Source organism: Reinekea sp. G2M2-21, assembly GCF_015687175.1.
Taxonomy (GTDB): domain Bacteria; phylum Pseudomonadota; class Gammaproteobacteria; order Pseudomonadales; family Natronospirillaceae; genus Reinekea.
This window is the reverse complement of the sequence record NZ_JADPQG010000005.1, coordinates 171,774-287,116: the sequence shown is the minus strand read 5'-3', so window position 1 is coordinate 287,116 and position 115,343 is coordinate 171,774. Positions and strand designations below refer to the sequence as shown.

General features: G+C 49.9%; 106 protein-coding genes and 1 riboswitch (1 of these 107 only partly in view). Of the genes, 56 read left to right on the top strand and 50 right to left on the bottom strand.

Going from position 1 to position 115,343, the window contains the following annotated elements; genetic code table 11:
* The first annotated feature begins 556 nt into the window (after positions 1-556).
* The 5 genes from IYN85_RS18495 to IYN85_RS18475 are packed head-to-tail and all read left to right on the top strand — an operon-like array spanning position 557 to position 6,088.
* Positions 557-1,441, top strand: coding sequence for an alpha/beta hydrolase (locus IYN85_RS18495; protein WP_196160416.1), 885 nt, complete (start codon positions 557-559; stop codon positions 1,439-1,441).
* On the top strand, positions 1,438-3,033 hold the full coding sequence (locus IYN85_RS18490; RefSeq protein WP_196160415.1) for an ABC transporter permease subunit: 1,596 nt from the start codon (positions 1,438-1,440) through the stop codon (positions 3,031-3,033). Before IYN85_RS18495 ends, IYN85_RS18490 begins: the two co-directional genes overlap by 4 nt.
* A gap of 1 nt (position 3,034) precedes the next feature.
* Entirely contained in the window at positions 3,035-4,258 is a 1,224-nt protein-coding gene (locus IYN85_RS18485) for an ABC transporter permease subunit (RefSeq protein WP_196160414.1), read from the top strand.
* Between the two features lie 58 nt (positions 4,259-4,316).
* The gene (locus IYN85_RS18480; protein ID WP_230390837.1) at positions 4,317-5,747 is read left to right on the top strand and encodes a DASS family sodium-coupled anion symporter; all 1,431 of its coding nucleotides are present in this window, start codon (positions 4,317-4,319) and stop codon (positions 5,745-5,747) included.
* A 20-nt stretch (positions 5,748-5,767) separates the two neighbouring features.
* The gene (locus IYN85_RS18475) at positions 5,768-6,088 is read left to right on the top strand and encodes a hypothetical protein (protein WP_196160413.1); all 321 of its coding nucleotides are present in this window, start codon (positions 5,768-5,770) and stop codon (positions 6,086-6,088) included.
* Between the two features lie 17 nt (positions 6,089-6,105).
* On the opposite strand, the gene IYN85_RS18470 is transcribed toward IYN85_RS18475, so the two are convergent.
* Positions 6,106-6,846: an SDR family NAD(P)-dependent oxidoreductase gene (locus IYN85_RS18470; RefSeq protein WP_196160412.1), complete on the bottom strand. Its 741-nt coding sequence runs from the start codon at positions 6,844-6,846 to the stop codon at positions 6,106-6,108.
* 399 nt (positions 6,847-7,245) lie between these two features.
* Here IYN85_RS18470 and IYN85_RS18465 point away from each other — a divergent pair, with 399 nt between their 5' ends.
* Positions 7,246-7,776, top strand: a complete 531-nt coding sequence (locus IYN85_RS18465) for a DUF3833 domain-containing protein (protein WP_196160411.1) — start codon at positions 7,246-7,248, stop codon at positions 7,774-7,776.
* A 469-nt stretch (positions 7,777-8,245) separates the two neighbouring features.
* Here the strand turns inward: IYN85_RS18465 and greA are convergent, their stop codons facing one another.
* From greA to carA, 3 genes are all read right to left on the bottom strand, one after another.
* Entirely contained in the window at positions 8,246-8,722 is a 477-nt protein-coding gene (greA, locus tag IYN85_RS18460; protein WP_196160410.1) for a transcription elongation factor GreA, read from the bottom strand.
* A gap of 79 nt (positions 8,723-8,801) precedes the next feature.
* On the bottom strand, positions 8,802-12,014 hold the full coding sequence (carB, locus tag IYN85_RS18455; RefSeq protein ID WP_196160409.1) for a carbamoyl-phosphate synthase large subunit: 3,213 nt from the start codon (positions 12,012-12,014) through the stop codon (positions 8,802-8,804).
* Between the two features lie 86 nt (positions 12,015-12,100).
* Positions 12,101-13,231 (bottom strand): glutamine-hydrolyzing carbamoyl-phosphate synthase small subunit, encoded by a 1,131-nt coding sequence (gene carA, locus IYN85_RS18450; protein WP_196160408.1) that lies wholly within the window; start codon positions 13,229-13,231, stop codon positions 12,101-12,103.
* A 516-nt stretch (positions 13,232-13,747) separates the two neighbouring features.
* Between carA and IYN85_RS18445 the strand changes: the two genes are divergently transcribed.
* Positions 13,748-14,503: a helix-turn-helix transcriptional regulator gene (locus tag IYN85_RS18445; protein WP_196160407.1), complete on the top strand. Its 756-nt coding sequence runs from the start codon at positions 13,748-13,750 to the stop codon at positions 14,501-14,503.
* Between the two features lie 182 nt (positions 14,504-14,685).
* Positions 14,686-15,000, top strand: a complete 315-nt coding sequence (locus tag IYN85_RS18440) for a PilZ domain-containing protein (RefSeq protein WP_196160406.1) — start codon at positions 14,686-14,688, stop codon at positions 14,998-15,000.
* Positions 15,001-15,063: 63 nt separating this feature from the next.
* Here the strand turns inward: IYN85_RS18440 and IYN85_RS18435 are convergent, their stop codons facing one another.
* From IYN85_RS18435 to bioB, 7 genes are all read right to left on the bottom strand, one after another.
* Entirely contained in the window at positions 15,064-16,050 is a 987-nt protein-coding gene (locus tag IYN85_RS18435; protein WP_196160405.1) for a putative metalloprotease CJM1_0395 family protein, read from the bottom strand.
* An 18-nt stretch (positions 16,051-16,068) separates the two neighbouring features.
* Entirely contained in the window at positions 16,069-16,305 is a 237-nt protein-coding gene (locus tag IYN85_RS18430; protein ID WP_196160404.1) for a hypothetical protein, read from the bottom strand.
* Between the two features lie 182 nt (positions 16,306-16,487).
* Positions 16,488-17,168: a dethiobiotin synthase gene (gene bioD, locus IYN85_RS18425; RefSeq protein ID WP_196160403.1), complete on the bottom strand. Its 681-nt coding sequence runs from the start codon at positions 17,166-17,168 to the stop codon at positions 16,488-16,490.
* On the bottom strand, positions 17,165-17,935 hold the full coding sequence (gene bioC, locus IYN85_RS18420; RefSeq protein WP_196160402.1) for a malonyl-ACP O-methyltransferase BioC: 771 nt from the start codon (positions 17,933-17,935) through the stop codon (positions 17,165-17,167). The genes bioD and bioC overlap by 4 nt, the downstream gene beginning before the upstream one ends.
* Entirely contained in the window at positions 17,928-18,572 is a 645-nt protein-coding gene (locus IYN85_RS18415) for an alpha/beta fold hydrolase (protein ID WP_196160401.1), read from the bottom strand. Before IYN85_RS18415 ends, bioC begins: the two co-directional genes overlap by 8 nt.
* Positions 18,569-19,723, bottom strand: coding sequence for an 8-amino-7-oxononanoate synthase (gene bioF, locus IYN85_RS18410; RefSeq protein ID WP_196160400.1), 1,155 nt, complete (start codon positions 19,721-19,723; stop codon positions 18,569-18,571). The genes IYN85_RS18415 and bioF overlap by 4 nt, the downstream gene beginning before the upstream one ends.
* Before the next feature lie 51 nt (positions 19,724-19,774).
* Positions 19,775-20,827 carry a biotin synthase BioB gene (gene bioB / locus IYN85_RS18405; RefSeq protein WP_196160399.1) on the bottom strand — a complete coding sequence of 351 codons (1,053 nt, stop codon included), beginning with the start codon at positions 20,825-20,827 and terminating at the stop codon, positions 19,775-19,777.
* A gap of 92 nt (positions 20,828-20,919) precedes the next feature.
* Here bioB and IYN85_RS18400 point away from each other — a divergent pair, with 92 nt between their 5' ends.
* Positions 20,920-21,606, top strand: a complete 687-nt coding sequence (locus IYN85_RS18400; RefSeq protein ID WP_196160398.1) for a ComF family protein — start codon at positions 20,920-20,922, stop codon at positions 21,604-21,606.
* Here IYN85_RS18400 and IYN85_RS18395 read toward each other — a convergent pair.
* Complete coding sequence (locus IYN85_RS18395) at positions 21,561-22,934, bottom strand: MFS transporter (RefSeq protein ID WP_196160397.1); 1,374 nt, start codon at positions 22,932-22,934, stop codon at positions 21,561-21,563. The two genes, IYN85_RS18400 and IYN85_RS18395, sit on opposite strands and share 46 nt — an antisense overlap.
* A 204-nt stretch (positions 22,935-23,138) precedes the next feature.
* Between IYN85_RS18395 and IYN85_RS18390 the strand changes: the two genes are divergently transcribed.
* A complete protein-coding gene (locus tag IYN85_RS18390) occupies positions 23,139-24,113 on the top strand; it encodes a serine/threonine protein kinase (RefSeq protein ID WP_196160396.1) in 975 nt (324 codons plus the stop codon).
* A 14-nt stretch (positions 24,114-24,127) separates the two neighbouring features.
* On the opposite strand, the gene IYN85_RS18385 is transcribed toward IYN85_RS18390, so the two are convergent.
* A complete protein-coding gene (locus IYN85_RS18385) occupies positions 24,128-24,565 on the bottom strand; it encodes a MarR family winged helix-turn-helix transcriptional regulator (protein WP_196160395.1) in 438 nt (145 codons plus the stop codon).
* A gap of 118 nt (positions 24,566-24,683) precedes the next feature.
* On the opposite strand from IYN85_RS18385, the gene IYN85_RS18380 reads away from it, so the two are divergent.
* The gene (locus IYN85_RS18380; protein WP_196160394.1) at positions 24,684-25,133 is read left to right on the top strand and encodes a DUF1499 domain-containing protein; all 450 of its coding nucleotides are present in this window, start codon (positions 24,684-24,686) and stop codon (positions 25,131-25,133) included.
* 43 nt (positions 25,134-25,176) lie between these two features.
* Positions 25,177-26,598 (top strand): NAD(P)/FAD-dependent oxidoreductase, encoded by a 1,422-nt coding sequence (locus tag IYN85_RS18375; protein WP_196160393.1) that lies wholly within the window; start codon positions 25,177-25,179, stop codon positions 26,596-26,598.
* A gap of 84 nt (positions 26,599-26,682) precedes the next feature.
* On the opposite strand, the gene IYN85_RS18370 is transcribed toward IYN85_RS18375, so the two are convergent.
* From IYN85_RS18370 to IYN85_RS18350, 5 genes are all read right to left on the bottom strand, one after another.
* Entirely contained in the window at positions 26,683-28,248 is a 1,566-nt protein-coding gene (locus IYN85_RS18370) for a methyl-accepting chemotaxis protein (RefSeq protein ID WP_196160392.1), read from the bottom strand.
* 216 nt (positions 28,249-28,464) lie between these two features.
* A complete protein-coding gene (locus IYN85_RS18365; protein WP_196160391.1) occupies positions 28,465-29,922 on the bottom strand; it encodes a methyl-accepting chemotaxis protein in 1,458 nt (485 codons plus the stop codon).
* A gap of 90 nt (positions 29,923-30,012) precedes the next feature.
* On the bottom strand, positions 30,013-31,404 hold the full coding sequence (gene dbpA, locus IYN85_RS18360) for an ATP-dependent RNA helicase DbpA (protein WP_196160390.1): 1,392 nt from the start codon (positions 31,402-31,404) through the stop codon (positions 30,013-30,015).
* Between the two features lie 313 nt (positions 31,405-31,717).
* On the bottom strand, positions 31,718-33,118 hold the full coding sequence (gene sthA / locus IYN85_RS18355) for a Si-specific NAD(P)(+) transhydrogenase (RefSeq protein ID WP_196160389.1): 1,401 nt from the start codon (positions 33,116-33,118) through the stop codon (positions 31,718-31,720).
* A 161-nt stretch (positions 33,119-33,279) separates the two neighbouring features.
* A complete protein-coding gene (locus IYN85_RS18350) occupies positions 33,280-35,019 on the bottom strand; it encodes an ABC-F family ATP-binding cassette domain-containing protein (RefSeq protein WP_196160388.1) in 1,740 nt (579 codons plus the stop codon).
* 199 nt (positions 35,020-35,218) lie between these two features.
* Here IYN85_RS18350 and IYN85_RS18345 point away from each other — a divergent pair, with 199 nt between their 5' ends.
* Positions 35,219-35,887: a nucleotidyltransferase domain-containing protein gene (locus tag IYN85_RS18345; RefSeq protein WP_196160387.1), complete on the top strand. Its 669-nt coding sequence runs from the start codon at positions 35,219-35,221 to the stop codon at positions 35,885-35,887.
* Positions 35,888-36,138: 251 nt separating this feature from the next.
* Here the strand turns inward: IYN85_RS18345 and IYN85_RS18340 are convergent, their stop codons facing one another.
* Positions 36,139-36,318 (bottom strand): hypothetical protein, encoded by a 180-nt coding sequence (locus tag IYN85_RS18340; RefSeq protein WP_196160386.1) that lies wholly within the window; start codon positions 36,316-36,318, stop codon positions 36,139-36,141.
* Between the two features lie 33 nt (positions 36,319-36,351).
* Between IYN85_RS18340 and IYN85_RS18335 the strand changes: the two genes are divergently transcribed.
* Positions 36,352-36,585 (top strand): DUF5062 family protein, encoded by a 234-nt coding sequence (locus IYN85_RS18335; protein ID WP_196160385.1) that lies wholly within the window; start codon positions 36,352-36,354, stop codon positions 36,583-36,585.
* A 5-nt stretch (positions 36,586-36,590) separates the two neighbouring features.
* On the opposite strand, the gene IYN85_RS18330 is transcribed toward IYN85_RS18335, so the two are convergent.
* The 3 genes from IYN85_RS18330 to adhE all read right to left on the bottom strand — a co-directional run bounded on the left by IYN85_RS18330 (position 36,591) and on the right by adhE (position 41,473).
* A complete protein-coding gene (locus tag IYN85_RS18330; protein WP_196160384.1) occupies positions 36,591-37,094 on the bottom strand; it encodes a GNAT family N-acetyltransferase in 504 nt (167 codons plus the stop codon).
* Positions 37,095-37,251: 157 nt separating this feature from the next.
* Entirely contained in the window at positions 37,252-38,622 is a 1,371-nt protein-coding gene (locus IYN85_RS18325) for a right-handed parallel beta-helix repeat-containing protein (protein WP_196160383.1), read from the bottom strand.
* A 160-nt stretch (positions 38,623-38,782) separates the two neighbouring features.
* Complete coding sequence (gene adhE / locus IYN85_RS18320; RefSeq protein WP_196160382.1) at positions 38,783-41,473, bottom strand: bifunctional acetaldehyde-CoA/alcohol dehydrogenase; 2,691 nt, start codon at positions 41,471-41,473, stop codon at positions 38,783-38,785.
* 567 nt (positions 41,474-42,040) lie between these two features.
* Between adhE and IYN85_RS18315 the strand changes: the two genes are divergently transcribed.
* The 3 genes from IYN85_RS18315 (at position 42,041) to IYN85_RS18305 (ending at position 44,826) form a co-directional block, all read left to right on the top strand.
* Positions 42,041-43,234 (top strand): hypothetical protein, encoded by a 1,194-nt coding sequence (locus IYN85_RS18315; protein ID WP_196160381.1) that lies wholly within the window; start codon positions 42,041-42,043, stop codon positions 43,232-43,234.
* Between the two features lie 101 nt (positions 43,235-43,335).
* Positions 43,336-44,223: a DMT family transporter gene (locus tag IYN85_RS18310; protein WP_196160380.1), complete on the top strand. Its 888-nt coding sequence runs from the start codon at positions 43,336-43,338 to the stop codon at positions 44,221-44,223.
* A gap of 24 nt (positions 44,224-44,247) precedes the next feature.
* On the top strand, positions 44,248-44,826 hold the full coding sequence (locus IYN85_RS18305) for a hypothetical protein (RefSeq protein WP_196160379.1): 579 nt from the start codon (positions 44,248-44,250) through the stop codon (positions 44,824-44,826).
* Positions 44,827-45,103: 277 nt separating this feature from the next.
* On the opposite strand, the gene rraA is transcribed toward IYN85_RS18305, so the two are convergent.
* Positions 45,104-45,589, bottom strand: a complete 486-nt coding sequence (rraA, locus tag IYN85_RS18300; RefSeq protein WP_196160378.1) for a ribonuclease E activity regulator RraA — start codon at positions 45,587-45,589, stop codon at positions 45,104-45,106.
* A 29-nt stretch (positions 45,590-45,618) separates the two neighbouring features.
* Between rraA and IYN85_RS18295 the strand changes: the two genes are divergently transcribed.
* Both IYN85_RS18295 and IYN85_RS18290 read left to right on the top strand, forming a co-directional pair.
* Positions 45,619-46,167: a GNAT family N-acetyltransferase gene (locus IYN85_RS18295; RefSeq protein WP_196160377.1), complete on the top strand. Its 549-nt coding sequence runs from the start codon at positions 45,619-45,621 to the stop codon at positions 46,165-46,167.
* A gap of 249 nt (positions 46,168-46,416) precedes the next feature.
* Positions 46,417-47,160, top strand: coding sequence for a glycerophosphodiester phosphodiesterase family protein (locus tag IYN85_RS18290; protein ID WP_196160376.1), 744 nt, complete (start codon positions 46,417-46,419; stop codon positions 47,158-47,160).
* On the opposite strand, the gene IYN85_RS18285 is transcribed toward IYN85_RS18290, so the two are convergent.
* Positions 47,157-48,983 carry a methyl-accepting chemotaxis protein gene (locus IYN85_RS18285; RefSeq protein WP_196160375.1) on the bottom strand — a complete coding sequence of 609 codons (1,827 nt, stop codon included), beginning with the start codon at positions 48,981-48,983 and terminating at the stop codon, positions 47,157-47,159. The two genes, IYN85_RS18290 and IYN85_RS18285, sit on opposite strands and share 4 nt — an antisense overlap.
* Before the next feature lie 494 nt (positions 48,984-49,477).
* Between IYN85_RS18285 and iadA the strand changes: the two genes are divergently transcribed.
* The 5 genes from iadA (at position 49,478) to IYN85_RS18260 (ending at position 54,919) form a co-directional block, all read left to right on the top strand.
* Complete coding sequence (gene iadA / locus IYN85_RS18280) at positions 49,478-50,653, top strand: beta-aspartyl-peptidase (RefSeq protein WP_230390836.1); 1,176 nt, start codon at positions 49,478-49,480, stop codon at positions 50,651-50,653.
* A gap of 10 nt (positions 50,654-50,663) precedes the next feature.
* Entirely contained in the window at positions 50,664-51,623 is a 960-nt protein-coding gene (locus IYN85_RS18275) for a GlxA family transcriptional regulator (protein WP_196160374.1), read from the top strand.
* Positions 51,624-51,753: 130 nt separating this feature from the next.
* Positions 51,754-52,026, top strand: coding sequence for a PilZ domain-containing protein (locus tag IYN85_RS18270; RefSeq protein WP_196160373.1), 273 nt, complete (start codon positions 51,754-51,756; stop codon positions 52,024-52,026).
* Positions 52,027-52,111: 85 nt separating this feature from the next.
* On the top strand, positions 52,112-52,714 hold the full coding sequence (locus tag IYN85_RS18265) for a hypothetical protein (RefSeq protein WP_196160372.1): 603 nt from the start codon (positions 52,112-52,114) through the stop codon (positions 52,712-52,714).
* 93 nt (positions 52,715-52,807) lie between these two features.
* Entirely contained in the window at positions 52,808-54,919 is a 2,112-nt protein-coding gene (locus IYN85_RS18260; RefSeq protein WP_196160371.1) for a bifunctional diguanylate cyclase/phosphodiesterase, read from the top strand.
* Positions 54,920-54,964: 45 nt separating this feature from the next.
* On the opposite strand, the gene IYN85_RS18255 is transcribed toward IYN85_RS18260, so the two are convergent.
* From IYN85_RS18255 to IYN85_RS18240, 4 genes are read right to left on the bottom strand one after another with little or no spacing between them, the layout of a single operon-like run.
* Positions 54,965-56,269, bottom strand: a complete 1,305-nt coding sequence (locus IYN85_RS18255; RefSeq protein ID WP_196160370.1) for an HD domain-containing phosphohydrolase — start codon at positions 56,267-56,269, stop codon at positions 54,965-54,967.
* A gap of 2 nt (positions 56,270-56,271) precedes the next feature.
* Positions 56,272-57,051, bottom strand: coding sequence for an HDOD domain-containing protein (locus tag IYN85_RS18250; RefSeq protein ID WP_196160369.1), 780 nt, complete (start codon positions 57,049-57,051; stop codon positions 56,272-56,274).
* Positions 57,033-57,320, bottom strand: coding sequence for a hypothetical protein (locus IYN85_RS18245; protein WP_196160368.1), 288 nt, complete (start codon positions 57,318-57,320; stop codon positions 57,033-57,035). Before IYN85_RS18245 ends, IYN85_RS18250 begins: the two co-directional genes overlap by 19 nt.
* The gene (locus tag IYN85_RS18240) at positions 57,301-58,098 is read right to left on the bottom strand and encodes a response regulator (RefSeq protein WP_196160367.1); all 798 of its coding nucleotides are present in this window, start codon (positions 58,096-58,098) and stop codon (positions 57,301-57,303) included. Before IYN85_RS18240 ends, IYN85_RS18245 begins: the two co-directional genes overlap by 20 nt.
* Before the next feature lie 219 nt (positions 58,099-58,317).
* Between IYN85_RS18240 and IYN85_RS18235 the strand changes: the two genes are divergently transcribed.
* The 10 genes from IYN85_RS18235 (at position 58,318) to IYN85_RS18190 (ending at position 69,684) form a co-directional block, all read left to right on the top strand.
* Positions 58,318-58,965 carry a hypothetical protein gene (locus tag IYN85_RS18235; RefSeq protein WP_196160366.1) on the top strand — a complete coding sequence of 216 codons (648 nt, stop codon included), beginning with the start codon at positions 58,318-58,320 and terminating at the stop codon, positions 58,963-58,965.
* A 22-nt stretch (positions 58,966-58,987) separates the two neighbouring features.
* On the top strand, positions 58,988-60,562 hold the full coding sequence (locus tag IYN85_RS18230) for a sensor histidine kinase (RefSeq protein ID WP_196160365.1): 1,575 nt from the start codon (positions 58,988-58,990) through the stop codon (positions 60,560-60,562).
* Positions 60,555-61,745 carry a sensor histidine kinase gene (locus tag IYN85_RS18225; RefSeq protein ID WP_196160364.1) on the top strand — a complete coding sequence of 397 codons (1,191 nt, stop codon included), beginning with the start codon at positions 60,555-60,557 and terminating at the stop codon, positions 61,743-61,745. Before IYN85_RS18230 ends, IYN85_RS18225 begins: the two co-directional genes overlap by 8 nt.
* A 328-nt stretch (positions 61,746-62,073) precedes the next feature.
* Entirely contained in the window at positions 62,074-63,288 is a 1,215-nt protein-coding gene (locus tag IYN85_RS18220) for an aspartate aminotransferase family protein (protein ID WP_370592228.1), read from the top strand.
* Between the two features lie 100 nt (positions 63,289-63,388).
* Positions 63,389-64,402: an arginine N-succinyltransferase gene (locus IYN85_RS18215; protein ID WP_196160362.1), complete on the top strand. Its 1,014-nt coding sequence runs from the start codon at positions 63,389-63,391 to the stop codon at positions 64,400-64,402.
* An 11-nt stretch (positions 64,403-64,413) separates the two neighbouring features.
* The gene (gene astA / locus IYN85_RS18210) at positions 64,414-65,460 is read left to right on the top strand and encodes an arginine N-succinyltransferase (protein ID WP_196160361.1); all 1,047 of its coding nucleotides are present in this window, start codon (positions 64,414-64,416) and stop codon (positions 65,458-65,460) included.
* Complete coding sequence (gene astD, locus IYN85_RS18205; RefSeq protein ID WP_196160360.1) at positions 65,460-66,929, top strand: succinylglutamate-semialdehyde dehydrogenase; 1,470 nt, start codon at positions 65,460-65,462, stop codon at positions 66,927-66,929. Before astA ends, astD begins: the two co-directional genes overlap by 1 nt.
* Positions 66,926-68,266 carry an N-succinylarginine dihydrolase gene (astB, locus tag IYN85_RS18200; protein ID WP_196160359.1) on the top strand — a complete coding sequence of 447 codons (1,341 nt, stop codon included), beginning with the start codon at positions 66,926-66,928 and terminating at the stop codon, positions 68,264-68,266. The genes astD and astB overlap by 4 nt, the downstream gene beginning before the upstream one ends.
* Before the next feature lie 49 nt (positions 68,267-68,315).
* Complete coding sequence (locus tag IYN85_RS18195) at positions 68,316-68,519, top strand: cysteine-rich CWC family protein (protein ID WP_196160358.1); 204 nt, start codon at positions 68,316-68,318, stop codon at positions 68,517-68,519.
* A 46-nt stretch (positions 68,520-68,565) separates the two neighbouring features.
* Positions 68,566-69,684, top strand: a complete 1,119-nt coding sequence (locus tag IYN85_RS18190) for an OmpA family protein (protein ID WP_196160357.1) — start codon at positions 68,566-68,568, stop codon at positions 69,682-69,684.
* A 137-nt stretch (positions 69,685-69,821) separates the two neighbouring features.
* On the opposite strand, the gene IYN85_RS18185 is transcribed toward IYN85_RS18190, so the two are convergent.
* From IYN85_RS18185 to IYN85_RS18165, 5 genes are read right to left on the bottom strand one after another with little or no spacing between them, the layout of a single operon-like run.
* Positions 69,822-70,118 (bottom strand): hypothetical protein, encoded by a 297-nt coding sequence (locus tag IYN85_RS18185; protein ID WP_196160356.1) that lies wholly within the window; start codon positions 70,116-70,118, stop codon positions 69,822-69,824.
* A gap of 3 nt (positions 70,119-70,121) precedes the next feature.
* Entirely contained in the window at positions 70,122-70,517 is a 396-nt protein-coding gene (locus tag IYN85_RS18180) for a CBS domain-containing protein (RefSeq protein WP_196160355.1), read from the bottom strand.
* A complete protein-coding gene (locus IYN85_RS18175; protein WP_196160354.1) occupies positions 70,514-70,864 on the bottom strand; it encodes a P-II family nitrogen regulator in 351 nt (116 codons plus the stop codon). The genes IYN85_RS18180 and IYN85_RS18175 overlap by 4 nt, the downstream gene beginning before the upstream one ends.
* Entirely contained in the window at positions 70,854-71,651 is a 798-nt protein-coding gene (locus IYN85_RS18170) for a DUF1538 domain-containing protein (RefSeq protein ID WP_196160353.1), read from the bottom strand. Before IYN85_RS18170 ends, IYN85_RS18175 begins: the two co-directional genes overlap by 11 nt.
* Positions 71,648-72,397 (bottom strand): DUF1538 domain-containing protein, encoded by a 750-nt coding sequence (locus IYN85_RS18165; protein ID WP_196160352.1) that lies wholly within the window; start codon positions 72,395-72,397, stop codon positions 71,648-71,650. The genes IYN85_RS18170 and IYN85_RS18165 overlap by 4 nt, the downstream gene beginning before the upstream one ends.
* Positions 72,398-72,670: 273 nt before the next feature.
* On the opposite strand from IYN85_RS18165, the gene IYN85_RS18160 reads away from it, so the two are divergent.
* From IYN85_RS18160 to IYN85_RS18150, 3 genes are all read left to right on the top strand, one after another.
* Positions 72,671-73,666 (top strand): permease, encoded by a 996-nt coding sequence (locus IYN85_RS18160; RefSeq protein WP_196160351.1) that lies wholly within the window; start codon positions 72,671-72,673, stop codon positions 73,664-73,666.
* A gap of 9 nt (positions 73,667-73,675) precedes the next feature.
* On the top strand, positions 73,676-73,921 hold the full coding sequence (locus IYN85_RS18155; protein ID WP_196160350.1) for a thioredoxin family protein: 246 nt from the start codon (positions 73,676-73,678) through the stop codon (positions 73,919-73,921).
* Positions 73,922-74,071: 150 nt separating this feature from the next.
* Positions 74,072-75,112: an FAD-dependent oxidoreductase gene (locus IYN85_RS18150; protein ID WP_196160349.1), complete on the top strand. Its 1,041-nt coding sequence runs from the start codon at positions 74,072-74,074 to the stop codon at positions 75,110-75,112.
* Positions 75,113-75,301: 189 nt separating this feature from the next.
* Here the strand turns inward: IYN85_RS18150 and IYN85_RS18145 are convergent, their stop codons facing one another.
* A complete protein-coding gene (locus IYN85_RS18145) occupies positions 75,302-75,523 on the bottom strand; it encodes a hypothetical protein (protein ID WP_196160348.1) in 222 nt (73 codons plus the stop codon).
* 645 nt (positions 75,524-76,168) lie between these two features.
* A riboswitch (TPP riboswitch) is annotated at positions 76,169-76,269 on the top strand.
* Positions 76,270-76,370: 101 nt separating this feature from the next.
* Between IYN85_RS18145 and thiC the strand changes: the two genes are divergently transcribed.
* From thiC to thiE, 5 genes are read left to right on the top strand one after another with little or no spacing between them, the layout of a single operon-like run.
* Positions 76,371-78,305 (top strand): phosphomethylpyrimidine synthase ThiC, encoded by a 1,935-nt coding sequence (thiC, locus tag IYN85_RS18140; RefSeq protein WP_196160347.1) that lies wholly within the window; start codon positions 76,371-76,373, stop codon positions 78,303-78,305.
* The gene (locus IYN85_RS18135; RefSeq protein ID WP_196160346.1) at positions 78,302-79,366 is read left to right on the top strand and encodes an FAD-dependent oxidoreductase; all 1,065 of its coding nucleotides are present in this window, start codon (positions 78,302-78,304) and stop codon (positions 79,364-79,366) included. Before thiC ends, IYN85_RS18135 begins: the two co-directional genes overlap by 4 nt.
* Positions 79,350-79,544, top strand: coding sequence for a sulfur carrier protein ThiS (thiS, locus tag IYN85_RS18130; RefSeq protein WP_196160345.1), 195 nt, complete (start codon positions 79,350-79,352; stop codon positions 79,542-79,544). Before IYN85_RS18135 ends, thiS begins: the two co-directional genes overlap by 17 nt.
* Before the next feature lie 3 nt (positions 79,545-79,547).
* On the top strand, positions 79,548-80,327 hold the full coding sequence (locus IYN85_RS18125) for a thiazole synthase (protein ID WP_196160344.1): 780 nt from the start codon (positions 79,548-79,550) through the stop codon (positions 80,325-80,327).
* On the top strand, positions 80,324-81,841 hold the full coding sequence (gene thiE / locus IYN85_RS18120; protein ID WP_196160343.1) for a thiamine phosphate synthase: 1,518 nt from the start codon (positions 80,324-80,326) through the stop codon (positions 81,839-81,841). The genes IYN85_RS18125 and thiE overlap by 4 nt, the downstream gene beginning before the upstream one ends.
* Here thiE and IYN85_RS18115 read toward each other — a convergent pair.
* Entirely contained in the window at positions 81,806-82,552 is a 747-nt protein-coding gene (locus IYN85_RS18115; RefSeq protein WP_196160342.1) for a hypothetical protein, read from the bottom strand. The two genes, thiE and IYN85_RS18115, sit on opposite strands and share 36 nt — an antisense overlap.
* 43 nt (positions 82,553-82,595) lie before the next feature.
* Here IYN85_RS18115 and IYN85_RS18110 point away from each other — a divergent pair, with 43 nt between their 5' ends.
* The gene (locus IYN85_RS18110) at positions 82,596-84,956 is read left to right on the top strand and encodes a bifunctional diguanylate cyclase/phosphodiesterase (protein WP_196160341.1); all 2,361 of its coding nucleotides are present in this window, start codon (positions 82,596-82,598) and stop codon (positions 84,954-84,956) included.
* Between the two features lie 79 nt (positions 84,957-85,035).
* On the opposite strand, the gene IYN85_RS18105 is transcribed toward IYN85_RS18110, so the two are convergent.
* From IYN85_RS18105 to IYN85_RS18095, 3 genes are all read right to left on the bottom strand, one after another.
* Positions 85,036-85,641: a flavin reductase family protein gene (locus IYN85_RS18105; RefSeq protein ID WP_196160340.1), complete on the bottom strand. Its 606-nt coding sequence runs from the start codon at positions 85,639-85,641 to the stop codon at positions 85,036-85,038.
* 89 nt (positions 85,642-85,730) lie between these two features.
* The gene (gene rsgA / locus IYN85_RS18100; protein WP_230390835.1) at positions 85,731-86,795 is read right to left on the bottom strand and encodes a ribosome small subunit-dependent GTPase A; all 1,065 of its coding nucleotides are present in this window, start codon (positions 86,793-86,795) and stop codon (positions 85,731-85,733) included.
* Between the two features lie 288 nt (positions 86,796-87,083).
* On the bottom strand, positions 87,084-87,908 hold the full coding sequence (locus tag IYN85_RS18095; RefSeq protein ID WP_196160338.1) for a mechanosensitive ion channel family protein: 825 nt from the start codon (positions 87,906-87,908) through the stop codon (positions 87,084-87,086).
* 195 nt (positions 87,909-88,103) lie between these two features.
* On the opposite strand from IYN85_RS18095, the gene IYN85_RS18090 reads away from it, so the two are divergent.
* Positions 88,104-89,042: a diguanylate cyclase domain-containing protein gene (locus IYN85_RS18090; protein ID WP_196160337.1), complete on the top strand. Its 939-nt coding sequence runs from the start codon at positions 88,104-88,106 to the stop codon at positions 89,040-89,042.
* 6 nt (positions 89,043-89,048) lie between these two features.
* Entirely contained in the window at positions 89,049-89,636 is a 588-nt protein-coding gene (locus IYN85_RS18085) for an Hpt domain-containing protein (RefSeq protein ID WP_196160336.1), read from the top strand.
* 600 nt (positions 89,637-90,236) lie between these two features.
* Here IYN85_RS18085 and IYN85_RS18080 read toward each other — a convergent pair.
* From IYN85_RS18080 to IYN85_RS18070, 3 genes are read right to left on the bottom strand one after another with little or no spacing between them, the layout of a single operon-like run.
* Positions 90,237-91,772: a parallel beta-helix domain-containing protein gene (locus tag IYN85_RS18080; RefSeq protein WP_196160335.1), complete on the bottom strand. Its 1,536-nt coding sequence runs from the start codon at positions 91,770-91,772 to the stop codon at positions 90,237-90,239.
* A 49-nt stretch (positions 91,773-91,821) separates the two neighbouring features.
* Positions 91,822-93,021: a cytochrome-c peroxidase gene (locus tag IYN85_RS18075; protein WP_196160334.1), complete on the bottom strand. Its 1,200-nt coding sequence runs from the start codon at positions 93,019-93,021 to the stop codon at positions 91,822-91,824.
* On the bottom strand, positions 93,018-93,647 hold the full coding sequence (locus tag IYN85_RS18070; protein ID WP_196160333.1) for a c-type cytochrome: 630 nt from the start codon (positions 93,645-93,647) through the stop codon (positions 93,018-93,020). Before IYN85_RS18070 ends, IYN85_RS18075 begins: the two co-directional genes overlap by 4 nt.
* Positions 93,648-94,108: 461 nt before the next feature.
* Here IYN85_RS18070 and IYN85_RS18065 point away from each other — a divergent pair, with 461 nt between their 5' ends.
* Positions 94,109-97,054: a GGDEF domain-containing protein gene (locus IYN85_RS18065; RefSeq protein WP_196160332.1), complete on the top strand. Its 2,946-nt coding sequence runs from the start codon at positions 94,109-94,111 to the stop codon at positions 97,052-97,054.
* On the opposite strand, the gene IYN85_RS18060 is transcribed toward IYN85_RS18065, so the two are convergent.
* On the bottom strand, positions 97,051-97,533 hold the full coding sequence (locus IYN85_RS18060) for a helix-turn-helix transcriptional regulator (RefSeq protein WP_196160331.1): 483 nt from the start codon (positions 97,531-97,533) through the stop codon (positions 97,051-97,053). The genes IYN85_RS18065 and IYN85_RS18060 overlap by 4 nt on opposite strands.
* A gap of 42 nt (positions 97,534-97,575) precedes the next feature.
* Here IYN85_RS18060 and IYN85_RS18055 point away from each other — a divergent pair, with 42 nt between their 5' ends.
* Together IYN85_RS18055 and IYN85_RS18050 are read left to right on the top strand one after the other, a co-directional pair.
* Positions 97,576-98,286 (top strand): SDR family oxidoreductase, encoded by a 711-nt coding sequence (locus tag IYN85_RS18055; protein ID WP_196160330.1) that lies wholly within the window; start codon positions 97,576-97,578, stop codon positions 98,284-98,286.
* Between the two features lie 58 nt (positions 98,287-98,344).
* Positions 98,345-99,358, top strand: coding sequence for a nicotinate-nucleotide--dimethylbenzimidazole phosphoribosyltransferase (locus tag IYN85_RS18050; protein ID WP_196160329.1), 1,014 nt, complete (start codon positions 98,345-98,347; stop codon positions 99,356-99,358).
* 1,566 nt (positions 99,359-100,924) lie between these two features.
* Here IYN85_RS18050 and IYN85_RS18045 read toward each other — a convergent pair.
* From IYN85_RS18045 to IYN85_RS18035, 3 genes are all read right to left on the bottom strand, one after another.
* Entirely contained in the window at positions 100,925-102,166 is a 1,242-nt protein-coding gene (locus IYN85_RS18045) for a diguanylate cyclase (protein WP_196160328.1), read from the bottom strand.
* Positions 102,167-102,317: 151 nt separating this feature from the next.
* Positions 102,318-103,715 carry a leucyl aminopeptidase family protein gene (locus IYN85_RS18040; RefSeq protein ID WP_196160327.1) on the bottom strand — a complete coding sequence of 466 codons (1,398 nt, stop codon included), beginning with the start codon at positions 103,713-103,715 and terminating at the stop codon, positions 102,318-102,320.
* Between the two features lie 21 nt (positions 103,716-103,736).
* On the bottom strand, positions 103,737-104,699 hold the full coding sequence (locus tag IYN85_RS18035; RefSeq protein WP_196160326.1) for a lipid A biosynthesis acyltransferase: 963 nt from the start codon (positions 104,697-104,699) through the stop codon (positions 103,737-103,739).
* A gap of 113 nt (positions 104,700-104,812) precedes the next feature.
* On the opposite strand from IYN85_RS18035, the gene IYN85_RS18030 reads away from it, so the two are divergent.
* Positions 104,813-104,953 carry a hypothetical protein gene (locus IYN85_RS18030; RefSeq protein WP_196160325.1) on the top strand — a complete coding sequence of 47 codons (141 nt, stop codon included), beginning with the start codon at positions 104,813-104,815 and terminating at the stop codon, positions 104,951-104,953.
* A 13-nt stretch (positions 104,954-104,966) separates the two neighbouring features.
* On the opposite strand, the gene IYN85_RS18025 is transcribed toward IYN85_RS18030, so the two are convergent.
* Entirely contained in the window at positions 104,967-105,350 is a 384-nt protein-coding gene (locus IYN85_RS18025; protein WP_230390834.1) for a RidA family protein, read from the bottom strand.
* A 203-nt stretch (positions 105,351-105,553) separates the two neighbouring features.
* On the opposite strand from IYN85_RS18025, the gene speA reads away from it, so the two are divergent.
* A complete protein-coding gene (speA, locus tag IYN85_RS18020; RefSeq protein WP_196160324.1) occupies positions 105,554-107,458 on the top strand; it encodes a biosynthetic arginine decarboxylase in 1,905 nt (634 codons plus the stop codon).
* 351 nt (positions 107,459-107,809) lie between these two features.
* Entirely contained in the window at positions 107,810-108,589 is a 780-nt protein-coding gene (locus IYN85_RS18015; protein WP_196160323.1) for a GNAT family N-acetyltransferase, read from the top strand.
* Positions 108,590-108,639: 50 nt separating this feature from the next.
* Here IYN85_RS18015 and IYN85_RS18010 read toward each other — a convergent pair whose 3' ends face one another.
* Together IYN85_RS18010 and IYN85_RS18005 are read right to left on the bottom strand one after the other, a co-directional pair.
* On the bottom strand, positions 108,640-109,533 hold the full coding sequence (locus IYN85_RS18010) for a nucleoside monophosphate kinase (protein ID WP_196160322.1): 894 nt from the start codon (positions 109,531-109,533) through the stop codon (positions 108,640-108,642).
* A gap of 209 nt (positions 109,534-109,742) precedes the next feature.
* Positions 109,743-110,111: an SCP2 sterol-binding domain-containing protein gene (locus tag IYN85_RS18005; RefSeq protein ID WP_196160321.1), complete on the bottom strand. Its 369-nt coding sequence runs from the start codon at positions 110,109-110,111 to the stop codon at positions 109,743-109,745.
* A gap of 444 nt (positions 110,112-110,555) precedes the next feature.
* Here IYN85_RS18005 and IYN85_RS18000 point away from each other — a divergent pair, with 444 nt between their 5' ends.
* Positions 110,556-110,771 (top strand): hypothetical protein, encoded by a 216-nt coding sequence (locus IYN85_RS18000; protein WP_196160320.1) that lies wholly within the window; start codon positions 110,556-110,558, stop codon positions 110,769-110,771.
* Positions 110,772-110,970: 199 nt separating this feature from the next.
* On the opposite strand, the gene IYN85_RS17995 is transcribed toward IYN85_RS18000, so the two are convergent.
* A complete protein-coding gene (locus IYN85_RS17995) occupies positions 110,971-111,243 on the bottom strand; it encodes an HU family DNA-binding protein (protein ID WP_196160319.1) in 273 nt (90 codons plus the stop codon).
* A 252-nt stretch (positions 111,244-111,495) separates the two neighbouring features.
* On the opposite strand from IYN85_RS17995, the gene IYN85_RS17990 reads away from it, so the two are divergent.
* The 4 genes from IYN85_RS17990 to phoR all read left to right on the top strand — a co-directional run bounded on the left by IYN85_RS17990 (position 111,496) and on the right by phoR (position 115,059).
* Entirely contained in the window at positions 111,496-112,032 is a 537-nt protein-coding gene (locus IYN85_RS17990) for a chorismate lyase (protein WP_196160318.1), read from the top strand.
* Positions 112,001-112,858 carry a 4-hydroxybenzoate octaprenyltransferase gene (ubiA, locus tag IYN85_RS17985; RefSeq protein ID WP_196160317.1) on the top strand — a complete coding sequence of 286 codons (858 nt, stop codon included), beginning with the start codon at positions 112,001-112,003 and terminating at the stop codon, positions 112,856-112,858. Before IYN85_RS17990 ends, ubiA begins: the two co-directional genes overlap by 32 nt.
* Positions 112,859-113,014: 156 nt before the next feature.
* Positions 113,015-113,722: a phosphate regulon transcriptional regulator PhoB gene (gene phoB, locus IYN85_RS17980; protein WP_196160316.1), complete on the top strand. Its 708-nt coding sequence runs from the start codon at positions 113,015-113,017 to the stop codon at positions 113,720-113,722.
* Positions 113,719-115,059 (top strand): phosphate regulon sensor histidine kinase PhoR, encoded by a 1,341-nt coding sequence (gene phoR / locus IYN85_RS17975; RefSeq protein ID WP_196160315.1) that lies wholly within the window; start codon positions 113,719-113,721, stop codon positions 115,057-115,059. Before phoB ends, phoR begins: the two co-directional genes overlap by 4 nt.
* Positions 115,060-115,112: 53 nt before the next feature.
* On the opposite strand, the gene IYN85_RS17970 is transcribed toward phoR, so the two are convergent.
* Positions 115,113-115,343, bottom strand: the 3' end of a protein-coding gene (locus IYN85_RS17970; protein WP_196160314.1) for a histidine kinase N-terminal 7TM domain-containing protein. It continues 1,494 nt past the right edge of the window; 231 of the gene's 1,725 nt are visible here — the last part of the coding sequence; its start codon lies beyond the right edge, outside the window; the stop codon is at positions 115,113-115,115.

The following is a 115,343-nucleotide window of genomic DNA, read 5'->3' as shown; positions in this document are numbered from 1 at the left end:
TCCGGCGACTATGGTGAGGCTCTAAACGCAGGGATCTCGCGGAGGATTTTTCTTTCCAAGGGGAGATCCCCTTGCACCCCCTTCTGTCGCCCGCTTTGGTTTTCTTCCATAACGGACACTTTCGTCGAACGGTCGCTTGAGCGTGCGTCCCTGCACGCGCGGCGCTTGCAAGGGCATCCATGCCCTTGAATCCGTTGCGAAGTGTTCGTTATGTCAGCCAAAGCAGATGCGACGGAACGGTTATTTACGCCTACGTCGCTAAAACTTTATTTTGTGAACTATTTCATGCTCGAAAGTGCGACGAGTGGCGCTGTTTTTTTGCCTTGCAAACAAGCAGTAGAACTATTCACGTCTCACAGATTGGTCAAACAGCGATGCGTGAGCAAGTGAGCTGGTGATGGACAGCCCTATCGTTCGACGGATTTTTTGGGTTGCACTTAAACAAGTATCATTCGCTTGCTGCTGTTAGTCCTTTTGCCAATTCAATCTGCCCGGGCGTGTTACCTTTGCTTACTATGCAAACGCGCCCAACTTGAGAATGGCACAAGGAACTTACATGCTGAACCTCACCTACCGTCGCCGCTGGATTACGGCAATACTGCTAACTTGTGCTGTGGGCTTGTTCGCCATGCGCATTTTCATGCCCGGTAATTACCGTACTGGTGACGTCACCACCTTTCAATTTGAATCCGCGCTATTAAAAGACCATCGGCGAGTGTGGGTTTACTTGCCCCCTGGCTATGATGCGAGTCAAGAAGCCTATCCGCTGTTAATCCTTCAGGACGGTCAAAATGTGTTTGACGGCAACACATCCACTCATCAGGGCATGGAATGGCGGGTCGACGAAACACTGGAAAAAATGATCCGCCAGCAACAGATTGCGCCCCTTGTGGTGGTTGCCATTGATAGCACAGAAACACGACACGACGAATATCTGCCAGAACGCGTCATTCAAAATGGAATAGAAGAAGGAGGCGGCGCAGAACGATACGCCACAATGTTAACCGATGAACTGCTGCCCTACCTGCACCAGCACTATCGCCTACTGACAGGGCCTAATCACACCTTTGTGGGCGGTTCGTCTTATGGCGGGGTATTAAGTTTTTACCTGGCCATGCAACATGCGGATACCTTCGGTGCGGCGTTAATCATGTCACCTTCGACCAGTTGGAATAATCGCTGGATGAAGCGTACGGCGGATGAATTATTCTGGAAGCACAATGTTAAATTATGGCTGGATTTCGGGTACGGCGAAGGTCCAACCGGCGACTTTGTCGCCACGGTAGAAGCGTTACAGACTAAGGGTTGGCGTATTCCCTATGACCTGCAAGTAGCCATCGACGGCGGCAACCACATCGAAGCCGCTTGGGCGCGCCGTTTTCCCGATGCCATCAACTGGCTGATGAACGACGCCGCGTTTATAGAGGATACAAAAGAATGAAAATCGGTTCCCTGTTTATACGCGGTGTTTATTACTTGAGTGTGACCCTTGCGTTGATTGCCACGCTGTTGGTTGGCCTGTTCTTTTGGGGCGTGCAGGAGGCGTTTGCGTCTGGCCTTGCATTATTGATTGCGGTCATTATTGCGGTGGTGTATTTCCACCCAAAACTCTATAACTATCGTTTTGTGGTACCGGCGATGACTGCGTTGGTAGTCATCATCGTAGTCCCCGTCGTGTATGTGGTGAGTCTGTCGTTCACCAACCTCAGTGAGTCCAATAAGTTATCGTACCAGCGAGCCGTCCCTTATTTGACTGCGCAAACCTTTGTGGCCGATGACGCACCTGAGTTTGCTGTGAATGGCTGGATCGATCAGGAGCAAGCTTATCTGTTTTTAAATGCAGATGATCTATGGTTGCAGACAACCGAACCGGTGCCATTGGATCTGGCTGCGCCAACCACGTTTGATCTGGTAGTCACAGAAGAGATCCCATCGGATCACTTTGACCGAAAGTTCGCCGTTGGCCAACGCGCTCTGCTCGACCAACTGACCTTGGTGAGTCCAGCCGGTGACGTTTTGACAAAACACAAACTACGATCTTTTGCGCCCAGCAGCCCACGATTCACTCAGGTGTCTCACGCCCAGTTCAACGATAACGAAACCGGCAATGTGGTCACGGCTAATTTCGAAACCGGACAGTTTCTGGTCACCGAAAGTGAAGACCCAGAAGCAATCGGCCAGGTATTGTCGCCAGGGTTTCTGAAAGCCAGCAACCTGTCAAATTTTGTGGACATCCTGACCGACCTGGACCAGATCAAAGTCATCGCCATGGTCCTGGGATGGTCTGTGTTCGCCGCAGCTTTCACTGTATGCAGCAGTTTTGTTATTGCCCTGATTCTGGCATCGCTGCTGAATTGGCAAGCGCTTCGGGAACGTGAATGGTACAAATTCATTATCGTTGCCTGCTACGCACTTCCTGCTTTTTCGGTGATTAACGCGTTCTTCTGGATATTTACGACGAATCAGGCCCCCTGGGGGGAGTTACTACCCGGCGGGCCGGTGTTTACGGTCATCGACCAACTGTTTGGTATTCAACTGGACTGGCAATTCAACCCGGTATTGTCTCGCGTGAAATTTTTGATTGTTCAGTTCTGGATGTTTATGCCGTTCATGTTCATTCTCTGTCTGGGTGTTATTCAATCCATTCCAGTGTCACTTTACGAAGCTGCCCGACTCGAAGGTGCCGGTGTACGCCAGAGCTTTCGGCGCATCACCTTACCTCTGGCATTCCTGCCTCTGGCACCAGTGCTGATTATTTCCTTTGCCACCGCGTTTAATGACCTCAGTTTGGTGGACCAGCTGACCTTCGGCACGCCGGAAATACCCGGCTCTGTTCCGTTGGCCAGTCACGTTGATTTACTGGTCAGCTTTGCCAATCGCCAGGCGTTTGGTAACGCCTATACCCGAGGCGCGGGCTTTGGTTTGTACTCGCTGGCGTCAACCCTATTTACGTTAATCTTTGTATTGCTGGCGCTCATTTCCTGGCTGTACTTACGCAAGGTTCGCCTGCAGCCAGCGGGTCGGGAGTATTAATATGATTGCACTGTCTCATCAAACCATACGCTTGTGGCTTGCCCGGCTGTTTATCATCACGCTGGTGATGTTCATGTTGTTTCCCATCGGCTACTTGGTCCGGCATTCACTGACCGGTCAGGACGATTTTGCACAAACTGAGCCGGTCGATACCTTTTCAGGGGATGGATGGCGGCAGCTTTTCGGCATACCGGTCATCGGCAAGCGCTCGGACAGTGTTTATTTTCGCCCGGGCGATACCAACACTCAGAGTATTGGTATCGAAGACGGGCTCAACATGGCCATTACCCCAGATGGGCGACTGACCATTATGCCGGTTGAACCGTGGGTACTGAACTACCCACCGGTGACATTGCGTCTGGTTGCGGAAGGTTTGTCCAACAGCAGCGCTTTAAAACAGCGTGGCGCTGTACTCAACGTACACATCGGATCCAACGTCTCAACTTCAGAAACCGATGTGGCTGCCCGGCCAGATCAACCTGTCTATGCCAACCTGCAAATGCCTGTGTACGACGACAACATTGACCGTATCCGCGTCTATTATGAATACCTTTGGTTCACGCCGGCGTTCACCACGGAGACCTCCCGAGTGATGTGGAACTCCATCAAATTGGCGCTCTGTGCATCCGCAGCAGTGCTGATCATGAGCGTTCTGTTGGCGTATGCCCTGGTGCGACTGAAGATCGCTTTTAAAAAGCAGGTCACCGGTTTGGTGCTCATCGCGCAGATGTTTCCCAGCTTTCTGTTGCTGACCACCTACGCTAACGTGTTTTATTGGCTCGGGGAGTCAGTGGACTGGCTCGGCCGCAGCTCACACATATCGGTTTTCATCATTTACCTGGGCAGTATAACCCTGAGTGTTTTCCTAGTGCTAGGATTCTTCCGGCAAGTAGACGCCGATATGGAGGAATCTGCGTTTATCGATGGCGCTACACCCTTCCAGGCGCTGTGGCATATTCTGTTGCCATTAAGCCGTCCCATTCTGGCCGTAACCTTCATGGTTAGCTTTGTGTTTTTCTACAGCGAATTCAATATCAGCAACCGAATGCTAACCTTCGACAACATGACTTTTGCTGGCTTTATGATGGAGAGCAGTTTTTATTCGAACCCGCCATCTTTGCGGGCAGCCATGTTATTGGTTTCGTTTGTACCTGTGCTAATTCTATTTCTGTTTATTCGCAAACATCTGATTTCCGGACTGGCCGAAGGCAGCACCAAAGGTTGAACGTTAGTTTAAAGCGGTGGGCACAAGACATTTATTGATTTGCATTAGGTGATTCTCCTTGAAATCACCTAAAATTCTCTGCACTCATTCTCACCGACAGCCGTTGCTCATGCTTTCCAGCCTTAACAATCACAAAACCAAATTCTGGGCGGCACTCGCCCTGATCGTTGCGTTACTCATCCCCTCCATGTCTTTTGTGGATAATCTGCCGTTAAACGACGCGCAGTTAAAAACGGTTTTGATTCTGTGCCTGGCCGCACTACTTTGGGCGAGTGAGTGGCTCCCGCTGTTTATTGTGAGCTTTATTATTCTGGCGCTGGAATTAATCTGGCTGACGCCAGCGGTTACGGCGTTGGGCAGCGCACCTAGTGAGGCATTATTTTTTGCCCCATTCTTTTCCAATATCATTTTATTGTTTATGGGTGGTTTCGTGCTGTCAAGCATTATGCAGAAGGCTTCACTAGACGCCCGCTTCGCCCATTGGATTTTAAAAGTCACCAAAGGCAAACCATCGACCACACTGTTGGGAATCATCGGCGCCTGTGCCTTTTTATCGATGTGGATGAGCAACACCGCGACCACGGCCATGATGCTGACACTGGTACTGCCACTGCTTAAACGGTTGCGACCCGACTCACCATTTCGGGTTGGCCTTGTGTTAGCGATTCCATTGGCGTGCAACTTGGGGGGCATCGGGACACCAATCGGAACACCACCGAATGCGATTGCCATGAGCTATTTGGCCGGCAAAGGCATTGAAGTAAGCTTTCTGGAATGGATGGCGTTAACGATTCCGTTCTTACTGTTTGCGCTGTTCGTCTTATGGTTTGCCTTACTGAAGAAGTACCCAGCAGGCAGCGATGTACTGCAGGTTCCGGAAAAGGACGAGCAACCTTTTACGCCACGTCAGTGGATCAGTGTGGGAATCTTTGCACTAACAGTCTTGGGCTGGCTGATCGGCGGTCAATTCGGATTGAAAACGGGCACTGTTGCTCTGTTTCCAATTATTGCCTCTTTCTGGCTTGGCCTGTTGGATCAAAATGACTTTCGCTCGCTGCCCTGGGACGTGTTGTTTATGGTTGCCGGCGGTATTGCCCTGGGGGTTGCGATCGATATTACCGACCTGGGGTCGGTCATTGTTAGTGCCTTGCCGTTAGCCGGCAGTTATCAGTTCTTGGTGGTGGTGCTGATTTTCGTGACTGCCATTTTAGGCACTGTCATGAGTAACACAGCGACGGCCGGTTTGTTAATTCCTCTGGTGGTGTCGTTAAGTTTGCCGCCTGCGCAACTACTAGTATTGGTGCTTGCCATCACTCTGAACTGCTCAACAGCCATGGTCCTGCCGGTGTCCACTCCACCGAACGCCATTGCCTTCAGTTCGGGGGTCATAAAAGTCAGAGATTTAGCCCCAATGGGCTTATTAATGGTGTTCTTAGGCGTAGTTACCGCCTTTACCTTCGGACCGTTGTACTGGTTCGCAATTATTTAACACAACAATAAGAGGCGACTATGGACGTATATATTCAAAAGTGCCAAAACTGCAATTCACGCAACCTGCGCAATATTCTGGCGCGTGATGATGCGCAACGGGTGTACGTGCAATGCCGCGACTGTGAACATTTTGTCGCCCGCTATGTTCTGGCAACCGGGGGATATTTTCACGAAGGTCGTGACTACGAAAGTTTCTTGCGCACCATGATGCTCGACAGCGGTTTTTCGTCGGGTCGCGACTTAAAAACCGTTTTCAAAGAAGTGACCGAAAGCAGTGAGATTGGTTTTGTTGACGCCATTGAACACGCCAAGAAAAAGTACGGTGACGAACTGCCGTAACCCATTATATCGGTCCTCTAAAACTCGATTGTTTCACCAGCCCAATCCAGAAATTCCAATGGCATGGGCTCCGTTCTTCGATCCAATAAGTCGAGCAGTTGTCTGGCAACAAAGTCCGCAGAGAACAATTTGCCTTTTGGGACGCGTTGCTGAAAAGGTTTCGACATTGGAGTGTCGGTTGTTCCCGGATGAAACAGCAACAACGATACATTAGGGTGCGTTCGCTTCATTTCGATCGACGCTGTTTTAATCAGCATGTTTAACGCTGCCTTAGAGGCACGATAGCTGTACCAACCGCCCAACCGGTTATCAGTGATACTGCCAACCCGAGCGCTGAAAACGACGATCTGATTCCTTTGGTGCACATCCAGAATTTGAGCAATGGCCTGCACCCACAACATAGGCAACAGCGCATTGGTTTCCATGCTTTCCAACCATTTTTCCCGATCAAACTCTCGGAGCTGTTTTTCCGGAAAGGTCGTGTCGCTGTGCAGCATGCCATTACAAATAACCACGCGAGTCAGCTTCTGCACCACGGGTGCCAAATGCTGACAAACCTCCGCGATACCCTGTTCTGAATAATCGCATGGCAGCCAGGTGACATTTGCCGCTGAAATCGCCGCCTCGACAGAACGGCTAACAGCGATAACGTGTTTACCCTCGCGCTGGCTAACCTGACCGATGATGGCCTGAGCAATTTTACTGCTGGCACCGATAATCAGTGCAATTTCGTCTGTTTCGGGGACTGTCTTTATCATCTGTTCCGTTCCTGTGATTTGCCGTGTACTAGGGCAACTCTGAATAATTGCTATCTACCTCAGCGGGTGAAGAAATGCGCAAAGTTCGAGGCAAGTTCTGCAGGCAATATTCATTATCTTGGCAAAGGACTTAACAACGAAATTTGCCATTTCAGCCCCGCCCTCCGGGTCTTTCAGATCGACGACTGAGCATTGTTGTGTGTTTTGAAAAGGACTCGCCATTCCCTGCAACACACGCCTCGCTCATTCTTCGATCTGGAAGGACTGAGGTGATTCGAATTAATCAGAGTTGCCCTAGGAAAAAGAACCTTAGATACGCACATTCAGTCAAATCCGACCATTCATCCAATCCATGACCGAATGTCGTATACAGAAGACATTGCCAAGGAGCTTCAGTACATGAAACGCTTTATATTGTGGGTAACGTCACTGGTCACACTGACCGCGTGCAGCTCGGTATCCGTTATCGACTACCAAAACACCCCTATCCAGTTCGACCCAGAACGCTTCTTCAACAACAAACTGGTCGCAGAAGGTTTCGTAAGGGACCGAAAAGGCAAGGTCACCCGTTATTTTACGGCTGACATCATCGCCACCTGGGATAAGAACGGCGGCAAACTGGATGAGTCGTTCCAGTGGAGTGACGGCGAACAACAGACCCGAATCTGGGAATTCACCAAAACCGCCGACAATCGCTATAGCGGAACCGCCGGTGACGTCCTTGGCAACGCCAACATGGAACACGCCGGAAACGCCATTCGCATGCAGTACCAATTGGACGTGCCACTGGCCAGTGGTAAAACAATCGCAATTTCTATGGATGACTGGCTGTTTCAGGTCAGTGAGAACAGCATCGTGAATGTCACTGAAATGACCAAATGGGGCTTTAAGGTGGGTGAAGTCGTACTGACGATGCGCGTGGTGGAATGAGAGGTGAGAGGTGAGTGGCAAGGCATGCCGGCGTCAGATGTGATTTAGAAAAAAAGTTAGTAAAACGCAGATTGTCAGTACAGCGCTGCACAGAAATGACGTTTTGGGGCAAGGACGAATTTCGAATAAGCAGCAGCGCTACAGTGAACATGCAAGAGGATGCCCAGTGCGTCAGTTCGACGCAGACTGGGCAAGTGTCCTGAGTCAGAAATTCGCATGAATTCAGCGTGCCATTCAAGCTTTATAGCTAGGCGTGTCTCGCAGTCAATGGTTGTTCTACTGGCAAGAGACAGAACGACGCTAGAGAGCTTGAATGTCGCGCCCGAAGGGAGCGAATGGAAAGCACTATTACGGCGTTGCTCTTCTTAAAAAGATCTCGATATTCTCTACAAAGAGCGCCTTGTACTAGCGCTTCCCATGAGCTCTGAAACGATACGAACTTCTGACTCAGGACACTAGAGTCCAACGATTACTTATGTTCAACCAATTCGATTTCATACTCCACTTCCCCACCGGGTGTGCGTACGACAACCACATCGCCTTCTTCTTTACCGATTAACGCTCGGGCAATCGGGGAGTTCACGGATATCTTGTTTACTTTGACATTGGCTTCATCGTCACCCACGATTTTGTAGGTGACACCCTGGTCTGTTTCCGTGTTCAGCAACGTGACCGTGGTACCGAAAATCACTTTGCCGGTGTTGGGAATGTCATGAACATTAATCACTTGGGAGGCAGACAATTTGGCTTCAATGTCCTGAATCCGGCCTTCGATGAACCCCTGCTGTTCACGGGCGGCGTGATACTCGGCATTTTCCTTTAAATCGCCGTGCTCACGGGCTTCTGCAATTGCAGCAATAACCGCCGGGCGTTTAATGGATTTCAGTTCTTTAAGCTCATTTTGCAGAGCGATTTCACCTTCAACCGTCATTGGGTAGCGTTGCATGGCTTTGTCCTTTACGAATCAAAAAGGGCGCGATGCGCCCTTTGTAGTGTTTAAATGTTGCTGCCTATTATGAACAAGATTAGCGTGCGTGCAAGTCCTGCAAACGATTGACACCCGTTTCCTGGGACAATTGCATAGCCAGCACAGAAGCCTCAGCACCCGCCAAGGTGGTGGTGTAGTAAACCTTGTGCTGCAATGCACCCTTTCGAATTTCGGCGCTGTCGACCATGGACTGACGGCCAGCGGTTGTGTTCATCACATAGGCGACTTCGTCGTTTTTGATTAAATCGACCAGATGTGGACGGCCTTCTTTCACCTTATTGACCGGCTCGGTTGGCAGGCCATTCTCAGTGAAAAAAGCAGCGGTGCCTTTGGTTGCCACGACTTCAAAGCCCATTCGGGTGAGGTCGGTCGCCATCGCCAGAGCGGCGGTTTTGTCGCTGTCTTTTACCGAAATAATCACTTTGCCAGATTTCGGCAGTACAGCACCAGCGCCAATAGCGGCCTTGGCAAAGGCTTCGGCAAAGGTTTCACCGGTACCCATCACTTCACCCGTGGATTTCATTTCTGGACTCAGAACCGGGTCAACACCGTGGAACTTGTTGAACGGCATGACCGCTTCTTTGACGGAGAAGTAGCTTGGGATGATTTCTTCGGTAAAACCGATTTCCGAGAGCTTTTGACCCGTCATGACCTGGGTACCAATCTTCGCCAGCGAACGACCGATAGCCTTGGACACAAACGGTACCGTACGGGACGCTCGTGGGTTCACTTCAATGATGTACAACTTGCCATCCTGCCAGGCCATCTGAACGTTCATCAAACCGACGACGTTTAATTCCAATGCCATAGCTGTAACCTGCTCACGAATCATATCCTGAGCTTCTTTTGGCAGACTGTAAGGAGGCAATGAACAGGCGGAGTCACCTGAGTGAATTCCGGCTTGTTCAATGTGTTGCATAATCGCGCCGATCACAACCTGTTCACCATCACTGACACAGTCGATATCCATCTCAATGGCATCATCCAGGAAGTAGTCAAGCAGGACAGGAGCGTCATTCGACACCTGCACAGCTTCGTTCATATAGCGACGCAACTCTTCTTCGCGATACACGATCTCCATCGCGCGACCACCCAACACATAAGACGGACGCACAACCAACGGATAGCCGATTCGATTGGCAATAACCACCGCTTCGTCCAGGCTGCGGGCGGTGCCATTTTCAGGTTGCAGCAGATTCAAACGCTCAACCATTACCTGGAATCGTTCACGGTCTTCGGCACGGTCGATGGCATCCGGGCTGGTGCCGATGATTGGAGCACCGGCCGCTTCCAGTTCACGGGCGAGCTTCAACGGTGTTTGACCGCCGTATTGAACAATGACGCCTTTGGGTTTTTCCAGTTCAATAATTTCCAGCACATCTTCCAGAGTGACCGGTTCAAAATACAGGCGGTCCGATGTGTCGTAGTCGGTCGAAACGGTTTCCGGGTTACAGTTAACCATGATGGTTTCGTAACCGTTTTCGCGAGCAGAAAGTGACGCATGTACACAGCAGTAGTCGAACTCGATACCCTGGCCAATGCGGTTTGGACCACCGCCGATGACCATGATTTTTTCACGATCCGACACGGCCGCTTCGCATTCTTCATCGTAACTGGAATACATGTAGGCAGTATCAGAAGCGAATTCCGCCGCGCAGGTATCAACGCGCTTATACACAGGGCGAACACCGAGTGCCCAACGCTTTTTACGAAACTCTTTTTCACTGACGCCCAACAGGTGCGCCATGCGCAAATCCGAAAACCCTTTACGCTTGTATTTACGCATCAGGGTTTCGTCCAAACTCTTAACCGGTGTATTAGCAAGAATGGCTTCGTCGCGAATCAAGTCTTCAATCTGTACCAGAAACCAAGGGTCAATATTGGTCAGTGTAAACACTTCATCGACGGACATGCCCGCACGGAACGCATCACCTATGTACCAGATTCGATCCGGGCCGGCTTCGCGCAGTTCGCGGATCAGACTTTCGTGTGCACCGTCTTCCGACAGATTAATTTTGCTGTCAAAACCACAGGCTCCCACTTCCAGACCACGCAACGCTTTCTGCACGGACTCCTGGAAATTTCGGCCGATCGCCATGACTTCACCCACCGACTTCATCTGTGTGGTTAAACGGTCGTTTGCTTGCGGGAATTTCTCAAACGCAAAGCGCGGAATTTTGGTCACAACGTAATCGATGCTGGGCTCGAAAGACGCTGGCGTGACTCCACCGGTAATGTCGTTTTGCAGTTCATCCAGCGTATATCCGACCGCGAGTTTTGCAGCGACTTTAGCAATCGGGAAACCCGTTGCCTTAGAAGCCAGCGCAGACGAACGAGACACACGAGGGTTCATTTCGATGATGACCATACGACCGTCTTTCGGGTTAATACCGAACTGAACGTTAGAGCCACCGGTTTCAACCCCGATTTCTCGCAGTACCGCGAGCGAGGCGTTTCGCATGATCTGGTATTCTTTATCGGTCAAGGTCTGGGCAGGTGCAACGGTAATGGAGTCGCCGGTGTGAATGCCCATTGGATCAAAGTTTTCGATAGCACATACGATAATGCAATTGTCGGCCTTATCGCGCACCACTTCCATTTCGTATTCTTTCCAACCGATCAGGCTCTCATCGATCAGCAGTTCATTGGTCGGCGACAAGTCCAAACCACGACGACAGATTTCTTCAAACTCATCTTTGTTGTAAGCGATACCTCCACCGGTTCCACCCATGGTGAAACTCGGGCGGATAATCGTCGGGAAGCCTAACTCGTCGGCGATTTTCCAGGCATCGTCCATGTTGTGGGCAATGCCGGATTTGGGTGTTGCCAAGCCGATGGCTTTCATGGCCTTGTCAAAACGATCGCGGTCTTCCGCTTTATCGATGGTGTCAGCATTGGCACCGATCATTTCAACGCCGAACTGTTCCAGTACACCGTGCTTTTCCAGGTCCAACGCGCAGTTCAGTGCGGTCTGACCGCCCATGGTTGGCAAGACAGCGTCTGGTCGTTCTTTTTCGATGATCTTGGCCACTTCCTGCCAGATGATCGGTTCAATGTAGGTGGCGTCGGCCATCGCCGGATCGGTCATGATGGTAGCAGGGTTAGAGTTAACCAGAATCACCCGGTAACCTTCCTCGCGCAACGCTTTACACGCCTGTGCGCCGGAATAGTCGAATTCACAGGCCTGGCCGATAACAATCGGTCCAGCCCCTAAAATCAGAATGCTTTTTATGTCAGTACGTTTTGGCATGGTCTCTCACACATTGAAATTCGTTAAACGTTAAAGTTATTCAGATGGCGTGGCGGCAAAAACCGCCAAGTCTTACATCTCACGTCTTACTGCTTTCGAGCCTTCATATTCTCAATAAACCGGTCAAACAGCGGCGCACAATCGTGCGGTCCCGGGCTTGCCTCAGGGTGCCCCTGGAAGCTAAAGGCTGATTTGTCGGTACGCTCAATACCCTGCAATGACTTATCGAACAAAGACCGGTGAGTCATCCGTACATTCGCAGGTAATGTGCTTTCATCAATGGCGAAGCCGTGGTTTTGGCTGGTAATCATCACAGTGTTTTCGGCAATGGTTTCAACCGGATGGTTGGCGCCATGATGACCGAACTTCATTTTCATGGTTTTTGCACCGCTGGCCAAACCTAACAGCTGGTGACCCAGACAAATGCCAAAAACCGGGATGTCCGTTTCCAGAATCTGCTGGATTGCGTTGATCGCGTAGTCACAAGGTTCCGGGTCGCCCGGGCCGTTGGACAAGAACACACCGTCAGGGCTCATAGCCAAAACGTCTTGCGCCGGTGTCTGAGCGGGGACCACAGTTAAACGACAACCACGATCAGCCAACATGCGCAAAATATTACGCTTCACACCGAAGTCATACGCCACAACGTGAAACGCCGACGTATCGGGCTGAGTGTGCCCAACCCCAAGCTGCCAACTTCCGGCTGTCCATTCGTAGGGCTCTTTGACCGAAACTTCTTTCGCCAGGTCCATATCTTTCAGACCAGCAAAACTTTTTGCCAGTTCCAGTGCGCGTGCTTCGTCGATATTATCACCCGCAATCACACAACCGTTTTGGGCGCCTTTTTCTCGCAAAATGCGGGTTAACCGGCGAGTGTCTATGTCTGCAATCGCAACAACATTCCGCTCAACAAGATATTCCTGAAGTGATTGCTCGCTGCGAAAATTACTGTGCAGCAAAGGTAAATCGCGAATGACTAAACCGGCAGCCCAAACTTGGCTGGATTCTTCGTCTTCTGAGGTGACACCGGTATTGCCGATGTGCGGGTAGGTTAAAGTGACAATCTGGCGGGCGTATGATGGATCAGTCAGAATTTCCTGATAGCCGGTCATGGCGGTATTGAAAACCACCTCACCAATAGATTCACCAACGGCACCAATGCCGATTCCTTTAAAAATACTTCCGTCTTCAAGCGCGAGTATGGCAGGCGTACTCAAGTTCCGTTCCCCTAGTCTAATGAATGGACATTTGAGATTAATTGACTCCCCAGACCAGTTTTTCTATGCCCTATTCGCAAAAAAGCGAGATGAAGTGAACTTCATCCCGCTTTATTGTTATCACCTTGGTCGCAAAGCGACGACCGGCTGCTTTGGTGCGGTCGGGGCGTAAAAAACCTGATTCAAATTGTCAAAAGGTTGTGTTTGCAACCCAAAATTTCGCGGATTTTACAGGAATGCGACACTTAAAGTCCACCGTTAATTGGCCCGCCGCTTACATTTTATGGACACATCAGCGGTGCAAAATAGATCACCAAACGAAACACCAATCTAGGGCATCTATGGACGCCCTAGAACAACCGTTGTTTTAGCCAGCTGCTCCCTTTTGCTTGATCTGATGCAAGCGATGGCCAATGAACGCAATAAAACCGAAATAAGTCCGTTTTGAGTCTGGCAGGGCTCTGGATTTAATGTCATCATTCGTAGCAAATAATGATACTTAAGCCCGTGATTGTTATGTCTCAAACTGCCCAACTCGTTGATACCCTGAAAAAACTCTTACGCGAAAGAAAAATTACTTACGCCGATGTCGCAGCACACCTGGACCTCAGCGAAGCGAACGTGAAGCGGATGTTTTCCAAACGGCACTTCACCCTCAGTCGACTCGAAGAAGTCTGCGCTCTGGCAAACGCCGATTTGAGTTATCTCATGACGCGCATGCACGAAGGCTCCATGATCATCGAAGAGTTGACCCTGGAAGCGGAAAAAGAACTGGTCAGCAATATCAAGCTGCTGATGATGGCTCAACTGCTGATCAACCGCTGGGAAATGGACGATATCGTCAATACCTATACGTTCGAAGAGCACGAAGTCACTCGCTTACTGGCCAAGCTGGATCGACTCGGCATTATTGAACTGCTGCCTGGTAATCGCGTGCGGAATCTAGTGTCACGAGATTTTAAGTGGATTCATAACGGTCCGGTGTACAAATTCTTTGAAAAACACGTGGCCACCGAATTCTTTAACTGTAAATTCAATCCGAAGGCCGGTGAACTGCTAATATTCATGGCAGGGCACCTAACACGTCAATCCAACACTCATATGCAGAACAGCATGCGTCGATTGGCTCGAGAATTTGATGAACTGTGCAAGGAAGATGGCAAGTTGCCGTTGACCGAGACCTATGGTTCCGGTTTAGTATTGGCCATGAGACCGTGGGAAATGAGTGTCTTTGCTGAACACCGCCGCGAACCAAATACCAAAAAATTCTGACACACAGATAAAAACGTTATTTCACCCGTTGCTCAGCACCCAACTCGGTGAGCCGACCTTGTGCTCACCTTGGATCTCATATCCCATCGGTTCATTGTTCCAAACGACTGCCTAGTCAGACGAAAAAATAGAAATTCTCTTCTATACTGAAGCCGTTGATTTGTTATGAATGGTAATTCCCAATGGCCGACCGAGATTTACGCAAAGCACAGCGAATCGCTGCTGAATTACCCATGAAAGTGACGCTCGACGACGGGAGTCACCACGTTATTAAAACCTGGGATTTTTCCAGCAGCGGGGTTTTCATTGAAGCTAATACAGACATACTGGCACGGGCTAACACTGACGAACGGGTTCAGGTTCAATTTCAGGGCACTAATTACACACCCCCCATTATGATGGCGCGCATTATCAGGGTGACGGAAAAAGGACTTGCATTAAAGCTTGAAGATACCGTGCAGGAAGGCGATGCGTCGCATCTACCGGATGAGCGCTAGCAAATTCCAGGGCATATATGCCAAGGGTCCTGAGTCGGAAGTTTGTATAGTTTCAGAGGTGCCCTAGATCGTGGTGTCGAGATTAAAACCGATTTCCTGTTGTGGCTGTCGGCGGTAGGCTGCATCCAATGCTGATTCGATTGCATCGGATGTACGTTTAAAGATTTCATCAAGCCGATCATCTTTTTCAGACGCGGCCTGGTCTGATTTTTCTTCATCCTGAGACGAACTCTTTTCAGTCTTCTCAGTGCTTTCTTCAGACAAGGCTTTTTGCTCTGCACGTTCCTGTGCGGTTTTCTCTGCTTCCTGCCGTTCCATCTGGCGCAGATCATTTTGAGCTTCGATACTGATTTGAGCCGCCAGTGCCGCTACTTGACGATCCTGAGCTGAAGGTTCTGCCGGTGCCAAAGCCGCACGTTGAATACGTTCTGCCTTCTGCGCCGTCGCCTGAGGGTCACCGGGCACTTTACTGACATCAATAGGTACTTCACCACCTACCGCATAGCGCCTGCCATCCGGTCCTTGTTTGAAAGTGAAGTTCATTGCACCAGCGTATTGACCACCCACCGATTGATGCGCTTGCTCATGAGCGCGCACTTCACGATCCCGAGCTGCCAATTCCCTCACCAATTCAATTTCCTGCTCCAGTTTGGCTTGCTCTTGCTCAGCACGCTGATCGTCCTGAACTCGACGCTGCTCTTCTCGAGCCGCCTGATCGTCCGGCGATTGCCGTTGATCCGTACTTGTCTTACCCTGGATATTAGCTTCGGACAGGGGTTGGGGGGGCTGTTCAATTTCGTCGACTTGGGCTTCTGCACCGACGGCAGGCCGGGCAGTCTGCGAGGCAACACGGGTTGCCTGTTCAGCTTCGAGGCGACCAGGCTGTTCTATCGCTGTGCGCCGAGTTGCGGCATTTTGTTCAACTTCATCAATCGGCAAAAAGACAGCGGTTTCATTTTCCCGGCGCAAACGTGACTGCGATGCCGGGTCTGTAGACGGGGCAAAGGTCGGTGTTATTGCATTTGGAAAGACACCACTGATTGTCGACATGCTGAAACAAGTACCCTGTTAGACTTTAATATCAATAATGCTGCCCAACGTATCGCTGGCAGCCTGAATCACTTTCGCGCTGGCCTGTACCTGCTGTTTGCCGCTGATTTGCTCAGTAATGGGGGTGTACAATTCTTCAGGACCACCCTGTTCGGGCGGAATGTTAGCTTTTGCTATCTGATCGGCAGAGCGATTCAACATGTCATAACCACGTTGTACACCCATGACACCGGTATTCATAACAGACCCAATCATTCAGACACCTCAATACAACTTCACAGATCACAGACGGACTGCGCCTTGACTATATTTTAACCAACGAGTCAATAAAGACTGTTATTTTTTGTATATTTTCTGCAGAAATGCTCAGGTCGGCCGCTAACAGAAACGGCCAAGGGGAAATGCGTAACAAATAAGGTGCTTGCAAGAGTTAAAGGTTAACGAAATAAAGCGGGATTAACCCATTGTTCCGGTGCTTGAGCGCCCTCGGCCAAATGTGGCAACACGCCGACTAAAGGCGCAGGCATCATACGTTCCAGGGTATGGATGTTTTCCGTCAGCCCTTCCATAACCGGTTGTACACTGTTCGCAACCCAGCCACGTAAAACCAGCCCATCACGCTTGATCGCTTCGGCTGTTAACAGGGCGTGGTTCAGGCAACCCAGTTTCATTCCCACCACTAGGATAACTTCCAGATTCAGCGCCTTTACTACGTCCGCTAGTGTTTCCCGGTAATTCAACGGCACTCGCCAACCTCCTGCACCTTCAATCAGGGTGAAGTCGGCTTGGCCGGTCATCAAGGTTCCCCGACAATAGCCGGTAATATTCTGTGCCGTCAGCCGCTTGTTTTCTCGCTCTGCGGCAATATGCGGGGCCATCGCAGCTCGCAACAAGACCGGATTCACCGACTGATACGGCAACTTAATGCTCGAAGCCTGAATCAAACGCTGAGCGTCTTCATTTTGCCATTCCCCATCGACCTGTTCAGCACCGGCAGCAACTGGTTTCAGTCCCAGTGTCGACAGCCCCTGTTGCGCAGCTGAGGTCAGCAGACACTCTGACACTCGCGTTTTACCTGCGTCGGTGTCTGTTCCGGTAATAAAATATCGTTTCTTCATGGCTTTCTCGCAATCAGATAAAAGACATCCCACGTCGCCGGGTAACGGCCATCGTTACGGGTAAATCCGTCGTATACGCGCAACATGCGCCGGACATGACTGCCCTTGGGCTTTTCGGTACGGTCGACATGATTAGCGCCCAGCGTTTTCAGCTCCTGCAACAGCTCCAGCGGAGAGTCATAACGAACTTCCAAACGCTCTTCACGCCACAGCTCCAACGTCAGTTCGGATTGCCAAATGGCTTCAATCCAATCCACCGCGTGGTGAAAGTCATTCACATGCTTGCTGCCGTCAACTTGTGCCCATGCTTGTTTCAGCTCGCACAGCGTTTTAGGACCCAAGGTTGCGACAGCCAGGTAACCGCCGGGCTTCAATGCCTGAGCCATTCGTGAAACAAAGGGTTCGGGGTGCTCCAACCATTGTACCGCCAAACTGGTGGTCGCCAGATCCAAGCTGTTGGCCTCAAACGGTGGCTGCTCCAAATCAGCTTCGACGAGCTGAACTCGCGCGACCCTCTGGGCAGCCTTGTTCAGCATGGCAGACGAAATATCCAACCCATATAGCTGTTCAGGGCTAAAGCGCTGCTGCAAGAATGGCAAGCAATATCCGGTACCGGTACCGAGATCCGCGACACTCGCTTGCCCTTGAACGGGAAGGCGATTGACTAACGCCAACAGGCGGTCGGCAACGTTTCGCTGCAAATGGGCGGCTTCGTCGTAATGATCAGCGGCTTGACTGAATTGGGCAGCAACGGCGAGTTTATCCACGATCGGCTATCCAGTCGGCAACCTGTTGAGGATCTCGCCAAAGTAAACTGTGCTCGCCCTCGGTTAACCGGACATCCGCACCGAGTGCCAGCCACGCTTTCTGAGCTGAATCCGCCGGAACCAGAAAATCGTCTTGGGCTAACAAAACGCGAGTTGGACAAGGCAAGGGCTTGTCAGTGAAATCCAATTCATACAGCCACCCTAAGGTTGACGATTGATCCCCGCTCAGCATCAGCGGGAACAGATCATCCGGCTGTTGGGAATCCACCAATGCTGCAAACCGGCGTCGGGTTATGTCTGGGTTGCGCTGATAACGTTGTCGGAATTGTTCGGCAACGCTTTCGGAAAGCCCCGGACCGCCTGCGAATCGCACATTGCAATGCAACAGGTTTAACCGAGTGATCAGCGGATTGCGCTGCGCCAGTGCTAAAGCCAGCATTCCCCCTAACGACCAACCAATGAGTTCGCATGGTCCGGTTATTTTATCAGACTGCGCATCTAACCACTGTTCGCAATTCAATGGCGTGTCGGCGTAATGCAAAGCCATATCCTGAACGGCAGAGTCCTGCAAACGGTTCTGCAGCGGCTGCAAAGGCGCGGCGGAAAATTGCCAACCGGGTAACCATCCACGCATCATTGGCTGTCTTCCAGTGCGTTAAGCAGGGTATCTATTTGTGCAAAAGAATGTGTCGCGCTCAGGGTTATCCGCAAACGGGCGGTCCCTTCTGGAACGGTTGGCGGGCGAATGGCCGTGACTAGAAGACCTCGTTCATTCAAATGCTGGCTGATGCGCATCGCCCGTTCATTACTGCCAATGACCACAGGCTGAACCGGAGTTCGCGAAGCCATCGGTGGTAAACCAATGTCCGCAAGGCCAGTACGCAATCGGGCAATAAGAGCCTGCAAATGCGCGCGCTGCGTATCCGCTTGTTTGACCAGCCCTAACGCAGTCCGCGTCGCTGCGGCAACAGCCGGCGGAGTCGCAGTAGTATAAATATAGGTGCGGGCAAACTGCAGCAAATAGTCGATCGTCGTCTGATCACCCGCCACGAAGGCTCCAGAGGTACCAAAAGCCTTGCCCAGCGTTCCAACGACCAATTGCACATCAGAAGTAGACAAGCCCTGTTCACTCACCAGACCGGCGCCCTGCTCTCCCAAGACACCAAAACCATGAGCGTCATCGACCATGACCCAAGCGTCATGCTCGCCAGCGACCTGCGCCAGGTCTGTCATGGGCGCACAATCACCATCCATCGAAAACACACCATCCGTGACAACCAGCTTTTTCCCGGTCGCCTGAGTCAAAAGCTGAGCCAGATGTCCTGTGTCATTGTGGCGATACCGCAGCATTTTCGCCTGCGCCAACTTGGCGCCATCGATCAGCGAGGCGTGGTTCAACTTATCCTGAATGATGGTGTCCTGACGATTCATCAACGCCGCCATGACACCCATGTTGGCCATGTAACCGGTGCTGAATACCAGCGCGGCTTCGCGCCCACAGAAAGCGGCTAATTCCCGCTCCAGAGCTTCGTGATATTGGTGATGACCGTCAATCAAATGAGAGGCGCCAGAACCTACACCGCAGGCATCGATGGCAGTCTTCATACTGTCCGCAATGGACGGGTGGTTGGCCAGCCCAAGATAATCATTGCTGCAAAAAGAGAGCATTTGCCGACCATTGATGATGGGCTGCACAGACTGTGGCGACTGCAGTTCAACGCGGCGCCGCAATAAATGCTGTTGCTCACGGGCCTGCAATAACGTGGGAATCTCTGAAAAATGCTTCAATGGTCATTGTCGCAGCCCGCGCCTGGCGGGCAGCGCTCCAGATGAGGAAAATTAAAGGGTCGCGTCGTAAAACTGCTTATTAGTGCGCTTTGGGCAGGTAGCAGGGTCGATTTCTGTGACCGCGTCTGCGGTGCCAGAGCCGCGATTTTCCGGTTCTATGCCCAGCTTCTTAAACAGAGCCTTATCACGATTGGCTTCGGGATTTGCTGTGGTCAGCAGTTTCTCACCATAAAAAATGGAATTAGCACCGGCGAAAAACGCCATGGCCTGCATTTCCTCACTCATCTTTTCACGACCCGCACTTAAGCGCACGTGAGAGGTTGGCATCAAAATGCGAGCGACCGCAATAGCCCGGATAAAATCGATCGGGTCTAGGTCTTCGTTGTCCGCAAATGGTGTACCTTCCACTTTAACCAGCATATTCACCGGAACACTTTCCGGATGAGGGTTCATATTTGCCAACTGTATGAACAAACCGGCTCGGTCTTCTACCCCTTCACCCATGCCCAATATACCGCCGGAACAGATTTTCATACCTGCGTCGCGAACATTTTGCAATGTTTCCAGTCTATCACCGTAGGTTCGAGTGGTGATAATCTCACCATAGTATTCTGGCGAGGTGTCGAGGTTATGGTTGTAGTAATCCAGGCCAGCTTCCGCCAGAGACTTGGCTTGCTCACCTTCGAGCATACCCAAGGTCATGCAGGTCTCCAGACCCAGTGCCTTAACGCCTTTGACCATTTCGACGATGGCCGGGAAGTCTTTTTTACTCGGCGAACGGTACGCTGCGCCCATACAAAAGCGGGACGCTCCGGCAGCTTGAGCGGCCTTGGCCTGGTTAATGACTTTTTCGACTTCAATCAGTTTTTCTTTGTCCAGCCCGGTCGTGTAGTGAGCAGACTGCGGACAATACTTACAATCTTCCGGGCAAGCACCGGTTTTAATCGATAGTAGAGTACTGACTTGAACTTCGTTCGGGTTAAAATGCGCCCGATGTACGCTGGCTGCCTGGAACAGTAAATCGTTAAAAGGCAGCTCGAAAAGTTTGACCACTTCCGCGGTGGTCCAGTCGTAACGCAAAGTTGGTTCGGTAGAAGCAGTCATTACAGTACCCTGATCAATGAATGCGGCGATAGTAGCGCCGACAATGACAATGTCAATTTGAAACAGCTAAAAACCTTACTAATGACCAAAAAATGATCAATCCAAATATCCGGCAATGGTTACTGCCATTGCTCAAACCGATCTGCCCGGCTTGCGAACAATCGCAACCAGATGGTCTTCTGTGCGCAACCTGCGTAACTTACCTGGAACCGTTAAACCAGCCATGCAAACTCTGTGGCGAGCCGAATATAGTCGAATCTATCTGTGGTCGATGTTTACAGACACCGCCACCGTGGGACGACGTGGCCATGCGCTGGTCCTTTAACGGGTTAAGCCGACACCTGATTCATCAGTTCAAGTATCATCATGATATTGCGGCGGCGGCGGCCTTGATGAAAGCCTGGTGCCAAGAGACGGATCTGTCATTCCGGCCAGAGGCGCTGGTCGCGGTTCCAATGCACCATCGTAAACACGCGAAGAAGGGTTATAACCAAGCCGATATACTGACGAAGCGGCTGTCAACACAGCTAGGCATCCCTGTTTGGCGAGGAATTCAGCGCCAAATCGCGACGCAACCTTTAGAGGGTCTCAGTAAAAAGGAACGCAAAAAAGTACTTAAAGATGCGTTTCGGCTCACCGCGACGCCACCGAAATCGGTGGCGATTATCGATGATGTGTTTACATCCGGTGCTACAATGGCCGAAATCTGCCGCCTGTTAAAGCGGCAGGGATGTCAGTTTGTGGCGGTCTGGACACTAGCCCGAACGCCATTACCCTGATCGTCCGTACGCCCCAATGGCCAGCGATAAATGACGATCAGCGTTAGGGCAAAGATCACCGCCGGAACCACCGAAATCGCCAGCCGCAGAGCAAACAGGGCTTGGTCCGTTTGGGCGGGAAAAGAACCATCCATAGATGATTGGAACCCGGACAACTGCAACATCCAGCCAATGACGAAAGGTCCCAAAGCAATACCCACCTTCTGCATAGCAGTCCACCAGCCGTTAAACACGCCTTCCAGGGAAACATCAGTATAGGTTTTAGCATGAGAAATGGCGTCTGCCATCATCGACCAGGGAAATATCATGTAGGCGGAATAACCGTATCCAATAACAATCATCAGCACAAAGCCCAAGTGGACGGTATTGCGGTCCATAAAGAACATCAAACAGCTACCCACGGTGAAGACCAAGCCACCCATCACAAAGGCCATATGTTTGCTCGAGTTTCGCGCAATCATCAGCCACAGCGGCAAGGAGATAATGGTGGACAGAACAAAAACAGGGTACAGCATGGTTAACAGCGCATTGGGGTCTTCGGCTTCGAATATGTAAGCACAGGCCAGTAACAGCCCTGCAGTCACCTGCGCCATCATACCGGCCTGCACCAGGTAGATCAGAGCTAAGCGGATAAACGGCTTATTTTGCTTCACCAGTTGCCACTGCTCGGACAGCGACAGATCCGCTACTTTGGCTTCTTTCAACGGTTGATTACGCAACACCCATACCGTAATCAGGGTTGGTAACGCTACCAAAGGGATGAACACCAGTCCCATCATCCGGTGACCGTCAAGACCGCCGCCAAACATGGATATGACAGCTGGCGCGCCGGCACCACCAATCAACAGCCCAATGGAGCCGAAACCCATGCGCCATGCGGTCAGACTGGAACGCTCATCATAATCATCGGTCAATTCCGGCGTCATCGCGCCATAAGGAACACCCACCATGGTAAAGGCGGTATAGGTCAGCATCAGCGCCAAGACAAAATAAACACCCTGTAAAGTAGACGAGGCATTAGCGAACGGAGCCATGAACATACCGGCAAACCCCAGTGCCATAAAGATAGCCCCCACGGTCATCCACGGCAGTCGCCGGCCAAAGCGAGACCGAGTGCGATCGCTGAACCGACCAATTAACGGGTCGGTGATCACGTCCCATACTTTGGCTCCAAATAACAGCGAACCTGCAATGCCGGGCGCAACACCCAGCACAGTGGTCAGGTAGGTAAAGGTAATCAGAATGGAGGCTATTACCAGAATATTCACCCCAAGATCGGATACGCCATAAGCGGCTCGAACGGGTGTAGATAAAGCGGTCTTTGACATGAGATTTCCTTGTTTTTGTTTTGGACCTACTTTAGGCATGAGGCAGCCACCAAGCAATTGAAATCGTTTTCAAGAGCAAAAAACGACCAAATTATTGCTATTTGGTCACAAAACGATATTCAAACGATCGTTTTAATTCAAATTAACCCCTGTTCGGAATCGCCTGACTGATATACTCGTGTTTTTTTGGCGCAGAGACATTTCATGAGTGACCAACACCCTTATGCACATTTAAGCCAGGACACGCTGATCGACTGGCTGGAGTCGCTTGGAATTGAATCGGATTACCGGATTTACCCACTGAACAGCTACGAGAATCGCGTTTATCGCGTTGGTGTTGAAGAAAGCAGCCCGTTAGTGGTTAAAATTTACCGTCCTGGCCGCTGGAATGAAGCACAGATTCGCGAAGAGTTGAGTTTTACCGCTGCCCTGGCGGAAGAAGACATTTCCGTGGTCCCGGCACTGACCATTCAGGGGGACGTGCTGCACGAACGGGACGGATTTTTCCTGGCGTGCTTCCCAATGCGAGCAGGCCATGCTTTTGAACTGGATGACCCAGACAAACTGTACCGGATCGGCCAGTTACTGGGACGGATGCACAGCTTTGGACAGGTGACGCCGTTTATTCATCGACCTCGCTTGTCGCTCCTGCAACCCGTTGAGGAATCACTGTCGTTCTTTGCCAGCAGCGAATTGATACCACCCGATATCAAAGACAACTACCTCGGCACCGTAGAAACCTTAAATAATTTATTAAAACCCTTTCAAGGATTACTGGACACGTGCCAGCAATTTCGTATTCACGGAGATTTCCACGCAGGCAACATACTGACCCGCGACGACACCATCCTGTTAGTCGATTTCGATGACACCGTGACCGGACCGGCCATGCAGGACATCTGGAAGCTATTGTCCGGGTCGGAACACGAACAGGCTCTGCAGATTAATGAGCTGGAGGAAGGCTACCAACAATTCAGGGACTTCCCCCGCACCGAACTGAAACTTGTGGAGGCATTGCGCACTTGCCATATGATTAAGCATGCACTGTGGATCGCCAAACGTTGGGAAGATCCCGCCTTTCCTCACGCCTTCCCCTGGTTTGGCTCTGCTCGTTATTGGAGTGAACACTTACTGGCGCTTCGCGAGCAATGGGGCACCTTGCAGGATATCGAAATTTAATGCGCTAACGCCGGTTAGTTCACCGAGGTAATGGTGTGATAAAGCTTTTCGGACAATTGTTTGAGCGCAACGGCCTCTTCGAGTGTCAGTTCGATCTGACAGGTCAATGCATCCGGAATGGATTCCGCCACCTCCGCTAATACTCGCCCGGCCTCGGTTACCGTCACTTCTTTCTGTCGGGAGTCATCGGCCGATTTTACCAAGTCGATCAGCCCTTTCGATTGCAAGCGCTTCAGAATCGGGGTTAGCGTTCCGGCATCGAACCGGGTTCGTTCGACCAGATTCTTAATCATGACCTGATCTTCCTGCCACAGTGCTAACATCACTAAGTACTGTGGGTATGTCAAATCGACCTTTTCGAGCAATGGACGATATACCCGGATCAACGCATTGGTTGCAGAATACAGGGAATGGCAGATTTGATTTTCCAATTTCAGGTTATTACGCGACATAACGACTCACTCAACACAGGAGAAATATTTTGCGCACAAACTATTGACGTGTCAATTCATATCACGCATTATTTTGCGCACAAACTATTTAGCAAACATGAAAAAAGGATCCTCTCTAATGACAATCACCCTAATAATTATTGCCCTGTTTCTCGCCATTAATTTCGGGCGTATCTACTTTCAGAACGCGCAGGTACCACAACTTGGCGTGAATAATGGTCAATTAGCTCCCATCAGCAAGAAGCCCAACAATGTATCCACACAAACGGAAGATGCCGAGAAGAAAGTGCCGACACTGCCATTCAAGGCGACACATGAAGCCACAATGAACGCCATTAAAGCCGCAGTAGCGGGCTATGGCGGCGGCAAGATTCAACAGGAAACCAACGATTATCTCTATGTTGTGTTCACAACGTCGCTCATGAAATATCACGACGATGTTGAGTTCTGGCTGGACACCGAAAACAAAGAAGTCCACTTCCGCTCATCAAGCCGTGCCGGATACTCGGATATGGGTCTGAACCGTAAGCGCTGGGAAGCCTTGGCTGAACTATATCGCGCGCAATAGGTCTCACCCTTATTCAGTCACATTCGTTCAGACAGAGAGCACAATGAAAAAATTTGATTTAATCGTTATCGGTTCTGGTGCTGCGGGCCTGACCGCCGCCTTCACCGCGTTAGGCTTTGGTAAGAAAGTCTTGATTGTGGAAAAACACAAACCCGGGGGTGAGTGTACCTGGTCCGGCTGTGTCCCCAGCAAAGGGCTGATCAATCGCGCGAAGGATGTCCATATTGCGCGCAAATTTGCCGACTTTACCATCGACAGCGAACAGATTATGAAAGATGTCCGCGCCGTTAGTGAAGGTATTTACGAACATGAAACCCCCGAGGTTTTGGAAAAAGCCGGAGCGGTATTCGTACAGGGGGAAGCAACATTCGTTTCTGGGCACGTCATTCAGGTTGGTAACGATCAGTATCAGGGCAAGCGCATCATGATTGCGACTGGCTCGTCACCGATGGTTCCGCCTATTCCTGGCTTGGATACCGTCCCTTACTTAACCAATGACAATTTCTTTGAACAGGTCACCCTGCCAAAATCGATCATCGTGTTGGGGGCTGGTGCCATTGGTATGGAACTGTCTCAGGCAATGAACCGCTTAGGTGTCGACGTCACGGTCGTCGAAATGATGCCGGAAGTGATGTTTCGCGAAGAACCCGAGTTTGCCGCGATTATCCGGGAAAAACTCTCGTCCGAGGGCGTGATATTCCACATTGGAACCAAAGCAGTGGGCGTTGAGAAAACCGATCAGGGCATACGCCTGCTGACCGAAAAAGGGGATGATCATCGCAGCATTGAAGCAGAAACTCTGCTCGTTGCGTTAGGTCGGTCGCCGAATATCGGCGGTTTAAACCTGAATGCCGTTGGCATTGCGACAGAACGCGGCATCACAGTTGACGCCCATCTGCAAACCACGGTCAAAGGCGTGTACGCCTGTGGTGACGTCGCCGGACCTTACCTGTTAAGTCACATGGCCAACTTCCAGGCAAAAATTGCGACCATGAATGCGCTGTTACCGATCAAGCGCAAAGCAAACTATCAACATGTGGCATGGTCCACCTTCACCGACCCTGAGTTTGCGCGCGCCGGTTTAACCGAAGCCGAAGCCCGTGAACAATTTGGCGACAGCATTCGTGTTTATCACTATGACATGGCTGAAAAACTGGATCGCGCTAAGACCAAAGCCGGTGATATGGGTCGGATTAAATTGATTACCAGCAGCCGAGGTAAGGTACTGGGTGCGCACATTATTGGTGAGCGCGCCGGCGAACTTATCGCTGAAGTTCAGGTGATGAAAACGTTAGGGCTTAATTTTGCTAAACTTCAGGGCGTTATTCACCCCTACCCTACCTACGCCGATGCATTGCGACAAATCGCGCAACAGGTGTTTCTCGACAATCTGTTACAGCACCCGGTGGTTAAGTTTTTCAGGGGTCTTGGTGGTAAGAAAGAATCGTCAGCTAAAACGGCATAAAACCCAGCGGGTTAACTTCCATCGCATAAAAAATGCCAGCACAACGTTGGCATTTTTTACGGCTCGTATCATCTATACGATCGGTCAGTACTGGAACTTCGCTATGAGTTGCCTTACCTGACTGGTCAATTGATCAATGGTCTTGATATCGTCGTTAATCTGTTTGGTTTGTTTCGCATTCATTTCAGACAGATCCGAAATACGCACCACGTTGGCATTCATGTCTTCGGCAACATGAGACTGCTCTTGAGCGTTGGTGGCAATCTGATGATTCATATTGGAGATTGTCGATATGCTGTCGAGAATGCTCAGCAAACTGCCTTCAATATTTTTAATCGATTCCGCATTGGACTCGACACTGTCCTGCCCCTGCGCAATATTCGACGCCGCCGTTTCGGACATGGATTGCAGTGCTTTGATCACATCCACAATCTCTTGGGTCGATTGCCCGGTTCGTGTCGCCAGACTGCGGACTTCATCGGCAACCACGGCAAAGCCTCTGCCTTGTTCTCCTGCCCGTGCTGCTTCAATCGCCGCATTCAGCGCCAGCAAATTGGTTTGCTCTGCGATGCCTTGAATCACATCGATAACCGACGAAATAGACGCTGTTTTTTCTTTAAGCTCCAGCATCTGGCCTGAAATACCACTCATTTTCTGTTGCAAATCTTTAGAACTTGAAACAGTTTTACCGACCAGATCGCGTGCGATATCGGCTTGATCGGATGCCTCTTTGGCTTGCGATGAGGTTTCTTCCGCATTTTGCGCAACCTCACGCACCGTGGCGGCCATCTCGGTCATGGCAGTGGCCACCTGTTGCGTTTCGTCAGAGGTCTGAATCGCCCGCTCCTGAAACTGCGCACCGCTTTCGCGGAAACGACTACTCAGGTCCGCCAAGGTATTCATCATGGTTGCTAACTGACTGATGGTACTGCTCAGCGTGGTGGCAAGTTCATTGAAGTAACGGGCGATTTCACCAAATTCATCGTCAGTTGAATCATTGGCTTTGGTGGTTAAATCACCATCACTGATCTTCCGGAAAGACAATTGCAAGCTGCTTAAGCCAAGGCTCAGCTTACGCGTGAGGATTAAGCCAAAGACCGTAGCCAGAGCAATGATAACGACACTCGCGCCCACCAACATGCGAACAATGTTGGCAATAACACGATTGATTTTCATCGTCGTTTGATCGATCAGATATTGAATAATCTCGTTAGCGTCTTGCTCCATTCCTTCCAGGCCGGCAACAGCTTTGACAAACTCACTGGACGGTGAATCTCCTGATTTTAACTTGCCCGCCGAATCGATGACGGCCAGAAGTCCTTTGGATATTCGAGCCAGACCGGCTTCCAACACCTTATTACCCAAAAATGGGCTATCCGCGGCTATGGTGCCAAAGGTAACCACCCTAGGGCGCAACGGCTTACTGATGGCTGCAACTTTCTGGAAATCTCCCTGATAGACATTGCTCACCACTTCAAGTGTTTTGTACCGCATATCATTATAATTCTGGACACCGGGTATCAACGAAACCGGGATAATACTGCCTGCCTTGTTGACTACAGACGCAGCTAAATAACCACCCACTGCGACCACGACCAACATCAGTACCATGCCACCCAAAGTCAAACTGACTTGTGTTCTAATTTTCATAGCTACTTCTCCAAAGAGCCATCGTATTCACTGTGGAAAGAAACTTCTGAATTAAAATAACCGGTTCCGTGAATGTCTCTTATGCTTTTCTAGCCCGTGCGACACGAGAGTTCGCACGAACCAATTGTTCTACTCTATTGTTATCGACCTCTAGCACTGGTTTCTTAGCGTTTTAACCGTGACTACTCACGTCTGACAATCCGAACAACGATAGAGTTAACCGCGACGTTGCACTGTCGTGTGCATTTCAGCCGCCAGATCCTGAATTTTCTGCGCTTGTGACGCCAATTGCTGCTGACTTTCGATGAGTTGCGCGGCAGCGGTACTTTGTTCGGTGCTAATGTTGGCCAGTTCCGCAGACGATGAGGTCATGTCTTTAACATCCTGATTTTGCTTCACAATCTGCTGGGCGACGTCGCTGATGGATGCATTGATCGCCTGCACAGCAGAAACGACTAAAAGCAATTTTTCACGAGCCATATTGACGACCGATACACCTTTTGAGACCCCGTCGACCGACCGGGCTAACAGCACACGAATTTCATCCGCCGACACATTCGAGCGTTGGGACAAGCTGCGAACTTCGTCGGCCACCACCGCGAATCCCCTTCCCGCTTCGCCAGCGCGAGCGGCTTCGATGGCGGCGTTTAAGGCCAGAAGATTCGTTTGTTCGGCAATGCCGTTAATCATTGCCGTGGCTGACTCGATAGCGTCATTGTTAGCTTTGATCTGATCAATTGAACTGACCACTTCTGCCATGGCTTCACTACTTTCCTGAGTTAATTGACTGGCTGATTTGGCTTCAGAGGATATCTGAGCCACAAGCTGACTGCCTGAATTCAAGGACTCCGAAACCTCACCTAAATGCGTATTAAAAAAATTGGAAGATGACTGTAACTCAATGGATTTTTCCGAAATCTGCTCGCTGTTGGTCGCGACTCTTGCCTGCAAGTGATTCAGCTCTTTAGACGTTTCCAATAAAATGGACACGCCTTCTTCGGTTTGCCCGATCAACCGTTGCATTTGCTCGGCACTCTGACTTAATTCCTGTGCGGATAGTACGGCTTTTTGCTGCGAATCCCTCGTTTGCTTAAGAGACTTCAATCGCAAATGACTGCCATACAATTGCGTCGCTGCCACCAGAATAGTCGGTAAAATATATCCAGAGTAGGTATCTACCTTAAGTTCTTGCTCGCTAAAATCGACGTAGCTCTGCTCAAGACCCGGTGTAAAATGTCTGACCAACAATACAGCGGTGTAAACGACGATCACAGCCGTCCACGCCAGGTTTGTCAGCGTATTGCCAACCAGATAGACCACCACCAGATCCACCATCAGCCACAGGATATGCTGTGACTCGATGCCACCGGTCTGAAAAATCATATTCAGCGAATGAACAAACACGCCGAGCAACATCACCTGAATGGCCACGTTCAGGTTGACGCCGAACTTGACCAGAAATGCACATAAAACTGAGGCAGCACCGGTAAAAAATGAGGTAGCAACCAAGCTAGCGGAGCCAATTTCGCTCCATTTCAGAGAGCTGTATAACCAAACAAACAAACCGACAATCGTATAGAACAAAACGATAACCAGACGATCGTCATCATCCGAATGGTCATGAGCAACAGCATTTGGGGAAAAGAAACGATAATACGCGCGTAATGGATTCATAAGGACTGCCTTTCTTCATCATCTCTGAAGTATAGGCAGCAAAGCGAAAAACTTTAGTGCTGAATCATTTTTATTTTACGTCGCTATAGGTTAGCCGCGGACTAGCCGAACACGGAAACTGCGCCCTTTAAGCTTACCCTGTTCGATTTTTTTCAGTGCCCTTTTTGCCACCGAACGGGATACCGCAAAATAGGCGCTTTGATCAAAAATGCTAATTTTGCCGACTTCGGTGGCTACCAACGGATCCGGCCCACCGGTCAACGCGCCGAGAATATCGCCAGGCCGTACTTTCTGCTTTTTTCCGCCGTCGATCTGCAATGTCACCATTGCAGGCACCAGGAGTGGTTCGTCGAGAAACGAATCCGCCGGTCGGGGTACCGGGTCTGCAATCGGGTCAATGTTTAACGGCAAACGAGCTATTTTGTGCGCTTCGCGTTCGGTATAGAACGATATCGCCAAACCTTTACTGCCCGCTCTGCCGGTTCGACCTACCCGGTGAGTATGCACTTCCGGATCTTTTGAAATATGAAAGTTGATGACGGCGTCCAAATCCGTAATGTCCAGACCTCGAGCCGCGACGTCGGTTGCCACCAATATCGACGCACTTTTATTGGCAAAACGAACCAGAGTCAGGTCACGCTGACGTTGTTCCATATCGCCATGCAATGGCAACGCACTGTAGCCCTGCTCCGTTAGCCAGTCCGCGACTTCATCTGTCTCACGCTTAGTATTACAGAAGACCAACGTGGCGGTCGGCCGAAACTTCGCTAAGGTTAACCGCAACATCTGTAAGCGATCCTGATGATCACTCACTTCATAAAATATCTGCTCAATGGAGTGATTATCGTGCTGTTCTTCAATGCGTATCATGGTTGGGTTCGACATCACCCGCTCTGCCATTTGCTGAATTTCAGCCGGGTAAGTTGCACTGAACAGGAGCGTCTGGCGTTGTTTAGGGACCTCAGCCAGAATAGCATCCAGAGTCTCCTGAAAGCCCATATCCAACATTCGGTCGGCTTCGTCCAGCACCAGAAGGTTCACGTCGTTTAATTTCAGGCTACCCTTGCGAACATGCTCTTCTACTCGACCAGGGGTGCCGACTATAACATGGGCACCGTGTTCTAAGGAGCCAATCTGGGGTCCAAACGGCATACCACCACAGAGCGTCAGAATTTTGATATTGTGAATGGTTCTGGCCAGTCGGCGCAGATCTTTGGCCACCTGATCGGCCAGTTCGCGGGTTGGGCAAAGGACCAGCGATTGAATCCGGAAGCGGTCGGCGTCCAGTTTCTGCAACAACCCCAAACCAAAGGCGGCCGTTTTACCAGAACCGGTTTTGGCCTGTGCAATAAGATCAGCACCGGCTAACGCAACGGGCAGCGACTGAGCCTGCACGGGAGTCATTTCAGTAAACTGCAGTGAGTCGAGATTCTCCAGCAACGCGGGTTTTAACGACAGATTTCGGAAAGATTTCGAGTTCACAGTGCATCCTGATTGGTTAATAGGCTAAAAGTGGCGCCATTCTACGGTTTAGGCGGAACATTACAAATGAACCTAAGTGCTAGCCCGGAAATTTCACTATATCGCTTAACATAACGCTGCAACTCAGAGCTGAGTATGGCATTCAGCGTCATAGGCTTCGGTAACACTTTGCGACCGTACATTGCTGAGCGAGTCTATGAAAAAATTGCCGTTACATTTTGCTCGCTTGCCCTTGAACCCAAGAATACTGGGGCTTGGCGGACAAACGAACAAACTTTTTAGGCTAATTTTCCACAGCTCTCGACCTATAGGGCTAGTAGGCGTTCGTCAGTCGCATGCGCTGACCAAAAATATCCAGTGCAGCCACCCGATACGCTTCGGCCATGGTCGGGAAGTTAAAAACATTATCGATAAACACATCAATCGGGTTCTGATTCAATGAAGCCAACTGACCAATATGGATTAACTCACTCGAACCTTCGCCAACGATTTGAATACCCAGCAACTGACGCCCAGCTGCATCGCTGACCATTTTCAGGAATCCGTCACGATGACCGGAGATCTGGCCGCGCACGATCTCCCGGAAATTTGCGCGCCCCACAATCACCGAACGGTGATGCTGCAGCGCTTCCGCTTCGGTTAAACCGACCGTGGCAATTTCAGGAATGGCATAGACCGCCGTGGGAATCAATTCACTGCCGCCCACGGTTGGGATACGAAAAGCATTGCACATGGCTCGTCGCCCTTGTTCCATCGCAGTGGATGCAAGCGCAGGCGGACCGATCACATCACCCGCAGCAAAAATATTGCTCACGGACGTTTGCAACAGGTCGTTCACTTTAATAAAGCCATCGTCCGTCAACTCGATACCGACTCCGGCCAAACCGAGATGAGCGACATTGGCTTTCCGCACGGGTGCCGCCATTAGCTTCTCAGTCTTCACGGTCTGCCCATCATCCAATTCCATGACCACATTGCCTTTGCCATCCCAATGCGCTGAGAGGACGGACACATTCCCAACCCAGCGACCGCCGGCGGATTCGAATGAGGTTTTCAGATGTTCGCGGACTTCCTGATCCATCCCGGGCAGTGGCAGGCTTTCGTTGTCGATCAAGGTGACCTTCACCCCCAATGTCTGCAGTATGGTCGCGAATTCACAGGCATGCATATCTGCGCCCGCCACCGCCAAGCTTTGAGGTAAGTAGCGCATCGCCAGGACCGAGTCCGTATCGAAGATGTGTTCATGATCCACCACTATGGATTCGGACTCACTCGGTACCGATCCCGTTGCCAGCAGAATGACCCGTGCCTGAATGTCCACTGCGTTGCCCTGAACCCGTTGTACATGAACTTCATAGCGACTGGTTAAGGTTGCACGTCCGGGCATCCGTGAAATCAGATTGCGATCAGTTTGTGACTTAATCGTTTGGTCATGAACCTGAATGATTTTTTCGACATGGTTGACCAAAACCGACATCTCCAGTGCCGCCACATTCAAATGATTAAACAAGGCTGAATTTTGCTGCAAATGTAAAAGTCGCATGGCATTTTCCCGCAATGTTTTACTGGGGATCGTGCCTTGGTTAATCGACCGGCCACCCGGTTCGGGTTCCTGTTCAATGATGCAGACTTTTTGTCCCGCTTTGGCGGCTTGCACCGCTGCCTTTTGGCCCGCCGGCCCACTGCCAATAATGACAACATCAAAATGCATCATAATCAGGTAACCTCATTTTCGGGTAGTGATGGAATCTCATAGGTACTTCTGCCTGTCCCTGTTTGAGTCTAGCCCGAATTCAAACGCTGCTGCGAGTTTTTCAACATGTCCGGTGCGACCCTGACAGAGATCGCACCGGCATGGATTAGGTTAGGTTGACTTTACCTCAGGACCGCATTGAGTTTATCGAGTTCGTCCTGCCACAGTTGCTGTTTGGCCGGTTTCTGAAATTTTGGTTTACGAGCCATATCATCCGCTAACCACTGCTCCAGCTGACAGATTCGCTCCAGAATCCGTTCTTCATCCTGTTCGTTTATCGTCCCTGACGTCTCGGCGCCCCGGTCTGTATTCTTTTTGTTAAGGGCAGCTGGAGCCGTTAGAGTGTCTTGTGTCAACGACTGAAAGTACGCATCCGAATCGTGTAATTCGGTTAAGGAGCCGTTGTGTATCCACCAGAAACGCGTCGCAATGTTCTGAATAAAACGCTGGTCATGTGAGGTAAACAGCAATGAGATGCCCGGCTTCACCAAATCTATTTCCAGTTCTTCTTTGCCCTGCAAATCAATATGGTTTGTGGGCTCATCCATGATTAATAAGTTCGGTTGATCCAGCTGGAAGGTCAGTAACAGAATCCGCGCCCGCTCCCCACCGCTCAAGACATTCACACGGCGGTCATGCTCCAGAAACGGAAAACCCCACTGAATCAATGTTTGTTTGATATCTTCTTCGCTGGCGCGGCAGCGGGTACGAACCCAGTCTGCGATCCCGGTTTCCTGATCAAATGCTGACAACTCCTGATCAAAATAGCCAATGCGGGCATTGGGATTAAAGCGGGTGCTGGTTTGGCTGCCGGTTTCAGCCTGGTAAGCACGCATTAAGGCTTCAATGCAGCTTGATTTACCACTGCCATTTACCCCCAATAAGGCAATGCGATCTCCCGGCCTAAAGTTCAGTTCTTCGATATGAAACAACGACTGCCCATCTGGGCGACAAATAGTCTCATTCTCGAAAATGAAGACCTGTTTTGCTTTCAAAAATTCCGCGTCCACCTTTAGCGAAAGCCCTGAACCATGCGTCACAAAGGTTTTGCTTTGCTCCAGTTTATCAATACGTTTTTCCATAGATTTGGCCTTGCGAGCCAAATCTTCGTTGTCATACACCTTGCCCCAGATCGCCAACCGTTTGGCACTGACTTTCAGTCCTGCGATTTCCTTTTCCTCAGCCTGACGGGTTTTAAATGCGGCTTCATCTTGGGCCGACAGAGCTTCTTTCGCTTGCGTATATGGCAGGTTAAATGCGTAACCACGCTCATCGCGCAACCACAGGGTACGCTGGGTCACGCTGTCTAACAGATCCCGGTCATGGGATATCATCAGAAACGCCGGCACGTCGGGTTGACTTAAATACCTTTTCAGGAAAAACATCGCTTTGCTGTCCATATGGTTGCCCGGTTCATCGAGTAACAATAACTCCGGTTCCTGAATGATGGCGCGCGCAAACAAGACTAGGTTCTTTTGCCCCCCGCTCAACGTATTTAATGGCCGTTGTACTGTATCGGCATAGAATCCCAGCTGCTGTAACAGGGTTTCAACCTGATAGGCCCGTACCGGTTGTTCCGGTTCCGGGATTTTTTCCAATACTGCGGCCACAGCAGGAACATCTTCCAGCGATGGAGCCAGGAACTGCTCGACCAGTCCTATTTTCAGACCCCGTTGAATGTGCAGCTGACCCGCATCTATGGGCAACTCGCGAAGCAACAGCTTTAACAGCGTCGATTTCCCACAGCCGTTGTGACCGACCAGACCAATCCGGTCTCCGGGTTCAATTGAAAAAGACAAACCATCGAACAGCGCCTTGCTGCCAGCTTGAAAAGACAGTTCTATAGCAGAAATTAAAGACATACATCACCTATGCGCAAAATCTAAATACAAGACTGCACAGATGAGCACTGAAAGAATCAGGAAATATTTGGGCCTGTTTAAACTAATTCAGCGAAATCTGTGCGTTAACGACAAATTTGCGCTGACTGCGGGTCTCCAAGATGAAATGCGAAATCGAATCCGCATTTATATGCAATTGCTTGCATCAGGAGCCTCCTATGTGAGTGAATGGTGCTCTGCAGTCTACACAACCTTATCTAAATTTCAACGCAGGGGCAGCATGACCGGGCTTGACCGAAACGGCTACATCGTCAATGACATCTCATTGAGCAACGTTCAACCTGAATTTCAGCCAGCCTTTAAACTGGTAATAGATCGATTCCTGCATCAGTTCGGCAACCTGACGCACAGCCTTTACCTGTACGGCAGTGTTGGGCGTGGTACTGCAGTGCCTTACATTTCGGACCTCGACATCAGTGTCATATTGCATCAAGCGCCGCGAGCGGATGGTCTGCTAAAAATGACCGATTTAGGAACAGCACTGCAACAGCTGAATCCGATTTTCAGTAAAGTGGAATTCGACGTTGGAGACTACGACGCGGTAATGCGCCGCAATGACTTTGAGTGGCGTTTTTGGTTGAAACACTGTTGTACCCATGTTGCGGGCGATGATTTACGTGCAAATATTGTACGTTATCGACCCGCGATGCACATTGGTCTGGCCATCAACCAGGATGTTGAAACTCGCTACCGCACGGCCATGTCACAGTTATCCACTCAGTGGGATCATTCTGTCGCAAAGACTCTCGCCAAAAAGTTAATACGTTGCGATTACGCTCTGCTGGCCGAAAAAGATCGCAGCTGGCATGTTGAGCTAGGGCAACTCTGAATAATTGCTATCTACCTCAGCGGGAGAAGAAATGCGCAAAATTCGAGGAAAGTTCTGCAGACAATATTCATTATCTTGGCAAAGGACTTAACAACGAAATTTGCCATTTCAGCCCCGCCCTTCGGGTCCTTCAGATCGATGACCGAGCTTTGTTGTGTGTTTTGAAAAGGACTCGCCATTCCCTGCAACACACGCCTCGCTCATCCGTCGATCTGATAGGACTGAGGTGATTTGAATTAATCAGAGTTGCCCTAGACTTCATGGTGAACACCATCCAGCGATACATAGCTGCGCCAGACGCAACCCAGATTCTGAAGCTGGTCCAAACAACCAACCTGCCCACTCAAGTTGGCATTGAGAGCATGCAACGCTATGGCCAAGAGGTCATCCAGCGATACAAACGTGCGGTAATCGCCTACACTTAAGTGCACTACTTACTAAGCACTGTACATTGGACGTCAGCCATGAAAAAAATTAAAAACGAAAAAGAACTGGTGAAGAAAGCGATTGAAATGGGAGTCAAGTATGGAGAGGATCGCGGCGTCGTTGAATTCGAAGCGACCGATTCACAGGCCCTGAAAATAGAATATATTTACCGCCTGTTGTGCCACGACAAGGTCATACAGCCGTTAGCCGAAGAACAGGTTTCGCAGCAGGCGATGCGTCACCGTCTGGCGATATGGGCATCCAAAGCTTGATGTCGTTAGTCAGAAGGATTCCCTATGACAGGTAAATCAAGCCGCATGTCATGCCAGCTCAATCCACCATAGTTGGCTGAAGACTCGCCGATCACCTGATAGCCAAAACTTTCATAGAACGGTATTAAATGCGCCTGGCAGACAAGATGAATGCTCTGTTTGCGCATGTCCTGCATACGCCGAATGAAGTCACTCATTAATTGGCTGGCATAGCCACGCCGTTGAAAGTCCGGATGCACAGCAACCGACATAATGACCACGTGTGGACCGTTTTCATCGTGACCAACCAATTCTTTAAAGGCTGAATCAGACAGCTGCACTTCGAATGTCGCACCGCCGTTAATAAAACCGACGACGATTCCACCGACCTCCATCACAATAAATCCGGCTGGATACCGCTGTATGCGTACTGCTATCTTCTCTTGGGTTGCCGCTTCATCTCCTGCGTAAGCAGTGCGTTCTATGAGGTGGCAACGCTCCAGGTCCTGAATCTGTACCGTTCGAATCATTTCTTAACCTTTAATAACGGGTTGCTGATTGGACAATTATTGTTACCTAAGTGGATTGCCTTGTACCGGTCAAAAAAACTTCTTTCAAGCTATCGAGCGTAAACCAATACTACGATGTAAGAACAACCTAACATGGATAGCCTAAACATCAGGCTTCTCAAGGAAGCCAACCATTAGGTTCACATGGGTGATCGGCCGGAATCTCATAATCTGCTGACAATTGGGGGACCGAGACCATTGAATCGGTATCGTATCCAAGGTCCTGCCAGTCAGAAAAATTGTAACTTCCACCCTTTTCGCCAAAATTTGAGGATGAGAAATAATGAAACTGGATCTGACTGTCAGGCGCAAAAAAACAATTGTCATTCGAGGTTAAATAAACACCCTCATCATATTGTTCATCACTGCCATAAGGCCAGATAGAGTAAATAGAATTCTCCAGTATGTTATTTGTCACCTTGACGTACTTCGCGCCTAAGCCGGTCGCGCCCATATAACTGCCATCGTTGCTACCAGACCTCAAGTAGATTCCAGAATGGACAAAGGTATTATTATGAATGGAAACATCCTGTGTAAAAGGCGGTGTCGAACCATCCTCCTGATGTATCAAGACACCGTCATTAGAGGTAAACAAATTATTGAAAATTTCCGTTCTGTTCTGGTTCGTACTGACACCATGCCCTGATAAATCCTCAAAACGATTGTCGTAAATTTTAGTGAACCCGCCATTCAACACGGCTGACTCACCATGCTTGTAATAAATGCCACTACCTGCCCCATAAAACCTGTTATTTCGAACGGTAACGTCTTTCGCTCTATAAAATTTAATATAGGAACCAAGCTGATTAGTCACCGGTTTGGGGATGTAGTCATGAAATACAGAGTTTTCGACAATAACTTGCTCATAGCTATGAACGTACAAAAAACCGGAATCATCAAAGTAGGCGATATCTCTAAACTCCATATTATTCAAACGAATATCCGTCTGAGGTATATCCCATCCCACTCGCATGCCTTTACTGAAGCACTTTTCCACAATCATGTGTTCGAAAACAACATGAGAAACGCCATCAACCAATATGCACTCTCTTGCCAAATCCCCTCGAATTACGACTTGCTCATCTTGATACCCGGCTATCGTGACAGGGTCCTCCCGAGTCGGCTGTGGATCTGTAAAATGAACGTATTTGTTAATATTGATGATGTATTCAGCACCATTTTGAACTGAATATTCGCTATAGACACCTTGAAACAGGAAGAGATAGTCACCAGCCGATAATTTTGGTATGAGTGCATTTACCGATCCGGGGGAACCGTAGTCACCATTTCCGGCACCACCTGGCTCAGCATACCAGCACCTGGCAGGAGCCTGTGCAGGACAAGATTCAACTCTGTTTTTGATGACAGCACCGCTGTTGTCGACTCCGCCCTCGGAAGTCGCTTTTCCGCTGTCAAATAAAGCGTTTGTATCACAACCCGAGAGCAATCCAGCAGCGAAAATGCATATGGGAACTATGACTATCTTCATGACATACCCTAATTTGATCGATATCGATGCTGGAAGCTTATAGGATGTAGGACATTTGAATTGTGATTGACTTCAACATTATTGTAGCTCACAAACGGTCACTGCTGCGGAAACAAAAAAAGCCCGCTTAACGCGGGCTTCGATTTCAGGCTAGAGAACCTTAGGCTTTTGCTTTACCTTTTTTAGCAGGCTTATCTGCTTTCGGCTCAGAGATTGCCGCAGCAATCTGTTCGCGCTCGTAGACTTCAACGTAAGCCCGACCGTAGTAAGAGTCGATCAGGATTTGTTTCAGTTCGCTGATCAACGGGTAACGAGGGTTGGCACCGGTACACTGATCGTCGAACGCTTCTTCGGCTAATTTATCAACTTTAGCCAGGAAGTCAGCTTCATTGACACCTGCCGCTTGAATCGACAACGGAATATCCAGCTGCTGTTTCAATTCGTCTAACCATTCCAGCATGGCTTCAACACGATCTACCGTGTGTTCTTGATTAAAGCCAAGGTGTGCCGCAACTTCACCATAACGACGCAGCGCATTCGGACGGTCGTACTGTGAGAACGCTGCTTGTTTAGTCGGCAGGTTCGTCGCGTTAAACCGAATGGTGTTGGTCAACAACAGCGCGTTCGCCAAACCGTGTGGTAAGTGGAACTCAGCACCCAGTTTGTGCGCCATTGAGTGACAAATACCCAAGAAGGCGTTGGCGAATGAAATACCCGCAATGGTTGCCGCGTTGTGAACCTTTTCACGAGCCACTGGATCGTGCGAACCGTTCTTGTAAGAGCTTGGCAGGTACTCTTTCAACAATTTCAGCGCCTGCAGAGCTTGGCCGTCTGAGTATTCATTGGCCAACACAGAGACATAGGCTTCCATTGCGTGAGTGACTGCGTCATAACCACCGAACGCGGTCAAACCTTTCGGCATATTCATCACCAGGTTGGCATCGACTACGGCCATATTTGGTGTCAGTTCATAGTCGGCCAATGGGTATTTCTGACCAGTGGCGTCGTCGGTGACCACGGCAAAAGGAGTCACTTCAGAACCCGTACCAGATGTGGTTGTGATGGCAACCATTTCCGCTTTTTTACCCATTTTCGGGAACTTGTAGATACGCTTACGGATATCCATAAAGCGCAAAGCCAAGTCTTCGAAGGCCACTTCAGGGTGTTCGTACATGACCCACATGATCTTCGCGGCGTCCATTGGAGAACCACCACCCAAGGCAATAATAACGTCTGGCTGGAAGGACTTCAAGACTTCCGCACCTTTACGAACCAGGCTCAGAGTTGGGTCGGCTTCTACTTCGTAGAAAATCTCAACTTCCATGCCTTTTTCGCGCAGGAGGCTGCGCAATTCGTCAACGTGAGTCGTGTTGTTGAACAGGTATTTGTCAGTGACAATACAAGCGCGCTTCTTACCCACCAGATCGTCCATGGCAATCGCCATGGCACCACGACGGAAGTAAATTGATTTTGGAAGTTTATGCCACAACATGTTTTCAGCCCTTTTCGCAACGGTCTTCTTGTTGATCAAATGCTTAGGACCCACGTTTTCAGAGATGGAGTTACCACCCCAAGAGCCACAGCCCAATGTCAATGAAGGCGCCAAGGCAAAGTTGTACAGGTCACCGATACCACCATGAGAGGTAGGCATGTTCAACAGAATACGCGCGGTCTTCATTTTGTCGCCAAAATAACGGATACGATCTTTGTTTTCATCCTGATCGGTGTACAGACAAGAGGTATGACCGATACCACCCATCTCAACCATGACAACCGCCTTCTCAACCGCATCTTCAAAGGTGCTGGCCCGGAACATACCCAGAGTCGGTGACAGTTTTTCGTGAGCGAACTCTTCCGCTTCATTCAGTTCATCACCTTCACCGATCAACACCTTGGTGTATGGAGGAACTTTGACACCCGCCATTTCTGCAATTTTGATCGCAGACTGGCCAACGATATTGGCGTTCAACGCACCGTTGATCAGCAAGACTTTACGTACTTTGTCTGCTTCGGCTTTAGACAGAATGTAGCCACCGTAGTTAGAGAAACGCTCTTTTACCGCGTCGTACACTTCATCCATTACAATCACAGCTTGTTCTGACGCACAGACAACACCGTTGTCGAAAGTCTTAGACATCAGAATGGATGATACCGCACGTTTGATATCCGCCGTTTCGTCAATCACCACCGGTGTATTACCAGCACCCACACCAATCGCCGGCTTACCGGAAGAATATGCGGCTTTTACCATGCCCGGACCACCCGTGGCCAGAATCAGGTTGATGTCTGCGTGCTTCATCAACGCGTTGGATAACTCGACAGACGGCTTATCTATATAACCGATAATGTCGCGTGGGGCTCCCGCAGCAACAGCTGCATCCAGCACCAGTTTCGCGGCATAGCAAGTTGCCTTACACGCGCGAGGGTGTGGTGAGAAGATGATACCGTTACGGGTTTTCAATGAGATCAACGCTTTGAAAATAGCGGTTGAAGTCGGGTTAGTGGTTGGAACAATCCCGCAAATGATACCAGTCGGTTCTGCAATGGTGATGGTACCGAACTCTTCATCTTCTTCGATGATGCCGCAGGTTTTTTCATCTTTGTACTTGTTATAAATGTACTCAGATGCAAAGTGGTTTTTAATCACTTTGTCTTCGACAACACCCATGCCGGACTCTTCAGCGGCCATTTTTGCAAGTGGAATACGAGCGTCAGCAGCAGCCAGCGCAGCAGCACGAAAGATTTTATCAACCTGTTCCTGCGTGAAGCTTGCGTATTGTTTCTGTGCGGCTTTAACTCGGGCGACTAAGGCGTCCAACTGCTCAAGAGCAGGGTTTGCTTGGTTAGTCATGGTAGTACCTCCAGTATTTAGAAAAAGGTTCGGTTCAATATAGGTTAAAGTGTTGGACCTGTGCATAAACCGATGATGAAATTTGAAGGATATTCTTATGGGAAAAACAGCGTTCAAATTGCGTCGATCTGTACCAACTCTGAGGTACGGAGGAAAGTGTAAGAAAATTACGAAACCGAAAGTTGACTTATATCACTTTGGCAATAGTTTAGATCCCCCTAATATTAAAAATCCCAGCAGCGATAGGGGCTACAAAGGAAAAAACACATAAATAATATTGATTCTTATTCCATTTCAGACTGTAACATTACTAAAATATTTAACGATTACTACCAGATTTTCGGCGTAGGCAAAAAGTCACACCCATCAGGGTGACTGACGACACTGGCGTCACGCTAAACATCCGTTAATAGTACGTTCAGCTAGTGCCTGCTATTACTGTGCAACCTAGTTGGCGATCGCGTAGCCAACTCCTATGCGTTTTGGTCAAGACATAGAATCTACGGATGACCGCTCGACATGCATTGCAAGGCCCCACCATCTGAGTTTTTTACAGGGAGATACAACATGAAACGCAGTACGGCATTCCAATGTGCCACCATCGTCGTTTGCACCGGCATTTTACAGCTGGCCTATGCTGATGACTTTCAGACGACCGTCCAAGCCAGCAGTGAGCACGAAAGCGGGGAAGAAGCCTGTGTTCAGGCTTACGAGCAAGCGCAAGCAGAAGCGATCGAACAGATTCAGGAACACTTTGATCTCGATGACACCACCAATATCAGGATCAAATTGGTCAGTGAAAAAGAAACCAAGACAGCCCGCCCCGATCAGAAGACCATCTGTGTATTTGAAGGTCGTTGGCAGGGGGAAACGGTCCAGGCACCTCAGTCTTTGATCGGAACTGAGCAATACATTGATGGCCAATACAGCGGAAGCTGCCTGGGCACCAGCAATGGTGACATTTGCTGGCAACGGATTATCCGTCAGGCTGAAGAAGACTTATACGCACAGCTGTCCCGCACTCATGCAAACATGCCGTCCTTAGGTCTTCAGTATGTCGATTTTGAAGGACGTCAACGCGATGAATACCGACAGAAGCGATTAGAAATGACAGCAGATGGTCGGTTTTATTTTGAAGTCACCGATGCCTCGCAAAATACCGACGCCTATATCAGTATTACCCGCAAAAACAGTACGCAGGTACCACCAAAAAACAGCGAAACGCCGCCAGCGCCGGTGAAACCGGAACCTAAAGCAGAGCCCAGCAAGCCTGATTTAATTGACGTAACCCTTTTCTACACCTGGGATGGCAACGACAGCGCCTTACACAACGATTTAGCCATCAGTTCCGATCGTTGGGGCATTGGCCTGTGGGCCAATAACCGTATCGGCTTTGCCGCTTTTAAAGGGTCAGACCGCTTGGGCATCGGTGCCGAAAATGGACTGGTTAAAAACGCCTCTGGTCGCTATGAAACCACCGGCGTTGGTATGGGTTACCGGCTGTGGAAGAACCGGGGCATCACGTTGGAAAACATGCTTTATTACGTTGACGCACAGCCCTACCAAGCGCTGGTCGCGCCAGACTGCGACAGTTGCGACGCGACACAATTCCGCTCCGACAATTACCTGCAGGCCACCGTGAACCTGAAAACCAATTCTCAGGGCATTAATGTTGGCTGGATGTTCACCTGGAAGATTCTTGAAAACGAGGCCAACCTCGATACGTTGTCGTCAGGTTTTTATCTTGAGCTTCAACTGTAGAAATTCCTCCCTCAGGGTTAACCGCCCTGAGGTTTTTCAGATTTACCTCCTTCAACGAACCCCGTACTATGCCTGCCTTTATCAGTTATAGAGTCGGGTTTATGACGAACGAGCGCAAAGCCCTGCTGTTTGCGTTAACAGCGGTATTACTTTGGTCTACCGTAGCAACCGCATTTAAAGTTGCGCTGCAGTACCACAGCGTGTTGAGCTTACTGACTGGCGCCAGTCTGACCTCGTTAATCACCTTTTCCGTCGTATTGCTGGCAAAAGGCCGCTTTCGGCAGTCAATACGCGCCTTGCCGGGTAACTGGAGAAACGCTCTACTTTTGGGTGCCGTGAATCCAGTCATCTATTATCTGGTTTTATTTGCAGCTTACGACCGACTCCCGGCACAAGTCGCGCAACCGGTAAACTATACTTGGGCCATTACCCTGGCATTACTGAGTGTCCCAATTCTCAAGCACCGCCTCAATCGTTTTGACTTAATCGGGTTATTGTTGGGCTACGCCGGTGTCACTGTCATTTCACTCGCGGGTAAAAATGTCACTGGCGAGCTGGATTTTTTTGGCTTGTTTCTAGCCCTGCTCTCGACTTTTTTATGGGCTGGATTCTGGTTACTGAACACCCGTAACGCCCTTGATCCCCTGACCAGTCTGTTTCATAACTTTCTAATCGCCACACCGATTTTAATCTTCGCGTTAATCTGGACAGACGCTGCGCCAGCGTTAAGCTGGCCCGCAGTAACCAGTGTGGCTTACGTCGGTCTGTTTGAAATGGGTATCACGTTTATTTTCTGGCAGCAAGCACTGCGCTTGACCAACAATGCCGCTCGCATCGGCACCTTGATTTTTCTGTCCCCGTTTATCAGCTTGTTTTTAATCAGCCTGGTTTTGAAGGAGCCTTTGCAACTGCAAACATTTTTCGGATTGGGGTTGATCATCGCTGGCGTCTGGTTGTCGCAACGGCGCTCCGCGTCTACGCTTGATTAATCAACATGGCTTCCGGGAACAACCATGCGCCACATCCTCCATATCATTCCCCTGCTGTTTTTCTGCGCTTGCAGTAGCCAAAGCACGGTCGATACATCGTCGGCGCAGGTCGATTTAGCCGCGTCACGAAACGTGACTCTGTCGTCGAACCAGGCGGTCGATATGACCGCTGAAATTGTCCTAATCTCCGATTTGGCAACACAGGCAGATCGTTACCGCTTCGACGTTCAATATCGGTCGTCACTTAATATTGAAAGCTTCGCCCTGACGTTGACGCCCGGACGCTACCAGATTGGTGCGGTCTGTACCGCTCGAAATTTTTATCAACGCTTGACTGGCTTGATACGCCTCGAACAACTTCAGAATGGAATTTGGTGGGCGAGATTCAGCACAGCGACCGGCAGTACTGCCCTGCTCCCGGTCACGGTCATTGACGTACAACTCAGCGCCGGAGACACACTGAGCCCAGTCAACCTTCAGGCTGTGAGCAGCAAAGAATGTGAAGTGATATACGGAATGCAAACCATGAATGGGACTCCCCTAAATCTGATGCCGGCCGAATTCCGCAAAAAATACAGCAAAAAAATTCGTTTACTCAATTAGTGTCCTGAGTCTGAAGTTCGTATCGTTTCAGAGCTCATGGGAAGCGCTAGTACAAGGCGCTCTTCGTAGAGAATATCGAGATCTTTTCAAGAAGAGCAACGCCGTAATAGTGTTTTTCATGAGCTCCCTTCGGGCGCGTCATTCAAGCTCTCTAGCGTTGTTCTGCCTCTTGCCAATGGAATAACCATTGACTGAGAGACACGCCTAGCTATTGAACTTGAATGGCACGCTGAATTCATGCGAACTTCTGACTGAGGACACTAGCATCACACTCAACTCACGAAGTCTCTAATAGATTGCGGTCAGAAATCACAATGCCGGTTTCGTCAGCGAACAGCCACATACCTGGGCATACCTCGACGCCGCCCATGTCAATAGCGATCCCTAACTCACCCACCCCTTTTCGAGTAGACTTCACAGGTATGGCGTTCAGCGCCCGGACTCCAAAATCCATCACCTGAAGCTCATGGACATCGCGACAACAACCATGAATCACAATACCTGCCCAACCCTGTTTAATGGCATCGGCCGCAATCAGGTCACCAATCAACGCTTTCCGCAAAGAACCGCCGCCGTCAACGACCAACACCTTGCCGTTACCCGGGGTCGCCAAAACCTCTTTTACCCGTGAATTATCTTCAAAGCATTTGACGGTTTCGACTTCACCAAAAAAGGATTTCCTGCCCCCATAGTTATGATACATTGGCGCCAGTACCCGCACCTGATCAGGGTATTCATCGCAAAGATCGGGTGTATTCCACATATATGTTCTCCAATCGTGTTTTTTTCATCATGACATATTCTCTATTACTAGACACATCAAGATTAACAATTGTCGGCATCAACGAAATTCATATTTCGCAGCTGGTGACCTACTTCCGTCAGAACCAGGCACATTTGCAACAGGGGGGTGGCAACGTCCCCACCAACAACCGGGAAATCCGCGCGGTTTACGACAACTGGTTACACAATATCCGCCAAGATACCGAAGTCCGGTTTTTCCTGATGTTGGAGCAACGCATTATCGGCATTGTCGGCATCAGTAATATCGTTCGTGGTGCCTTTCAGGCTGCGTATCTTGGCTACAACATGGCCGAAGATTTTCAGGGTAAAGGCTATATGACAGAAGCGTTGCATGACATCGTCGAGTTTGCTTTTAGTGCACTCAACCTGCATCGGTTGATGGCCAATTACCGACCGGAAAATACAGCCAGTGGCCGTGTGCTGGAAAAACTCGGTTTTGTCAAAGAAGGGTTGGCGAAGGATTATCTAATGGTGGCTGGTCAGTGGGCAGACCATATTCTGACTTCTAAAACCAATCCGCAGTGGACAGCACGTTAACTCCACCACTCGCCCGGAAACATCCAGGCTAGTGGCTTAACCGTCGGCCTATTGAACGACCGAGTACCACTGAAAATTCAACAGGCATTTCATGTCTCTGAGAAAAGTATCACACACGCAGCCTCGGTTATCGTTTAAAATCAAGCCAACTTTGAATTGTTGCCAACGTTGTCTCTAGGCGGAGTCAATGACGCTTCCTGAGCCAAATTTCGCTGGCCATATTCACAACCTCATTCAAAAAGGACTTATATGACTTACCCTATGCCGGCACTCATCGGTCACCGCGGTTTACCCAGTGCTGCGCCGGAAAATACACGTGCGAGCATTAAAGCCGCTGCCGAAAACGGTATCTCCTGGATCGAAATCGATGTGACGATGGCGGGAGACGGCTCACTCGTCATCATGCACGACCCAACGTTGAAATTGTTTGGCCTACCGGATGTGGCGTTGGTTAATGTGGATAAAAGCTATTTACAAACCGTCGACGCTGGGGGTTGGTTTCACGCCGACTTTGCCGGTGAACCCTTACTGTTTCTGGATCAATTACTGGAATTGGTGATTCAATACAATTTGGGTTTGAATCTTGAAATAAAAATCAACCCGGATATGGAAACTGCCGAACAGGTCAATGCTGTCTGTGATGTGCTGTCGTTTTTCAACATCCCACACGAACAACTGCTCATTTCCAGCTTCGATTTATCCGCCCTGGCATTGGTTCGGCAACGGTCGCGTAGCCTGCAAATCGGTGTACTTTGCGAAGTCATTCCAGAGACGGTGTTTGAGGATGTCGCCACCATCCGCCCGGTGTCCATTCATTGCGATCAATCGAAATTAACCGCCGCACTGGCACGAAGGATTACGGCGCAATACCCTCTGTATTGCTATACCGTAAACGACACAGTAACCTTTGAAAAACTGCTCGACTGGGGTGTCAATGGCGTTTTCTGTGACCGTGCACAAGCGCCGGAAATGCGCAACCTGGTACCCCGTTAAAACTTGAATTGGCCGGATTTATCTTCCAACGATTGAGTCGATTCATTTAGGCGCAGCATCGCATCTGACATCTGGCTGGCCTTTTCGGCAATGCCAGCCAGCAGCTCTGAAATCCGGGTCACTGAGGAATCGATCGCGGCCGTGGCTTCGGTTTGTTCCTGGGTTGACTGAGAAATCTGTGCGTTCATCTGCTGTATGTTTTGCATCGATGTCAGCAACTGCACTATGAAATCAAAAGCAGAATCTGAATTCTGCTGAGCGGAAACCGCACTGCCATTCGCGTTTTCAACCGCTTCAACGGTGGTTGACACTTCTTTGGCAAACTGCTCCACCATAACTTTGATTTCGGCCGTACTCTGATCCGTCCGTTGCGCGAGCGTACGCACTTCATCGGCAACCACCGCAAACCCTCTGCCCTGCTCTCCGGCTCTCGCAGCTTCAATAGCGGCATTCAGCGCCAATAGATTTGTCTGCTCTGAAATGCCCTGAATGACGTCGACAACCGCGTAAATTTTTTCAGTCTGTACCACTAACTGCGACAACCGCGCACTGGCGTCCGCCAACTTCGCGTTCAGTTCAGTGATGCGCTCACTGCTTTGCCCAAGCTGCTGTTGGCTCTGTTGACACAGCTGAGTGCCATCGTTAGCAGCATCCGCAGCGCTGCTGGTGATGTCATTAATCCCCAAGACCGTCGCCGTCATTTCGTTGATGGCAGTCGCGACAGAATCGACTTCCACATTCAGGTTCGATAGCGCATCACGAACCTGTCGATTGTTTCCGGTTTGCACATCGGTTTCACCTGAAATAACACTGGCGCCGGTGCGTACTTCCTCCACCATGACCCGAAAACTGGCCAGCATGGAATTCACACTCGACGCTATACTACCGATATCATCGTGTCGTGAGTCGTCAGCCTGTAATGTTAAGTCAGACTGTTGATCAATGTCTTCGATTTTTCGTTTCAGTCGATACAGCGGATTGACAATCGACCGACTGAGCAACATACCAACCAATACCGACACAACACTGATCACGACCAAGACCAGAATGACTTGACGCTGCCGTGACTGAACTTCCACCACAGTACGCTGATTACTGGTAGAGACCTGCTGAACCGACTGACTCATCGCCTGCCCGGAAGCTTCCACAGCGGCGACAGAGGCCTCCAAAGAAGCCAGACTTTCGTTAACCAGCGTCCCGGCGTCGACAACCACTTCATCGGTAACGAACAATAACACCTCCAGCATGGAGGTCATGGAAATGACGTTGTTTTGAGTAGCAGACACCAGGCTGCGTCCGCGTTGGTCATCGTCATTACGGAACGCTTCAATCGCCTTCCCAACATTGCTGCTAAAGTCGTCCAAATCGACCAGAAAAAGATCGATGGCGTCAGCCAGTTCTTCGTCCACACCTTGAATGGCCTCAACGGCAGCGATCAGATTTTTCTCGGCGTCGTTGCCATTACGGGTGTCATTGTCAGACAACGAGGATGTCGAGGCCAACCGCCAGAACAAAAACTGTGGGTATATTTGATAGACCTCGAACACCGCTTTTTGCAGTTCCAAGGCATTGGCCTGTTGTTGAATCGCCTCTTGCTGCGCAATCAATTCCGCGCGTTGTTCTTCAAATGTCTGTGTCTGTTCCGCCAGCGTTGCTTGCTGTTGATCGACTACCTTTTGCTGCTGGCTCATTAATTCGGCGACAAAGTTCAGGCCCAATAGCAAAATGGTAAACCCGATTATGGTAAGGCCAACCTGAAGCAACACCATAAGCTGGGTCCGCCACCGGACCGACAAATGTTTCAGCTGGATCTTTTCCCACATAACAGACTCCTGGCAGATCTTCAGCGTGGTGAGTGTATAGCCATAAACAGAATGACAGTTATGCCAACAGAAGTTCAGTATAGCCCCCTGTAAGACAATCTGGTGCGGAGCTGTCTGCATGCAATTGAATACCAAACCCGGCTGTGCGTGACCATCCATGTTTTTTGGTTCTGTAACACCCTATAGCGACCAAGGTTTGAAAAACTGAAGCACCGGGTACTATCCGATGGGGAATCCTCAAAGGTGAGACGGATGCACGGGCAACACAGCATCAGATGACCGTCCGATAACACCCCGCATTGACCGCCTTGTTAAGTGAGTCAGCAAGCCTGGAGCATCACCTCTCCTGTCAAAAATTGGCCAGCAACAACGTACTGAAGACCTATTTCTTCAAATTTGCGTCTCATTTGCAGCTAAGCCTTGGTTCCTGTGCCCGTCCTGCTATGATCTGGCGCTTATTTTTTACAATCAACAATAACAACGGGTAAACCAACATGACCATGCGTTTACTGCGTAACGCGCAGGTATTTGCACCGCAGTCTTTGGGCATTCAAGATATTCTGATCAGTGGTTCACAAATCGTCGCCATTGCTGAACACATCCGTCTGGACACAAATATTGAACTTGAAGAGATCAATTGCGAACAACGCATCGTCTGCCCAGGCCTGGTCGATACGCTAACCCACATTACCGGGGGCGGTGGTGAAGGTGGCTTTGCAACCCGGACACCAGAAATGCATCTGTCCGACGCTATTTCCGGCGGTGTCACCACGGTGACCGGGGCGCTTGGAACCGATGCCGTCTGCCGAACGCACCAAGATCTTATCGCCAAGGTCAAAGGCCTGAAAGAAGAGGGGTTATCCGCTTATTTTTACACCGGTAATTACCACTATCCGGTTAAAACCATCACCGGTTCAGTGCAACAAGACATCATGCTGTTAGAAGAATGTCTTGGGATTGGCGAAATCGCCATCGCCGACCATCGCGGCAGTCAACTGAGTTGGCAGGAGCTGGCTAAGGTAGCCGCCGAAGCCCGAGTTGGTGGTATGTGTTCCGGTAAAGCCGGCGTCGTCAGCGTGCATGTTGGCAGTGGTGAGGACAAACTAAGCACCCTGTTTAATGTTGCCGAACACACGAACATTCCACTGTCGCAATTTTACCCAACACACATCAACCGCAGCCCTAAACTGTTGGCCGACGGCATTCGCTTTGCCAAACAGGGCGGAACGATCGACTTTACCGCCAGTTCGACACCGGAAATCATCGCTGGTGGCGAAGTCAAATGCGCCACCGCCCTGCGTATCGCGTTAGCCGAAGGTGTCGATCCCAGCCAGCTGACTTTCAGCACCGACGGGCACGCCAGCTTGCCGCACTTTAACGCCCAGGGTGAATTGGAAAGCCTGAAAGTCGGTTCCATGCAGTCGATGCTGCATGAACTGAGGGACGCTGTGCTGGTTGAGCAGATCGCGCTGGAAACCGCGCTGAAAGCGGTCACCGAGAATCCGGCTCGTGTCTTGCGTTTGTCTGGCAAAGGAAAATTACGTCCGGGCGCCGATGCTGACCTATTATTATTAGACCCAGAACAATTAACACTGCACAGTGTCATGGCAGGCGGTGCGTGGTTCATGCGTAACCAGTCCATTATTCGTAAAGGTACATTTGAAGCTTAAGGGGTAAGCGTTGTCGTTTAAAATTGGATTCATTTTATTACCCGGTTATTCATCCATGACCTATGTTTCTGCCATGGAGCCCTTGCTGATGTGCAATGAGCTGATGGGTGAAACCGTGTTTGAGACCTTTACCGTCGCCTTATCCGGTGCAAAAACCGTGTCCAGCCTGGGCAACGCGATCGATACGCACTATTCACTTGAAAACGCCCCCAAAGCGGATACCTGGATTGTGGCTGGAACATCCCCGGCGCGGCATCCTCAGACGCCAGGGCTGGTGGATTTTCTGATTGAGAAGTCTGCCAGCGCGTCGATCGGTGGTTTGGCCTCAGGCAGTTACACCCTGGCCAAAGCAGGTCTGCTCAATGGCTACCGGGGCGTTGTGCATTGGCTGACTTATGACGAACTGCTAACAGAACACAAATCTATTTTGCTGGCGAACGAACAGTTTTGTATTGATCGCGACCGTTTGACTTGCCGCGGTGGTTCGTCAAGCCTGGACCTGATGCTGATGTGGATTGCCAAAAACGTCAGCGCTGAAACAGCAGAAGCCATTTCCAAGCACTTCGTCAATGAGCGACTGGGCATTCCGTCTAACGCCATGCCACAGGAACTGAGTGAACGCACCCGCGCTGAACAACCCAAACTCGCCGAAGCATTGGAGTTAATGGAAAACAATATTGAAGAACCCTTAACGACCGACGACATTGCCTATCATGTAAAAATCAGCCGTCGCCAACTGGAAAGGCTTTTCAAAAAACACCTCAATGCCGTACCGAGTCGCTATTACCTGCAAATACGTTTGGAAGAAGCGCGTTCCCGGCTGTTCAATGGCACCGAAAGTATTGCGGACATTGGTCTGGGTTGCGGATTCTCGTCTGGCGCTCACTTCTCCACTGCCTATCGCAATCAATATGGTCTGACCCCGTCGGAAGACCGCAGTCTGAATCAAAAGATGCAGATCGAAAAATAACGCCAGCCAAACACAGACCGACCGGTGTCGGTCTGTGACCTGAATTGTCATAAACCTTGCCCAAGCGGACATAGATTGGGTACAACCAACAGCCCACAATAGCGTCATTGTTTAACGTTGGTACTTCAGCATGACACGACAGAAACGACAATCTCCCCGAGTGACGGCGAATGTGCCAATCAGCATGCATTTTTTTGGCGAGCAGATTGACACCACCGTATCCGAAGACGTGTCCCAACACGGTTTTTTTGTCCGCACGGCAACTGTCCGCGCCCTGGATTTAGGTGTTGTCGTGGTGATGACCATTCATCACGAAAATCAGCCCATCGAAACCTGCATGGCCGAGGTCGTCAGAATCACACACGAGGGTGCTGCCTTTAATGTGATTGAACGTGATGTGTAATCCCCGAATTCCTACCCTGGAATCGTAAGCAATTTCGCCGTGCTGGAATGGCCGCGCGCTCAGTAACCGGATGAAAGGATCAAGCATGAATGCTCAAGTAAAAACCGAGACTCTGTGGATACCGACTCGCTTTGCGCTGCAGCAAATACCGGGATTGGATGTCGACAAAACATTGTCGAAACTGACAACTCTTTATGAGGAACTGCTGACCGTTATATTGAACACAAACGTAGAGTCAATAAAGCTTATGGATAATCTTCAAGTTACTGCACCTGATATGTTTGAAATATTTACAGGAGATCACTTTGATCTAATCAGTCCGAAGGGAGTTCGCATTATTAAAAAAATGCACGACCATGATTACCTTGTCTATCAAGATGTTAAATCTGCTTTCGCGCAAAGTCTCATCGAGTATATGACCACTGCCACCTCAGATCTGAAGACTGATCCTATAACAAAACCATTCAACCATGTTGTATACCACTGCCCAGAAACCCTGTTTAACTTCGACCAACTCTCGACCTTATTTCAACACTTGACCAGCTCGGAAGACACAGTGACCAAAATTATGATCGGTAACACACTGGTCACCAGAACCGTGGTACAACTTGTGAAATCTGAGCAGCAAGTTAACTTTAGTTGGGAAAACACTTCTTGCCGGACAATTAAGATATCCAGATCATTGTAATCTGTATTCGTGTTAGAGAATACTTTCTGATCAGATTGACCCGTATATCTTTGCCAACTACAGTTAGTCCACATACTGTTTAACAGACCAATCATGATTGATAAAGTCATTGACTTCCCAGCTCTCATCGCAGATGAACTTGACACTCAATTGGGTGTCAGCATCATGGTTATGGATACGCAAGGTTTGCTCCAATATGCTAATCACAGTTTTCAGAAACTCTGTCTTCGCAAACCCTTTGAACTGCTAAAATCCCATATCCGGAACCTTCCTTTGCTTTATTTAAATGAACAAGCACAGCCTGTTCCTATGACAGATCACTCTCATTTTTCGCTGGATAAGCTTGATAACTCCAGTCAGCCTATAAAAATGTTATTGAAGAATACCAATGATGAAATATTCCCTGTCAACATTAAGCGGGTTCTATTTCACCACCAGAAAGCCACCTATATTCTACTGGCCTTTCTGGATTGTGAATCTCATGAGCAAGACATTCCAACTGAATTAATGCTGAATTCACTATTCAATGAAAGTAATGAGGCTATTGTTGTTACGGATGTAGAACCACGAATCTTAGACGTAAACCCAGCCTTTGAAAGAATAACCGGCTACACCAAAGACGAAGCACTCGGAAAAAACCCCTCATTTCTGGCTTCAGGCTATCATCCAAAAGCTTTTTATGAAAAATTTTGGCGTTCACTACAAACTGAAGGCCGGTGGTTGGGAAAAATGGTTAATCGCCGTAAGACCGGAGAGATCTATTCAGAGCAACTCACGGTTCGTGCTATCAAAGATACACTCGGTCAAACGACGCACTACGTGTCCATCTTCAGCGAACTTCAGAAGCAGTCTGAGACACTAAAATCAAAAACCGACATCGATCCACTAAACATTGATAAACTGACAGGATTACCAAAATATGCCATCTTCAAAGATCGCCTTGAACAGGCAATAGGCTACGCACGAAGACACCAGTTAGGTGTTGCTGTATTCAGTATTGATATTGATCACTTCGAACAGTTCAATCGGCAATGGGGAGTTCAATCTGGCGATAAAATCATGCGTTCGCTAGCACAATCCATTCAGAAACACATCCGTGATGGGGATACACTATCGCGCGCTTCCGGAGACGAGTTTTGCCTTTTAATAAGAGACATTACGAACGATTACAATTTGAAGGATTTCTCGGATCGGTTATTGAGCCTCATATCCAACACTATTTCAGTAGAATCCACGCAAGAGAATTCTGCAGACTATCAGATAACGGCGTCTATTGGTATCAGCCAATACCCGGATGACCAGGCGACCGCTGAGCAACTAATCCGACACGCCAGTCATGCTATGAGCTTGGCAAAAGTCAACGGTCGAAATCAATACGTATTTTATTCTTCAGAGTATGAACGAATAATCAGTGAAGAAAACGTAGCGAAAAGAACTTTGCTAAACGCCATTGAAAACGAGGAAATGCGTTTACATGTTCAGCCGCAGTATAATGCATTCACCAAAACGATTCATGGTGTCGAGTTTCTGATTCGCTGGCAACAAGAAGACAACGACCTTGTTTATCCAGATCAGTTCCTCAATTCTCAAAAAGACCCTGAAATACTGACTGCGGTCGATCAATGGGTTATAAAAACCGTGCTGAAGTTGCTCGCTAGCGAACTTATCTGCATTGTAGATTTGTCACTAAAAGTCGGTATTAATCTAACCACCAGCAGCTTGTTGGATAACACTTTCCATGACTGGCTGATCAAACAGTTGAAAGAAGCCGGAACGTCAATCAGTCGGTTGATTGAAATTGAAATATTGGAACATGATGCGCTGAATAATCTAGAGGCTTTAAAAAAACTGATTTCAGATCTAAAACCACTGGGTGTTACATTCAGTTTAGATGACTTTGGTACTGGATACAGCTCGCTCAGTATTTTCAATCAACTCAATGTCGACACCGTGAAGATCGACAAAAAATTTGTCCGGGAAATGATTATTGACAGCAAAAATCTCAGTTTAGTAAAGGCAATTTGCGAGCTATCTAAAATATTCGATCGAAAAACCATTGCAGAAGGAGTCGAATTTAAAGAGCAAACAGATTTACTGCTCTCATCTGGTTGCCACATTATTCAAGGGTATAGTATTGCCAAACCAATGCGCTCAGAGGATTTTACGAACTGGCTAGAAATGAATGACTTCTTTGTGCCGAGTTGAAATCCACTCTCATTTAGAGAAAGATTAGAAATCAATTAAACACAATCAATCAGCCTCCGCATCAACATACAGCACATAATCAGCCGAGTCCTTTTCCGCTATAAACTTCAACTTAGCAATGGTCTTATCTGTTAAAACTGCGCCTTTCGTCAGCATAATCACACCGCGTACGTTAAATAGGTCGCGTGACAGAACCATACCGGCTTGTGCTGCTTGCACCTCGACCCTTGCCTCATGCTGCCCTTTTTTGGATAGTTCATCGTGAACCACCTCAAGAAAAGGCTCTACCAAATTCGGGTCTACGACTTTACCGGCAATAGCTTTAATATAGAAATCCGATTCCTCATCCGTGTGGGATCGTCCGTCAAATAAACCATTTCGATATAAAAAATAATTCATAACGATTGCAATAATTCTGGCCCCAATGGGTATATCAGCTCCCTGTATACGTGCCGGAAACCCTTTGCCGTCGAAACGCTCGCAATGCGCTTTAATTAAGTTCGCGACTTCACCTAAATTGTCAAGGCTGGCCATTAAAGAAAACCCTTGCATCGGGTACTGTTTATACTCAATCAATTCGGCACCATGAATCTGACCCAACGGCTTCTTTAATACAGATTCTGGAATGCGTATTTTACCCAATTCATGCAACTTAGCCGCTTTATAAATATCATCTTGAGCCTGCTCGTCTAGCCCTGATGCGCGTGCCAGCGCACGAGCCGTTTCAGCGACATCGTTTAAATGGTCTTTAGGAGCGACCGAGCGTAATTGCAACACCTGAGCGATAACATCGATAAACATGCTGTAACTGGATTTAAGTTCCTGATAACTGAGATCCAACATGTCTGACGTTTGTTTTAATTCCTGAGTGCGTGACTCAACCCTGACTTCCAATAGCTGGTTCGCTTGCTTAAGTTCTTCTGCTTGTTTTTTTGTTAAGGCGACCAGATGCTCATGCTCTTTCCGAATAATCGTGAACTGTGCAGCTTCGGTGAGCTTTTCAATTAAATAGTTATCATCCCAGGGTTTCGCGATGAATTGATGAATCCCCCCTTTATTGAGAGCATTCGTCATCGAGTTGAAGTCGGAATAACCAGATAAAATGAATCGCGTGGAGGTAGGATTAATCTCTCTTGCCAGAGTTAAAAATTCATCACCATTCATTTCTGGCATTCGCATATCCGAAACAATAATGTCATATTGTTCTGTTTCCATACGTAAAAGGGCTTCTTTACCACTGTTGGCGAAGTCACATGAGAAATCCTCCAGTGACATCAGTCGACGCAGTGTATTGAGAATATTGACTTCGTCGTCCACAAAGAGAATTTTTACTTCGCTAAAATCTGCCATAGTTAGCCCACCAGCTTTATAATTTCATTCTGTTCAGTGCGCGTTGCTTTTAATAAACCTGCAAGCGTCTTCGGAGACATTTGCAGTCGGTTAAAGTCGTGTTCGAGATTGATAATATGTGAAAACGCTGCATAATTTTTGCCCATGGCTATGATACTCAAATCAAACGCCATACGCAGACAAATAGAGTCGGGCTTTGTATCATTTGGATTATAGAGACCTTCAGCAGCCTGAATGACTGAAGTGGGTAAGTTGATGTTCTCCATCATTTGTGTAACCGAAGTACGCAACACGGTTGCACTCAGTAAACGACTGATCCCCGGCTGATAATTCACAATGACAGGCAGTATATGGAAAAGCCCTGCGGTGAATGGAACTTCACTTCGTAAACCAGCCTGCTGCGCAATAACGCGACAGAACATAGCGGTCATCAAGCTGTGCAAAATATACTTCTTGTGTTCAATATCTTGCGTGGGCATCATAATTACACTCGAGTAAACGATATTACTCAATTTTAACGCGCCTAAAATAACAACCGCTTCTTCAATATGAGCGACTTCACGTGGAAACCCGAAAAAAGAACTGTTACATATCATCAGCAACTTCGCCGACAATCCCGGCTCCAAAGACAATAGTTTAGTAATTTCCCGGATACTTAGAGGGTCGGCCTTAAGCGCCTGCAGTAACCTTTGTGTATTTCTGTTGACGACACGGTCACTGTCTATCACCCTGACATCTTCCAACCATTGAGCTTGCTCTGTCTTTATTCCTTTAGCAGCCATGTCTGAAATTCCTTCATAAATGGGCCTCGATGACGAATAAAGAGATAATTCACATGTTCATGAAACACTTTGGCCGCATCACTTTCATTGACGACGCTCTCTTCTTCGGACAGTACGTCAACATCGATAGATTTAATGCCCTGTTTCAACAACGCGATTGCCAAAGCCGGTGTAATTTCGACGCCTTGCGGTAATACCAAATGTCCATTTGCATTAAGAATGTCCATCGATAGGAATTTGCCAATGGCATCATTGGTTTTCGTTTGCATAATCTAAACTCTGAAAGGAGAACAACATACCGTATATGGTCTTGTCCAACTCCAGTGACTTCGACGTCACAGTTAACCAGCGATTCTCGTGACAAATCTTATTGACTGCGCCAGCTTTGTAGTTTTCGATTAAAGGATGAAAATCGCTCGGCAGTACTCGTTTGAAGGACATCCCTTCCACGGCATTTTCGAACCCAAACTCATGACAAAAATGTTGGTTTGCTAACACGACCATACCGTCATCACTTACGCAAATAACCCCCACCGGTAGATTCTCGACTATTTTTTCATAGCGTTCCAATGACCGAATATTCATATTAAGCACCCGGGTTTTCTGTTCAACAGCGTATTCCAAGTTTGTGTTACTGAGCTCAAGCTCCTTTCTCAGTCGCTTGTTCTCTTGTTGCACCATAAACACATGTTCACCTTCTTCGACACAAGCCAATAGCTCATCGTCGTCCCAGGGTTTGAGTAAAAACCGAAAAATATTGCCTTTATTCACCGCATCACGTATGGAGTCCAAATCGGTATAGCCCGTGAGTAAAATTCTCTTTATGTCTGGGCGCTCTACTGATAACTGAGAAAAAAGTTCCGAGCCTGTCATTTTCGGCATTCGCTGGTCAGACACGACAACGGACACCTCGGTTTCATTGCGCAGCATCTGTAATGCACTTTTTCCATCTTCGGCGACAACAACATCAAAATCATTGGCTTCCAACAACCGTTTGACACTCTTAGCAACATTCGCCTCATCATCAACTATCATGATCTTGGACATGACATTACCCTTAATTGATCTATATTCAAATTGAGTATAGACATGAACCGAAGCACAGCAAACGCGCAGAATACTGAGGTAAAGGGCAGCTGAGAACGTATGCGCTTTTCGGAAGAGTACCGACCAAAATGGATCATATTGAACTATAACCCCCCCCTATTATGCCTGTTATGCATATAGCTGGCCGTGTAGTTAACTTGATCTGACAGGACACAATAAATGAAGTTGAAATATGAAATTTCTACGCCAGATCGTTCATGGAACATTGAGTTTATCATCGACCCGAAAGTTGGAATAATTCCACCCGAGAAAACCGATGGCTATGGCGCATGGACACTGCTCGAAGTTGGAAAGTGTCCCCACTGCCCACTCACGAATGAACGGCGGTGCCCTATTGCAAAAAACATCGATACCGTCCTCTCAGGGGTTCATGAGTTAGCATCATTTGATGAAGTCGACGCTAAAGTCACCCTGACAGACCACATAGAAACGACCACAACAGCACAAACAACCGCCCAGCAGATACTGTCAAATCTGGTTGGCGCAATCATAGCGTCTTCTTCTGGCTGCCCTCATACTAATTTCCTTAAGCCCATGGTTCTGTTTCATCGCCCCTTTGCCGGCCAGGACGAATCCATTTATCGGGCGCTTGCGAACATTGCACTGTGCTATCAACAATCGAATACTGCCGAGCCATTCACAAAATATGCACTGGGCTTGTACAAAAACCTGCATGCAGTCAACGTAGGACTTGTTCACCGAATCCGTGACGTAGACCCATCCGAGGAAGCTCTAATCAACGCCTTTATTAACCTGGATACCTTTGTTAAAGGCGTCATCTACTATATTGAAAGCAACCTCCAATAACCAACTGGTCATGATTCGAAGTATGAAGAACCTTTATCTGAAAGTTGACCACCACAATCGCCAAGTCACACAGCTTCTGAACGCCGGTTCTGATCCTGAAGAAACCATGTGCAAGTCGAATTACAACCATATTATCGAACAAAAAAGAACTTGGGAGGACCAGAGAAACTTCCAAATTGAAAATCAGAATTACACGCTGGAGTTGTTGCCTATCGACAAACATGCTGATCTATATGTTCTGAGCTTAGCGGAAAGTGTGTTATCGGATGAAGCCAAAACACTGGAAGCGTTCACGCTGGCCGGCAAGGTTTTCGATCATTGTGAATCCGAAAATGAGCTTTGTTTTCACACCGTGAAGTTCGCCAAAGACATATTGGGCATAGATCGCGCCGGATTGCTTCTTTTTTCACCGAATCAAGAACGGATAATCGGCACGTGGGGAACCGATGTACAGGGAAATATTGTCGATGAATCGGACCTATCACTCCCGCTGAACGACAGCCCTTGGATGAAAGAAGCATTGCTGAAGAAAGGCGTCTTAATCATAAAGGAAGATGTCGACCTTTTGGACTATGGAAAATCAGTCGGCAAAGGCTGGAATGCGATAGTATCAATCTACTATGGTAAAGAACCATTGGGGTGGTTTTGTTGTGATAATTTGGTACATCATCGACCTATCGATTCCTGGCTTCGGTTACAAATCGGACATTTCGCGACGCTGGTCGGTCAATGGCTCATTAGGCGGAAGAATGAAGACAAGTTGAGGCTGTTAAACCAATCCTTGGAAAGGCAAATTAAAGAAAAGACTGCAGAACTGCAAAACACCATTCAAGCTCTGACTCACACGCAGGCGGACTTAATAAATACAGAGCGGAGCAAGGCGTTGGCTAGTTTCACCGCAGGCATAGCACATGAAATCAACAATCCTATTGGTTTTATTCGAAGCAATTTGAGCTTTATAGGTAAAGTAAGCACTAAAATTCTGTCAGAATTAAGCCAGGAGGATAGTTTTCAAAAGCGACAATCTTTAACGATGCTAAATGAAATAGATGCCGTGATTGATGAGTCTGTCGAAGGACTGGATCGCGTTTCCAACATTATTAGCATGTTACAACCCCTAAATAAACTGGCAGATGAGGTACCGCAGGCTTTTAATCTGCAGAATGCCATCGAGTTTGCTGTTATGGGGATAGACAATGAACATGTCCAAATTCGTTTTAACAACCCGATGAAAGATCTGGAAGTCATGTTGCCACTGCAGATATTTACCTTGGCAATCGAGAACGTGCTCGAAAACAGTCTTAGCGCCGTTAAGTCAATTAAACGCGCATTTATCGAAGTCAAAATTGAGTGTACCGATACTGCGCTAATCGTTAGCGTTCAAGACAACGGTCACGGTATAAAACCTGAGGATATTGATCGAATATTCACCCCGTTCTTTACGACGAAGGCACCTGGAGATGGACTCGGCTTAGGGCTCTCCTTAAGCAACAATCTTATTCAACTCGCAGGAGGTCGAATGAAAGCAACGTCTGTATTTGGCCAAGGCACACTGATGACCATTTCTTTTGACAAAGGAGTTATCGTTCATGGATAAAATAGCATTGATCGACAACAACACTGAAGATCGAGTATTCATAAAAACCCTCTTATCAAAGGATTATTCCGTCATTTCGTTTTCCAGTTTTTCTGAATTCTCCGAAAGTGTCGTAAATTTCGACGTGCAGCTTATTGTGACTGATACGTCACTAGCACTCAATAGATTTTTCGACTTTGGCAAATCGTCTGGCAATTCAATACCCGTTATTCAACTGATAGAAAACGATGATGTCATTAGTCGCGACGGGCTGGTTGAACTCGTTGCTACTGACTTCGTCCGCAGACCCATTCATGGAGGCATTTTATTGCATCGAATTGCCTTGCTTTTGAACCTTTCGAAGCAAACAAAGCGAGCAGAGTCGGCGCAAACCCAACTTTTCCAATCGGAGAAACTTGCTGCACTCGGTCAGCTGGCTGCTGGTGTCGCTCACGAAATCAATAACCCAGTTGGTTTTGTCACGTCCAATACAAATCTTACTGAAAAGTATGTTGAAAGAATTGAAAGTGAATTGAAGAAACTGGAAGCTGATTGCGCAGAAGATGAGTCCGGCGCTGCCTTGTTAACCTATACCCGCTGGAAATCCGCGACGAAACTGTTTCAGTTCATGTCGGATCTTAGAGATATCTCCACAGAGTCACTTGAAGGATTAAACCGCATTCGGGAGATAGTAAAAGATCTCAAGGACTACGCCCATGTTGGCGATATGAAATTTGAACAGACGGACATTAATCAGCTGCTGTCATCCAGCATCAATTTGTTACGTAACGAAATAAAATACAAAGCAGAAGTCATTACGGAGCTAGAAGAAATTCCATTGATTTCCTGCATCCCTTCACAGATAAATCAGGTATTCGTCAACATCATTGTAAATGCGTGCCACGCTATTGAAGAATTTGGAACCATTACCATTGCAACGAAGCTGATCGGCGAAAAGGTAAGCATTACCTTACAAGATACAGGAAAAGGCATTCCCAAAGACATTATCAAGAAAGTGTTCGATCCCTTTTTCACCACTAAACCGGTTGGTAAAGGCACGGGGATTGGTTTGGCCATTACCCGCTCAATTATAGATCGCCACCATGGCGACATTAAAGTATCCAGTATTGAAGGAACGGGCACTGAGTTCCGTATTTTTCTGCCAATTGAACAATCACAGGAGGAAACCATTGAGCCCATTTGAAAATTGCCGGAAATAATCGCATATCGATTCATGCCATTACCCTGATCGTTTGAAATTATCAGCACGCCAATTCTCAAGCCCACACAGCCAACCCCTGGGGCCTCGTCGAACGGCAAGGTTCCTTCTGATCACTCACTGACCACCTTTTCCGTTAAGCGACCCCCGCTTTCAGCCAAAGCCCACCGCAATACTTTCAAGCGGTGTTAGCCTATAATCCTCTGTCGCGTCCCCGTAAGCACTTATGAGCTGGTTTTCCTAGAATAAACGGCATTCGGTCAACGCTTGCCTGTGACGCAACTGACTAACAAAGCCACCATCGAAAAGAGATATGAACATGACTGAAACAACTCGCGATCTGTTTGATCAAGTAATGGTTCCCAACTATGCACCGGGCAAGATTATCCCGGTCAAGGGTGAAGGTTCACGCATCTGGGATCAGGATGGCCGCGAGTATATCGATTTCGCCGGCGGCATTGCGGTGAATGTCCTGGGTCATGCACACCCGGCGTTGGTTAAAGCCCTGACCGAGCAGGGTCAAAAGCTTTGGCACTTATCAAACGTCATGACCAACGAGCCCGCACTGGCACTCGCGAAAAAGCTGACTGAACTGACCTTTGCAGACAAAGTCTTCTTCTGTAATTCCGGTGCGGAAGCCAACGAAGCAGCCTTAAAACTGGCTCGCCGCCACGCGTTCGTTAACTACGGTGAAGAAAAGCACGAAATCATTTCCACACTCAGCTCATTCCACGGCCGTACGCTGTTTACGGTCTCTGTTGGTGGTCAGGCAAAATACAAAGAAGGTTTTGAACCGACGCCAGGCGGCATCAGCCACGTTCCTTATAACGATCTGGATGCGTTACGTGCTCAGATTTCAGATCGCACTGCGGCGGTCATTGTGGAACCGATTCAAGGCGAAGGCGGAGTGACACCTGCAACTCAGGCCTATCTGGAAGGTGTACGTCAGTTGTGTGATGAACACAACGCCCTGTTGATTTTCGACGAAGTGCAAACGGGCGTGGGCCGTACCGGTCATCTGTACGCTTATCAGCGTTATGGCGTAACTCCGGACATTCTGTCTTCGGCCAAGGCCCTCGGTGGCGGTTTCCCAATCGGGGCTATGCTGTGTACTGATGCAGTGGCACCGAGCCTGGCCTTTGGCACTCATGGCTCAACCTACGGCGGCAACCCGCTGGGCTGCTCCGTATCGTTGGCGGTCATCGAAGAATTGACCAAGCCGGGCGTATTGGCCGCGGTTTCAGCGAAAGCAGATCGCTACAAGGCCGGCTTGGCCGCCATAAATGAAAAATACAGTATTTTCAAAGAAGTTCGCGGCCTTGGCTTGTTGATCGGTATCGAGTTGACCGAACAGTGGCACGGCAAGGCGAAAGATTTTGTCTCCGCGGCACTGGAAGAAGGCCTGATGATGCTGGTAGCGGGACCTAATGTTCTGCGTTTTGCACCAAGCCTGATCATTCCCGATGCCGATATTGATGCGGGACTGGCTATGCTGGACGCGGCGATCGCCAAGGTAATCGCACAATAACGAAGTACCCGATGCACCCGGCCGATTCAGGCCCGGTGTATCACACGAAACAGCAAACAAGGTCACAACAGTGGCCTTCTTTTTACTAAGGGAACTCAACATGCTCGTCGTTCGCCCCTCAACGTTTGTTGATTTAACCGGCATCGAACGGTTGCTCAACGACACAGACGCTCGGGTCACTACGTTACCCAAAGAGCGGGATAAACTGTCTGAAAAGATCAGCGAATCCGATGATGGTTTTCGTTCCGGTATCGATGGCGATGGCCCAGCCTCATTCCTGTTTGTACTGGAAGATACCGATACGGGCGAATTGCACGGCACCTCCGGCATAGACACCGAAGCGGGGAATGGTTACCCGTTTTTCAATTACCGGCTCGATGAAATTGTGCATGCCTCGCACCATTTGAACATCAGCTCTAAAGTACCGGTGTTATTTCTGTCGCACGAATTAACCGGCCGTACCTTGCTGCGCTCGTTCTCGATCGACCCTCAGATGCGTGATACCGATGGCTTCGACCTGCTGTCACGGGCGCGTTTCATGTACATGGCGGCCAACCCGGATCGCTTTAATCAGGAAATCATCGTCGAGATTCAGGGCATTTTTGATGACAAAGGTGTATGCCCGTTCTGGGATGCGGTTGGCCGACGTTTCTTTGATCTGGATTTTCTCACGGCCGATTATTACTGCTCAGTGAAAAGCAAAACCTTCATGTCAGAATTGATCCCGCAGCATCCTGTATATGTTCCACTGTTGCCGGAAGAAGCTGCGGCCAACATTGCGCAGAACCACGCTGCTGCGAATCGCACCTGTCAACTGCTGTATCGGGAAGGGTTTCACAAATCGAAATTCATCGACCCATTCGATGGCGGACCGGTTCTGAAAGGTCAACTGAAATACACTCATACTTACAGCAACATCCGTTTTAAAAATGCAAAACCGTCGGAAGTAATCGGGGGTATGAAATATTTAATCAGCAATCAATCGGCCCATAATTTCCGATGCGCCATCACCACATTGGTCGATGGTATAGGCGACAGCATCCGTATTCCTTTGGATGTTGCACATGCACTTAATATCCGTGAAGGCGATCAAGTCGCCTATTCACCGTTGTAAGGAGATTCCCTGTGTATATTCGCCCCGTACAACATTCCGATTTAGATGCCCTGTGTGTGTTAGCCAAAAACTCCGGTGTCGGTGTCACGTCTCTGCCGGACAACAAGCAGAAAATGGCGGCCAAACTGGAACATTCGTTGGCTTCCTTTGAAAAAACCATTCCAGAGCCAGAGCGTTTGTATCTGTTCGCTTTGGTCGATGAAGAAAACGATGAGGTGGCAGGCATTTGCGCGTTGGAAGCCAGCATTGGCCACGAAGATGTCTGGTACAACTACCATGTAGGTAAGTCTGTCCACGCCTCGCGCGACATCGGCGTGCACAAGGTCACGAAAACACTTTATTTAAGTAACGACCTCACCGGCTGTTCGGAAATTGCCACCCTGTTTCTAATGCCGGACTACCGCAAAGATCAGAATGGACAACTGTTGAGCCGCTCGCGCTATATGTTTCTGGCGGAATTCCCAGAATTGTTTGGTCCGGAAATAATTGCTGAAATGCGTGGCTACAGCGATGACAACGGTGACTCGCCATTCTGGGAAAGTCTCGGTCGACATTTTTTCCAGATGGAATTTTCTGACGCCGATTACCTGACCGGATTGGGCAATAAGGTGTTCATCGCAGAACTGATGCCTAAGTTTCCGATCTACGTGCCCATGTTATCTCCGGAAGCGCAGGCCGTCATCGGCAAGGTGCATCCACAGACCGAGCCGGCACTGGCCATGCTCAAAAGTGAAGGCTTCGACTTTAACGGCTACATAGACATTTTTGACGGAGGTCCCAGTGTCTCTGTGAAAGTGAAAGATATCCGCGCCGTGAAAGAAAGCCACGTCTATCTGGCGGGTATTTCCGAAAAAACCCCGGCACCGAATTACAACGAAAAACACGGCTTGCTGTTAGTGTGCAACCGGAAACTGAACGACTATCGGGTCATCCTGGTGAACAAGGGTGCGGCGGGTGATGACACGCTGTGGCTGACACAGAAACAGGCTGACATTCTCAACATTAAAGAAGGCGATACTGTGCGAGCAGTTGCGCTGAGACCAACGGAGGCGTCGTAATGACTACCAACTCACTTTTTATCGGAGGCCAATGGCTTGCTGGCCAGGGCCAACCCTTTGCGTCACTGAATCCGGTGACACAAGCGGTGGTTTGGGAAGGCACCAGCGCAACCGCAGCGGATGTTGACAGTGCCGTGACGGCCGCACGCAGCGCATTTAAAAGCTGGAAACGCCAAAGCCTGGAAGACCGTATCGCTATTTGCCGTAAATTTGCGGAATTGCTGAAAGACAACCAGGAACGGCTCGCTCACGTCATTGGCAGTGAAACCGGTAAACCGTTATGGGAATCGCGCACCGAAATCGGCGCCATGATCGGAAAAATTGAGATCTCGGTTCGGGCGTATCACGAACGCACTGGCACCAAAGTCAGTGAACTGCCCGATGGCGAAGCGGTCTTGCGTCATCGCCCACACGGCGTGGTCGCCGTATTCGGGCCTTACAATTTCCCGGGCCATTTACCCAATGGTCACATTGTTCCCGCGTTAATTGCGGGCAATACCGTGGTCTTCAAACCCAGTGAACAAACCCCAATGATGGCCGAAGAAACAGTCAAACTGTGGCAACAGGCGGGGCTGCCCGATGGCGTGATGAATCTGGTTCAGGGCGCGGTAGAAACCGGCATCGCGTTGTCCAACCATCCTCAGATCGATGGACTGTTCTTCACCGGCTCAGTACCTACCGGCGAATTGATCCACAAACAGTACGGCGGCAATACTGGTAAAATTCTGGCGCTGGAGCTGGGCGGCAACAATGCATTGATTGTCGACGAAGACATAGACGAGGCCGGTGCGCTGCACCACGTTCTGTTTTCTGCCTTTATTTCTGCGGGTCAACGCTGCACCTGCGCACGTCGCCTGTTGATTCCAAACGGACCGAAAGGCGATGCGTTCCTGGAAAAACTGATCGACGCGACACTGAACCTGACCGTTGGGCGCTTCGACGACGAAGATCAGCCTTACATGGGTGCGGTGGTTTCGTTGCAAGCCGCGGATCAGCTATTGAAGGCTCAGGACAACCTGGTCAGCAAAGGCGGTAACATTCTGCTGGAAATGACACGACTGGAAGAAGGCACGGCACTGCTGTCGCCAGGTATTATTGATCTCACCGATGCTACCGATGTACCGGATACCGAATACTTTGGTCCGTTGCTGTCGGTTTACCGGTACGACAGCTTTGATCAAGCCATTGAGATAGCCAACAACACCCGTTTTGGTTTATCGGCTGGCCTGCTGTCGAATTCACGCGAACGCTACGAGGCGTTCCTGGAAGACATCCGTGCGGGAATCGTAAACTGGAACAAACCCATTACCGGGGCCAGCTCCGCAGCGCCATTCGGAGGCGTGGGCGCTTCAGGTAATCACCGTGCCAGCGCTTATTATGCGGCAGATTACTGCGCGTATCCTGTTGCTTCGATGGAAAGCACCGACATGACAGCGCCTGCGACGAAATCTCCGGGGATGAATCTATGAAATCGTTTGAAATGAACTTAGATGGGTTGGTGGGACCGACTCATAATTACGCCGGGTTGTCATTTGGCAACATCGCGTCAAAGTCGAACATGGCGGCCGTGTCCAACCCGCGTGAAGCCGCCAAGCAAGGCCTGAAGAAGATGAAAGCGCTGGCCGACATGGGTTTCAAGCAAGGCATTCTGTTGCCGCACGAGCGCCCGGCCATCTGGCCATTGAAAGCGCTAGGCTACAGCGGTACCGATGCCCAGATTCTGGCCCGTGTCGCGAAAGAAAGCCCCGCGATTCTGAGCGCGGTTGCTTCAGCCTCTTGCATGTGGACAGCCAACGCAGGGACGGTCTCGCCAAGTGGCGACACCGCAGACCGACGCGTACACTTTACCGCCGCAAACCTGAACGCAAAGTTTCACCGTTCCATTGAACATGAAACCACCACGCGAATGCTGCAATCAATTTTCCGAGATGAAAAATACTTTGCGCACCATGCTGCGTTGCCGGCCATCGCTTACTTCGGGGACGAAGGCGCAGCCAACCACACCCGATTCTGTGCCGACTACGGCTCCGAAGGCGTTGAATTTTTTGTGTATGGTCAGGAAGCCTTTAACGATGCCCGCCCGGCACCGAAAAAATTTCCAGCCCGACAGACCCTGGAAGCCAGCCAAGCCATCGCGCGACTACACGGTTTAGCCGACAAAAACGTTGTCTTCGCACAACAGCGTCCGGAAACCATCGACGCGGGCGTGTTCCACAACGACGTGATTGCCGTAGGCAATGGCAACGTGCTGTTTTATCACGAGGAAGCGTTTGTCGACACGGAACAGGTCCTCAAAGAACTGGACGACAAGCTGGTCGGCACGTCATTAATTGCGGTCTGCGTACCGAGTGCCGAAGTCAGCGTACACGATGCTGTGCGTTCTTACCTATTCAACAGCCAGCTGTTAAGTCAGCCAAACGGCAGTATGACGCTGATAGTGCCTGGTGAGTGTCGTGAAATCAGCGCGGTTTCGGACTATCTGGATCGCTTGATCGATGACAAGCAAAACCCGATCAACGATGTTCGGGTGTTCGACTTGAAACAGTCAATGAATAACGGAGGCGGTCCGGCCTGCCTGCGCTTACGCGTGGCCTTGAACGAAACCGAATTTGCCGCGATGCACCAGGGCGTCATCATGACGGACAGCCTGTACAGCACGCTGAATGCCTGGGTCGACAAATACTACCGCGATTCGTTGACACAGGACGATCTGGCAGACCCGATGCTGCTGATCGAAAGCCGTAACGCTTTGGATGAACTGACCCGCATCACCGGCGTCGGTAACATCTACCCATTCCAGCTGTGACTAGAGGCTCCGAGCACTGAAGCCATTTCATGGCTCGGTGCTTTTCGATATGACAACCTGTCCATTGTGCCAACAGGAAAACCACTGCACTGCCAATGAGCAGTGCTGGTGTTTTCAAACCGATATTCCCACTGAGTTAGTGGCGCAAGTACCCCCTGCCGCGAAGAATAAAGCTTGTATCTGCCGTGCCTGTGTTGAAAAAGCGCAATCCACGTTCAGCGATGCGGCCAAAAACAAAGCAGCGAAAGACTGAATCCCTTCCTATACTGATTTGATACATTCTCAACGTCGAGGTGAACATGAGCCGTACACACCAGCAGGGGTGGGTCGCATGGACCTTCAGCGCGATACTTTTTATCGCGGGCAGTGCCACCGCCTGGTTTTATTTTCAGTCCGCCAGTCAAAACGATCAGCTTAACGCGGACCTGACCCGTGCGCAGACGCTGCAGCGCACCACCGAGCGCAATCTGCAACGCAGTGAGCAGGAAAAACAAACACTGCAGGGGCAATTGGACAATGCGCTGGCAAGCCTGAGCCAGATAGAAGCCCAATATGAAACAGCCAACCGCCGCCTTACCCAATTGAATAACGCCAACGACGACAGCGCCACGCAAATCACCACGCTGGAAGCAGAAAAACAGACGCTACAAACGCAGGTTGACGAATTGACCGAGCAATTGTCCACCGCACAGTCACAGCTCGACACCGCCGTGAAGGAAGCCGAAACGGCCCGTGAACAAGCCGCTGCAGCACAGCAAACACTTGCGGAGTATCAAACCACACTGAACCGCTTACAGGGTGAATTAAGCGAAGCTGCGACGACAGAAGAGCTCTATCTGGCGGCGCGAGAGCAACTGGCCTTAAAGCAAGCCGAAAATGAAACCTACACTGAGACCATTGAACGGCTGAAAACCGAAATGGCCGCAGAAACAGAGGCGATGGCCCAACTGGAAAACAAGCTTCAGGATCAACTGGCGAAGCTGAATCAGGAAAAAGAAAAACTGGTGACACAGCTGGAAGATGGCACCACCGCGATTAAGCTGCCCGAGAGTATTCTGTTTGCATCCGGCTCAGCCGAGCTGAACAGCGACGGACTCAACTCACTTAATGTATTGGCCGACGCGCTGCAGAGTTTCCCCAATCATCTGATCAGTATTCAGGGGCATACCGACAGTCGAAAAATATCCGCCTCCACCCGGTTGGTCTACCCGACGAACTGGGAGCTGTCCGCCGCCCGTGCCGCTTCGGCGGTGCGTGAGTTGCTGAAAAAAGGCATTCCCGCGCAACAGCTGCAAGCCGTTGGCTATGCCGACACGCGGCCGTTGGTTGAAGAAACGGACGCTGCTTCGCGCCAGCAAAACCGACGCATTGAAGTGATTTTGCTGCCAAACCAATTTAAAACGAAGATTTTGAAATAACCGTGTTTTATGTCGGTGACCCGCGAGCGATGCGGGTCATCGAAACCGCTGACGTGCAGATTTGCGCTTGGAACCCAGGGCACCTCTGAAGAAAATCGGACTTCATTGCTCGGTCTGTTAACGGTTCTTTGAGTTCATCACCCGGCATTCTGCGCCAGCCTTGCTTTCTTAATCCGACGATTTAACAAATACACTATTATCTGCGCAACAAAAAACTGCCCATAAAAATTCAAAAACATGTAGATCGCGAAATCGCCAGTATCGAACAGCTCGACGTTAAAACGCAGTACTACCGGAACAATCGACAAACCCAAGGAAAAGAAACGCGTATAAAAGTGATTACGCAATGGGCTGCTCATGCCTTTGCCGAATACCCAAGTCAGATAAACCGACAGCACGCTCCAGAAAATGGCGAAGAACCCAACCATTTGCACCGTTTAATTCTCAACCCAGTTCAACACAATATCGTTATGGCTGACCACACCGATTACCTGTTCGTTTTCGATGACCGGCGCCGACACCAAGCCGTACATATCAAACAAACGCGCGCAGTATTTAATGTTCATATCCGGCCGAACGGAAATAAAGGGTTTAATCATGATCTCGTACAGATTGACCCGCTCCGGCGAGCGATTCTTGGCAATCACTTCATGGGCAATATCCGACAATTGCACCATGCCGTACTCATCGTTTTCATCGCGTTTTTTAATAATCACTTTGCGATAGCCATTTGCTTTCATTAACACCAGCGCGTCCGCAACAGTCATCAGGCCATCCACGATTTCATAGCGTTGATTCATCACATCACGACAGGTTTGTGCACGTACGGTCATATTTCTTCCTCCACTTTTTCGGCCAGTTCCCGAATCTGATGCGACACACCCAGCGCGTCTTCGACATCGAGTTGAAACACGATGCCTGTACCCGGGCTGGAGTCGAACTCACCCACACGGGCAATCTGTTCCAGAATTTTTCGCGACAGGTTCTGCTCCACCAGGAACAACACCACATCACGCTGCGTCTCCAGCGACAGGCCCAGAAAAGTCTTCTTTGTTTTAACCCCTTCGCCACGCGCATTATTGATCACCGTCGCGCCGGTTGCTCCGGATTCACGCGCGGCTTTCATGACGGCATCGGTCTTTGAGTCTTCCACAAAAGCTATTAACAGTTTAAAGCGCATGGTCGCTGTCCTTCTGATGTCGGGAATGAGATTGATGTCGCTGTGCCCACCACTGCGACAACTGCGCATAGGCCAGGACGGTCATAATGGGAAATAAACTGGCAAAGGCGATCAGACCAAAGCCATCAATAAGAGGGTTACGCCCGGGTATGGTTTCGGCCAACCCCAAGCCCAGTGCCGCCACTAACGGTACAGTCACGGTCGATGTCGTGACGCCGCCAGAGTCATACGCCAATGGCACGATCATTTTAGGGGCGAACGTCGTTTGCACGATCACCACACAGTAGCCGGCAATAATGAACCAATGGATCGGAAAACCAGTGACGATACGCCAGGCGCCCAGCGCAATACCGATGGCCACGCCTAATGCAACGGCCAAACGCAGCCCCCACACACCAATGGCACCACCGGACACCTGGTTGGCTTTTAACGCGACCGCAATCAAAGAAGGCTCCGCGATGGTGGTACTGGCACCAATCGCAAAAGCAAACAAATAAACCCACCCATAGGCCTGCCAGGTCACAGGCTGCTCACCACCACCGATGAAGTCCAGATGCGTCAATTGTTCAGCCATGAGTCGCCCCACCGGAAACAGCGCACGCTCCAGCCCGGCCAGAAACAAACTGAGCCCGACCAACACCAGCGCAAAGCCCGTGAGTACCTGGGTTAAATTCTTCAATGGCTTGCGAATGACCAAGTACTGAAAACCGAATATCAATACAACGATCGGCAACACATCCACAAGGGTTGAACGCAAGGTATGCCACAAATCGAAGAGGACACTCATAGGCTCACCCCGCTGTTGCTGAGTTTTAATACCACGCCGTAGAGCATGACAAAGATGACCGGCAGTAAAGACGCCATGGCGATCAACCCGAAACCGTCAATCATCGGGTTACGGCCTTTAATGGCCGATGCCAGCCCGATACCGAGTGCTGTGACCAAGGGCACGGTTATGGTGGACGTGGTCACGCCGCCACTGTCGTAGGCAATGCCGATGATTTCCTCCGGTGCGATCAGGGTGACCAACACCACAACCACATAGCCCCCGGCAATCATCCAATGTATCGGCCAGCCTTTAAGAATACGGAACACCCCAATCACGATGGCCAGGCCGACGCTGAACGCAACGGTCATACGCAAACCCAAGGCATAACTGGCGCGGGCCGTGTCGGTATTGGCGATCATCTGGCCCAGACTTGCCACATCCGCGGCCTCTGCGGCGACGGCTATCAACGCCGGTTCCGCCACGGTGGTTGAAAACCCCAACGCAAACGCAAAGATCATCAACCACAGCAAACTGCCTTTGCGGGCGAAAGCATGCGCCAACGATTCACCAACCGGAAAAAGACCCAACTCCAGCCCTTGTATGAACAGAGTGAGCCCTAACACCACAAACAGACTGCCCAGCAGAACATCCATGACACCGGGCATCGGCTGACGTAGTACCAGCAACTGAAAAAACAGAATCACCAACACAATCGGCAATAAATCTCGCAGACTTTGCGCAAAGTTCCGCCATAGTGCTCGCATTGTGACTGTCATCTCCCTGTACCCGTATCGAGTGTTGACCGGCTGCGCACTGGCAACCGTAATCGTTATCAGTATGGAGCGCAAAAAACAGCAACGCAACCAGCATTAAAAATCATTGCACTCAAGATGGTGCCACACGACTGACCACTTAACGCAGATCAATAAACCGTAGGATAGCTTGATCAACAATGATATTTTCCGCTGCAGTTGTCGCATCGCAGAACGATTCAGAGGCATACTGATGTGTTCTGGCGTCAGCGTTGGAGGGCAATCTTGTTCACCGTGTTTACGTTATTGGCCGACTGGTTTACCTATCAATTACTCGGGCTGCCAGCGGCCGGGAAGCTGGCAGACGCCGTGCATTTTTTTGTTGAAGATGTCACGAAAATATACGCGTTGCTGGCGGTCATGATCTATGCGATCGCACTGTTGCGAGCATCCCTGAACGTAGAGCGCGTCCGTGATTTTCTGGCGGGGAAAAAACGCGGACTGGGTTATCTGTTGGGCTCTTCTTTTGGCGCAATCACCCCGTTCTGCTCCTGTTCCAGTATTCCGGTATTCCTGGGGTTCACCTCCGCCGGAATACCAGTCGGCATTACCATGGCTTTTCTGCTGACCTCCCCTTTAATCAATGAAGTCGCCGTGTTGCTGTTAATGGGATTGCTGGGTTGGCAATTCACTGTCTTTTACGTGGTCGTTGGAATGGCGGTCGGTATTCTGGGTGGCTGGTTTCTGGATACCATTCACGCAGAGCGATGGCTGCAATCGTTTGCGGCGAAAGCATTGGCACGAGCCACGCAAAACAACGCATCTACTACAGTCCCCGTCGAAGCAAGGAAACTAACCTTGCAAGAACGCCATACGTTCGCCAAAGCGGAAGCGTTAGATATATTCAGCCGTGTCTGGAAATGGGTAATCGTCGGCGTCGGGTTAGGGGCGGCGCTGCATGGATTTATTCCAGATGGGTGGCTGGCACAACACCTTGCCGCAGGTCAATGGTGGTCCGTCCCTGCTGCGGTGGTGTTAGGCATTCCGTTGTATTCCAACGCCACCGGCGTTATTCCGGTGATGGAAAGCTTGATCACCAACGGCCTACCGGTGGGTACCACCTTGGCCTTCAGTATGAGCACCGTCGCGGCCAGTTTTCCGGAGTTCATTTTGCTCAAGCAAGTCATGCAATGGCGTTTGCTGGCGACTGTCTTTGCCTTGCTCTTAGTGTCGTTTACGCTTGTGGGCTGGCTGTTCAACATCATTTCGATCTATTTGTGAGGTAACACCATGTTACAAGTAAAAGTTTTAGGTTCCGGTTGCGCAAAGTGCGTCAAAACAGCCGACCTGATTGCATCCATCGCGCAGGAAATGGACGTGGCTATTTCGGTCTCTAAAATCACTGATCCGGAAACCATCATGGGATATGGCGTGATGAGTACACCGGCCGTTGTGATCAATGAGCAAGTGGTCCACAGCGGGGCTATACCCCATACGCGACAGATAACAACCTGGCTTAGTGCCGACGCCGAATAAACCCCGACGTCGACCAAACTTTATGCAACAAAGATTCCGGTCGACGGCGCGGAATCAACAGGCAATTTCTGGCGCAGCGACTACACTGAAACTTCATCGGCCAGCGTGCTGTCGGTCTTCTTGCTTCAATGATAATAAGGCGCATTCAAGATGAAAATTGCCATAATTGGCGCCGGCCTTGTCGGCCGACTGTCAGCCTTAAAGCTGATTCTGTCGGGTCATGATATTACCCTGCTTGAGGCCCATTCCTTTGACCACCCACATAATGCAGCTGCCGTCTCCGCTGGATTAATCGCGCCGCTGAGCGAGTCGGTACACACCACACCTGAAATGACGGAACTGGGATTCCGCAGTTATCACCTTTGGCCAAAAACTCTAAATGAATTGCGCGAACTGGACCCGTTACACGAAAATGTCTTTTTCGATACGTCTGGAACCGTGGCAATTTCTTTTCCGGAAGAACAGGAATGTCTTCTGCAATACCGCGAGCAACTTAACCTTCGATTACCACACCTGAAATCCAACATTCAGATGCTCTACAACGATGAGGTTGTTGAACTCGAACCGGAGTTATCGCGGTTCGAAACCGCGGTATTTATTGCCAACGAAGCCAACCTGTGCAATCAGCAATTTCTGGCATCCAGTGCGCGTGCCATACGACAACACGCCAGTATCGTGGACCACTGGGCACTGCAGGGAAATGGCAGCGAGCTGCAACAACAATACGACTGGGTTATCGACTGTCGCGGCGCGGGCGCCGTCAATGCCCATACCCATGTCGAAACCGACGACCACACACTGACCTCAATACGGGGGGAAGCCATTCGGGTACGCACCGATCGCGTTGCCATTCGCAGACCCATAAGGGTCATACAAAAACGGTTCGATATATTCATTGTACCCAAACCCGATAACATCTTTGTGGTCGGCGGTACCGAGATAGACCGTCAGGGTGATCATGCTGTCACCGTACGCAGCTCCCTGGATTTACTGTCCGCCGTTTATGCACTGCACCCTGGTTTCGCCGATGCCGAAATCATTGAAGCCATTGCCGGGCAGCGAGCGGTGTTTGTGGACCGCAACCCATCGATAGAACTGGTGGAAAATATAGCCTGCATCAATGGCCTTAGTCGCCAAGGTTGGTTGGCAGGACCGGCCATGGTTGAAAAACTACTGCACCAAATTATTTAAAATTGTATTGCTTGTGACGGTTGCTGATTACAAGCAGGTATCTTGAGATCTTCATGTCTGAATCGAATTCACATGGAATGTTCAAAGTGATTCGCCTCAGGTAGTTTTTTCATTTCTATGCTTAAACCCTAAAAATCCTTGCTTATGTGTATTTGATTTATTTTCCTAATTTTTGGGTCAATCCTGATTTCATTCCCAAGGGGGGATCTCGAATGGCACTGACTTAAGTTGTTCAATGTAATTTTTATCAATGCGTAACTTGGTTACACTGAATTTTCTTAGTTCAAGTTCCAAATCTGTTCCAAAGACTATGGTGCCGTTTTCAACCAAAAGATCTTTTTGGAAGATTTTTCTTTCAAAGGGGAGATCCCCTTGCACCCCCTTCTGTCGCCCGCTTTGGTTATCTGTCATGCCTGACACTTTCTTCGAACGGTCGCTTGAGCGTGCATCCCTGCACGCGCGGCGCTTACAAAGGCATCCATGCCCTTGAATCCGTCGCGATGTGTCCGGCATGTCAGCCAAAGCGGATGCGACGGTAGGATTATTTACACCTGATCGGGCTGTGCATAATTTTCAGGTTTGTAGTAGTTATCGAGAAGGTGCCTCATGCTGTTTTCCCGCCTTTCAAACGACCACACGAAGCCCTTGACGGCGAAAATCTCCCAGTAAAACCATGTCGCTGCATAAAACAAATGCCGAATATATTAAATAATAGGCTTGAGTAAGTGCCATTAAGGACAGCCTACTTGGAATGAAAAGGTCTCCGTCTAATTCTTTCCTAAAGAACTCTGCCCATAGCGACAAACCGTATTAACCTATGACGAAAATGCCTCCAGGAAAACCAACTCGCTGAGCTTTTTGGATACCACCAATACACGATTACAAGCACTCTAAATAGGCAATTTCAGATGTACTGATATTTCCAAATTAACCCTGATAAAAAATAAATCCGTTGGAAAAAAACTTTGCCAACTGGCTCTAAATTAACCATACGGTCACAAAAAATTCCCGAATTGTGTTGCAAAAAAAATCCATCGGTCGTTATACTGCCGCCCATTCATCTTGTCGGAGTGCCCTTTTGGGCTGAGATCGCTTAGGCGAAATCCGCGGAACCTGATCCGGTTAATACTGGCGTAGGAATCAAGATTCTGCTGTTAACGGTGTCTGTCTGCTGCAGACATTTCACCGTATGATGTTCAGCATATCCCCACGATGTTTCCGCCTCGACAAGTCACTTACTGAACTTTTTGGTGATGACATGTCCGAACTCACAACAAACACGCAAACTTTTTTTGCAGATCAGGAATCTTTGCAATTCAATGATCAACCCTTTCCGGCGTCCGAGAAAGTATACCTTTCTGAGCCATGGACAGAGGTGCAGGTGCCGATGCGCCGCATCGATCAGACCAATACGCTTGTCGAAAACGCCGATGGCAGTACTTTTTACGAGCAAAATGAGCCTGTTTTTGTATACGACACTTCCGGTCCGTTCACCGATCCTGCGATTACAGTAGACATCCGTCAAGGGTTGCCAGCTTTGCGTGAACAGTGGATCGAGCAGCGTGACGACACCTGCAAACGCGCTCATTCATTGCAATGGCAAACCGTAAAGGCGGCGACGCCAACTCGAACTGGGCACACGGCAAATCGCCAGTTCCGCCGCGCTATCAGTAAGAAAACCGTGACCCAAATGCATTACGCACGCGCCGGGTTAATCACTAAAGAAATGGAATATGTAGCGATACGGGAAAACCTGAACCGCGAAGCACTGCACAGCGAATTATTGAAAACACAACATCCCGGACAACCCTGGGGTGCGAATATTCCGAACCACATCACGCCGGAATTTGTGCGCGCAGAAGTGGCTGCTGGCCGCGCGATCATACCGGCCAACATCAATCACCCGGAAGCAGAGCCGATGATCATCGGACGCAATTTCCTGGTCAAGGTGAATGCCAACATCGGAAACTCACCCGTCACATCAACCATTGAAGAAGAAGTCGAAAAGTTGGTGTGGGCTACGCGTTGGGGCGCCGATACCATCATGGATTTATCCACCGGCAACGACATTCACCAGACCCGCGAATGGATCTTGCGTAATGCACCCGTGCCAATCGGCACCGTACCCATCTATCAAGCGCTGGAAAAGGTCGATGGCATTGCCGAAAACCTGACCTGGGAAATTTTCCGGGATACGCTCATTGAACAGGCGGAGCAGGGTGTCGATTACATGACACTGCACGCGGGTGTGCTGTTGCGTTACATTCCAATGACAGCTCGCCGCCTGACCGGCATTGTATCTCGCGGCGGCGCTATTATGGCCAAGTGGTGTCTCGCACATCATCAGGAAAACTTTATTTACACGCACTTCGATGAAATTTGCCACCTTCTGGCACAGTACGATGTGTCAATTTCCCTCGGCGATGGACTGCGACCCGGTTCAGTTTACGACGCGAACGATGAAGCCCAGTTCGCGGAATTGCACACACTCGGTGAACTCACGAAACTGGCCTGGCAGCATGACGTACAAGTGATGATCGAAGGACCTGGTCATGTTCCACTGCACTTGATTAAAGCCAATATGGATGAGGAGCTACGTCATTGTTTTGAAGCGCCCTTCTACACCCTGGGTCCATTAACCACCGACATTGCGCCTGGTTATGATCATCTGACGTCCGGCATCGGTGCGGCTAATATCGGCTGGTATGGTTGCGCCATGCTGTGTTACGTCACGCCGAAAGAACACCTGGGTTTGCCAGACAAATTTGATGTCAAAGAAGGTCTAATCACCTATAAAATAGCCGCGCATGCAGCGGACCTGGCCAAGGGTCATCCGGGTGCTCAGGTGCGGGACAACGCTTTATCCAAGGCCCGCTTTGAATTTCGCTGGGAGGACCAGTTCAACCTGTCACTGGACCCAATGCGCGCGCGTGAATATCACGATCAGACGTTGCCAAAAGCAGCCGCCAAAAAGGCGCATTTCTGTTCTATGTGCGGACCAAAATTCTGTTCAATGAAATTGAGTCAGGACGTAAAACGGCAACACCCGGTTTCCGACATAAGTTTGAACAATGTCACCGGTGCCGACTTGCGAACATCGGTCGCTGATACGCAAGCGGGTTACGATGCCATGTCCGAAGCATTCAGAGCGCATGGTTCTGAACTGTATGTCGCGTCGGAGAAAGAATCATGAATATTGCCATCGTCGGGGCTGGTGTACTCGGTCGCTTACTGGCATTGACGCTGATTGAACAGAAACATCAGATCACCGTCATCGACAAACAACCATTGCACGAGCCCACCAACGCAGCCTACGTTTCTGCGGGTATGCTGTGCCCATTGGGAGAAGTCATTCACGCACCGGCGGCGGTCGTCGCCATGGGGCTGGAAAGCCTGAAGGTTTGGCCTGACATCCTTTCGCAACTGCAAGCACTCGACCCAGAAAACGAAACGGTATTTTTTGCACAACAAGGCTCGTTGGCACTGTCATTTCCTGCCGATGCCAGCAGTTTTGCACAGTTGAAACAAGATCTGGAACACAAAACGGGTGAACAGCGTCATCAAGTCGAAACGTTAAACCGACAGCAGCTTCTGGATCTGGAACCTGCGTTGAATAAATTTGGCGACGCGGTGTTATTGGGCAATGAAGGGCAGCTGTGCAATCGTAGCTTCCTGCGCAGTTCGACGCGCGTTATTGGCAAGTACGCTGCGACCGAACTTGCCAACATCCAAACGACTGCAGATTGGCAATCCCTGTGCAATCGTTACGATTGGGTGTTGGACTGCCGAGGGTCAGGCGCCATAGCGAACACAACCTCGCCGACGGACATGACGCAACTGCGCGGGCTTCGCGGCGAAGTGATTCGCGTCCGCTGCCCAGAGGTCCAACTGTCCCGTCCGGTTCGTGTGGTGCACCCGCGCGCGTCAATTTACATCGTCCCAAAACCCAGTCACGAGTTTGTGGTCGGTGCCACCGAAATTGAAAGCCACAGCGAACATCCAATAACCGTGCGCAGTACGCTGGAACTGCTCAGCACACTCTACGCAGTCAACTCCGGTTTTGCCGAAGCTGTGGTACTGGAAACCAATGTCGGTATTCGCGCGGCATTCGACGACCATCAACCGAGAGTTGAACGCCAAGACAATCTGATCAGCGCCAATGGCTTGTATCGTCACGGTTGGTTGGTCGGTCCTGCGCTCGCACAGCAAGTTATATATTTAATGCAGGAGGCGACTCATGAACGTGCTCATTAACGGCGAATCATTCAGCAGCGAAGCAGATCAACTCGATCTACTGTTGCAGCAATGGGGTGCGCAAAGTCCATTCGTGGTCGCGCTGAATAAAACCTTCATTCCCAAACATCAACACACCGACACCCGGGTAAAGTCTGGCGACATCATTGATGTCGTGGTCCCCGTCGCAGGAGGTTGAGCCATGTTAAGCCTATATGACAAACAACTGAGCTCCCGGTTATTGATTGGTACGGCACGGTACCCCTCACCCGATATCCTTCGTCAGGCCATTGTTGCGTCTGGCAGTGAAATGGTCACGGTCTCCTTGCGGCGCCAACAATCGGCACCCGATGCGGGGCAATCGTTCTGGAATATTTTGCGCGATACCGGCGTCGATATTCTACCCAACACTGCAGGGTGTGAAAGTGTCGATGAAGCCGTCACGCTCGCGCACATGAGCCGAGAACTATTTCAAACCGAATTCATTAAACTGGAAGTCATCGGCGATAACCAAACCTTACAACCGGACATGGCAAAAACACTGATCGCAGCCGAGCGGCTGTTGCGAGACGGCTTTAAAGTATTGCCCTATTGCACCGACGATCTGGTTGCCTGTCGTCAACTGATCGATGCGGGCTGTCAGGTATTAATGCCATGGGCGTCGCCCATTGGTACCGGTCGGGGCATCGCCAATCCATACGCACTAAAAACACTTCGGCAACGGTTCCCGGACATTACAATGATTATCGACGCTGGGCTGGGCAAACCTTCGCAAGCGGTGGAAGCATTTGAGTTGGGTTTTAACGCCGTACTGTTGAACACAGCTATCGCGAAAGCGCATGACCCGGTTCAGATGGCCAGTGCGTTCAGACACGCAATACTTGCCGGGTTTGAAGCGCAGCAAGCCGTTCCCATGTTGGCGCAAGACATAGCCGCGCCCAGCACAACCGTACTCGGTTTTCCGTTCCGGGAGTTACCATGACGCTGTTGATCATTGCCGGATCGGAAAGCAATGGGTTTGCCGGATGCGTAAGGGACTTAGCGGTCGCGCACAGTTTGGGAGCCGATGCTCAACTGGTGTTAACCTGTGTGACGGCGCAAACAGGCACCGGTGTTTTGGCTTGTGAATCGTTATCACCGGACTTATTGCGCGCACAACTTTCGTCTTTGCGGGTCACACCTGCGGTTATCAAAATAGGGTTGCTGACGCAGCACGCGCAGGCAGAAACGATTGCGCACTGGTTATCGACGTTGACCAATTCACCTTTTGTCATTCTGGATCCGATTCGCAACAGCAGTGGTGATGATCAACCCTTTGCACAAGAATCCTTCGTCGAAATACTGAGTCCTCTGTTCCCGTGGGTTAGCTTAATCACACCTAATTTGCTGGAACTGAGAGCGCTTACCGACGCGCCGTCGGATCAACCAGAACACGATTGCGCGACAAAGTTTTTTCAGCAATTCCCGAAATTTTCCGGCGACATATTGCTCACCGGTGGTCACGCCGACAATCTCGCACACAGCGCAACAGTCATCGATCGCTTGTATCGTCGATGCGATCAGGTAAAAACGGTTAAAGCCAGTCAAGTAGCACAATGGCAACAAACCAAACACGCGCAATCACTGCGGGGAACCGGTTGCCGCTTGTCCACAACCATTGCCTGCGCCGTCGAACAAAATTACGCGGTGCTGGATGCCATTACCCTGGCCAACGCTAGCTTACAACGTCGCCTTCAGTTGCCCGTCGACGAATCCTCAACGGAACCCTTGGGCTGGCCAAAGGATATCCGTGACTTCGCAAACGTCTCAAGCGATAAGATTATCAAGACACCCAAACATCCTTTTGCACGTATGCGTAAAACCAAGGGTATTTATCCGGTGGTAGATTCTTCCGCCTGGATCACTCGCTTGGCGATGACCGGTATTAAGACCATACAGCTGAGGTTAAAAAACTGTCCAACAAAACTATTACGCGATGAGATCGCTGAAGCCATTTATGTTGCCCGGCACTACGATCTGCAGCTGTTCATTAACGACCACTGGCAATTGGCAATTGAGCTGGGGGCTTATGGCGTCCATCTGGGGCAGGAAGATTTAACCGACGCTGACTTAACGGCGATTCAACAGGCGGGCTTGCGTTTCGGTGTCAGCACTCACGGTGACTTTGAATTGTGTTCAGCGCTCCAACTGCGACCCAGTTACATTGCTGTCGGCGCTGTGTTCCCCACTCGAACAAAAGACATGAGCGGCAAAATCCAGGGGCTGAAACGCCTGCGACGGTATTGTGAGTTGTCACCCGAGATTCCGGTGGTGGCTATAGGCGGTATCGATGAGAAAAATATTGAATCGGTACTGGCACAGGGCGTCAACATAGTTGCTGTAGTATCGGCTATTACACAAGCCGATAATCCGGAGCGACAGTGCCGAGGTTTGGAATCAACGGTCACTGACAGAGTCAAATCACGGTTGCCACTCCAACGTAACATAGGGACCTAAAACTCGTCTCAGCTCACCTTTCTCTCGTAGCAAATTGATCAGTTGGTTAAACTGCGCAACGAATGCGCGGTTGCTTTCAGAGTCGAAGCATACCATAGAAATCCCATTACCTGCGAAATAGGTAAACGCTCCCTCTGCATTTGGACGTTCAATACCGAGAAAGTCCGATGCGATTAATGTATCCGGAACAAAACCAAGAATTGCATCCACTCGCCCACTGTAGAGCATTTTTAGGCGCACACCCTCATCGACTGTCGACTCCACCTCAACATCCAATCCGTTCAAGAAAATATCAGGATCGAGACCATTCCATATAGCGACCCGCTTGCCATTAAGCTGCCTTAAATCTGAGACTACCTCTTCGTCAGGTCGGGTAAATACTTTCAAGGAGACATAATCCACCGGAGTAGAAGCGATCAACTCATCGGTACTATACTCAGGGAAACTGGTTGTTAACGCGGTGATACTCGTCGGAAATATACAACTGTCTTTTTCTTTCGAAAAATCACGAAAAGCCCGTTTCAGTGGGACCACACTCAATGACCGACTCAGGCCCATAGACTCGAGCCTCTGCCACAAATGGTTATAATGAGCGGAATTGTCTATTCTCAATCGGTACTCAAGTTCCAACCCGAGTACTGGTTCGTTGGCGACGCTATAGGATGCCCACCAAACGGTCAGTAAAAAAACAAACCAACTTGATTTCATCATTCAAAGATGCTCCACTCAAAACAATACCAACCCGTAACAGATTATGAGTATAGAGCTTTTTCAGCGCATTGCCTTTCGATTGACACGGATAGCGGTTGTCATCGCCTTTCTCCTGGGTATTGTAATCAGTGTTGTTCAGATCGTCATAGACTTCAATGAACAGCGATCCATCATCGATCAGACCAGTGACGAAATATTTAACGTGTCACGCGATAGTGCCACCCGTATTGCTTTCCAGCTTGACGAAAACTACGCGGCCGAACTGATTAACGGTTTAAAGAGCTACCAAGTTCTCAAGGCTGCCCAATTGCTAGATGATCGTAATGGTACCTTAGCGAGCTTTGAACTCAGCCAGTCAAGTGGCATATTAGCGATGGTAACGCAATGGTTAACAGGTGCGACCAACCACTATACGTTCCCACTGATCGGTCAGGATTCAACGATTGTCGGTTCCTTGGAGCTGACTATAGACAATCACATTGCTCTGCGACCTTTTTATAGCCGGGCTGTCTACGTGCTATTTGGCGGATTCCTGCGCAATATGGTACTCGCCTGTGTTCTATTGGTGGTTTTTCATTATATTGTCACCAAACCGCTTATTCGTTTGGCGACCAGTCTCAGCAAAATTGAAGCGACTGAACCCAATGAACAACGAATTAACTCAATTGAAAATCACCAACAATCTGAAATCGGATTCATTGTAAAGACCGTCAACGAATTTATTGATGCCGCTGAACATCATCAGAAAAACTTGGCGAATCTGGAAAAACAACTTCGCCTCATTATTAATACTGTTCCATTGTTGGTATTTTCGATTGATAAGAATGGCCGATTTCTATTTGCCAACAATCAAACGTCTCTGTTTTATCGAAGAGAAAGCGCGGCGATTATCGGCCAATCCTTTGAAACGATTCATCGCCCAATCAGTAATAGAGAAACCGAATACTTGATCGCAGAAATTGACTCCGTTTTTATAGCCAATAAAGATCTCTTACTCGAAGATGTCCTGCTGAGCAATCATCAAGGTAAAGCGATTCATTTTGAAATTAGTCTAATGCCGTTTTACTACTTCAAGCAAAACTCGGTCTTGGTAGTCATGAATGACGTTTCCGAACGTATTGCCTCTCAGCAGGCAATCGAAAAGCTTGCCTATCACGACAGTCTGACAGGTTTGGCCAATCGAACGCTTTTTCAGGATCGGTTAAAAATGGATATACGCCGAGCGGAACGGTCACGTCACTTTGGTGCGTTGCTATTTATCGACCTCGATAAATTCAAACTAATCAACGACACACTGGGGCACGCCATGGGTGATCAAATGCTCATTGATATTGCACTCAAACTGAAGCAGCGTATTCGAGAGCTGGACACCATTGCGCGTATGGGGGGTGATGAATTCGCGATATCACTTTCTGAACTCGCAGACACCCCTGATCAAGCGATCGAGCGAGCTATTACCATCGCCGAAACTTTTAATGAGTTACTGGCTTCAGACATTGATCTGGCCGGCCAAGGCTATCAGATAAGTGCCAGCATTGGGATCGTCTGCTATCCGCAAACGTCCAATAATGTTGCAACACTGCTTCGCTATGCTGATGCTGCGATGTACCAGGCGAAGAATGAGGGACGTCATGCTATCCGAGTGTTTGAACAGCATATGATTGACCGAGTAACCAAACAAGTTCAGGTTGAAAAGGAGATTTTAAAAGCCTTCGAAGCCGACCAATTCAGCATTGTACTGCAGCCGCTCTATGAAGTAGATGGGACCTTGCCTATTTCCGCAGAAATTCTCATTCGATGGCAACACCCATCCCGAGGAACGTTAAGTCCTAATGAATTTTTGGGTTACATTGAGTCGCTCAATGCGACGCATAAAATCAGTAGTACCGCCATTAGGCTCAGTGCTGAACTCATTCATCAACTCAACATAGACCAACTAGTACAGCGTAACTTCCGATTTGCCATCAATATATCAACGCTGGAATTCTATGAACCTGACTTTATTCAACGCATCATTACCAGCATTCAAGCCACCGGTCTACCGCTTGCACTTTACGAACTCGAAATTACAGAAGGAATCGCACTACATGACTTGCATTTAGCTAAAGAAAAATTAGATGAATTGCAGCAAATGGGGTTGAGCATCGCATTAGATGATTTTGGAACGGGGTACAGCTCACTCAGCTACTTAAAGAATCTGAATGTCAACAAATTGAAGATCGACAAGTCATTTATCACCGAAATTGAATCCGACATTCTAGATCAGAAACTGGTTGAATCGATTATCGCCATAGCACAAAACTTCGATCTTAAAGTGGTTATAGAAGGCGTCGAGAATGAACCACAGTTTGATTGGTTAAAAAGCCATGCCAATCTTATTTACCAAGGTTACTACTTCAAATAACCCTTAAACCCTGATCAGTTTATTGCGGAAATGAAGGTTCACGGGTTTACAAGGTAAAAGACTGCACCCTACAGTGCAGTCATTCCGGCCTCGGTATAGCGTTAATATCACCCAACAAACTGAACCGGTCTTCGCCCAATCGGGCGATCGGATTCAACATTTTTTCTGACAAAGTGACCCGATCGCTCAGTGCCAAGTGATCGCTGAGATACGCCGTATTTATGCTCACATAAATAACCGCTTGCGGACCATTACCCAACAAATGGATATCGTGCTTTTCACAATCAAAGGCGACCGGGCATTGTTGAATCCGAGGCAACGAAAATTCGGCGTCTTCAACCAAAGACACCGACATACCATTCAATTCCGAGTCCCCCGCCGGTAAGGTTCTGGCGGATTCGTTCACGTCAGGCATGAGCTCACCGGTGGCAATGTGCACGACACATTTACCGTTTCGCTCGATATTTTGCCAGGTATCTTTCTTCGACCCGTCGCGCTTGTGCCCAACGGAAAACATCAGTATCGCCGGATCGCTGCACACAATATTAAAATACGAAAACGGAGCAACGTTATGGTTGCCCTGTTCGTTTTCAGTCAGCACCCAGGCGATAGGGCGTGGCACAACCGTATGTGTTAGCAGGCGGTAGACCAGACTTTTGTCGAGTGCGTTGAGATTCAAAAGCATATCCAATCCTGTGTTTTTTTAATGTCGATAGCCTGACACATCTGTCTGACAAACTCTAGGGCAGCTGGTTTATCCCCAGATACACCCGATCAGGTGTATCTGGATTTTTTATGTTGGCGTGAAAATTTGCTGATTTCCTTGCCCCACTTTTCCGCCGCTTTTTTTCGTTCCGCTTTGGTTTGGCTGGCGAGTTCGGACTCACGCTGCAGTTTCTGATAGTTTGTCCAGCGCCGCACATCCAACAGGCCATCGTCAATCGCCTGATCGATCGCACAACCCCGATCGCCCTGATGGTGACAATTGGCAAACCGGCATTGGGTTTTCAGTTGCTCAATGTCAGCAAACAGTTCGGCCACGCCAGAAGCATCGTCGTTCAACCGCAGTTCTCGCATTCCCGGAGTATCCAGCACCCATCCGCCGTGCGCCATGCGATGCATGCTTCGCTCAGTGGTGGTATGCCGCCCTTTCGCGTCGTCCTCTCGAATGCCACCGGTATCCTGAACCTGTTCACCCAACAGCGAGTTGGTTAAGGTGGATTTTCCGACGCCGGAAGACCCCAGAAACGCAATGGTTTGCCCGGCCATGGTGTAGTCACGGAAACGCTCTATGACATCGGCAGACAACGCATTAACCGCCACCACAGGGACATCCCGATGAATCGCCTGTGCCTGATCAACATACACATCCGGGTCGTCACACAGATCAGCCTTAGTTAACACAATCACGGCAGGAATGTGCGCCGCCATCACCAAACTCAGATAACGTTCAATCCGAGACACGTTAAAATCCTGATTACAGGACGAAACGATAAACAACGTATCGATATTCGCGGCAATCAATTGTGTTTTCGGCTCGGTACCTGCGGCGGTGCGCTTTAACAGGCTCATTCGTTCCAGCAGACGCAACGGTTTCAACGTGTCGCGTTCCAGCCATAACCAGTCACCCGTGGTGGCTCGTTGTTCTGTGTCGTCGGTATCGAGAATGCCAGACACCAGAATGCTGTGCTCGCCAAATTCAGAAGTGACCAGAATTCGGTCCCGATACACGGCATTCACTCTTGCGGCAAAACCGCTATCCAATTCTTCAAACGACAACTGTTGTTGTAGCAATGGACGCCAGCCCAGTTCAGCTAAAGATAAATTTTGTGTGTTCAATGGTGTAACCCTGTAAACATTTTTGTTTAGGGCTATGAAAGTCATAACCCGAATCATCAAATCACTGTTTGATAAGCCGGGAAAGGGAAGGGATTTTGGACATGATCTGATTAACGCTGAGGTTAATCAAAAGGAATGTTTAAAACGCTACGCCTTTTCCGGCCGACCTACGGCATCTTGTTTAGCGATCATGGTCATAAAAACTCTCCTTACTGATAGATAATTGAAAGTAGCGGGCGCTAGTTTGCACCCGCTTCAGGTGATTTGCAACATAGAAAATAGGCCTGTTTATTGGGCCACTGAATTCACGTGCACGTCCATTTGTGGGTACGGGATAGTGATGCCCTCTTCATCGAAGCGCAGCTTCACCCGCTCCTGCATATCCCAATAGACGCTCCAATAATCGACAGAATTCACCCAAGGACGAACCAGAATATTCACCGAGCTGTCCGCCAATTCGCCCACAGCGATGACTGGTTCCGGTTCGGGAAGGATGCGCTCGTCTGTGCTGACCATTTCCTGCAGAATCGATTTGGCTTTCAGCAGGTCACTGTCATAGCCGATACCAAAGACCATATCAACGCGACGCGTACTGCGAGCTGAGAAATTGGTGATGGTTCCGCCATAGATATTGCCATTAGGGACGATGACCTCTTTGTTGTCCGGCGTGCGCATAGCCGTAGAGAAGACCGAAATTTTTTCCACGATACCCGTCACACCACCAGCATCGATAAAATCGCCGGCTTTAAACGGCCGAAATACGATAAGCATAACCCCAGAGGCAAAGTTCTGTAGCGAATCCTTCAGAGCCAGACCAACGGCGATACCCGCCGCACCAATTAACGCTACCAGCGATGTGGTGTCCACACCTAACTGATCGACCGCCGCAATGATCACGAACAAGACCAGCGCTGCGTTAACGATACCAGTGAGGAAATCCACCAGAATGGTATCGACCTTAGCGCGCAACAGTACAGATTTAAACAATCGGGCGATCAGGTGCGCAACCCAACGACCAATAACGAATATGGCCAAAGCCAGAATGAGCGAAAGAGTGTTGGTTTGTAACCATTCGACGGCCACATCGACGAAGCCTAAGAGCATATTTTCCATGTATTGTCCTTTTGATATTTTCTCAAAACCGGTCCAGTTTGGATTAAGTTCACTTTTTCGACAAGCCTTAATCTTCGTGCTGTGACGAGTTATAAGCGCGCAAATACTCATGCCGCCCACAGTATTCACGCAAGAGCAGGCAAACGTGACGTTGTTATCTATACTGTCAATGATGACAAGCATGAAAGGCACCCGATGGCTCTGGACACAGAATCCCTTATCCGGCTATTAGTTGTGGAAGATGACCCGGTGGTACTGCAATCGATCACGGCCACGTTGGCCGGTCAATACCGTATTTCCATCGCCAAGGACTTCAAGAAAGCCCTGCAACTGGTGCGTCAGTATCGATTCGCGTTGATTCTGATGGACATTAACCTACCGGATGGCAATGGCTTCGACCTTTGTCGACAGGTGAAATCCATCAGTGAATTCACCGAATCTATTGCCATTGTGTTCATTACCAGTGACGAGTCCAGCGAGACCGAAGTGAAAGGGCTGGAGTATGGTGCGGTTGATTTCATGCACAAACCCTTGCACCCTGAACTGCTAAAAACCCGTCTGGCCATGCACGTGCGCTTTCAACGTAGAACCGCCTTGCTAGACCAACTGGTTTACCTGGACAGCCTCACCGAAATCGGAAACCGCCGTGCCTTCAATAAACGCTTGGAGCAAGAATGGCACCGTGCCATGCGCGCTAAAACGAATCTTGCGCTGGTGCTCTTGGATATCGACCACTTCAAGGTCTACAACGACACCTACGGTCATCCCGCTGGTGATGAATGCCTACGTGCATTGGCGAAGAGTCTGGTTACCACGTTTCAGCGCAGCTCAGATGCCTGTTTCCGCTATGGTGGCGAAGAGTTTTCCGTGCTGCTTTACGACTGCAATACTGAGCAAGCCCGGCTATTGATGGACAAAGCTTTGGCCGATTTTCGGGCGTTGGCCATAAAACACGAAAATTCCCCAACAGCCCCCATAGCCACGTTCAGCGCAGGTGTTTCCAGCATTATTCCGGTAACAGAAAACATGGATGAGTTTGTCGCCTTTACTGACCTGCAACTCTATGCCGCCAAAGAAGCCGGGCGTAATCAGATATACGCTCAAGACGCTCACTTCGAAGCCAAAGCGAACTGACCGGCCATGGAACAGCCCAATGACACACTGAACATCCCCTACCCGCTGCGCCAGATCACCTTAGTGGACGGGCGCGGTCAGCAGCTGCGCAATGTACAACACTACTTGAAAGTGCTTGAATTATTCTATCAGCAGTATGACCAAGCCCCGCTGACGTTACAAAACCCACCAGCCCAGAACGATCATGAATCAATGAGCCGGTTTATTCACACCTTGAAAGGCGCCAGCGCCAGTGTTGGAATGATGACAATCAAGCAACTGTGTCTCGACTACGAAGAACAGTTGAAGCGTGACGTCACCGCCACTGATGACCACCGGCAGCGATTATCGCAGGCCCTGACCGAAGCCCTGCAAGAGTGTCGAGATTTGACGCATGCCAATCAACCGTCGCCCACACCGACACATCGAAACCTGGAAACCTTACTGGCCGAAATCCGAGCACATCTGGAACGAGACAGTCTGGTGCCTCATAACTTGTTGACCGAGCTGGAACAACAAGCCAATTCCGAACCACTCAAATCTCTCGTACAACTGTTATCAAGCTTTGATGATCAAGCGGCGAGAGAGCTCATAAACGAACTTATGAAGAAATGAGATGGGCGTGAATTGCTGACTACTCAGCTGAAATAAAATCATATCCGCTTCGTAATAAACTTTAACTTTTTAGCTCGATTATTAAAGGTTACTACGGTAAGTCTGATAGGTAATCACTTAGGTGTGTTCATCGGTATTTGCGTCGTTCCGTGACTTGGTTTTACTGAGAACTTTTTACGTCAAGAACCAAACCGGTCCGACGATTCTGACTCGGCCCTTAACAATCCCAGCCGCCACATTCTCAGTACCAAGGATTGGCGTAAATAACGGTTCCGTCGCATCTGCTTTGGCTGAATTAATTGACACATCGCAACGGATTCAAGGGTATGGATGCCCTTGTAAGCGCCGCGTGTGCAGGGACGCACACTCAAGCGACCGTTCGAATGAAGTGTCGATTAAAGAAGTACACCAAAGCGGGCGACAAAAGGGGGGTTCAAGGGGATCTCCCCTTGAGAGAAAAACCTTCGGGACAGGCCGCTAAAAACAAGCCCAAACCCTCGGACCGGTTTGGCCCTTGATGGCTAAAATCGAAAAACAATCCCAACCAAAAAAAGGAGAGCAACGCTCTCCTTCTCTTGAAACCACCACAGACAATCCCGTCTATTTACTGACCTGCAGCATATACTTCGCTACCGCCATTCGCGTTTCTTCTGTCAGATAATTCTGCGGTGGCATCTCTGGAAACTCTTCACGTTTTTTTACTGGGCTGTTGATGTATTCCGCGATGCCTTGCGGGTCATCAAAATACAACGCTTGGATGGATTTCACCGAAGGACCAATCATGCGCACACTGTAGGTATGGCAACCGGTGCACACACCATAATAGGTACGCATGCCCAGTTCTTGCTCGAAGTCTTCAGCGGAGACGTCCTGAATGATTTCAGTCGGTGCCATTTCCGGTAATGTCATGGTGAAGATGCCATCGGTAGCGTACTGCTGGCGATCACACAAGCCATAGTCCGCGCCCAACACAAATAAGGTTCGATAACGATTTTGGTCGGCGATGCATTTGCCCGTGCCTTTACCGGTATCCATGATATCCGGTCCCTTTTCCTGGAACGCTACGGAAATCAGGTCCTTCAAAATGCCATGCGGGTTGTTGCCGTTGTTTTCCATTATGTTATCCAGAATCACGACGCGGTCCGGGTTTGGTTCGGAGCCTGGGTCTTTGGACACATCGGTGATCAACGATAAATCGGTAATGCCGATACCGACGCTGTCGTTTCCGGATATGATGTTGTTTTCAATGATCACGTCGTCGGCGGCCAACACCAGAATCCCGGTACCCTGAGGCACATTGGCCACGATAGAACCTTTGGCGGCAAAATTGACATGGTTGTTATTGACAACAAAGTTGTCGCGGATAATAACGTCATAGGTCGTTTTAATCGGCAATCCTGGCGTGATAAACGCAAGAATACCGCCGGCGTTGTCGTAGACGTAGTTGTTTTCCACCAGCGCGTGGCGGGTGTTTTCTATTTCGATACCAGCCACGTTGCCAAAGACTTCATTATGACGCACATCGACGTTGTCACACATGCCGACATAAATAGCGGCGTCTTCAATGCCGGTCAGAATATTGTGTTCGATCAAACCATTGGTTCCGAACTGCGGAAAAATGCCGTAAACACCGGTATCGATAATCAGGTTGTTGCGGATCACAAAATTATTGCCCGCCTGCCCCATGATGCCGTTGCCTTTGTAGTTGGTAATTTTGAAGCTATCGATGGTGATATCGCTGCCGGAGTACAGAATGGCATCGTTCAACTCTTTCTTACCATCCAGGGTTGGCCAACGACCTTCCTGAACTACGCCGAGCAGTACGATATCGTCTTTGTCGATATACACCGTTTCAGAATAGGTACCGGGATACACCATCACAGTATCGCCGGGTTGCGCTTGCAATACAGCTTGTTGAATGCTGTCACCATCACGCACTTCCACAATGGTGCCCTGTGCCAACGTCGGAACCGCCAGAGATCCAGCCCCGCCGACGTTCCGCGCCAGATTGTCACCGGCGGTTTGCACGACCATGGCCGGCTTTGGCGGAAACAGATACAGGTAGCCTTGCGTGATGCCAATACCGATGGCAATAAACACCAGCGGATAGACAAACCACCTCAGTAATCGTTTCATGTTGTTTCCTCTCTCATTGTTATTGTGGGTAGCTAACGGTAATCAATGGTCAGCGCTGATTCAGCCGCCGGGTAAATTCGTCGGCGCTGATGGGCGTCAGGCCTGACGGTAATTGCTCAGGTATGCGTGGGGTAAACAGGGTATCAGTCAGTGTCCCCATGAAATCGACAAGGCGATCGATTTCAGTATCGGTCAGTTGCGGCTCCCATATATGCCAGTGCAGGTAGATCGGTTCGCCTTCGGCCAGTGCATGACCGCGACCCAGTGTATAAAATTCAGAGGCATCCCAGAGTGAGTCGTATTTGCCGGAATGCATGTAAGGGGCCGTCAAATTAATGTTACGCAAACTGGGCACCTTGAATCCTCCGCGTTGAGTCGCGTCACCCGTCGGTCCCTGAGCGCCAATATCCCGGGCCATGCCTACTGGCTCTGGCGTTCCGATTACGGCAATCTGCTGGTTGGTAAACAACGGTGGCGTATGGCATTCCGCACAGCGGGCGACAAAGGAACGGAATACGTTCATGCCTTCAATTTCATTCGGGGTTAAGGCACTGGCGTAACCGTGCGCGTATTGATCGTAGCGACTGTTCAGGGAAATCAGACTGGTCTGAAAAGCCGCCAAAGCGCGATAAACCTTGTCGAGGGTAATGTCATCTTCTCGCTCTGGATAGGCCAAACGAAACAGGCGTTGGTAGGCTGGTATGCCGTTCAGCGTGCGCAACAAATTGTCGGGCGTATTGGCCATTTCATTCAGGGCGTACAGTGGTCCGGTCATCTGTTCTTCCAGCGAACTTGCTCGACCATCCCAAAAGAATTTTTCCAGAAAAGCCACGTTCCAAAGGCTGGGCGCAGAGCGAGTACCCACTTCACCGGTTGCACCAACCGCCAGTCCTCGGCCGTCGGCAAAACCCTTATCCGGATCATGGCAGGTGGCGCAGCTCTGTTGGCCATTAACCGACAACACAGGATCAAAAAACAGATAGCGACCGAGGTCGATTTCTTGTGGTGAAAATCCATCACGATAGCTGGGTAAGCCGGTTTTCAGACCGCCCACCCCCTGAGATTGAATCGAAGGGTACTGCTGGTACAGCGAGCGCAATTCGCAGGCATTTCCAGCCACCCACTGAAAACCCGGTGGGCAGGTATCTGACAGTGTCAACGAGTCGGCGTCATCCGCCAGCACAGATTGCGTTGCCAGCAACGCCAAACTGGAAGCAAAGGTGAAAAAGGCTGAGGCGATACGGATCATTGTGGTGTCCCAGTCAAGGTCTGAATGTAAGTCACCACGTTGGTCAGTGAAGCGTCGTCGGTAATCACGTCGCTCATAAATTGCATCTGCCGACCACGCTTGTCAGCGGGGGCATAGCCACGCTGTTTGCGTTGGAATTTCTTGAACTGATCAAACAGATACTGGTCGCCAAGACCGGCCAACCGTGGTGCAGACAGTGCGCTATTGCCTTCACCCTGGGCACCGTGGCAGTCGCTGCAATTGCTGTTATATACGCCTCGCCCGGCAGCAATGTCTCCGTTGAGAGTCGCGATGGGCTTCACCCGCGGCAATGATGCCAGATACTCGGCAATCTGCTGTTTGCTGTCGTCGTTCAACAAGGCCGCTATGGCCACCATCTGGTTGCCACGGGTGTCATCTGGTGCGGTGCCACGCAAACCCGATTGAAAGTTGGTTAATTGGCGCACCAGGTAATCGGCTGATTGTCCGGCCAATGCTGGCCCGCCCAACGACGAATTGCCTTCGCCCTGTGCTCCATGGCAAGCGATACAAGTGCCATAGTCGGCGGGGGCATCGGTTGATGCGGCGGCGGATAACAGGGTACTCAGCCCGGCGATCAGCACCAGGCGATAGAATCTCTCTTTCATAGCGAAGCCTTATACATCCGAATGGCCGTTCGGCCGGTGCCAAACAAACAAACGAATGATTACTATTATTATCGAGCCAATTTAGCGCTGGCATCGGATGAATACACCCATCGGTAACCCGCAATTCTTAAAATCACTGTGCAATTCTTTAAAAACTGCTCTGGAATGGGGGTTTTAAGAGCCATCAACAAGACCATTTGCGAACGTTACAAGACGGTTTTCTGCTCGAAAGGGTGCTCAATCGCAGTTACGGTGAGAATATCAACAACTCACAAAATGCGTTCAATCACTGTACGCTTTTTGGGGAGGTGATGCCCAGTTAGGCTCCGCAATTCATCGTGATGAAAATGCGCCACCTTTAACAACGCGGTATCACGTCTCAGAATCGGCCTTTCTCAATTGACATGCCAAGGACCATTGGTTAATTTGCGATCACTTTAGCTGTTATCCAGAAGTACGGCATGTCGACGAATTTAGCCTCAGTCACGCACCCCATCTCTATCTTTCTGGAAGATCAAGCTACGACTGGTACAGATTTCGTCGACAATTACTACGATCTCAGCATTATCCTGGACCCTTCAACGCAATATCTTCCGTTTGAACCCTTTATCACGATTATTCGCTTTGCATTTGCACGGCTATCCGAACAGCGTATCAGCGATATTCTGGCCCTGCCAAACACCTTTGCCGTTTTGCGTCCCATTATCGTGCGGTATTTGACTGAACAGGAACCGGGCAGCCGAGAACCGCTGAACCCCGATGAAATGGCCTACGAGCAAGTCGAAATCCTGAAAGCGATGACTTACGTGCTACGTGAAAGCTTTGCCCAGCATCCCGGCCAGATCGCCATCATCAACGCACAAAACATCTCTGCCTCAGCCTTCGAATGGCTGCAGCAGGAAGATTACCGAATGCCCGGCAATCTGCAGTTGGATTTTTACCTGACCACTTCAGAGTTTCAGAACTTAAAAATTGCTCAGGGATTTGTCACGCAAATAAAACGCCGTCACCTCAGCGCCCCGTTAAGGGCAGGTACCAATAGCCCCAGCCAACAACGCCTCACCCTGGCAGCAGACGCGAACCAATACTGGTCAATGTTGCGTCGCGCTATTTCGCTGTTTAGCCCCAACGAGATGTTGTTACTGGCCAACCTGTTGGAACAGGCCTCGGTTTTGGATACCAACCAGTTAGCTGAACTCAAAATGGCCCGCATGTACGCTTGGGTTCTACTGCGCGACGCCGAACGCTGTCATATTCACATCCAGGAATTGCAGCGGCTGTCGCTTCAAGACTTACCGGTACCGGCCATTTCACGAACCCTCAAGGCGATATGTGTCGCACACCTTTGCTTGCAGGAATATTCTCTGGCGGAAAAAGCGCTGCAACGCTACCGGCATTTTTCGATTCAGGAAGGTCGTGACAAAGACAGCCTGTTGGCGGAATTTTATGAATTTTTGGCGCAATGCTTTAACGGCAACATGCGCAGCCAAAAAACAGATATTGAACGGCTGGAAAGTGAGCTACAAGAGCAAGGTTGGTTCAATCTGGCCGCCTTTGTGAAATGCTCGCTGTGGTTCAATGAGCGACTGCTGGAAGACAACGCCGACGCCGTTATCCGGCAATGCCTGAGCGCCGTCGATGATTACAAAGCAAATGCCAATGTCATCGGCCAATCCACGGCGCACCATCACGTCAGCATCGTGCTGGGTGCCACGGGCCATCCACAGGATGCGATCCGACACATCAACCGTGCTCTGAAACTAACTCAGCTGTGTGGCCTGTCGCAGCGCATCCACAACACCCTGAATGGCTTGGCCTTTCTATTAAACGGCCTTGGGCAAACAGAGCCGGCCAAGCAAGCATTGGAAACCGCTTACCCCTTAGCACTGGCCGATGGTAATTTCGACCAGATCTGTACCACCCTGTATAATCTGGCATTGATCGCCTTTTACGCCGATTATCAACAAACCACGATTCAACTGCTGGATGATATTTTTTCGGTCATGGAGTATCGCAACATGACCTCAACCCGATTCCGCACCAAAGGTGAGTTGCTGGCACTGCAGGCGATTGCTGCTTACATCAATGGTGACCGACGGCTGCCTGCCGCTATCCGGCCGCAAATTCACGATGAACCACCGCGCTCGAATGAAGGTGAGGCCTTTATCCGCTGCCTTGGGCTGATCACACAATCGTTCAATGCCGATGAAGCCGAGCACTTTTTCATGGAGTTGACCGAAGATTTTGCGCAACTTCGGCAAAATCTACACCTTGAATTGTTGGCATTGCGGCTGTTAGTGATCTATTTGACCGACTTGGGTGAATCGCAACGGGCATTGAACTGGGCACAGCTGGCGATACGTCAAACCCGACAGTATCACCTGGAATCCCGTGAGTGCTGGTTCCGATCCACGGCAACTCGATCCACCCGAATGGATACGACTGTCGAACCCCGACAGGCCATCAGCATGGCGCAACGGCAAATGGGTATCGATGCGTTGAAACTGGAAAATGGTTTGTTAAACACCCTGGCAGCCTTTAACGATTCGGCGTTGCGTTGTGCTAATGTCGACGAACTGATCGACAGCTTCCTGGCCAATATGCAGCGGCTGATCAACGTTAACCGAGCCAGCCTCAGCGTGCAGTTTGTGAATAGTCATTCCTTGTGCCGTGATGTCGAAAACCCGTGGCAGGATGATCAGGTTTCTGACATCAAACACCTGAATTTTGACTTTCAGTTCATTGGCGGTCAGGGTCAGTTGGATGTGTCGTTTCTGGGCGACATCATCAACCGCTCTGTGGACGCTAAAAACATCATCCGTAAAATCTGTCAGCAGTTGTCCAACGCTATTGAGTTCGTCCTTGACCGTCTCGACTCTTATCGTCTGGCCTACCACGACCCGTTAACCCAAGTGTATAACCGGACCGCCTTTGACGAAGACATGAAACGGCTGTTACAGCAATTGCCGTCGCAAAAAGTCTGTCTAGCGTTTATCGATCTGGATAATTTCAAAAAACTGAACGATACCTTCGGCCATTCCACCGGCGATCAATTCCTGCAACAGTTCGTCCAGTCACTGAGCAAGAAAGTCCGTGCTCACGATCGTATATACCGTATCGGCGGCGATGAGTTTCTGGTCTGTTTTCAAGACGTCAGCCGTCAGCAAGCAGAGGAGGCACTGCAACGGTTCATCGATCAGTTCTTTGCAATCTCAGAATTGGCCCGCTTCGGTAACACGCAATATCTTAACCTAGGCTGCTCTATCGGCATTATCGAGTATCAGACAGCGTCAACCGACCTGTTCAATATCGACACATTGCTGGCACGAGCTGACGACCTGATGTACCAGGCCAAACGTTCCGCACACGAGCAGATCGTCAGCGACGTTTTCGAACGAATAGATTAACCCGGCTTACGTGCGTCAATGTAGGAAGCAATGGCGTGACTGGAAAATAACTTACCGCCATGTTCGTCCAGGTAGCCGTCCGCTTTTTTATGCGAACGTAAGAACTGATAGACGGAAACCACCAACGTCATCTTGTCAATTTCCGGCAGTGCCAGACTTCTCGCATGCAACCCCTGCAGAGTGATGTCGTGTGCCAATATTAACGCCGCCTGGTCGACCACTTCGGCTTGCCGGTACTGGTAACCGCAGCCGGTTGCCAACCATTCCAGACTGACATTGGCCTTACGGGCAATTTGATCAGCCCGCATCAAGCTCGGTTCACTGCCTTTTAGATATTTTCGAATCAGACTTTCACTCAAACCCACTTTACGGGCAAAAGCAGACACCGTTGTGTCCTGTAACAGCTGTTGCAATCTGTCGGCGAAGGTCGCACTGGAGTCCGACTTTTCTTGCTCGGTCAGGTAGGGGCTTTCAATCATGGGCAGGCATACTATGGTTATACAGACAATGGAGGAAACATTATGAACGGCATTTCACGACGCGGTCAAACGGCACTGATCACCGGTGGTGGCAGCGGCATCGGCCTGGCCATTGCCAACCGACTGCACAGTTTGGGGATGAAGGTGATTCTGGCATCGCGACGGATCGACATGCTGGCCCGTCAGGTCGAGCGACTGAACGCCGACGGTCAGAACCAGGCCTTTGCCCTTGCCATGGACGTTCGCGAACGACAATCCGTGGTCAGTGCCCTAGCCGAACTGCCGACTGACTTTGCGGACATAGATGTACTGATCAACAACGCTGGCTTAGGCGTGACACATACACTGGAAGACTGCCCAGAAGAAGATTGGGATTTGGTGTTGGACACCACCCTGAAAGGTCCGTTTCTGGTCACTCAAGCCATCCTGCCGATCATGAAACCCAAGGGCGGCGGCTTCATTATTAATATTGCCTCGCAAGCAGCCAAATACGGCTACGCCAATGCCGGACCTTACTGCGCCGCAAAATTTGGTCTGATGGGCTTTGCCAAAGCACTGGCCGAAGAAGTACGCCCCTTTGGCATTCATGTTCACAACCTGATGCCCGCCCTGGTGCAGGTACCGGCACCAGATTCGCCGGCAGACATCAAACCAGGCTGGTTGCAGACGGACGACCTTGCGGACGCCGTTGAATACGTACTGAGTCGACCTGAGCATGTGTTTGTGGAAGACATCGGCCTAATCGGTCAATAAGGCTGAAGCGGGCAGATATCCTCTGCTACACTTCAGGAGTCACCATCAGGAAGTTGTCATGTCGATCTCATTTAACATAGTACCGGTGAGCACCTCTGCTGTAGAGCACCTGAATGCCTATACCCGCGCGCTAGGCCTACCTACCCATTCGCTGGGTATGCTGGAAAGCGTGGTGCAGAAGCTGGCCTGCATTCAGAACAGTCACGATATTGAACTGCAACAATTGCGTCATCTGGTGTTTTGCGGCGATCACGGCATTTACGACCGGTCGCATCAAGCCAACTTAAGCCCATTGTCGTCTCTCGATCATGTGAACCGTTTATTGAGAGGACAGGCTCCAGTCGCCAAGGCGTGCCATAAACATCAGGTCGATTTAACCGTCATTGACTGCGGTTTAGTCGGCGAAGAGCTTTCGCCACGCCCCAACCTGATGACCCAAAAAGTGGCTCAAGGGACCCGTGATTTTTCAATGATGCCCGCAATGACAGAAAATGAGCTGGAACGCGCGGTAAAGATCGGAGCCGAACAAGCCTCCATGAAAATGGCCGAAGGCGCTCGTGTATTGTCATTCGGCGCACTCGGTTTGGGCAACACCACCAGTGCCGCCGCAATTTGCATGGCGATGCTGGATATCTCGTCAGAATCCGCCGTCACTAATCAGAACCGACACGATCCAATGTTGAACCGGGACAAGATCGATGTTTTGACCCAATCTCTGGCCTTGCATCGGGAACACCTCACCGACGGTTGGCGCATCGTACAATATCTGGGCGGTCTGGAAATTGCTGCCATCATGGGAGCAATGGCCTCGACCGCGGAACTGGGTGGCATGTTTCTGGTGGATGGCTTCGCCTGTTCCGCCGCCATGCTAGCGTTGCATTCCATGTACCCGAACATAACTGACTATGCACAGTTCACGCATCAATCGTCGCACACCGCGCAACACGCCATCATGAAATCACTCGGTGAACGACCGCTGCTTAACCTGCATTTGGCCCTCGGCGAAGGTACGGGTTCTGTATTGGCTTGGCCGTTAATAGTGTCGGCGGTGGATTTTTTGCAAAAAGCCTAAACGGAAATTTCTGATATTTGCTTTGTATCTAGTGTCCTGAGTCGGAAGTTCGTATCGTTTCAGAGCTCATGGGAAGCGCTAGTACAAGGCGCTCTTTGTAGAGAATATCGAGATCTTTTCAAAAAGAGCAACGCCGTAATAGTGTTTTCCATGAGCTCCCTTTGGGCGCGTCATTCAAGCTCTCTAGCGTTGTTCCGTCTCTTGCCAATGGAATAACCATTGACTGCGAGACACGCCTAGCTATAAAGCTTGAATGGCACGCTGAATCCTTGCGAACTTCTGACTCAGGACACTAGGGCAGCTCTGATTAATTCAAATCACCTCAGTCCTATCAGATCGAAGGATGAGCGAGGCGTATGTTGCAGGGAATGGCGAGTCCTTTTCAAAACACACAACAAAGCTCAGTCATCGATCTGAAGGACCCGGAGGGCGGGTCTGAAATGGCAAATTTCGTTGTTAAGTCCTTTGCCAAGATAATGAATATTGCCTGCAGAACTTGCCTCGAAATTTGATCATTTCTTCACCCGCTGAGGTAGATAGCAATTATTCAGAGCTGCCCTAGGGTTTTTGCATCACTCTGTGACTTATTTTCACTGAGATTTTTTTACTTCAAGTACTAAATCTGTTCCGAAGACTATGGTTCCGTTTTAGCCAAAAGATTTCTTGGAGGATTTTTCTTTCCAAGGAGGCTGCCCCGAATGGTACTGGTACTTACCAAGTTATATTTACGTTCTGTCTGAGGTTTTTGCATCATTCAGTGACTTGGTTTCACTGGGAAACTTTCGCCGTCAAGGGCCGAACCGGTCCGACGATTCGGGCTCGGCCCTTAACAATCCCAGCCGCCGCCACAAACGACTGATCACACGTCTCAATTTCGTCTTCGACAGGTCGTTCGCGACGGCCTTCCCTGGCCGGCTCACAGGTTGTTCAAGCATCCCTGCTTGAACAACCTGTGAGACGCAAATTGCTTCGCGTGGTCGTTTGAAAGGCGGAGAAAACCGCGGCAAGAGCTACTTTCTCGATAGATAAAACCAACCTCTAAATTCTATGTTCCAAGGACTGGCGCAAATAACGGTTCCGTCACATCTGCTTTGGCTGAATTAATTGACACATCGCAACGGATTCAAGGGCATGGATGCCCTTGTAAGCGCCGCGTGTGCAGGGACGCACACTCAAGCTACCGTTCGAATGAAGTGTCAATTAAAGAAGTACACCAAAGCGGGCGACAAAGGGGGGGTTAAAATCGATTAAAAGCGAAGCCCCAATGGGCTTCGATTCGATTTTAACGACTTCACCTCTGGTGAAGGCCGGATCAAGGGGATCTCCCCTTGGAAAGAAAAATCCTCCAAGAAATCCATTGGTGGGAACCTAACCTTAGTCGCAGGACAAGATTGGCTCTTACCGAAAAAGAACACACGTTCTATAAAGCAGCTTGCCGGTGCTCCCGAAATAGAAAATATACATGCCAGGAAGGCTTAAGTAAGTGCCATTCGGGGCTGCCCCCTTGGAAAGAGAAATCCTTCCAAAATTTCCTATCAAAAACCAAACCCCAATCAATATACAAAACTACTCCACCAAAACCATATTACGACCTGCGTCCTTCGCCCGATACAACAAAATATCAGCTCGCTTCATTAAGCTTTCGACATTATCCGCAGGCGCTTGCACTAACCCTCCGCTGAAGGTGTAACCGACATCACCCGCCGCGGTATCGGCAAAATCCTGTGCTATCTGCGCGCGCAGTGCGTCCAGTAACTGAAAAGCCTTTTCCTGCTTCAAGCCCGGCATGACAATGCAAAATTCTTCGCCACCAGTACGCGCAAATAAAAACCGACCAAAACGATCCGATAACGCAGTGGCAAAGTGTTGCAGCACTTCGTCACCGACGTCATGGCCATAATCGTCGTTAATCAGTTTGAAATGATCGATATCCACCATCGCCAAACTCATGGGGGTACCATGATCCATGGCCTGATCCAGATACTTGCGCGCTTTTTCGATAAAAAACCGTCGGTTTCCGATGCCCGTCAGTGCGTCGGTATACGCCATTTCGCGCATGGTTTCCAGACGTTCCATCGACTCCACGGCTTGCATGATTCGGCAGAAAAATTCTTCGTGTGAAAAAGGCTTGTAGAGAAAATCGTTAGCACCGTTTTTGATGAATTTCGCGGACAGGTATTTATCGCCCGCGGAAGACAAACCGATGATGACCAGATCGACCTTGTCCTCCTTATGTCGAAGTTCATGGATTAATTCAAAGCCATCCATCGAGGGCATGTTGTAATCGGTTAACAACAGTTTAATGCTGTCGTCTTTACGTAAAGCCTCCAGAGCTTTCCGCCCGTCATCCACCTGTACCACCTGAAACAGATGTCGCGATAACAGCTCGACAATAAAATTGCGGGTGACGGTGGAGTCTTCCGCCACCAGCACTTTGATGTGTTTATTGCGGTTCAAGCGATTCACCAGATTAACCGCATACTGATAACTGTAACGCCCTTCCTTCAGGACGTAATCGACAATGCCCCGGCGCGTCAGTGCATCGCGTTTTTCGTCGTCAACACTGCCGGTTAACACAATGGTCGGGATCCCCATGCCCAGTACATCATCAACCAGTTCACCATGAGGCGCATCGGGCAGGTTCAAATCAATAATAGCGGCCAGCCAATCGTTGCGCTCGGCTAACTTAACCATGGCCTCCTTCCGGCTGCTGGCATAAACCAGATTAAACGCCAAACTGCGCCCGGCGATATGCTTTAAGATTTTCTGAACAACACTTGAATCTTCAACGATTAACACAGACGGCACAGCGTAAACTCCACATCGGCACACAATGCTTTCAGTCTAGCAGTCATTTTGAGGCAGGCAGAAAATGCGTCGAGAGGAAAATTTCAAGCGGGAGGAGACGCGCTCGAACCGGCATCGGTTCGAGCGCTTGAGAGAAGACTTACCGTGTTGGTTAGAACAGCATTTTAAACAGGTTTTGGGTTAGCCGGATGCCAAAGCCGGTAATGTCGGTCGACACATGCGCCAAGCCGCCCTTGTGCACCGCTGATGCCAGATCGACATGCACCCAGGGCACATTCGGTTCAATGAATCGGCTTAAAAAGCGAGCGGCATCGATGTGGTCCGACGACTTACCCGGATTGCACTGTTGGATATCGGCAATGTTACTTTTGATGTTCTCATCGTAATCGGCATCGATCGGAAACGGCCAGATGCGCTCACCACTTTGCTTGCCCGCTTCGATCAGCGGTAAAAACCACGGTTCATGGTTGGTAAAGACGCCAGAATAACGAGTAGACAGTGCCGCAATGCAGGCACCGGTCAGGGTCGCATAATCGATGACCGCCTTGGGGTGCTCGCGCGAGGCCAATGTCAGAGTGTCGGCCAAAATCATGCGACCTTCGGCGTCCGTGTCGACCACTTCAATGGTCGTACCGTTGAGCGCCCTGACCCATTCGTTAGCATGATAAGCGCCAGAACCAATGTGGTTATCGGTTAACGCCAACCAACCGGTCATATTCACTTTTTCGCCACGCCGGGTTGCGGCCAGCATGTTGCCCAGCACAACAGCGCTGCCATTCATATCGCCGTTCATGCCAAACATGGAACCGCCGGTTTTCAGGTTGTAGCCACCGGTATCCATGGTCACGCCTTTGCCCACCAGCGCAATGGTGTCCACCGAGTCTGGGTTACCTTTGTAGTGAACCCGGACGATGGAAGCTTCTTTGTTCATGGAACCTCGCGCTACGGCCAAAAAGGCACCGGCACCCATTTTTTCAAGCTCTTTATAACGGTACACCTTACATTCCCAGCCTTCTGTTTCAGCTAGTTCTTCAATGAGTTCGCGATACGACCAGGGGTTTAACTCATTAGCGGGCAACGCCGTCAAATAACGAGTGTAGGCATTACCTTCAGCTTCCGCTTGGCGCAGCGAGATGGTCTCGGCATCGATAGGTCCAAGCAGACTGATGGTTAATTCACGTTTTGCCGGTTGGTTCTTTTTAAAGGTTGGCAGCTCGTACTGAGCGGCCAAAGCGGCACTGAGCAACGCCTGCATGTGGTCGGCATCGTCAGCGATCAGCACCAGGTGGCGATCGTCTTTGCGCATGGCACCTAACACCATGGCGCGCGCCAGAGTTAAACGTTCAAATTCCGAAACCGTCTTTGGCGCTTTGCCAAAGGACCACAGCACACCACTGGGCAGTAATTGGCGTAAACGTCGCTCGCCGTTCAGATGCTGGTTGATCAGTGCATGTTCGGATGTTTCCCGCCATTCAATACAACAGTCGGCGTCTGCGGGCAGTGTCGTCACCTGTTGCAGTTGTAGTTGCGGGTAATCAAATGTTTTCATGAATATCCTTGTGGTAACGGGTTAACGATAAACTGAAGCTTCGCCTTCAGGTCGTGTCTTAAAACGTTTATGCAGCCAGAGATACTGTTCGGGGTGACATCGAATGCGTGACTCCAGCCATTCATTAATCCATCGCGCATCGGCAACGTCGTCTCCACTCGGTATAGCAACCGGTGCTTCGATATTCAACACAAAGCCCCGATGATCGTCTGTCCGATAGGCACTGACAGGTAATACGATCGCATCGCCCATCTTGGCCAGTTTACTGGTCATGGTGATGGTGGCAGTGGGGATATTGAAAAACGGCACAAACACCGAAGCTTTCCGACCATAGTCCTGATCGGGGGCATACCAGATTGCCCCGCCCTGCTTCAGCTCTCGAAGTAAGCCTTTCATGTCTTTACGCGCCAGGGTTTTCTTGCTGTAGCGCTCGCGGGCACGGGTCATGAAGTAATTAAACAGCGCATTATCGTGTTTGCGGTAGACAACCGAAAACTCACAGATCCCGATCAACAGCGCGCCGAGAATATCAATGGGTCCGAAATGACCGCTGAGCACCAAAATGCCGCGGCCGGAGGCCACTGCGTCTTTGTAATGCTGCAGCCCTTCGATGTGAAATGGCACCGATGTCACCGGCCGACACCAGGCGTGAGCGGTTTCAAAAAAGTTCAACGTATTGGAGAAAAAGGTCTGTTTAACCAGTCGATGCTGTTCGGCAGCGCTCAATTCGGGAAAGCACAGTCGGATATTGGTTTGCGCCACTTTGCGCCGGCTGGGCACCAAACGGTACAACAACCCGGCAATTACCCGCGACAAGCCCAACCGTACTGGAATGGGCAACCAAGCCATCAGATAGATTCCGCCGATACCAAACCAGGCGGGCCAATAACGAGGGGACAGGAAATCGCGATAACGTTGAACCTCCGTCACCCGCGAGTCTTTCTGGTTCCGCTTGAGTGGCGGACGGTGTTTTGCTTGACCCATTCAGGAATAACTCATTTAATAACGTTCGACAAAGGATGTGCCGATGAAACCCAAGGAACGTGAGAGTATGCCGCAAATACCGGCGGCGTTAAACCAACAACCAAAGAGTTATCATGGCCAAACCACTTCCGAAAATTTTGACCAATCGTAAAGCGGCTCATTTACTGATCGCCAAACTGCAGAACCTGCAAATTCGTTTTGAGGGCTGGAAAGACGCTCGCGCCGCACGCAAAGCACGGGCACGAAAGCCTTAATACCGAGGGCTGATCAGCCCAGTTCTACGATACCGTCCATCTCCACTGCCGCGCCTTTGGGCAATTGAGCCACGCCGATGGCGGCACGGGCCGGATATGGCTGTTCGAAATATTGAGCCATTACTTCGTTAACCAACGCGAAATGGCTTAAATCCGTTAAAAAAATGTTCAGTTTGACGATATCCTGCAAGCTGCCACCAGCAGCTTCGCACACAGCGCTCAGATTTTTGAACACCTGGTGAATCTGCGCCGCCATATCCGTGTCGACCAGCGTCATGGTGGCCGGATCCAACGGGATTTGACCCGACAGATAGACTGTGGAACCGACTTTTACCGCCTGCGAATAGGTGCCGATGGCGGCAGGTGCATTGTCGGTCGCAATTATTATTTTGCTCATTATGATTTCTCCTTGTAAAAAGTGTTTTCAACCTGCTTAAATAGCGCCCCTTTTACAAACCCGGAGTAAGGGTCTGTACTAAGGTAAACCGTTTTTTCACGCAAAGGTTACTTTGGAAGTGTGCCCATTACCACTGTCTGGCAATGGAAGACACACCGGCGAACGAGGGTTCGTAGCCAAAGTCCGTTAACGGAGTTTCTGCTATGGTCTGGACTGTGAGCGACGCGATTGAGCTGTACAACATTAATCGCTGGTCAGAAGGTTATTTTACCGTCAATGAAAATGGCGATACGGTGGTAAATGCCAACCAAAAAACCTCGCTTAAGGATATCGTTCTGGCCGCCAGAACCCGTGGACTGCAATTGCCATTATTGGTGCGTTTTCCGCACATTCTGCACGACCGCGTCGCGCAGATCACCAGTGCCTTTAAAGCCGCGATTGAAAACGAGCATTACCGCAATATCTACCAGCCACTGTATCCCATCAAAGTGAATCAGCAGCGCCGGGTGGTCGAAGAGATCATTAAAGGTCAGCAACTAGCGGGTGCCGCCCGCATTGGTCTGGAAGCAGGCAGTAAGCCGGAGTTGATGGCGGTCTTGGCCGAAGCATCCCGTGGTGCCACCACAATTGTCTGTAACGGCTATAAAGATGAAGAATACATTCGCCTGGCATTATCGGCGGAAAAACTCGGTCACCACGTTTATCTGGTGGTTGAAAAATCCAGTGAAGTCGATTGGATTCTCGACATTTCCAACGAACTGAAAGTGCTGCCACGTATCGGTGTGCGCGCCAGACTGGCCAGCATTGGCAAAGGCAAGTGGGAAAACTCTGGCGGCGAAAAATCCAAATTTGGCTTAACCGCTTCTGAAATTCTGGCGGTCACTGAACGGTTACGCGAACACGACCGGTTAGATTGCTTTCAGCTGTTGCACTTTCATCTGGGGTCACAGATCGCCAACATCCGCGACATTCAGTTGGGTTTGCGCGAGTGTGCTCGCTTCTATGTTGAACTGCGCCATCTGGATGTGCCTATCAACATTGTCGACGTGGGCGGCGGTTTGGGTGTTGATTACGAAGGCACCCGCTCGCGCGAATCCTGCTCCATGAACTATTCAACTCAGGAATACGCCAATAACGTTGTTTATGCGTTTCGTGAAGCCTGTGAAAACGAAGGCCTGCCCCACCCGATGATTTTCAGTGAATCCGGGCGTGCAGTAACAGCACATCACGCCGTACTGATCGCCGACGTGGCCGAAGAAGAAACGCCCGATGTCGTCGTGCCAGAGTGTCCAGCAGAAGACTCGCCGAGCATCCTAAAAGAGCTCTGGTATTGTTATCAATGCACCAAAATTCACGAGCGCCCCTACGCGGAGCTCTACCACGATGCGACCTACTTCCTGAAGGATGTACACGACGCCTACAACCAGGGCTTCCTGACATTACAGCAGCGCGCGCACGCTGAAGATATGTCGCGCGCCATTAACCAGATCATCAGTGAGCGGTTAAACCCGGCAAAACGCGCCCATCGTGACATGCTGGATGACCTCAATGAAAAAATGGCCACCAAGCTGTTCGTTAACTTCTCCATGTTCCAGTCGTTGCCGGACGTTTGGGGGATCGATCAGATCTTCCCGATTCTGCCACTGACCGGACTTGACCGGGAACCGGCCATTCGGGGTGTATTGCAGGACATTACCTGCGACTCAGACGGCAAGATCGATTATTACGTCGATGGTGAAGGTGTGGAATCCACTATTCCTCTGCCAGAATGGCAACGTGGTGAGCGTCCATGGCTGGGCTTCTTCATGGTCGGTGCCTATCAGGAAATTCTCGGCGATTTGCACAATCTGTTTGGCGACACCAACAGCCTGGATGCTGTCTTCGACGAAGATGGTTCGCTGGTGCTGCAAAATGCCAAGAAAGGCGACACCATTGAACAGGTGCTTAACTACGTTGATTTTCCGGAGCACATGCTGGTCGCCGCCTATCAACGACAGCTCGAAGAAAGCTCCATGCCGTTGAGTGAACGGCAGCTCTTTCTGGATCAGTACCGCAAAGGCCTGAAACAGATCACCTACCTGGAACCAAGGCAAAAGGCAGAGGAGTAATGCGCTGCGCCTTTTGCGGCAAACCCTATACCGGCCCCTACCCGAGAAAAACGGCAGGGGTCCATACCGTCCTTTGTGAGCACTGCCATCGCGCATTTATCATTCATGTTGTTAAACGTTGGTGGGGTTATCAACGCTCTGCGCATGTGCGATAGGGTCCTTCTCAAAACACACAACAATGCTCAGTCATCGATCTGAACGGCCCGGAGGGCGAGTCTAAAACAGCAAATTTCTGCACCCGCTGAAGTAGACGGCAATTATTCAGAGTTGCCTTAGCTTTTGACGTGGACGGCTGGTGTTCACTGCCTTTATGATGCACTTCCGTGACGGCAGCCCAAACTGAGAACCGCCTTGCTCAACCCAACAACAAACAAAGCCGAACTCTACCGTTTTTTAAGTCAATCACCTGAACTGCAACTCTATGCTATCGGCGACCTGGAAGATTTTTTCTGGGCCCGCTGTCGATACTTCGCGCACTGGGAAAACGACGGAATTGTCGCGGTGATTGTGGTTTACCAAACCCCAGATCTGCCCATTGTATTAGCGCTGGGAGACCGGACGGATTTGCTGTCATCCATGTTAGTTGAACTGCTGCCAACCCTGGGCGAACGGGTTTATGCGCACGTCAATGACGGTTGTGTGCCGGCGGTTCAAACGGTCATGCGCACAACCTATCATGAACGGCAACGACGCATGATCTTACGCCAGCATCCGCAACCCGCTGCCCCCGCCGAAGCCATCACAACCTTTGGTCCAGCAGACGCTGAACGGCTGAGCAACTTTTATCAACTCAGCTACCCAAACAACTGGTTTGATCCGGACATGCTCAGCCAGCACACCTTTACCGGATATGTGCACCATCATCAGTTGGTCAGTGTGGCGGGGATTCATGTTTACTCGCCGACCTATCACGTCGCGGCGCTGGGCAACATCGCAACTCACCCGGATTTCCGGGGACAGGGGTTTGCCGGTCGAAGCATTACAGCCTTGTGCGAACGATTACTTACCACGGTTGAACTGATTGGTCTGAATGTTCACAGCGAAAACACGTCGGCCATTCAATGCTATGAAAAGATCGGTTTTGAAACGTTTGCGGATTTTTCGGAAATGATGCTCGAACGCGTTGGCTAAGCATAAGGAAATGGCGCACAGAAAAATATTCTGCGCGCGGGTAAATAAGCCTACTTTGAATCACCGTTAAGAATGTCGTTCAGCACCACACGTGGTACGCCCATGGCGCGTAGTACGCTGGTGACAACGGCATTGATCGACGCATCCAGATTAAATTGAGGTCCTTGTGGCGTGTCGTCATACACAGGCTGGTGTGCATCAATTAACGCGATCCGATCCGAGCCCAACTTGGTTTTCATGAAATCCACGCTCGGTTGCACGTTCTCAATATAAAACTGAAACCGTTTGTGCAGGCTTTCTTTATCATCATCGGCACGGCCTCGGGCTTGCGCACGAGACATCATTTCCTGACGGCTGATACTCAGGTGCAGCACTTTCAGAACCGGAATATCCATAGACGCCAGAAAGTCGAGTAAGTGTTCGGCGGCGCGCTCGGTACGGGGGTAACCATCGAGAATAAAGGTTTCTTCACGCGTGGAGCGGGCCTGTTCGATATGAGCAGCAACAAAATTCTCGGTCCAACGGTTCGGCACCAGCAAGCCGTTCATGGTACAGAACTCCAGCCATTCCAGCTGTGAGGTAAACAGGTCCATGCCGGTTTTCTGAAAATATTTTTCCAATGAAGACTGGTAAGAGCGCACTTTGGCACTCAGCGATTCGGTGGTGTCAACGCAATCGAAAATGTTTGTTTGCGCGCTGAGTTCATATTTGGTGGCTAGCAGCTCGGCAAAGTCAGGGTCTTCTTTGGCGCCGCGAAAGGTACTGCGCAGGATTTCACCCATCGATAAATGCGCTTCGGGTCGAATCGACAACGTCCGGCACAACGCATTGGCAACTTCACCCTTACCACAGCTTGAAGGTCCGGTCAGTATGATAACCCCGGGTTCCCTTACCTTAACCTTCTCTACTTCTACCAATGACTTGAAACGATTCTCAACGGCCATACCTTTCCCTCACTTAACCCATTAACAGCTTAGAACTCATTTCAGCGGGCGCCAGTCATGGTTAACCGGGCACCGCCGTGACTCTAAGGCAAAACGGGGGCATATTCGCGGGGAATGGCTGTGAACGCAAGACTCTTGCGTCAATAATTACGGAACGGGACCGGAAAGCCCAAAACAATGGCAACCGGTCTTTAAACGGGTGTGGGTAATCAGCGAATGTATTTAAGCGATTTCTGGAACCACATCAGCAACATGACGTCACCTTCAACCACGACCTTTTTGTCCTGTACGGCACGCATAAACGCGTTTTTGTCTTTGCCACTGGCCATGGCCCACAACACCTGAAAACCGTTTTTGGCATTCGCAAAGCGAATGGTCATATCCGCATCGTCGACTTCTTTCGCAGCACTGGACACTTGCTGATCCCGGAATTTCAGAAACCGGGTTACATTGCGTTCATCGGTAGCAAATTGAATGGTTTTTTCTACATTCTGCAGGTAATCCCGCATCGATTCATTACGGCGCACCGAGCGTTTGTACATCACGGCCATTAACCATAACAGGACTCTTAATTTCATATTCTGGCTTTCCATTCAAACAGTTGTTTGAATTATGACGAAAAAAGGACAGATGTACAGCAATAGCTGCTATTCATCGGGTTAATACTCGTTAGCCATTGCGACATGAGTCAGCTGAGCGTTTGTTGGCGAAAAACAACCATCCGTTCTGGTCATTGGGGTTGGGTTCTTCTCGAAAGACGATTTCGGAAGTTTTTTTCAAAGGGGCAGCCCGAAAGATACTTACTTAAGCTGAGCCGGTTTATTTTTTTGGCATTTGCTTCATGCAATGACATAGCTTTACTTTGAATTTTTCTTTCCAAGGGGAGTTCCCCTTGCACCCCCTTTTGTCGCCCGCTTTGGTGCTCTTCCTCAATTGCCACGTACTTCGAACGGTCGCTTGAGCGTGCTTCCCTGCACGCGCGGCGCTCCCAAGGGCATCCATGCCCTTGGATCCGTTGCGACGTGCCAATTAAATCAGCCAAAGCAGATACGACAGAACAGTTATTTACACCAATGTCGGCAATGGTATTCGACTGGTTAGTCAAAAAGTTGGGCGTGACAGAAATCGAATGCACAAATGTCTATCAAGAAAGTGATTCATACGTTTTTTTACCGCCTTTCAAACGACCACGCGAAACCATTGATGTCTCACAGGCAGATCAAGCAGCGATGCTCTAATAAATGAGCTGAAAATGACGGTCCTTGACGGCGAAAACATCACAGGAAAACCAAGTCACCGAATGATGCTAATGCCACAGATGCAAAGCAGATACAAAGCAGATGCGCTTAAGACTGCCCTATTGAAAAGCCCCCTTTTCGGCAAGCGAAAAAAAAGAGGCCAACGCCTCTTTTCCTTACAGAACTAATAATGTCACGTTCAGTTCACAGCATCTTTCAACGCTTTGCCCGCTTTGAAAGCAACAGTATTGCTTGCTGGGATTTCGATTTCAGCACCCGTCTGAGGGTTTTTGCCCTTACGCTTGGCACGTGAGCGTGCTTCAAAAGTTCCGAAACCCACCAGGGTAACAGACTCTTTCTTCGCAACGGTTTGGGTAATCTGATCTAACAAGACGTTGAGCACTTCGCCAGCCTTGTCTTTGGTTAAATCGGCACGTTCAGCAATCGCAGCCGCTAATTCAGGTTTTCGCATGGCAACTTCCTTCACAATCATTATTTTTATTAATCGTATACCGGCTTTTCACCTATCCAGATGCAGCGGTAATGATGAACCCTAGATTAACCACCTCTTAAGGGGTTTGCCAAGCCCCATCGGTCAAAAACTGGTCGACTTTCTTCCAAATCCACCTATATTTTCAGAAAAAATGGCCTTAACCGGTTTTTGACTGGAGTCGACTGAGGCTCGCGCGTTAAACTGGCGCCACATTATGACGTCTATATTACCGTGACCCGACTGATCCAAGACCCAGATACCCGTCTGCATCGCTGGCACCCGATCGCGCAGATCCGGTCGACCATACCCGATGCCTATCGCCCCTGGATACACTTGCCCGGAAGCCTGACCAAGGCCTTGCGGGAACGTTCGGATCAGTTCTCGGTTGAGGTTCTGGCTCAAGAACACATCATTGTGTCATTGCCCATCGACGGCCTGGAACACCGGGCTGGTGCACGAGGCTACTTTTCCCGCAAAGTTTTGCTGAAGCATGGCAACACGCCCTGGGTCGCCGCTCATACACTGGTCCCGGAGACCAGTCTACGGCATGGACTGGGCCAGCTGACTCACTTGGAAAACAAGCCCTTAGGTGAGTTGCTGTTTTCCACACCGGGCGTCGAAAAGGACCATCTACAAGCCTGCGAGACGGAAGTGGGCTGGGGTCGACGCGCTCGCTACCTGTTGCACCGACAACCCTTGCTGGTCACCGAATTCTTTTTACCCGATTTGATAGAACATGAATACAAACGCCTTACCACATTATATTAAACTGACCCGCCTCGATCGTCCGATTGGCATTTATCTGTTGCTGTGGCCAACCGTAATGGCATTGTGGCTGGCCGCCGAAGGCTTTCCGGATCTGAAAACCCTTTTTATTTTCGTCGCGGGTGTGGTTTTTATGCGCTCGGCCGGATGTGTCATCAACGATTACGCCGACCGTAAGATCGACGGTCACGTAAAACGTACCCTGAACCGGCCGCTGGCTGTTGGTCTTGTGTCGGAAAAGGAAGCCATCACGCTGTTTTCATCGCTTATCGTGCTGTCTTTTATTCTTGTGTTGTTCACCAATCCGTTAACGGTCAAATTATCCTTCATCGCCGCGGCACTGGCCTCCAGCTACCCCTTTATGAAGCGCTTTACCTATCTGCCTCAAGTGGTATTGGGTGCGGCGTTTGCGTGGGCGATCCCGATGGCTTACACCGCTCTTAGTGTGCCATTGCAGGATTTGACCTGGTTGCTGTTCAGCGCCACGGTGATCTGGACGGTGGTGTATGACACCCTCTATGCCATGGTTGACCGGGACGATGACCTGAAAATCGGTGTCCGTTCCACAGCCATCCTGTTTGGCGAATCGGACCGTCTCATGGTCGGCCTGTTGCAAATCCTGGCTTGGTTGACCTGGCTGGTGATTGGCGTAAAAGCGGAGCTGGGCGTGTTTTGGTGGTTGGCGATGGCCGTGGTTGCCGGGCTGTTCGGTTATCAACAATGGTTGATACGCGAGCGAGATCGTGATGCCTGCTTTAAGGCATTTTTGAACAACCACTGGGTCGGTTTGGCGCTGTTTGGCGCGGTGGTTTTAGAATATATCGGATGACGATTCCGGACAGATACCCGAAACAAGCGAGAATCCGAGTCAAAACGAACGGCTAAATCCTAACTTTTTGACATTCTCGTGACATCTGTAACACTTTTGTCATCAAAGCTTCGTTAAATGGCCATACGACTCTAAACGTAACCACGGTATTGCACTATGTCTACCCGCAGCATATTGATTGTCGACGATGAATCGGCCATCCGCGAAGTCATCGCCGCCGCATTGGAAATGGCTGGCTATCGCACCATCGAAGCAGGCAACGCCACCGACGCTCATAGTCTGGTGGTCGACCAGAAACCTGACCTCATCCTGCTCGACTGGATGATGCCCAACGTCAGTGGTGTTGAACTAGCGCGTCGTTTAAAACGTGACCCGCTGACCGCCGAAATCCCCATTATCATGCTCACCGCCAAAGGTGAAGAAGACCACAAAATTTCCGGGCTCGAAGCCGGCGCTGACGACTACATCACCAAACCCTTTTCACCCCGTGAACTAGTGGCGCGCCTGAAAGCGGTACTACGACGATCCACTCCAGCAGGCATCGACGCCCCGATTGAAGTGAATGGCTTGAAACTGGACCCAAATTCACACCGCGTGACGGCACACGGCGATGAGCTGACCATGGGGCCTACAGAGTTCCGGCTGTTGCAGTTTTTTATGAGCCACGCAGAACGTGCCTATACCCGCAGCCAGTTATTGGATCAGGTTTGGGGTGGCAACGTTTATGTTGACGAACGAACGGTCGATGTCCATATTCGTCGCCTGCGCAAAGCATTGGGCGATGAATTCAAGTCGCTGATTCAAACGGTCAGGGGAACCGGTTATCGTTTCTCCACGAAGGAAGTTGAAACGGACAATTCATGATTCGCGATCTACGCCGTAGCCATTATCAACAGCTGACTGTTTATCTTCTGATTATCTTTGCGGTTGGCTGGTTTTTCGGTCGCCCCTGGGTATTTGTCGCCGTTGCGGCCATTGGCTACCTCATCTGGATTCTCTATCAACAGCATCGCCTGATTGCCTGGCTCATTGCCGGTGCAAAAAAAACGCCACCGGAAGCAGTCGGCCTTTGGGGGGTTGTGTTTGATCATCTGTACCGGGTTCAGCGCGATCATCGCAAACAGATCCGCAATTACCGCGACATCGTCAAACGCATTCGCTCATCCACCGAAGCACTAAACGACGGCATTATTCTGCTGGACAACGATGGCAGCATTCAATGGTGGAACAGCGCAGCAAAAGACTTGCTCCGGCTGCGCAAAGAAGACACCGGGCAGCTACTGACGAACCTGGTGCGAGAACCGAAATTCGTGCAGTTTTACAACAAAAGCAAGCACAACGAACCGATCACGCTCGATAACCCGGCCCACCAGGGCAAGCACATGCAAATTGCCATGACGGTGTTTGGCAAAGGTGAACGATTGTTATTATTGCGCGATGTCAGTCGACTGAAGCAGTTGGAGCAAATGCGGCAGGACTTCGTAGCCAACGCGTCACACGAGTTGAAAACACCGCTGACGGTTTTAACCGGTCATCTGGAAAACATTCTCGAATATTCCGAAGACCTGAACCCTGGCATGATCAAATCATTAACCAGCATGAACAACCAGACCAAACGAATGAACAATCTGGTCAATGATCTATTGATGCTGACGCGGCTCGACTCTGCCAACGGCAGTTTTGAAGGCACGGAAATTGTGATGTCTGAGTTTTTACAGCAGGTCGCTGACGACGCCGTGGCGCTTTCCGCGGAACGCGAACATGAATTTGAGATTCAATGCCAGACGGCGCTGAACCTGAAAGGGAAGCCGGGTGAAATCCGTTCAGCGGTGAATAACCTGGTATTTAATGCTGTGCATTACAGCCCGGCGGGCAGCAAGATTACTCTGACTTGGGCAGCCACCCTGTCTGGCGCTGTACTCAGTGTCTCGGATGAAGGCCAAGGCATTGATCAACACCACATTCCGCGATTAACCGAACGCTTTTACCGTGCCGACCCGGGTCGCTCTTCCGATACCGGTGGTACCGGGCTGGGATTAGCCATTGTCAAGCACGCACTGCAACACCACAATGCCCGGCTGGACATCAGCTCCACGAAAAACAAAGGCTCAACCTTCAGTTGCGTGTTTCCCAAAGAACGGCTGATCAACCCGTTAACCGAAGAAGAAGATGAAGATGCCGCGGAACCGGTGCAATACTGATCCGTTGCACCGATCTCATCAGCTAAGCCCATTTCAATACGGAACAACTGGGGCTAGGCGGACGTCGGCAAACGGAACCAAAATGTTGCGCCCCGGTTGATACCGTCGCTGCGCACGCCAATCTCCCCTTTGTGCGCTTCCACCAAGCTTTTACAAATGGCCAAACCCAGACCATTGCTGCACTGCTCGGTGGACCGGTCTGCACTGACCCGAAACGCCCGATCGAAGACCAAGGTTAAATGCTCTGGCAACAGGCCGACGCCCGAATCAGCGACCGTGCACTC

What these genes read in the sequence shown, in the direction of transcription:
- IYN85_RS18285 (WP_196160375.1), bottom strand. Translation starts at nt 48,983, where the DNA reads ATGTGGGAAAAGATCCAGCTGAAACATTTGTCGGTCCGGTGGCGGACC.
- IYN85_RS18465 (WP_196160411.1), top strand. Translation starts at nt 7,246, where the DNA reads ATGAAACGCTTTATATTGTGGGTAACGTCACTGGTCACACTGACCGCG.
- IYN85_RS18075 (WP_196160334.1), bottom strand. Translation starts at nt 93,021, where the DNA reads ATGATCCGTATCGCCTCAGCCTTTTTCACCTTTGCTTCCAGTTTGGCG.
- IYN85_RS18175 (WP_196160354.1), bottom strand. Translation starts at nt 70,864, where the DNA reads ATGCGCTTTAAACTGTTAATAGCTTTTGTGGAAGACTCAAAGACCGAT.
- IYN85_RS18150 (WP_196160349.1), top strand. Translation starts at nt 74,072, where the DNA reads ATGAAAATTGCCATAATTGGCGCCGGCCTTGTCGGCCGACTGTCAGCC.
- adhE (WP_196160382.1), bottom strand. Translation starts at nt 41,473, where the DNA reads ATGACTAACCAAGCAAACCCTGCTCTTGAGCAGTTGGACGCCTTAGTC.
- IYN85_RS18335 (WP_196160385.1), top strand. Translation starts at nt 36,352, where the DNA reads ATGAAAAAAATTAAAAACGAAAAAGAACTGGTGAAGAAAGCGATTGAA.
- iadA (WP_230390836.1), top strand. Translation starts at nt 49,478, where the DNA reads ATGACCATGCGTTTACTGCGTAACGCGCAGGTATTTGCACCGCAGTCT.
- IYN85_RS18180 (WP_196160355.1), bottom strand. Translation starts at nt 70,517, where the DNA reads ATGACCGTACGTGCACAAACCTGTCGTGATGTGATGAATCAACGCTAT.
- IYN85_RS18135 (WP_196160346.1), top strand. Translation starts at nt 78,302, where the DNA reads ATGAATATTGCCATCGTCGGGGCTGGTGTACTCGGTCGCTTACTGGCA.
- IYN85_RS18235 (WP_196160366.1), top strand. Translation starts at nt 58,318, where the DNA reads ATGAAGTTGAAATATGAAATTTCTACGCCAGATCGTTCATGGAACATT.
- IYN85_RS18385 (WP_196160395.1), bottom strand. Translation starts at nt 24,565, where the DNA reads ATGTCGCGTAATAACCTGAAATTGGAAAATCAAATCTGCCATTCCCTG.
- IYN85_RS18060 (WP_196160331.1), bottom strand. Translation starts at nt 97,533, where the DNA reads ATGATTGAAAGCCCCTACCTGACCGAGCAAGAAAAGTCGGACTCCAGT.
- IYN85_RS18195 (WP_196160358.1), top strand. Translation starts at nt 68,316, where the DNA reads ATGACAACCTGTCCATTGTGCCAACAGGAAAACCACTGCACTGCCAAT.
- IYN85_RS18240 (WP_196160367.1), bottom strand. Translation starts at nt 58,098, where the DNA reads ATGTCCAAGATCATGATAGTTGATGATGAGGCGAATGTTGCTAAGAGT.
- IYN85_RS18145 (WP_196160348.1), bottom strand. Translation starts at nt 75,523, where the DNA reads ATGACAGATAACCAAAGCGGGCGACAGAAGGGGGTGCAAGGGGATCTC.
- IYN85_RS18265 (WP_196160372.1), top strand. Translation starts at nt 52,112, where the DNA reads ATGAATGCTCAAGTAAAAACCGAGACTCTGTGGATACCGACTCGCTTT.
- IYN85_RS18400 (WP_196160398.1), top strand. Translation starts at nt 20,920, where the DNA reads ATGATCAATCCAAATATCCGGCAATGGTTACTGCCATTGCTCAAACCG.
- IYN85_RS18095 (WP_196160338.1), bottom strand. Translation starts at nt 87,908, where the DNA reads ATGGAAAATATGCTCTTAGGCTTCGTCGATGTGGCCGTCGAATGGTTA.
- IYN85_RS18105 (WP_196160340.1), bottom strand. Translation starts at nt 85,641, where the DNA reads ATGCTTTTGAATCTCAACGCACTCGACAAAAGTCTGGTCTACCGCCTG.
- IYN85_RS18030 (WP_196160325.1), top strand. Translation starts at nt 104,813, where the DNA reads ATGGCCAAACCACTTCCGAAAATTTTGACCAATCGTAAAGCGGCTCAT.
- IYN85_RS18295 (WP_196160377.1), top strand. Translation starts at nt 45,619, where the DNA reads ATGACATATTCTCTATTACTAGACACATCAAGATTAACAATTGTCGGC.
- IYN85_RS18325 (WP_196160383.1), bottom strand. Translation starts at nt 38,622, where the DNA reads ATGAAGATAGTCATAGTTCCCATATGCATTTTCGCTGCTGGATTGCTC.
- phoR (WP_196160315.1), top strand. Translation starts at nt 113,719, where the DNA reads ATGATTCGCGATCTACGCCGTAGCCATTATCAACAGCTGACTGTTTAT.
- IYN85_RS18315 (WP_196160381.1), top strand. Translation starts at nt 42,041, where the DNA reads ATGAAACGCAGTACGGCATTCCAATGTGCCACCATCGTCGTTTGCACC.
- IYN85_RS18290 (WP_196160376.1), top strand. Translation starts at nt 46,417, where the DNA reads ATGACTTACCCTATGCCGGCACTCATCGGTCACCGCGGTTTACCCAGT.
- IYN85_RS18115 (WP_196160342.1), bottom strand. Translation starts at nt 82,552, where the DNA reads ATGATGAAATCAAGTTGGTTTGTTTTTTTACTGACCGTTTGGTGGGCA.
- IYN85_RS18065 (WP_196160332.1), top strand. Translation starts at nt 94,109, where the DNA reads ATGTCGACGAATTTAGCCTCAGTCACGCACCCCATCTCTATCTTTCTG.
- IYN85_RS18190 (WP_196160357.1), top strand. Translation starts at nt 68,566, where the DNA reads ATGAGCCGTACACACCAGCAGGGGTGGGTCGCATGGACCTTCAGCGCG.
- IYN85_RS18125 (WP_196160344.1), top strand. Translation starts at nt 79,548, where the DNA reads ATGTTAAGCCTATATGACAAACAACTGAGCTCCCGGTTATTGATTGGT.
- IYN85_RS18255 (WP_196160370.1), bottom strand. Translation starts at nt 56,269, where the DNA reads ATGGCAGATTTTAGCGAAGTAAAAATTCTCTTTGTGGACGACGAAGTC.
- IYN85_RS18470 (WP_196160412.1), bottom strand. Translation starts at nt 6,846, where the DNA reads ATGATAAAGACAGTCCCCGAAACAGACGAAATTGCACTGATTATCGGT.
- IYN85_RS18090 (WP_196160337.1), top strand. Translation starts at nt 88,104, where the DNA reads ATGGCTCTGGACACAGAATCCCTTATCCGGCTATTAGTTGTGGAAGAT.
- IYN85_RS18260 (WP_196160371.1), top strand. Translation starts at nt 52,808, where the DNA reads ATGATTGATAAAGTCATTGACTTCCCAGCTCTCATCGCAGATGAACTT.
- carB (WP_196160409.1), bottom strand. Translation starts at nt 12,014, where the DNA reads ATGCCAAAACGTACTGACATAAAAAGCATTCTGATTTTAGGGGCTGGA.
- IYN85_RS18350 (WP_196160388.1), bottom strand. Translation starts at nt 35,019, where the DNA reads ATGTCTTTAATTTCTGCTATAGAACTGTCTTTTCAAGCTGGCAGCAAG.
- IYN85_RS18025 (WP_230390834.1), bottom strand. Translation starts at nt 105,350, where the DNA reads ATGAGCAAAATAATAATTGCGACCGACAATGCACCTGCCGCCATCGGC.
- thiE (WP_196160343.1), top strand. Translation starts at nt 80,324, where the DNA reads ATGACGCTGTTGATCATTGCCGGATCGGAAAGCAATGGGTTTGCCGGA.
- thiS (WP_196160345.1), top strand. Translation starts at nt 79,350, where the DNA reads ATGAACGTGCTCATTAACGGCGAATCATTCAGCAGCGAAGCAGATCAA.
- IYN85_RS18170 (WP_196160353.1), bottom strand. Translation starts at nt 71,651, where the DNA reads ATGAGTGTCCTCTTCGATTTGTGGCATACCTTGCGTTCAACCCTTGTG.
- IYN85_RS18445 (WP_196160407.1), top strand. Translation starts at nt 13,748, where the DNA reads ATGTCTCAAACTGCCCAACTCGTTGATACCCTGAAAAAACTCTTACGC.
- bioB (WP_196160399.1), bottom strand. Translation starts at nt 20,827, where the DNA reads ATGACTGCTTCTACCGAACCAACTTTGCGTTACGACTGGACCACCGCG.
- IYN85_RS18395 (WP_196160397.1), bottom strand. Translation starts at nt 22,934, where the DNA reads ATGTCAAAGACCGCTTTATCTACACCCGTTCGAGCCGCTTATGGCGTA.
- IYN85_RS18475 (WP_196160413.1), top strand. Translation starts at nt 5,768, where the DNA reads ATGGACGTATATATTCAAAAGTGCCAAAACTGCAATTCACGCAACCTG.
- IYN85_RS18270 (WP_196160373.1), top strand. Translation starts at nt 51,754, where the DNA reads ATGACACGACAGAAACGACAATCTCCCCGAGTGACGGCGAATGTGCCA.
- IYN85_RS18155 (WP_196160350.1), top strand. Translation starts at nt 73,676, where the DNA reads ATGTTACAAGTAAAAGTTTTAGGTTCCGGTTGCGCAAAGTGCGTCAAA.
- IYN85_RS18305 (WP_196160379.1), top strand. Translation starts at nt 44,248, where the DNA reads ATGCGCCACATCCTCCATATCATTCCCCTGCTGTTTTTCTGCGCTTGC.
- IYN85_RS18365 (WP_196160391.1), bottom strand. Translation starts at nt 29,922, where the DNA reads ATGAATCCATTACGCGCGTATTATCGTTTCTTTTCCCCAAATGCTGTT.
- IYN85_RS18430 (WP_196160404.1), bottom strand. Translation starts at nt 16,305, where the DNA reads ATGATTGGGTCTGTTATGAATACCGGTGTCATGGGTGTACAACGTGGT.
- IYN85_RS18005 (WP_196160321.1), bottom strand. Translation starts at nt 110,111, where the DNA reads ATGAAATTAAGAGTCCTGTTATGGTTAATGGCCGTGATGTACAAACGC.
- IYN85_RS18380 (WP_196160394.1), top strand. Translation starts at nt 24,684, where the DNA reads ATGACAATCACCCTAATAATTATTGCCCTGTTTCTCGCCATTAATTTC.
- IYN85_RS18110 (WP_196160341.1), top strand. Translation starts at nt 82,596, where the DNA reads ATGAGTATAGAGCTTTTTCAGCGCATTGCCTTTCGATTGACACGGATA.
- astB (WP_196160359.1), top strand. Translation starts at nt 66,926, where the DNA reads ATGAAATCGTTTGAAATGAACTTAGATGGGTTGGTGGGACCGACTCAT.
- IYN85_RS18250 (WP_196160369.1), bottom strand. Translation starts at nt 57,051, where the DNA reads ATGGCTGCTAAAGGAATAAAGACAGAGCAAGCTCAATGGTTGGAAGAT.
- IYN85_RS18225 (WP_196160364.1), top strand. Translation starts at nt 60,555, where the DNA reads ATGGATAAAATAGCATTGATCGACAACAACACTGAAGATCGAGTATTC.
- phoB (WP_196160316.1), top strand. Translation starts at nt 113,015, where the DNA reads ATGTCTACCCGCAGCATATTGATTGTCGACGATGAATCGGCCATCCGC.
- IYN85_RS18050 (WP_196160329.1), top strand. Translation starts at nt 98,345, where the DNA reads ATGTCGATCTCATTTAACATAGTACCGGTGAGCACCTCTGCTGTAGAG.
- ubiA (WP_196160317.1), top strand. Translation starts at nt 112,001, where the DNA reads ATGAATACAAACGCCTTACCACATTATATTAAACTGACCCGCCTCGAT.
- IYN85_RS17995 (WP_196160319.1), bottom strand. Translation starts at nt 111,243, where the DNA reads ATGCGAAAACCTGAATTAGCGGCTGCGATTGCTGAACGTGCCGATTTA.
- IYN85_RS18230 (WP_196160365.1), top strand. Translation starts at nt 58,988, where the DNA reads ATGAAGAACCTTTATCTGAAAGTTGACCACCACAATCGCCAAGTCACA.
- IYN85_RS18055 (WP_196160330.1), top strand. Translation starts at nt 97,576, where the DNA reads ATGAACGGCATTTCACGACGCGGTCAAACGGCACTGATCACCGGTGGT.
- IYN85_RS18435 (WP_196160405.1), bottom strand. Translation starts at nt 16,050, where the DNA reads ATGTCGACAATCAGTGGTGTCTTTCCAAATGCAATAACACCGACCTTT.
- IYN85_RS18310 (WP_196160380.1), top strand. Translation starts at nt 43,336, where the DNA reads ATGACGAACGAGCGCAAAGCCCTGCTGTTTGCGTTAACAGCGGTATTA.
- IYN85_RS18440 (WP_196160406.1), top strand. Translation starts at nt 14,686, where the DNA reads ATGGCCGACCGAGATTTACGCAAAGCACAGCGAATCGCTGCTGAATTA.
- IYN85_RS18010 (WP_196160322.1), bottom strand. Translation starts at nt 109,533, where the DNA reads ATGGCCGTTGAGAATCGTTTCAAGTCATTGGTAGAAGTAGAGAAGGTT.
- IYN85_RS18085 (WP_196160336.1), top strand. Translation starts at nt 89,049, where the DNA reads ATGGAACAGCCCAATGACACACTGAACATCCCCTACCCGCTGCGCCAG.
- speA (WP_196160324.1), top strand. Translation starts at nt 105,554, where the DNA reads ATGGTCTGGACTGTGAGCGACGCGATTGAGCTGTACAACATTAATCGC.
- thiC (WP_196160347.1), top strand. Translation starts at nt 76,371, where the DNA reads ATGTCCGAACTCACAACAAACACGCAAACTTTTTTTGCAGATCAGGAA.
- IYN85_RS18370 (WP_196160392.1), bottom strand. Translation starts at nt 28,248, where the DNA reads ATGAAAATTAGAACACAAGTCAGTTTGACTTTGGGTGGCATGGTACTG.
- rraA (WP_196160378.1), bottom strand. Translation starts at nt 45,589, where the DNA reads ATGTGGAATACACCCGATCTTTGCGATGAATACCCTGATCAGGTGCGG.
- IYN85_RS18245 (WP_196160368.1), bottom strand. Translation starts at nt 57,320, where the DNA reads ATGCAAACGAAAACCAATGATGCCATTGGCAAATTCCTATCGATGGAC.
- sthA (WP_196160389.1), bottom strand. Translation starts at nt 33,118, where the DNA reads ATGATGCATTTTGATGTTGTCATTATTGGCAGTGGGCCGGCGGGCCAA.
- IYN85_RS18070 (WP_196160333.1), bottom strand. Translation starts at nt 93,647, where the DNA reads ATGAAAGAGAGATTCTATCGCCTGGTGCTGATCGCCGGGCTGAGTACC.
- bioD (WP_196160403.1), bottom strand. Translation starts at nt 17,168, where the DNA reads ATGAAGAAACGATATTTTATTACCGGAACAGACACCGACGCAGGTAAA.
- IYN85_RS18485 (WP_196160414.1), top strand. Translation starts at nt 3,035, where the DNA reads ATGATTGCACTGTCTCATCAAACCATACGCTTGTGGCTTGCCCGGCTG.
- IYN85_RS18490 (WP_196160415.1), top strand. Translation starts at nt 1,438, where the DNA reads ATGAAAATCGGTTCCCTGTTTATACGCGGTGTTTATTACTTGAGTGTG.
- IYN85_RS18390 (WP_196160396.1), top strand. Translation starts at nt 23,139, where the DNA reads ATGAGTGACCAACACCCTTATGCACATTTAAGCCAGGACACGCTGATC.
- IYN85_RS18330 (WP_196160384.1), bottom strand. Translation starts at nt 37,094, where the DNA reads ATGATTCGAACGGTACAGATTCAGGACCTGGAGCGTTGCCACCTCATA.
- IYN85_RS18035 (WP_196160326.1), bottom strand. Translation starts at nt 104,699, where the DNA reads ATGGGTCAAGCAAAACACCGTCCGCCACTCAAGCGGAACCAGAAAGAC.
- IYN85_RS18415 (WP_196160401.1), bottom strand. Translation starts at nt 18,572, where the DNA reads ATGATGCGTGGATGGTTACCCGGTTGGCAATTTTCCGCCGCGCCTTTG.
- IYN85_RS18040 (WP_196160327.1), bottom strand. Translation starts at nt 103,715, where the DNA reads ATGAAAACATTTGATTACCCGCAACTACAACTGCAACAGGTGACGACA.
- IYN85_RS18495 (WP_196160416.1), top strand. Translation starts at nt 557, where the DNA reads ATGCTGAACCTCACCTACCGTCGCCGCTGGATTACGGCAATACTGCTA.
- IYN85_RS18165 (WP_196160352.1), bottom strand. Translation starts at nt 72,397, where the DNA reads ATGCGAGCACTATGGCGGAACTTTGCGCAAAGTCTGCGAGATTTATTG.
- astD (WP_196160360.1), top strand. Translation starts at nt 65,460, where the DNA reads ATGACTACCAACTCACTTTTTATCGGAGGCCAATGGCTTGCTGGCCAG.
- IYN85_RS18375 (WP_196160393.1), top strand. Translation starts at nt 25,177, where the DNA reads ATGAAAAAATTTGATTTAATCGTTATCGGTTCTGGTGCTGCGGGCCTG.
- greA (WP_196160410.1), bottom strand. Translation starts at nt 8,722, where the DNA reads ATGCAACGCTACCCAATGACGGTTGAAGGTGAAATCGCTCTGCAAAAT.
- IYN85_RS18080 (WP_196160335.1), bottom strand. Translation starts at nt 91,772, where the DNA reads ATGAAACGATTACTGAGGTGGTTTGTCTATCCGCTGGTGTTTATTGCC.
- IYN85_RS18215 (WP_196160362.1), top strand. Translation starts at nt 63,389, where the DNA reads ATGCTCGTCGTTCGCCCCTCAACGTTTGTTGATTTAACCGGCATCGAA.
- IYN85_RS18220 (WP_370592228.1), top strand. Translation starts at nt 62,074, where the DNA reads ATGAACATGACTGAAACAACTCGCGATCTGTTTGATCAAGTAATGGTT.